We start from the raw sequence: 115,343 nt of genomic DNA, 5'->3' as shown, positions 1-115,343 counted from the left end.
TCATTGACCAAGATTATTGATGGTCTTATAATGAGTACAGGTTCAAGATTTCCGACATCTTAAACCTAATTTCCTAATTACCTAGTTATGTCAGCAATGCTCAGTATTCATAACATCTGCAATCTCGCTGATCATTGCTGATAGTAAAATAACTTGTCCATTTTCATTGAGCAATGAATAAGGTTTATTTTGGATTGATTCTGAATTGAATTTTTCAATAACATCGTGTTCGTTTTCATTTTGAGCAAGACAAGAGTAGTAGATGTGAGCAAGATTGCATTCTAGGTCAATTTCAATATCAAATCCGATAATTTGGTACGGCAGAACATCACCTGATACGTTTTCAATGTCATTGTGATCGGATTCTAACTCAAGCATTAATTCACTATTTAATAGTGCTTCCATACTCACATTCACGGGGACAGTTGAAACCTTTAGTGTGAATAATACTTCTGTTTTTTTAACTGCCGCCAATGCCGATAGTGTGTTAGTTGTCATGAATAAGTTCCTCCAATTTTTGAACCATATTGAATGGTTTATTTTTTTTGTCTTTTTTTACTACTCTTTTATCGTATTATAATTTAATCAGATAATCAAGTTAAATTTTAACTAAATGTGCAAAAAATAAGCAAGCTAAATAAGACCAGCTTCTCTATATGCTTCAATCAACTCTACTGGAATGATTAGTGTTTCCTTTTCTTCAAACATTGCCACTTGATCCACCTCCTTGATTTAATTTTATTCAGTTGTCATTGTGCATGGTATCACCTGTGTTGGATTATAGTGAATCGAGCTTTTTAATCAAAGCATCTATCGCCTCTTTCCCTATATCCAATTTCATTTGGAATTTTTCAGGACTGTTGAGTTGATCCATTAAGGTAGCATCTCTCATGGCGGCGTAAAACTCATCTGTTAATCCCAATAGCTTGATGCGTGATTTCAGAAGCTTAATCTCATTTTCATGCTTCAGGATGTTTGTTTGAATCTCCAATAGTTCATCAGGTGTTTTTGGCTCGGTTTCCTTTAGTTCGGCTAAGGTGTTATTCAGATGGATGATTTTGATTTCACACTTATCAATTTCAGTTAAATTTGTGTTGGTTATTAGGTAAGTCTTATCATCAGGTACATTGAAGAATTGAATCATGCTGAATAGATGTTTGTCGGGTATCCTGCGTGTGCCGTCTTTCCAAAGGTTGATCTGCGGCTGCTTAATTCCTAAATACTGCGCTAGTTCACCTGTCTTTATGTTGTTTAGCTCTAAGAAGTAGTCAATGCCATTCACGTAATTTTTACCTCGCTTTCGTTTATCTATATTAAATATACCATAGATAAAATTTAACGTCAATAGATAATTAAAACTTTTTTAAATAAATTAGTTAAATTTTAATCAATATTCCTATTGCACACTTTGAAAATACTTACGTATCAATGGTTCAAGGCACTTTTTATGTACGTAAAATAGGGAAAATGGACATTTTTAACGGCTGTCTTCTTTCGTTATATCCCTTAATATTCTTGCAATTTCTTTATACGTTAGTTTTTCTGCTTCTATTTGCTCAAGAAGGGCTTCTAAATAATCGCTTCTAATGGTTTTAAATTTAGGCTCAATTTGTGTGTAAATATGCTCTACTTTACATCTGACAACCTCGACATCAATACCAGATTTTTTTCGGTAAATTTCAGCCATATTTAACAGCCAATATAAATTTTCATGACGCTTCTCTGCCTTATGAATATCCTCACAAAACCGAACAGTATCCCAACTGAGGCATTCTATGTATCCTTTTTCAGTTTTAAAAACATAAGCTATCTCTGTCGCTGTCGCCGTTTCATTTTTACTTTTCGTTGCACTATCTTGTATATCTAGTGTCTCTTTCAATTCATCTAATGTAACAACTTCTCCACGAGCATATTCTTCCTCGGCTTGTTTAATCGCTTCTACTTCTTCTTCGGTTAGTTCTTCATTATCAATAGGAATCAAGTCGTCAAATACCTTCATGAGCTTCGGAAATACCTTTTCTAATGTTTCATCTGAAACTGAATCAACTATTTTTTGTAGTACATCACGTTTGCGACTCATCTGTCTTTTAGTCCTTTCAAAGTTTCATTATAGTTATCAAGAGTATACTTTACTGCTTCTTCAAATGTTCTTTTATCATCATTTGATTCTTTCTCTAGTCCATCTTCACCTAAAAATTCTTTTCTTAATTCATCTTCGTGTTCAGGTATCACTTTAAATTCCTCCTTTATTATTCCAATCATACAGGAATAAAATTTTAAATGAAATATACAGACGATTACGAAATCAACGGGAGATAAATTTCGCTCGTTATCACCTACTGAACACCAAGTTACATTACTACTTACACAAGTAATACGTAGTTATAACAAGCACAAATACAGGTGTACAAGTTAATCACCAACTGGCAGCCCAGACCACACTTCTTCGAACAGATTGTTCACATGATTCATTTTCAATTTCCTACGAATGATTTCAGTAAAATAGCCGAATGGATTAGTGATACATGAATGTTTAACACTGTAAATTAGCTGTTTGAATGATTCTAAGGCAATCTCAATCCACTCAGCTTTATCAAAAGAGTACGATCTACTGTTGATCAGAGCGATACGGTAAAATTCCATGACTTGTTTTACGCTCCAAAACTGAAGGGCATACTTGCCGAATTTATTATTGATTACATCAGGAACAATTTCATCAATGATTTCATGCTGATTTACGCTCTCTGTACGTATACTGTTATTAATAGATTTTGTTTTAAGAGAAGAATTTGTTTTTTTGGTGTGACAGTTATCGCTAATTTCAGTCACGCCTTGTGTGCCAGTATCAATTTCTTCTGTATTAATAGGTTGAATGATAATAGCGTTTGAAGTTTGTCTCATGTCACTCCTACGCTTCATTTCTAGCTGTTTGATAATACCTAGTGACTCCAGGTGTTGGCATACTCTAATAACCGTTCTACGGCTAATTTGAAGCAACTCAGCAATATTGGACTTAGACAGGAACGATACTCCAATATATTTACATGAGTAACGATGAAGGAAGTTTAAAACGGCTAATTGATTTTTGGAGAGAGCGGCAGAATATTTTTCTTTATAGCTGCGTACAGTTTCGTTCAATTCTTTGACCGATTTAAATGAAGTGAGGTTTTGATATGTTTCGATAGATGAAATAATTGTGATTGCTTGTTTTGCCAAAATGGATACGCCCCTTTAATTTTTTGATTTTGGGCGTAGTCAAATAAGCATACGATACTTGAATTTTTAAAATTAATATCGTACACTCTAATTAGGTTAGTAATATTGTTTGACTACGCAATTGCGTAAATGGAAGTCCTGTGCTGGTAACACAGGGCTTCTTTTTTCGTGCCTATTTTTTCGCTTGCCGTGATGTTTTCGTTTTCTTTACTCTTCTTTCATTCAAATATTTAATTGGGCTAAATTTTTCATGTTGCGCTTTGATTGTGTCATCCAGTACATGAGCATAGATCATTGTAGTTTGAATGTCAGCATGACCAAGTATCTTCTGTAACACTCTCAATGAGCCGCCGTTTTTTAAGAACAACATACTACTCGTATGACGGAAAATATGGGGATGAACACGCTTTGTAAGACCTGCTCGATCTGCAATCTCATGAAGATTTTTCCTGAATGGATCGGCCCTCAAAGGATTACCTACATTCGTTAAAAAAATATATTCACTTTCGAAATCCGTTGTTTCGTCTATTAATTTTTCAATAAGATTCAAAGTTTTTTTTGTAATAGGTACAATTCTGAACATACTATTTTTTGTCTCATTGAATGTAATAGAACCATGTTCATAATCAATATCTTGCTTCTTCAAAGCCAATACTTCACCTATTCTCCCGAACGAATCCAACAATACATGGATAAGTACATAAGCACGAAAATCAGCATACCAACTTTTATCAAGTGAATTTAATAGTTTAGTTAGTTCATCATCAGATAACGTATCCACTTGCTTCTTTTGCATTTTGATATTTTTCAATACAGAAAACGGATTTTCTTCAAGATGCCCTTCATTAATTAGTGTAGTGAATGCTGCCTTTGCTAATCTCAAATAGGAGTTTGCTGATGTTTTGTTGACACCAATCTTTTTCTCCCTGTCCCATCGCACACCTTTGAACTGCTGTTTTTCAGTTAGTTGCCACTCAATAAACCTTCTTGCATCTTCAACTGTAAAGTTTTCCATGTACTTGTTTTTTGCAAAACAGCGTTCAAAATCGTTAAACAATTTATGATAATTCGTTATCGTATGTTCAGATAAACCATCCATCTGCTTAATTCGAATAACAATATCCCTTGCCTTTTCAACCGTCAGTTTGTGCTGAATTTTTGTTTTTCTGACCATTAAAAAAATCCCCTTCCTATACTGAGTAAGTACAAGAAAGAGGATTAAGGGGTCATTCGTGGTAATGGTCGCAAATGACTTGATTTCCTTATTATATAACATTAAAACCATTACCCTACACTTTGGAGAATGCAGTGACACCGTGTCACATCGCTGTTAACCGCAATACATCACGGGCGATCATCACTTCTTCGTTCGTTGGAATCACGATTACTTTAACGGGTGAATGCGGGTAGCTTATAAGCGCTTCCTGTCCGCGGACATTATTGAGGGTGGTATCCCAATATACACCCATAAATTCGAGACCGCGGAGTATACGGGCACGCGAGGCAATGTCATTTTCACCGATACCGGCTGTGAAAATGATAGCATCCACACCTGACATCCGTGCCGCGTATGAGCCGATATATTTATGGATGCTGCTTGCGAATACTTCAAGCGCTGTTTCTGCCCGTTCGTTTCCTTCATCAGCCGCTTTCGTGATATCACGCAAGTCGCTCGATAAACCGGAAATGCCAAGCATGCCGCTTTTTTTGTTTAATATATCTAGCACTTCATCGGCCGTTTGCCCCGTTTTCTCCATAATGAATGGCATTAAAGCGGGATCAATATTTCCTGAACGTGTGCCCATTGGTACGCCTGCAAGCGGTGTAAAGCCCATTGATGTATCGATTGATTTACCGCCCTCGATCGCCGCAATACTCGCGCCATTGCCAAGGTGGCATGAAATTAAACGCAAATGCTCAAGCGGCCGGCCTAGCAGCTGTGCCGCACGCTCCGCTACATATTTATGTGACGTCCCATGGAAACCGTATTTGCGGATCCCATACTTTGTATAGTATTCATACGGCAAGCTGTATAAAAAGGATTTCTCCGGCATTGTTTGATGGAATGCTGTATCAAATACTGCAATAGACGGTACGTTTGGCAATGCTTTTTGAAAAGCACGAATACCCGTTACATTGGCCGGATTGTGCAGCGGCGCAAGGTCAGATAATTCTTCAATTTGCGTTAGTGTCGCCTCATCCATTAACACCGAATCATTAAATGCTTCTCCACCATGCACGACACGGTGGCCGATGCCATCAATTTCATCAAGAGATGCGACAATGCCATTAGACACTAATTTACTTAGCAGCATTTGAACGGCGACCGCATGATCCGGAATATTTGTTGCTTCTCTCTCAATTGAACCATCGGGATTCGACATCGAAAAAATAGAATCCGGCAAACCGATTCGTTCCACCAATCCTTTTGTTAATACTGTTTCTTGAGGCATGTTAAACAACTGAAATTTTAACGACGAGCTTCCTGCGTTAATGGCAATGACTTTAGACATTATATCCTCCCTGTATAGATCGAACAATTTCTTCTCTATATAGAGATATCGTGTTCTTATGTAAATAGCAAGTGTTCATGCTTCTATAAACCGCTTTCATTAAATAATAATTATTTTCCGACAACTTAATCTTATGTATTTCTTTTTCTGCTTCATTTATATTTCTTCTTTCTTATGCGAATTATCTAGTCAACAATCATATTATTATTGTCTGAAAATAGTGTACAATGGAAATATGATGTGTAAAGGAGATTGAGAGAGATATGAAGTTACTTTGGGATTTAGATGGAACCATTTTTGATACATATCCAGCGATTCTCGATAGTTTTATTGCGGTGCATGAAGCGGCGCATGGTGAGACGACTGACCGGAATGAAGCACTTCGCTGGCTGAAAAGAAACTCGAAACTTGCCTTTGAGCAGTATCGTATTTCAGAAGATTTCCGTCCATTGTTTACCGAGCTGGATCATAAGCAATCTGAAGCAGGAAGTCCTCCGTTTGACGGCATAAAAGAGATTTTGGCCGCAGCTGATGTGAACGTCATCGTCACACACAGAACGAAAGGATCAACGATTGAATTACTGACAAAATGGGGGCTGATCGACTTTTTCAATGAGATTATTAGTCCTGATGATGATGGATTTCCACGTAAACCAGATGCAGCTGCCTATCATTATTTGAATGAAAAATACGACCTCGACTGGGCGATTGGCGACCGCTCGCTTGATTTAATTCCGGCTCGTAAAGCAGGTCTTAAAACGGTTTCATTCCAAAACGCCGATATTGAAGCGGACGTTTACCTCGATGCATATGATGAGACGTTTTTTGAAAAAGTGAAATAAAAAAGGAGTCTGCTCAAATGTCCGTTTTCACGAACTTTTGAGCAGACTCTTTTCATTGTACGTTTTCAAGAATAACCGTAATATTTGATTTCATCATCTTTATATACGTATCACCAGCTTCTCCCGGTTTTCCTAAAGAATCCGTAAAGAGCGTCCCCCCAATGGGCACCCCTGTTTCCGATGAAACCATTTCCATACTGCGCGGGTCAATACTTGTTTCAACGAATAAAGCAGAAGGCTTTTTGTCTTTAATTAACTTCACTATTTGCGTTACTTGTTCGGGTGTTCCTTGATTTTCTGAATTGATCTCCCAAATGTATCCTGCCTGGAAGTTATATGCTGCACTAAAATATTTAAAAGCTCCTTCACTTGTAACGATAAACCGCTTTTCCTCTGGTATTTCATTAAAGTCAGCTACGGCTTGCTCGTGAAGTTCTTGTAACTGTTTTATATATGCTTCCGCATTTTCTTCATAAACAGCTGCATGTTCAGGATCTACTTCAATCAAACCATCCCGGGCGTTTTCTGCATACTTGATGCCATTTCGAATATCAAGCCATGCATGAGGATCTTCTTCTCCTTCTTTCCCTTTTGTTGTTAAATGTTTTGCTTCGACCCCTTCGCTCATACGATATACCGGTGCATCTTCATCTGCTTTTCCTGCCGTTTCAAGCAGTTTTTCAAACCACGAATTACCTGCTTCTAAATTTAGACCGTTATAAAAAATAACATCTGCATCGGTTGCTTTTTGAATGTCTACCGGCAGCGGATCGTATTCATGAGGATTTGACCCGACGGGAGCCAGGCTGTGAATTTCCACTTGATCGCCACCCACATTTTTCACAATATCATATAAAATAGAATACGTTGTCACCACTTGTAATTTTTCTTCTTTTGTTTCCGAGCTGCCTTGCTCTCCCTCGCTGCAGCCTGCCGTAAATACAATAGCCATTAAACTAATAAATAGCAGCTTAAAAAAAGGATTCATTTTTTTCTCCTCCACACTTTTATGAAAGTGACATTTTTTTGTTTCTTGATTTTATCGCGCGCCATAAAATTCCTTGTTTTGGCGAAAAGAAAAAGGCCAATAAGAAAAGTACGGTAGAAACAAGTACGATTGTCCCGCCTGAAGCTAAATTATAGGTGAAACTAAAATACAATCCTACAATGGATGCAATGACACCAAAAATGGCGGACAAATAAATCATGATCCATAATCGATCCGTTAGTAAATAGGCGGTTGCAGCCGGTGTAATCAGCATAGCGACAACAAGAATGATGCCGACTGTCTGCAAAGAGGCTACTGTCACCATCGTCAGCAATGTCATTAAAAAATAATGAATCCACTTTGTCGGCAATCCATACGCCTGTGCCATTGTCGAATCAAATGACGACACAAGCAATTCTTTATAAAATAAATAGACGGATAATAAAACAAAAATTCCTATGCCAAGCGTGATCCACATATCCGACGGCCGGACAGCTAAAACGTTCCCAAACAAGATATGGTAAAGATCTGTACTGCTTTTCATAAATGTAATCAAAATAATACCTAAAGCAAAAGCTGCGGTAAACATGATACCTATCGAGATATCATTTTTAATCCGGCTGTTTTGACTGACAAAGCCAATACCTATAGCCGTTACAACGCCTGAAATGACTGCTCCGATAAAGAAATTGATCCCAAGCATATACGCAATTGCTACACCAGGAAGAACAGCATGCGAAATGGCATCTCCCATCAGGGCCATTCCTCTTAATATGATGAAACAGCCAATGACCCCACAAATAATCCCCACCATTGTAGACGTCAATAACGCTTTTTGTAAAAACTCGTATTGAATAACTGCGTCAATGAATGACATTACGCGTTCACCCCCATCTCCTCGAGAAATGAAAACTGACCGGAATAGGCTCTAGCTAAAATTTCCTTTTGAAAAACAATGTTCGCATCACCAAATTGAATGAGTTCTTTATTTAATAAAAGGAGTTGGTCAAAATACTCATTTGCTTTGCTTAAGTCATGATGAACGACGAAAATGGTTTTCCCCATACTCGTGAGTTTCTTCAAAATACGAATAATGGTTTCCTCACTTAAAACATCCACCCCGACAAATGGCTCATCAAGAAAAAAGATGTCAGCCTTTTGAGCAAGCGCTCTTGCTAAAAATACACGTTGCTGCTGACCACCTGAGAGTTCACCAATTTGCCGCTTACTGAAACCATCCATTCCGACTTCTTTTAAACATTGAAGTGCCCACTCTTTTTCTTTTTTACGAGGTTTTTTGAAAAAGCCAAGACCCGGATATGTACCAATCAGGACCGTGTCTAAAACGTTGATTGGAAAATCCCAGTCAATCTGACTTCTTTGTGGGAGATAAGCAACGGACTTTCTTATATCCGCAAATGATTTCCCATGAAATAAAACCTCTCCTTTATCTCTTGGAATCAAATTCAACAGCGCTTTTAATAATGTTGACTTTCCCGCTCCATTTGGTCCAATGATCCCGACTAGTTTTCCTGGTTTAACAGAAAAGTTGACATTGCGAATCGCATCATTCCCATGATAAGAAACAAATAAGTTTGACACATCAAGTACCGGTTTCATCCTCTTCATCTCCTTCCCAATCATATTTTCTCTCCACCTAAAATCTTTGCCTAAGGCAACTTTTTATTTAAAAAAAGAGAAGTCGTATTTAGTTTTCCATATGCACATTCTATGCGTTTGAATCAAAATGTTGCCCATATGAAACATTTTAACTTCACATCAACTTTATTGTCAATAGCAAATGTATATAATTTTCTGTCAATATACAAAAAAAAAGCTTTTGACTGGGGTTTTATTAAAAGTCAAGCAAATAATAATATAGCTCTAAAATTAAACAATTCATTATACTGTCACACATTATATAAGGTAAAAAGGAAGGATAGATGAACAGGGCGTATACCTCCTAACATCTATCCTTTTTGTACAACATATGACCTCTTTACTACAACAACACCAAAGTTTTTACCACAACAAAACCCCATAAGTTACTTCAACTAAAGCACCCGTTACTTTAAGTACATTTCTTCACATACTTAACTTTTATTTCAAAAATGCTGTCCCGTTTTTTCAATAAGAAATAGAGATTTTTATACTCGCTCATAACTCATTTATAAAATTCTAAATTATTCCGTACTTTTTTAATGTAAATTTAAGACCATCTTTACTAGACTTTTTGGTAAAGGCTAGTGACTTTGAAATTCCCAACTTCCCTTTTGCCAAGGAAAGCCTTTCAGTGGATAAGATGGAATAAAACAACTTATAATCCGATTTAAGGGAGAAAAATTCTCTCTTTTCGTGCTGCCTTAAAATTTCTTCCTTCAATCGAAAAAAAACTATGAATCACATTCCAACTTAAATGTAATCCATAGTTCCTTAAGTTAATGACATTGATTATCAAAGTGGACTCTTTACTGCCAATTATATCTATGGGCTTTATTCTTTTAATTTCTCCTCCTGCGAAAGAGCACTACCCGCTGTAAATTCTTCTAAAGCATGCATGGCAAACCTCGAGTTGGATAAGTGATCGAGCCGCCACCAACCACACCATTTCCGAGGGTTTCCATGATCTCATCGATGGTTGCACCGGCATTTAAACAGCCTTCCATGTGTAGCAAATACATTCATCGGAGCGGCTGACTATTGATTTGGTTAATCCCATAATGGTGTACTTACCCTAACTGGCGTTTAAATTCTTTACTGGCGATGAAGTAAGCGATGACCATGATGCCGACGCACCAGGAAAGCGCGATCCAGATACCGTTGCCAACAGACCCTTCATACAAGAGGGCACGAATTGCATTTACGATTGAAGTCACGGGCTGGTTCTCAGCGAACACACGGACAATTTTAGGCATGGTTTCGGTGGGGACAAAGGCCGAACTGATAAACGGCAGGAAAATCAGCGGGTACGAGTAGGCTGTCGCCCCTTCCATAGACCCCGCTCTCAATCCGGGAATGACCGCCAGCCATGTCAGCGCCAGCGTAAACAGCCCGAGTATCCCAGCTACCGCGAGCCAATCCAGGATATCAGCGCTGGAACGGAAGCCCATCAAGAGCGCGACGAGGATAACCACCACGACAGTAAGCGCATTGGAAACAAGCGAAGTCAACACGTGAGCCCACAATACCGATGAGCGCTTGATGGGCATGGTAATGAAACGCGCCATCAGCCCGCTCTTTACATCCGTAAACAGTCGCAAGGAAGTGTAAGCGACGCCGGATGCGATAGCCATCAGCAAGATTCCCGGCAATAAATAATTGACGTAGTTGTCCGTGCCTGTCTCTATAGCGCCGCCAAATACGTAGACAAACAGCAGCATCATCATAATCGGCGTAATCGCCACCGTGATAATCATATCCGGGCTTCGCATGATGTTGCGCATTAAACGCCCTAGTAATACCCCTGTTTTGCTTTTCATTTACATCTCCTCCTTTTTGCCGATGATCGCGAGGAAAATTTCCTCCAATGTCGGCTGCTTCTCGATGTACTCCACTTTCGCTGGCGGGAACATCTCCTTGAGTTCGGTAAGGGTACCGGTCGTGATGATTTTTCCACCATGCAGGATGGCGATACGGTCCGCCAGTTGTTCGGCTTCCTCCAGGTACTGGGTCGTCAGCAAGATGGTCGTGCCACCGCCGGCAAGCTCCTTGACGGTATCCCAGACTTCAATCCGCGCTTCGGGGTCAAGCCCTGTGGTCGGTTCGTCGAGAAAAATGACTGCTGGCGTCCCGATCAGGCTCATGGCGATGTCAAGCCGGCGCTTCATCCCGCCGGAATACTTGTCTGCCCGGCGGTTGGCCGCATCGGTCAGGCTGAATCTTGCAAGCAGATTGTCGGCGACTTGAGCAGGATTGGAAACTCCCCGCAACTTGGCGATCATCATCAGGTTTTCCCGCCCGCTGAGCATGCCGTCTAAAGCTGCAAACTGCCCTGTCAGGCTGATACTCTGGCGAACATGATCTGGTTGACGCTGGATGTCAAAGCCGCAAATACCTACTTCGCCGCTATCGGGTTTCATCAGCGTCGAGAGGATGTTGACCGTCGTCGTCTTGCCCGCTCCATTTGAGCCCAGCAGTGCGAAAATTTCGCCACGCCGCACCTCAAAATCCACCCCCTTTAAGACTTCCTTATCTTTAAAGGATTTTTTTAACCCTTTTACAGAAATCACTGCATTGCTCATACTTTTTTCCTCCTTATAAAAAGCGCAGCAAGGCGCTAGATTGCCTATACTTTTCTACTCAGTCTGACTGATAATCTGTATTACTTACTACATAGTTAAAAATATAACTGAATAGTGTAGGTGGCACATTCACATTTGTAACCAGCTATTCAGTCGGAATTATCTATTGAATTTACTTTTTTCCTAATCGCTTCATGATACTCTGATTCAAATCTTCACGATACTTGTCGACATAGGTTTTAGCGTTTCCCACTAGTTCGTCGGCAAAGGACGCCAAGTCGTCCCTAGTGATTTCCAGCACTTGTCTGCCTTCCGCAGCACCGGCTTCGAACAACTCGATTAATTCATACAATCGAGCAGTTTAGTTAAAGAAGGACAGAGAAATGTTCAAAATAGTTTTTAATTAATTTATTACAAAGAGGAGATAAAACTGGGCGTTAATGAAATTATTATTAATAAACTTTTAGCAAAGTAAATAAAAAACAGAATATTATCAGTACGGAGCAAACTCGAACGATATTTTCGGGTTTGCGTCGTTAGTGACGTTGCTAGGCGAAAATCCACTAGGATTTCGCCGTTAGCCTCGACCAATCGTATCGTTCAACTTCGTGCGATACATGTCCTTCCAAGTTTTCTCGTCCTTCACTAGTTCGTCGCAGAAAGCGGCCACGTCCTCACCCGTGAGATCAGTGACTTTCTTGCCTTCCGCTGCACCTTCCTCGAAGAGGTCGAGAATGCCGCCAAAGATACGGCTGATGTCCTTCCAGTCGGAGGGACCACCAGAGGTCCACATATATTTTTTGATAGCGTTGTAAGCGTTGCAGTACTCACTTGGAAGTGCCTTCGCACGCGCCTCGATCGCCTTCCATTCCCGCTTGTCATCCAGACTTCCGATAATTTTTTCAATAATACTCATATTACTTCTCCTTTTGATTTTATTTTTGTTTTGAGTTCGTTAATTTTGCTTGAAACGAATTCCCATTTTTTCCAAAAAATATCAAGTTGCTCTTGACCTGCTGCGTTGAGTGTGTAAAATTTTCTCGGCGGTCCCATAGTCGATGGCTTTTTCTCGATGTCCACCAGATTGTTTTTCTCAAGCCGCATGGTAATCGTATAAACTGTGCCTTCAACTACATCAATGAAGCCAAGTTCTCGCAGCTGTTGCGTGATTTGATAGCCGTAAGTTTCGCCACGGCTGATGATTTCAAGCACACAACCCTCTAGTACCCCTTTCAGCATTTCCGTAATATTTTCCAAATTTCCCCCTCCATTTGTATTTCACTATATTTTATTCAGCACAGGTATTTTGTGTTACTGATATTTAGTATTACTGATTACCAGTATATAGTAACGCAGAATAGTATCACTTGTCAAGAATAAAACTTTTCGTCAAAAAAGCCTGTTATTACGGGCTTCATAGGCGTTTTTATCAAATTTGATAGCTCAGAATTTAGTCTGATTTTACAAAAAAATGAGCCACAGGCTCATTTTTGATAGAAATATTACTAAAAATTGATCCCTTTAACTGCGTCTTTAAACTTTTCGTATAGGAAAGACTGAATGGTCAACTTGATAATTGCCATATTTACTGCATTTTCGTGGACATCAAGGATATTTGGATCTTGATTACATGTGTCCATAAAAACTTCTCCTGTAACCTTATTTGACGATAGACGTTCACCATTTTCCAGGCCACCAAACAAAGTAGTGAAGGACACGTGATTATTCTTTTGTATGCTTTTATCAAACTCTTGTTGCGTTAATTCATACAATCGTTTACTTTGTTTTTTTGGTAATTTTATAGGGTTGGAAGTTGGACTCCAATTTTCTCGAATTGCTTTTCGAATAAACCCGTCAGGGTTTTTAACCTTTGTGGCTGATTGTTGCATGATTAGAAGTATTTCTAAGGTTCGTTTAACTCCTACAACAGATAAGATAGGTAAGATTTCATCAGTAGGAGAAGTCAAAGTAACAGCTTGATATGCTAACTTAACTAACTCTGTTACATCGACATTCGCTTCCTTAACATCATTTTGTTGTCTAATCTTGTTAATAGGCACTACATTATTTAGACTTAATAAATCATCTTCGATAATTCTCCATCCTTCTTTATCGCTGTTTCTATATGAGTTAGGAAACTTTCCTGACCGAATCCAACGTTTGACTGTTTCTTCATGTTTTCCTAATAGTTCAGCTACCTCTTTTACCGAGTATTCTTTCAAAAAAACACCTCCAAAAAAGAATATATATTTTAGGAATATATGTTCCTATTTTACTACGACTATTTGCATTTATAAAATAATTACTATAAAGGTAAGTTATTGTAGTAAATGAGGTCATTTGAAGGTCTTATAAAACAAAAAAAGTACACCACTATATATAAGTGATGTACTAATTTTTATATAATGTGTGACATTAAAGACAATCCACTACTCTTATAATAAGAATATACATTCACTTGTCTTTAATTTTACAAAGTACCAAAAGCTTTTTTCTCTTCCTGCTTATTCAACTCTTGCTTTTTGGACTTTCAATTGTTTCCCTTTGACTGTCGTTGTTTTCATTGCTTTCAAAACGATCGGCCCTTTTCCATTCAGCATCTCGACATAGGATACATTATCTTGAATCGTAATAATCCCGATATCGTCTGCTGTCACACCCGGAATATTTGCAATCGTTCCGACAAAATCAACAGCCCGAATTTTCTTTTTCTTCCCACCGTTAAAATAGAGCTTCATAATATCTTTATTCAGTTCACGGCTTTTCTCTTTTTTTAACGTTGGGCGTGCATTTCTTTTTTCTTGAAACGCAGCCTGTCCTGCCGCTATTTCTTCTTTCGACGGACGGCTTGCTTTTCGTATGTCAAATCCAATATACGACTCAATTTCCGCAAGAAATTTCCCTTCATGTGGTGTCACAAATGTAATTGCTTTTCCCTTATTGCCCGCACGGCCTGTCCGTCCCGTCCGGTGAACATAACTTTCTTTTTCAAGCGGCACGTCGTAATTGACAACGAGTGAAACATTGTCAATATCAATCCCTCTTGCTGCTACATCCGTCGCTGCAAAATAACGGAACTCGCCGCGTTTAAATTCATCCATCACAGCAAACCGGTCTTCCTGTACCATTCCTCCATGAAGCATCCCGCATGAATACCCAGATTCATCGAGCGCATGAAATAACGTCTCCACACGCTCCTTCGTCCGGCAAAATAACATGCAGCTATCCGGATTTTCCACAATAGAAATGTCTTTTAACAAGGAAAACTTTTCTTCTTCGTTTACCGTGATCACCGCATGATCAATGTTTTCTGTCGTTAAACCGGCTGCTTTCATTTCGATTTCTTTCGGATTCTTCATATAGCGGTGACAAAGCGATTCAATGTCTTCCGGCAGTGTCGCCGAAAAGAGCATCGTCACACGTTCTGATGGCAATTTTTCAATAATCGCTGATACTTGATCGATAAACCCCATATTAAGCATTTCATCCGCTTCATCAATGATCAAATATTGAATTTTTTCCGTCGCTAACGTTTCTTTTTCAATATGATCAAGTACACGACCTGGTGTGCCGACGACAACGTGTGTTTTTTGCTTTAATTCTAATTTTTGTCTGGCAAATGGCTGCTTGCCGTATACAGCCGTCGCTTTAATCCGCTTAAAGCGGCCAATATTAGTAATATCTTCTTTCACTTGCGCTGCTAGCTCCCGCGTCGGTGTCAGCACAAGTGCCTGCGGTTTATTTTCTTCCCAGTCCACAAGCTCACAAAGCGGAATGCCGAATGACGCCGTCTTGCCGCTTCCTGTCTGCGATTTTACGACGACATCTTTCTGTGCAAGTGCTACTGGAATAACGGCCGCCTGCACATCTGTCGGTTCTGCATAGCCTAACTCCTTAAGCGCTCGTTCAATGTTACTGCTTAATAAAAAGTCGTTAAATGATTGTTTATTCATTCGTTACCTCGATTGGTTTGTCATAATTGTTCTTTCTTATTATACAGAAAAACAGACTGGAATTATCCAGCCTGTTTTATTTAATCACTTTTCAAATTTATTAAACACCTGGGAACCAGCCCGGTGTATTGACAATCGCATTCCAGAGCGGATTCGGTATAACGAGTTGCTCTTGATTATTTTTGTCGATTTTTGTCCTAATCTCACCATCTTGACCATTTTTAATCTTTAAAAGCCAATCCGGTTCAATGATTAAACCTCGGCCAATCGCAATAAGCGGTACACCGGTTGATAATGCTTGGAGGGCATCATCAGCTGTATAGATCGAGCCGACACCAATTACCGGTACACTGTCACCGGCACGTTCTTGAATGATTTCAAGGCGTGTTCGAGAATCTTCAGCCCCTCTTCTTGGTTTCGACCAAAACTCACCAAGTGACACGTGTAAATAATCAAGCTCTTTTTCTTTTAATGCATCAATCAGTTCCAATGTATCAGCCATCGTAATACCCGGTGTTTCCGGCTCTTCTGGAGAAAAACGATAGCCAACCGCAAATGGTGTTTTCGCATGTTCTGAAACCACTTTTTTTACTTTATCCACAACCGCAAGCGGGAATACGAGACGCTCCCCCCATTTGTCCGTACGGCGATTGGTTTGCGGTGAAAAAAATTGCTGAATTAAGTATCCGTTTGCACCATGAATTTCTACCCCATCAAAGCCCGCTTCAATAGCGCGTCTCGTTGTTTCACCAAATGCTTCCACGATCACATCTACTTCTGCAGCAGTCAATTCACGTGGTGTTGGGCCTTCCCCTGCTGGGACAGTACTTGCGCTGACAACATCGCCATTAACCAGATTCAAAGGCACCATCCGCCCGCCATGAAAAATTTGCAAGATTGCTTTAGCTCCTTCTCCTTTAATTGCCTTGGCCAGGCGACTAAGACTTGGAATCATCTCGTCACGGTCACCGGCAAATTCACCAGGGAACCCTTTTCCATTCGATGTTACGTAGGTACAAGCAGTAATCACCATACCAACACCGCTTGAACGACGTGCGTAATAGGCAAGCTCTGCATCTGACACGGTACCGTCTTCATTCGCTGACCAGTTCGTCATCGGTGCCATAACAATGCGGTTATGAAGTTCGATGCCGCTTTTCAGCGTAAAGTTTTTAAACAGCGGCGTATATTTCTTTTTCATATATGAGTCTCCTGTCGTCTAAATATACTGCTCTTTCACGTCTTTAAGCTGGGCGATTAATCGCTCAAACCATTCTTCATCTTTCGTTAATAACGCCATATCAATTAGTTGTTCAAGCGCTGCTGCTTCTGTGACAATAGTATCCGGTACTTTTTCAATTGACTTCGACAGCACGTGAATCATCCGCCCGATGAGTTCTTTATTCACTGAATCAACGATATAGACTTTCATAATATCTTCTGGATCTTCTATTTTTATGATATATCCGTATATTCTCTGTTTATCCCATGTCTCGCCTTGCACCCATTCCCCCACTTGAAACTGCATATTGATTCCCATTTTGTTCCACCCCTTTATGAATCGTTTAACTATATGTTTTTATTTTGTCCAATACGGAGGCTACCGTAAACTGGCTTAAGTATAATTCATAACAATCTTCTGCTTGATTGAAAATATGGTCCATCACGACTTGTGTGTTAGACGATATCGGACACGTATCTTCTGGATCGCCTGTACACCAATTGGGCTGGAGTGTGCCATACGAAACGGTATGATACACGTCTGCCAATGTAATGTTCTCTGGGCCACAGCTAAGCAAGTACCCGCCGTGGATTCCTTCTTTCGTTTTGACCAATCCTTTTTTTCGAAGGGTACTCATCACTTTCCGTATACGTGCAGAGTTTGTCGCTACATTATGAGCAATCGCTTCACTGCTCGCCATATGTTCAGGCAAATTAGCTAAGTATACTAAGCTATGGACAGCAATAGTAAAATCGCTATTCATCGACATTTTCCCCCTTTTTTCGCTACATCATACTGTAATTTTATTTTATACAGTTCAAAAAGTCAATGGAAGCGCTTTTAAAAGTTCAAATTCGTCTAACGATTCGCTTGTATGCCGTCTTTCTTTCCTTTCATCATCCCATCAACTGTAGTCATCCTTTTCTTCATTATGCCAATTTCATAGAAATCTATACACTGGATCAATGATGTCCACTTTTTATAGTTAATTTTTACTATTCATTCGCGGTTTTTAATTATAAAATAATAGATGAAGGTCATTCTATTTTACTATTTTAAATTTGTCAGGAGGACAGCATGAAACATTTATTTTCTACTCTATTGCTTTTATTTTCAATTATGTGGTTGGCTGGCTGCGAGATCCATATTTCGCTTAATGAAGAAAATGATGAGCCTAAAAGCAAACCCGAACAAGCACAAGAAATAAAACCTGAAACTGCCCCGTCTGAAGCCGTAACCGAGACAGTGAAAGTAGAAGAACCACAGCAAGAAGTCGTTACAATTGAAAAACCAAAAGGAGACTATATGACCATCTCTAATGGGCAAGTTACTTTTAACGGCGGCACTTTTGTGGCATATTTTCCGGAAACGTATACAGCCCATCCTTCTCATTCCTATAATAATAATGATAACGTTCGAATGTTGACGGTTAATCCGGGCGAGGAGAATATTCATTTCCTTGTTTATTCAGGACCGCAAAACGAAACACCGAATGACTTTCAAGTAAATGAATTATTCGAAACATTGCAAGATGAGAAACAAGACAGCAATGTACATTGGTACACAATCGAAGCAGATGACGGCAGCTATATCAAGACGTTTGAGCGTACCGTTTACAATGATGGCGAGCAATTGATTGTCGGTCTTACATTTGACACATGGGATACATATAATCAATACAAAGCGCAATATTTAGCATTTAAGTCATCTGTGAAAAAGAATTAATATCGTCTCTACATATGAATGACCTTAGAACATTCTGTGCATCTTCACTCTTCAAATAAATACCTCATAAAAAAACTGCCTTCCATTAGGAAGACAGTTTTTCTTGTTTGATGGCTCCTTTTTGCCAGACGATTGTAATAAGCAAGGTCACTGCCAGCAAGATTAATCCTAATACAAATGGATAAATAATGTTTACGTCGTACAGTAGACCTGCACACGTTGGACCGAGCACGTTGCCAATGCTCATGTACATGTTGTTCATTCCCATCGCAAACCCTTGCTCGTCACCCGCTAATTTTGAAATAAGTGTATTTAAGACAGGCCGCAAAATCGATGTTGCGAGGAAGATAAGCAAGGAGATACCGAAAAATAACACGTAGCTGTTCGCAAAAACAGACAATAAAAACCCGCATGCGGCGACAGCTAAAAAGATATTCAGCACGATTCCTTCACCAAAACGGGTGACGAGGCGATCGACGACAAACAATTGCACAATCACGCTGACAATCCCGGTTGATGTCACCATAAGCGCAATATCCTGTGGGGACGCACCGAATTCATCATCGACAAACAATCCGAGCACCGATTCATATGCCATTAAACCAAAGCTCATCACAAGCGTAATGACGAGTGGAATGAAATACGGCATTTTCACCGAACGGGCTATTTTTTTCGCCATTGATTCACTGACTGGGGCGGCAGCGACGATCGGCTGCGGCTGACGGTCTGGTTCTTTTAACATGAAGACGGAAAATAAGACAGCGACAAGCGCAATGACAGCTGAAATCAAAAACGGCATTTTCAATCCAAAATCAGCTAAAAATCCACCGATGCCAGGGCCAACAACAATGCCAAATGACATCGCAGCCGAAATGAAACTATTTCCTTTCGCGCGCTGATCAAATGTGGTAATATCGGCAACATATGCAAAAATTGCTGGAACTAAAAAGGCTGCTCCGATACCGCCGATGACACGTGATGCGTACAGCATCCAAATTGAATCGAACGCGTAAAAAACAAACATGGACAGTGACAAACCAAACAATCCGAAAATAATCATTTTCCGGCGGCCATAATCATCCGCCCATTTTCCTGCAATCGGTGAAAAGACAAGTTGCGCTCCCGCAAAAATGGCGATCATAAGCCCGGCGGCCATCCCGCCTTCATTAATTGATTCTAAGTAAGCTGGCAAAATCGGAATAATAATCCCAAAGCTTCCAATTGCAATAAACATATTAACCATTAGAATAATCATTTTTCTCCGTTGATCACCAGTCATCTATCGTATCTCCTCTTTCTTCTATAAATCTTTTTTTGACATGCTTGCTTATTCTAGCAAATTGCGCTCTATTCGCCTAGGAAAAGAATCTTACATTTGAATTTCCATTTCCTTACGTATATAATGAATCTAGAACTCAAAAAACTATTTTTGTTTCAATAGTTTTATATGGAGGATTGATACGTGAAAAATCGCATTATGAAAGCATTCATCGAAGAGATTCACGACAAGAGCATGAAATTTACGATGGATGATCTCGCAAGACGGCTTGGTATTAGTAAGCGGACATTATATGAACACTTTTCGTCCAAAGTCGATATTTTAGATGCGATCATCGACTCGACACTTGCTGAATTTGACGAGCGTACGGACCAGATCATTGAAAATCCGGATCTCACGTTGCTTGAAAAAATTAAACAGACGATCGCAGTTGTCCCTTCGTACAATGAATTTTACGATCTGCGTATTTTGGATCAAATGAAGCGCTACTACCCTGCTCAGTGGGAAAAAATGAACACGGCGCTCAACCAGTGGGATGATTTGCGCGCGCTCATTGAACAGGCGATTCAGGAAGGACTTATCGTTCATACCAACGTCCCGCTCATTATGAAGTTGATCATCGACGCTACGAATGCTACGCTTGACCGGCGCTTTTTCCAAGAAAACAGCATCACGGTTACAGAAGCACTAAATTCTATCGTGGATATTCTTCTATTCGGTCTCGTCCGAAAAGAAGAAGTGTAAGCTTAGAACAGTCTGATCCCATAAAGTCAGGCTGCCTTCCTTTGCCGCAAAAAACTCAAAAAACAAAAATAGTTTTTTCATTTCCAAAAGGAGCATAAAAATGAATGCCCAACAAACAACGCTCGAAATGCTAGATAAGCAACCTGTTAGCCGTATGTTTATTCATTACTTAATTCCATCTATGATCGGTATGCTCTTGATGGCTGTCAATGTGGTCGTCGACGGGATAATGGTGGGGAACCGATTAGGAGCTGAAGCGCTCGCTGGTGTCGGGATTGCCGGACCCGTTTACACAATTTTTATTGCCATTTCACTCTGGATCGGTGTTGGCGCAGCTACTCGATATTCCATCTCGATGGGTGCGAAAAAAATAGCACAAGCACAGGCTATTTTTACGCAGGCACTTGTCCTTATTTTCATCGTCACCCTTTTCATTGGCATTACGGCTTTTTTATTCCGCGAACCGCTCGCCTATACACTTGGTGCCAATGCACAGACGTATCCTTATGTTTCTGACTATATGACCGTGCTTCTTTTGTTTGGATTTGTCTTTACGATTGAAAACGTGTTTAGTGTCTTTATACGAAATGATGGCGGGCCGAACGTATCAATGGCTGCTCTCGTTATAGCAGCCATTGCAAACATTGCGCTTAACTATTTGTTTTTATACGTGTTTGATTACGGCGTTGCCGGTGCGGCAACAGCGACTGTTCTTTCCGGATTCATCGCGATTGTTGTATTGTCTACTCACTTTTTCCGTAAAAAAAGCAATTTGAAACTTGTCCGGTTCTCATTTAAAAAACGGCTGTTTTTCATTATTGTTGCTGTCGGATTTCCAAGCTTTCTCGCTGAAATCGGCGTGTCTGTTTTCACGATTTCACACAATGTTATTTTAGAAAAGATGGCTGGGACAGCTGGGGTTACTGCCTTTTCAATTTTAAATTATGTTCATAGCGTGATGCTGATGATGTTTCTCGGCATGGGGTCTGCCATTCAACCGCTCATTAGCTATTATCATGGTGCAAGAAACGAAAAACGAAAGAAAGAAACCGTTCGAATGGCCGTCTGGATTACGATGGGAACCGGTGTCCTTTTTTTCCTTATCGGACAGTTCGCAGCACGACCGATCGTCACCATTTTTGGAAATTTCCCAGCTTCTGTTACAGAACTTGCCACAAGCGGCCTTCAATTATTTTTCATTGCCTACTTGTTTATGGGCATCAATTTCGTCATGATGACATACTATCAGTCGGTCGGCCACGTACGGATGGCGATCTGGATTACGGCTGCGCGTGAAATTATCATTATGCTGACATTGCTGTTCATATTGCCGTCACTGTTCGGCTTAACCGGCGTATGGCTCGCCATACCTCTCTCTGAATGCATCGTTTTAATGACCATTTTTCATTACCAGCGAAAGCGGCGATTTAAACAAAAGGAAAAACGGACTCCTCAACAGGAGAAGTTCGAATTTTAAATTCAAGCAATCCCGCCATTTATAACGATGGCGGGATTGCTGTTATACAAAAAACCATTAAACAAATTTGATAAAATACGGGTATCCAGAAAAAATAGATCTTATATGAATGAGGAGATAATAGAATGAGCATAACCATTAAACAAGAGCAACCAGAAGATTATAAAATGACCGAAAATGTTGTAAAGAGTGCCTTTAGAAATATGGAGTACAGTGATAAAAAGGAACATGAATTAGTATCTCGTATTAGAAAATCCGACATCTTTATTCCAGCATTATCTTTGGTGGCCATTGATAAAGAAATTGTTGGTCATATTCTTTTATCCAAAATAAAAATTATGAATGACCATCAATTTGTAGAATCACTTGCTCTTGCTCCCCTTTCCGTTTTACCAAATTACCAAAATAAAGGAATAGGTACGCTTTTAATGCTTGAAGCATAACAAAAAGCAAAAGAACTTGGACACCATTCTGTTGTTGTAATGGGGCACCCAGACTATTATCCGAAATTCGGATTCAAAAAAGCATCGTTATGGGGAACAAAAGCACCTTTCGAAGTACCTGAAGAGGCATTTATGATATTGGCGTTGCAAGAACACGCTCTTAATCATGTTTCTGGAATTGTTAAATATCCAGCTGTATTTTTTAAATAAAGACTCTGTTATAGAACGTTGTTTTACAGAGCTTAAATAAAAAGGAAAGAGAAAAGCCCGTATGGTCGGCTTTTTCCTTTCCTCATATAATATAATTCAAATACTTTCTTTTTTAAGATGTAATAAAGTCTCCTCCATTAATGTGCATCGTTTGGCCTGTGACGTATGTGGAATCATTGGAGGCCAAGTATACATATGCCGGTGCATTTTCAGACGGCTGGCCGCGGCGTCCCATCGGTGTATCCGCCCCGTGCTCCGCCACTTTTTTCGCGTCAAATGTTGCTGGAATGAGCGGTGTCCAAATAGGGCCTGGTGCTACGGCGTTGACACGAATGCCTTGTGGAGCAAGATTCGCTGCAAGGGAACGCGTAAAGGATGTAATCGCTCCTTTTGTTGCTGAGTAATCAATCAATTCAGGTGAACCTCGATACGCTGTTACAGAGGACGTATTCACGATCGCATCGCCCTTTTTCATATGTTTTAATGCGGCCTGTGTTAAATAAAACATGGAGAATATGTTTGTTTCAAACGTTTCACGCAGCTGCTCGGGTGTAATAGCCAAAAAATCTTTTGTTGGATACTGTTTGCCTGCATTATTCACGAGAATATTTAATCCGCCAAACTCGGAAACCACTTGCTCGATCAGCTTTTTGCAGTTCTCGACATCACTTATATCTGTCGCCACTTTCAATGCCTTCACACCGTATGATTCAATTAACCTCCCTGTTTTCTCTGCGTCCCCATCTTCATTCAAATACGCAATCGCAACATTCGCGCCTTCTTTCGCATAGGCGACCGCGACCGCACGACCAATCCCGCTGTCTCCGCCTGTAATAAGCGCCACTTTACCGGCTAACTTACCAGATCCTTCATACTCCTGATCATCATAAATTGGCTCCGGTGTCATTTCTGATTCAATGCCAGGCTGCTGACTTTGCGTCTGTGGCGGTGTCTGTTCATCGATTTCTTCAAATTTATCTTTTACCATATGGTATCCATCTCCATCCATTTTTTTAATGATATCAAGAGTATTCCCCCGACAAAAAGAGATAAACACTTCTTCAATTATTTTGATCCTTTACATAAAAAGAGCCCAGCATATTACCAGGCTCATTTGCTACCCCATTCATTCAAACGTTAAGTAAATTTACTATATGGTGTATTCGCACCTTTTGCCTCTATACACCATTTTTTTACGGCTTCAGCACGACTTTTATGCAGTTTTCCGTTTTTGTATCAAACATTTCATATCCTTTTTTCGCTTGATCCAATGGCAATATATGTGTAACAACATCGCTTGGATCAAATTTCCCTTCAGCAATCAGATTGTAAAGGTACGGCATGCGGTGGATAACCGGCGCCTGTCCTGTTCGAATGTTTACGTTTCGTTGAAAGATATCGCCGAGTGGAAATCCGTTATACGCTCCACCGTAAACGCCGGTGATTTGAACATTTCCGCCTTTTCGTACAGCCTGGCTTGCAATGACGAGACCACTCATCGCTCCACCGTGAAGTTTTAAGCCTGAGGCAATAAATTCGATAGGGGTCATTTTACCACTCATTCCCACACAGTCAATCACCACATCCGCTCCACCGCTTGTCATTTCTTTTAAATGATTGCCAATATTTTGTTCTTGTTCAAAATTTACCGTTTCAACATTGTTGGTTCTCTTCGCATGTTCCAATCGATAATCAACATAATCAACCGCAATAACGCGTTTTGCCCCTTTCATCCAGGCAAATTTTTGTGAAAGCAATCCCACTGGACCACATCCAAGAATAATGACTGTATCGCCTTCTTTTACTCCTGCATTGTCGACACTCCAGTTTGCAGTAGATGCCGCATCTGCAAGCAATACAAGTTTCTCATCTTCAACTTCGGAGTTCTCCGGGATTTTGAAAGGTGTAAAGTTTCCATAAGGAACACGCATATACTCTGCCTGACCGCCCGGATAGCCGCCAGTTGTGCCGCTATATCCGAAGTAGGCACCCATCTCCCCATTATCATTTGAGTTGTCGCATTGACTTTCTAATTCATGTTTGCAAAACCAGCATTCTCCGCAGCTTATGTTAAAAGGAATAATGACCCTGTCTCCCTTTTTCACCTTTGTTACTTCCGGGCCGACTTCCTCTACAATACCCATTGGTTCATGGCCGATGATATAATCTTTTTGTAAATTAGGAATCATTCCGTGAATTAAGTGCAAATCTGATCCACATATCGCCGTCAATGTTGGTTTAACAATGATATCATCCGGTTTTTGAATACTGGGCGCTTGTACTTCTTTCACGACGACTTCTTTCACACCTTGGAACGTAACAGCTTTCATTAGTTGATCTCCTCCACAATGTTCATTATTATTTCGGCGGGGTTGGGAACAACCCTTTTCGATTTGTATTGCCTGGGAAGAGCGGCAGCTTACCGATATCGACAGCTGTTTGGGCAGATTTCAAGTCCAATTTTACTTGTTCATCCACGTTATAAGGATGCAGCCAGCCTTTATGCATCATGAGTTCTGTTACTTCCCCATGTAAATCTATTGCTTCTTCCAAATGTTTTATAAGCACGGAGCGAACTTCAGGAGTGGGAGATTCCGTCAATGCTACCGCATAATATCTCACGCCGTTTTTAACTGACAGTAAAAATTCAGTTGCTATTCCTGTATCGGCAAGTTCGGGCATACCTACTGAGTTTATTGGATCTAAATAATCGTTCATTTTTTACCTCCAATAGTTTAATAAGTTTTGGCTCCAGTGTAGAGGCTTTGGAGTTCATTCAATTGATGAATCGATTGTTTCACGTCTTTTTCCATCATGGCTTTCAAATCACTGTCAAAGCAAACGCCTTGAAACGCTTTTGATTTAAGTATGCATACCGTTTTTAAATTCACCAGCTCATGTATTTCCATTGTTTCGTGATAACCTAAACCCTTTTGTGCCATCATTTCACCTCCACGTATAGTAACGTGTGTATTTTCCCCTGTAACTCTTTATTTTTATACAAGAACCTGGTGTGAATAATAGTGCTCAAAGAAGGCAAGATAAAAAACGACCGTGACTAGTAGAAGGAGTGAGAAAAGTGGAAAATCCATCGACTTTGGGACAACATGAAACATTGGAACTTCATGAACTATTAGTGTTAAAAAACCTCTGTTTAACGAAATCGAGTACTATGAGTACATTAGTTGAAGATCAAGAGCTTAAGGATATTCTTAACAGTGACGTCAGCACAGGAAAATATCAAATCCAACAATTACAGGATTTACTGAAAATAGGAGGGACACCATCTTGAATGGGTTGTTAAAAAACATCACTGGAATGAGTGGAATGACAGATCAAGTCATCGCGACAGATTTTTTACTTTCCGCAAAAACAGGTGTAAAAAATACCGCATTTGCTCTTACGGAAGCCGCAACACCTGAAGTAAGAACGGTGCTGAGAGAGCAATTGATGGCTGCGATCGCCACACACGGAAATATTTCAAGCTACATGATGGCGAAAGGGTACTACCATCCGTATAATGTTGACGAGCAAATCCAGGTGGATGTAACAGCAGCGCAAACAGCACAAAGCTTAACTGACTAAGGAACAATAAGATAAATCATCGGCTGATCAGAGATCTCCTCAGTCTTTTTTTGTTCGTGTTATTCCTGACACCAATTTGGGTAAATATAAAGAGATCATGGGAGGAGGAAATGCAAATGGAAAGAAGTTCTTCAACGGAAAGAGTCCTTCCAGTTACCTCTAAAAACAGTAGCAATGGGGAAGAAATTACAAAAGATGTTTACTGCTATACGATCCAGATCGTAAATGTTTGTTTTATCGGTGATCCTGCCAAAAGCAATGAATGGACATTAATTGACGCCGGAATGCCAAACTCAACGGAGAAAATCCTTTCTGAAGCGGAAGAGCGCTTTGGATCTGGTCATCGATTAAAAGCCATTATTTTAACCCACGGGCATTTCGACCATGTCGGTGCTGTCATTGATTTAGCCGAGAAGTACAAAGTGCCTGTCTACGCACATGAATTTGAGTTCCCTTATTTAACTGGAAAAATGGATTACCCGGAGCCCGACCCTTCCGTAGAAGGCGGCCTTGTAGCGAAAATGTCTTCACTGTTCCCACATGAATCCATTAATATCAGAGAATACGTAAAGCCTCTTCCTCACGATGGCAGCGTCCCTGAAATGCCTGACTGGCAATGGGTACACACCCCAGGACATACAACCGGGCATATCTCTTTGTTCCGGCAAGTGGACCGTTTGTTAGTAGCAGGTGATGCGTTTGTGACGGTTAAACAAGATTCGCTCTATAACGTAATCACACAGAAACCAGAAATAAATGGACCCCCGCGGTATTTTACAACAGATTGGCCTGCAGCATGGGAATCCGTTAAAAAGTTAGACGCGTTACAACCATCTGCTGTCATTACCGGGCACGGCTCGCCCCTATCCGGTGAATGGCTGACAAAAGGTTTACACAAGCTTGTCAGTGAATTTAACCAGATCGCTATTCCTGATTACGGAAAGTACGTGAACGAAGAGAAAGAGTATGCTGTATGCAATAATGAATTGTTTAATCAAGAACTTAAAGCTATTGTTGATGATACAGAGCATAATTAACGAAAAGGCGGCATAAATGAATGAATCATTTATGCCGCCTTTGTTTTCTAATCACGTTTACTCATCGTATATAAAAGCTCGCTCCACCTGCGGATTCAATTCCTGATTCTTGACTCAGATCTGTCATTAATGCAAATAAAGCATCATCTTTTCGTTTTGCTTCAATCATGACGTCCATTTGTGGAAGGCTGCCTTTCACTTGATTAAGAAAATTCATAAATCCTTTTACCTCGATAAAATCCGCATGGGCCCTGAACTCTTTTTCAGACTTCGGGCTTGAAATATGCATTTTTAAAGGGAGTTTCGACTTTTTCCATGTTTCTACAATACGTGTCCATTCGTCTTCCCACCTTGTTCCTTCTTTATGGTTAGCGAGATGATGATGATAATCGAATACGCAAGGGATCCCTAGCTTTTCGCAAAGATAGAGTGTTTCCTTTAATGTAAAGGTTTTGTCATCATTCTCCAGCATAATCATCTGTTGCAGTGACACCGGAACAGTACCCCAGTTATTAATAAACTGTTCTAGCGCCTTTTCCTTATCCTTATAAGCGCCTCCAACGTGGAGAACACAGCGATGTTCCGGTTCTATTCCCATTCCTTCAAGAAGTGCTTTATGCATATTCAGCGTTTTAACCGCATTTTTAAACACATCGATTTTCGGCGTGTTCAGCACGACAAAATGATCAGGGTGAAAGTCAACACGCATACCGGGATGCCTTTGCAGGTAAGAGCGTATTAGGTTTAGACTATCCGTAAGTGGCTTCATATAGTCCCAACCCGCAAGATCAGGGTGGTTAGCCAGCGGTATTAATTTAGAGCTCAACCGAAAAAATTCAATATCATGAGCAACGTTATGCTGCAGCAGCCGCAAGCAGTTCGTTAAATTAGATATGGCGATTCTTTCTAGCTTGCTTATGGCCGCTTCCCTGTCTTCATTCTTTAAAAAGTGAGTATAGGTCATCGTTTGAGAAGGAGAACCGTTCTTCACATTCATGCTCATGGCAGCATAACCAAGACGGACTAACGTCATTTCCTGCACTCCTTCGCTGGTGTATGATCTTCTTTATGTTATCCAACAATTAGGTAGCCATTCAGGAAGGACCTTACATACCAATCATTTTAAATCAGTCTGACGAAGAAATTGTTCTAAGTCCTTTTTGCAAAGCGGTTTACTAAATAAATAGCCTTGCATGTGATTGCACTCATTCTTCATCAAAAATTCTTTTTGATGTTCTTCCTCAACGCCTTCTGCTACGACCTTTAACCGGAGACTGCGGGCCAGGTTGATGATAGCTTCCGTAATTTCAGAATGACGGTAGTCTTCCATAATGTCTTGAATAAATGATCGATCAATCTTAAGACAATCTATCGGTAATGTTTTTAAATAACTTAACGACGAATAGCCTGTTCCGAAATCGTCAATTGAAATGGTCACACCGTATTCCTGCATCTCTCTTAAAGCTTTGATCGTTTCTTCTAAATTGTAAAGTAATGTACTTTCCGTAATTTCTATTTCAAAATATTTAGGTGCTAATTGGCAGTCAGAAAGGATATTTTTTACCCTCCCGATCGTATAAGTAGGATCAAGAAATTGTTTAGCTGAAAAGTTAACGGCCAAATGAAGTGGCTGCAATCGCTTTTTATTCCACTCGCTTACTTGCGAGCAAGCTTGCTTCATGGCAAATTCCCACAATGAATGGATCAATCCTGTTTCTTCTGCAACAGGTATAAACACGCCCGGTGATACAAATCCAAGTTCTTTGTCTGTCCATCTTAACAATGCTTCTACTCCTGTTACAACATTTTCCCTGGCATTTATTTTCGGCTGATAGTAAACTTCAATGTCTCCTTGTTCAATCGCTTTTCTCAAACGTACTTCGATTACCAGTTTCTCTTTATTCGCTTTGTTTATTTCTTCATTATAAACGACTACTTGATTGCCGCCTTGTTTCTTCGCTGCATACATTGCGACATCTGCACAGATCATGAGTGCCTCTTTGTCTTTTGTATGTTCCGGATATAGACTCATCCCGCAGCTCGCTCCTACATTTACTTCAATTCCTTCTATGACATAAGGCTGTCTAATAGCCGCAACAATGTTTTCTGCCGTTTTCTTTACTTCCTCTATTCCAACGTTGCGAAATAAAATAACAAATTCATCTCCGCCTTGTCTCGTCAAAACACTTTTTTGGGCAGGGAGAAAATCGTTGATCCGCTTGGAGATCAGCTGTATGAGCTGATCTCCTCTTGCATGTCCCAGGGAATCATTCACATCTTTAAACCGGTCTATATCGAGAAATAAAACACCAATTTTTCCGCCTTCGTTTTCTGCATTGTCAATCATCTCATTCAGCTTTTCTTGAAAATATCTTCTGTTAGGCAGCTCAGTCAGCGGATCATGATACGCTTGGAATTGAATCACTTCCTGGCTCTTTTTTAAATCCGCAACATAGGTCTGCAAGGAATTTGACAGAGCATTTACATTTTGCGCGAGATGTCCGAGCTCGTCTTTGCGGTTTAAATAAATCTTTTTACCAAAATTGCCTGCTGCAATCTCGTTTACCCATTCAACGATATATCCGATTGGTTTTGTAATAGAACGAGAAAACACAAAACTCGTTCCGAAGACAATTAAACTAAATAGAAAAGAGAATAGCAGATGCTTTAACAATTCATTTTTCAGCTGTTCCTCGATGATGCTGTAATCGTAAGCTAATCCGATCACATATGGTTCCGCCGTATTTACGTCAATCGGAACGAGCGATTTCTGGATATTTTTATTATTTATTTCCTCAATATACGTTTGCGTTTCTCCTGTTTGGATCGCTTTTTGAATTAGCTTTTTATCTATTTGCTGATTATTGTATTGATATGTCCCATACCAAATAGGCTGATCCGCAATCCGAATAAAGCTTTCTCCATTTTTATTAATCACTCTGTTCTCTTGACCAAAATATTTCGGGTTAAAGACGGTCAGTTCCAGTACGCCCTCAAGTTCTCTTTTAAAACGATCCATTACATCTTTTGGCCCGAATTGCTGCTCGTACTCTAATACTTGGCTGTCACGTAAATAAGGATCGATAATATAATTGGTCGATCCATCATAATAATATCCCCACTTGTCTATGTGATTAGGATTACTTGCTGCCACTTCAATGGGACCAGACCAATAATGGGGCAGCACTAAGCCTTCTGCAGCGGTGACAGGCGATAAAGCAAAGAGCTGCTGAAAAGCATCGTACCAGTACCCCCATTCCTTCGTTGACATATTTATTTCATGTGGATCGGACGATTTTACACCGACGATGTCATCTTCTGTCTGCGCTAATAATGTAATATGAGAAATCATTAACTCATCCGCAAGCATTCTCAACTGTTCATTCGTTACATCTTCATGATTTGGCGGCAACGATTTTTGTATAGCGAGAGCGGCGGTTCTTAATTCTCTTCCAATAATATTTTCCACATACAAGGATCCTTCTTTTGCGTTCTCTACTTGATAAGAAACTTCCTGAGTAATCAATGCTATTTCTCTTTCATTGTATTCGAGTAACGCATTTTTAGATCGTATATAATGTAAGGTACTATTGGCGATTAAAATAAATAAAACCAATAGGGTAAAAATCAATGGCCATTTTTTCTTTATTGACATCCTTTCATATCCCCTCCCTGCCGCGATTAAAAAATGGATGACTTGACGTGCATGTTACTAAACTATTTTGCCACCATCCCTTTTTCTGTAATTGTCATTATAACGTACATATATAAGCAACATGTAGTTCTTTTGCACTGTAATCATTTACATTCATCTACACTTTTTGTTTCGTTTTTTTAAGAAATCGTTTAAATACATACATAAACTGTTCTGGCTGATGAATATGAGCGGCATGACCCGCCTTTTTTAATTCCTCATATTCAACATGAGGTACATAATGTTTCAATTCAAAAAGTGTTTCTTTATACAATTCATCATATTCCCCCATCACCCATAAAATGGGTGAATTTATTCCTTTTAATGCGTTTCTTGTATCGAACTCAAGCTGTAGTTTAGTGGCTTTTTCCAGAATAGCAGGATGGAGCATTGAAGCATATTTCAGGAAAATAGCTTCCGAATCTTCATGTATTTGTTTTTTATTTGGATTTAATGATTTCGCATATCGCTTCAGCCATGTCGTATAGTCAAATTCTTGTTTTTCTTTATATAGTTGAGTACGTTTCGTGTGTAATTTTGAGGGGACATTGCAAAAGTACCCTCCTACAAATGTCAAACTTTTGACCATATCGGGATATTTTTTAGCAAACGCCATTGCGAGTATACAGCCAAAACTTAATGTACATAGATGAGCAGCCATTATTCCATTATTTTTATAATGGCTATAGAGCTGTTCCAGCAAGAGCTCTAAAGAAAAAGGATGTTCTTGTCCTAACGTATCCGGATCATAAAAGTCGTAAGCAATCAACTTGTATTGATCTTTTAGCTCCTCCATCTCATTTTTAAATGCATGTTTATTTCCAACAACTCCATGTAAAAAAATAATCGTTTCTTTCACTTTAATCATCCCTCTTGTTCCTTTTTTCATTTTTATCTTTGTACATCATCATATCAGATTAACTCTGGATTATAGCAGCTATTCTATCTTGTTCAGATGAAAAATGCTCTGTCTTCCTGCGGCTTTAAATGGAGATACATGTACGGTTTTTCCTAAAGCCAATGCTCTTAACTTTTCACTTTTTTGAAAACAGAAGATAATAGGCGAAAAAAGATGAATGAGTGAGATAAAGGGGCATGTTATTCGCTTTCATTGCCAATGTTCCCGCTTACATTCACTTTGATTAAATGCTGCTTATGTATGATAATTAAAGCATATCGGCTTAAATTGAAAAAGAAACGTTGATAATCGTAACTATAAAAGAGAATGGGATGAATACATTAAATGAGTGCAGTAGCTGAAAAAATGACATGTGAATTAGTACATACAGCAGAAAAAATCAAACAAGAATTATTAAATGGAGATTTTGGTTATCAAGAGGTTCATTTTGTTGAAGAAGAGTTTTTACCAGGTGAAGGAGCTGGCTACATCGGATTTATGTACGATGTAAAAGGACATTTTGGTCAAAACAATACAGTCAGTGTGTTTTCCCACGATGGTTTTACTTTCGAAATAAGAAAACATAACGACCAAGGGTTTGATGATTTAGAAGGCAGATTTACATTATAACAGTGGGCATCTTCATTCTTGAAGATGCTTTTTTTTGTTTATCTATTTATTTTATCAATAATTTTCAATTTTGAAACCATACTACATTCTGAGGTGAAAAGATGTATAAACTGTTGTCTCATAATGATTTAGATGGAGTCGGATGCGGTATTTTGGCAAAGCTTGCTTTTGGAGACCAGGTAAAAGTCCGCTACAATTCCATTTCAAGTCTCAATGCGCAAGTGGAATGGTTTTTGGAGAACGATGACAAAAATACATTCTTACTTATTACCGATTTGTCTGTAAATGAAGAAAATGAAGAAAGACTGGATGCTTTTCATCAAGCCGGCGGAAATATACAGCTGCTTGATCACCATAAAACGGCCCTGCATTTTAACCGTTATAAATGGGGGCATATAGTGGTGGAGGACGCCGAAGGACATTTAACTTCAGCAACGTCTTTATTTTATGAATATCTTGTTACTCATCAACTAATGAAGCCATCAAACGCCATAGCAGAATTTGTGGAACTCGTTAGACAGTATGATACGTGGGAGTGGGAGAAAAAGAACAACCAGGAAGCAAAAAGTCTTAACGCCCTTTTCTTTTTACTTTCAATTGAGGAATTTGAAGAAAAAATGCTCCATCGGCTTACAACAAACAATCATTTTCACTTTGATGAGTTTGAAAAGAAACTGCTTGATATGGAAGATAATAAAATCGAACGCTATATTCGCCGGAAAAGGCGGGAACTTGTTCAAACTCAAACGAACGGCCATTTTACAGGTATCGTTTATGCTGAATCTTATCACTCAGAGCTTGGAAATGAACTTGGCAAAGAATATCCGCACCTCGATTATATTACTATTTTAAATATGGGCGGAAAGCGGGTAGGATTTCGAACGATCCACGATCATATTGATGTGTCTGAAGTGGCTAGTCATTTTGGTGGAGGTGGGCATGCAAAAGCAGCAGGCTGCTCTTTAACCGACGAAGCGTATAATGAGTTTGTGAAAGATACGTTTCATCTTGAATCATTGCCTGAAGATGCGAAACGAAATCGTTATAACATGAAACGATCCTCTTTCGGTACGCTGTATAAAAACCGGATGGATGAGATCTTTCTTCTTTATCCAGTAAACGATCGTGACTGGGCAATTGTACAAAATAAAATAAAAATGGATCAGATCTTCGCAAGTTTTGAGGAAGGAGAACATTTCTTAAAACGGAATTATGCCGTCTCGCTTGTAAATGACCATACATTTATCAATTACTTAATGGACGATGTAAGAAAGGGAATTGAATAAATTTGGAGAAAAAAACGGAAATGGATATTCTGGATGTTGTAATTGCAGGAGGCGGCCCGGCCGGATTGAGTGCCGCCCTTGTTTTAGGCAGATCTTTGAAAAACGTGGCAGTGATTGATGAGGGAAAACCAAGAAATTATGTAGCAGCTGCTTCACACGGTTTTCTGACTAGAGACGGGATAAAACCATCAGAACTTAGAAAAATTGCACATGAACAGCTAACAAAGTATCCAAATGTTAAAATTACAGAAGATTTCATCCAAAAAGTCGAAAAAAAAAATAATGTTTTCATCACAACAACAAAAAGCGGAATAACAACGGCAAGCAAAAAGATCATTTTCAGCACCGGTATGAAAGATCACTTACCGGCCATTGAAGGTCTAAAAGAGGTGTACGGAAAAACGGTTTTTCACTGCCCTTACTGTGACGGCTGGGAACGAAGAGATGAGCCTTTAGCTGTATTTGGAAACGGGAAAGGTCTATTTCCTTTTATAAAACTTATTTACAACTGGAGTGAAGATTTAATTGCGTTTACAAATGGAACAGCTGATCTAACAAAAGAAGAAAAACAAGAACTCATTCAACACAACATTCAGCTGATTGAATCCCCTATCATTAAATTCCAATCAACAAAAGGAAATCTAGAAAGAATTATTTTGCAAAACGGGGATTCAGTCCTTCGTAAAGGTGGATTTTGGGTAACGACCAACGAGCAGCAGGCTTCCATGATTCCTGCGCTTCTTGGTGTTCCTTTAAATGAGAAAGGCGAATATGAAACAGATGCTCATGGCCAAACAAACATTAAAGGGCTCTCTATTGTCGGAGATGCTAAAAATTCATTCACAAGCTTGATCGGAGCGGCGGAACAGGGATATGAAATAGGCGTTAAAATAAACGGTGAATTGGCTGAAGAAAAGTGGGCTTACTCTATAAGAATGTTAAATAAATAAAGAGCTCTGGGTCGCAGCTCTTTATTTTTCAGTTAACGCCGTTTGACTTGATAACTTATGCTGTAAAGGATAAAACACGTACAGAAAGTGATACAAGAAAACAAAATAGCTAAACCGGCAAAAGCGATTGTATAGACATGATAGATTGTAAAAGTAGATATTATTAGATGGGTGTCAAAATGGAACACGAACCCAAGTAAATTGATCGCTAGCAAGAGAATGAATACGGAAGAAATTCCAGCTGCGGCCCCTTTTATATCTTCTTTGCTTAAAGCGATATGTGTGGATATGCTTATAGCGAGAAAAAGAAACAGCCAGAATAACGGATTCACGATATTCTCTATTGTGAACAAGCTTTGAAACAATACACCGAGAGAGATAAACATACTCTTCACTATTTCCATGCTCATTCGTTCTGGCCGAACTTCATTTTCTAAATAGGCTGTAAATAGGTGATATGATTCAGGAACAAAACAGTACAAAAGAATCATTAATGATACTACACCTGAAATAAAAGGTCCAATACCAATGAAAAAATTGCCTATTCTCTGATACAGGCTTCTCTGGTTGTAGCTATGCTCCACAAAACCTAAATAATGCGTATCTCCTCTTCTCGGAACCCATTGCACCTTTTTAATTCGATGTCTAAACAGCAAGCACATCATGACATGTCCGAATTCATGAATTGGTGTGCCGATCCACGCTGTTACTAAATAACCTTTTTTAGTAAACGTTCGGTATAAATATGTAATGGATTGTTTTTGTAAAAAATCCAGTATAAATCCAACGATAACAATAAACCCTATTAACGCAACTAATTGTGAAACTGCATTAAATACAATGGTAAAAAAAGAAGAAACCATTTAATTCTTTTCATCTCCCCCGCATTGATCAAAATCTATCGAAGCTCTCTTCATTTTACTCGTTTTTAGCAAATAAAAACACTTTCTTGAAACGTTTAGATTCAAGAAAGTATAGATTTTGTTCCCTTTCTCCCCCATCCTGCCCACACCGCAATAAGAAGCCCGCCAACAGTGTCTGCGATTAAATCCATCATTGTATCTGTATTTCCACCACTTTGAGTAGTCAGTCCAATTAATTGATCCATGCTAAATTCAAAAATCTCCCACATCACCCCGCCAAGCCCCGCAAACGAGAAAGCGAATAGAAAAAGAAAGAAAGATGAGCTTCCATTTGTTAGAACAAAATAATTATATACAGCAATGGCTGCACAGCCGAGAATGACCCCGCTCATCCCATGTAAACAGGTATCCCACCAACTAATTGTATACCACCCTTTGATAGAACCTAGGTATTGTGAAGCAAATAAGAAAAAGTAATACGCAGTAACGAACACGCAGTTCAATTGACTTTTTATCAAAAAAAGAAGCAGAATGGGCACCGCTCCGCATAAAACGCCCGCTATCGAAACCATTAATTCAAAAGACTGACCGTTCGTATAAAAATAAGTCGACAATGATGCCATGAAAACAATATACAGCAAACTTATCATGATATTAAACTTTTTCCCCATTTTTTCATCCCCCTAAAATGGAATGGTTTACTACCGTCACTGTACGTTTTCCTCTGCTATCTTATTCATTTTAATTGGCCTAGTTTACTCGCTAACGGCATATAGATGAGAAATAAATAGATGTCTGAGGGTGATATGATGAGCTTCTTCATTGAAAAAACACTTCTGCTTATGATTATATTAAGACTCCTTTCTGGCAGTATCGAAATAACCGCTGCGATGCTGATGCTTAAATTTAACGATTTGGAAAAAGCTTTTTATATCAACAGTTTACTTGCTTTAGTCGGTCCTTTTATTTTGATCGTTACGACAACGATAGGAATTGTCGGCCTTGCTGAAAAAATTCCGTTAACAAAAAGCATTTGCCTTGTAGGCGGGATCTTGCTCATTCTCTTTAGTTTAAAATCGAAATGAGCCGTGTATTTAATATTGCTGTTGGACCTTTTTATGTCTATCAATTTCGTTTTCAATTTCATCTGAATAAGCACACGTGCCCTTTCATACATTGAACTTGAAAGTGGGATAGAATCATGATCCCGACATTAATCATGCAGACAATGGCAAACTAATCGAAAGGTTAGGACGCAAAGTTACAGGTCTAAGGCCATATGGCTATGACGGCTGTGCTGCCTCATAAACACTGGGGGCTCTAGAATGGAAGTTGTGATGCAAGTAACCAATATGAATGCGAAAGTCATTTTGACCATCCTCATTGTCTTGCTGTTATTCCTCTTGTATTTATTAGCCTGCAAATGGAAAAAGTTCAAACTTTTTTTCATTCTTATGGCTGTCCTCTGTAACTCCGCCTACATTTTGTGGCGAGGTTTAGAAACCATTCCAATGTTTAGTACCTTAACCATCATCCTTGGCATTGTTTTATTTTTATCTGAATTTGTTGATTTTTTTCAGTCTAACGTTTTTCGTTTAACCTTTTTAAAAGAGTATAAAATTCAGTTTAAAAGCATGGATTTATTTCGAACCTCCCCTACTGTTGATGTGTTTATTGCCACCTATAATGAGCCCGCTGATGTACTTAAAAAGACCGTTGCGGGCTGTAAATCGTTAAAGTATCCTGCTTCGAAATTATCGATCTATATTTGTGATGATGGAAACAGAGAAGAAATTAAATCGCTTGCCGAAGAGTTTGATGTAGGCTACATTACCCGTGAGTCCAATGAACATGCAAAAGCCGGAAATTTAAATAATGCTTTTAACGAAACAAACGGGGAATTTATCATGCTGCTGGATGCGGATATGATTCCGAAAAGTTATTTTTTACGGAGAACAATGGGCTATTTCACGAAAAAAGAGGTCGGATTTGTCCAAACGCCACAAGTATTTTATAACTCTGATCCATTTCAAAATAATTTGCAATACTTTAGAGAAATACCAAATGAGCAAGATTTCTTTATGCGATTTGTTGAAGCGGGCCGGGCTGCTTTTAATGTCGTTCTTCATGTTGGGACAAATGCCGTGTTCCGAAGAAGTACAGTCGAAGATATTGGCGGTTTTCCAACCGGCAGTATAACAGAAGATTTAGCGACAGGTATTATCATTCAGGCAAAAGGCTATGAAACAGTCTTTGTCAATGAACCGTTAGTGTTCGGAATGAGCGTTGACACGTTTGGTGATTTAGTGAAGCAGCGGAAACGGTGGGCGCGAGGCAACATTCAAGTAATGAAAAAATGGGGGCCTACAAAACTAAAAGGGCTCAACCTATCGCAGCGTCTTATTTATTTCAGTGGTATTCTCTATTGGTTTTGTGGTCTTCAAAAGCTCATGTTTATTATCGCACCGATTATATTCCTGCTGACAGGCATTCCGTTCGTTTCAACAAATTTATATGATTTACTTTTATTTGCGGGGCCCTCTCTTGTCGCGTCATTCTTGATTTTTAAAATACTCTCTCAAAACCACCGAACGATGTACTGGGCAAATATATATGAAGTAGCGTTAGCCCCTTATCTTGCTAAAGCTGCTTTTGCTGAATTTTTCTTGAAAAGACAGCTCGATTTTAATGTAACATCAAAAGTGCAAAAGACGAACTCTAAATACTTTCACTTTACGCTCGCTCTACCTCACATCATCCTATTCATTCTATCCATCTCAGCGATTATCTTCGGTTTATATAAAATGTATTATGAAATGTACTCCTATTCCTCTATCATTGTAAATTTACTTTGGTGCTGTTATAACATCTCCAGTATCTTTGTCAGTATTCTTGTCTGCATAGAACGGCCAAAGCCGGAAGGAGAAGAAAACATTACATTCACCAATTCTCACGTTTGGTTATCCAACTTATCTGAAAAAAGTCACTCCACCTTTAATATCCATCAAATGTCGGTCAATCAAATTATTTTGTACAAAAATGATTATCTTGTAAATGATTCCTATAAACTAGGCGACCTTGTCGAGCTTTCTAATCCAGAGCTGTCAGGCGTTGGCGGCGTTATTCAAGAAATATATGAAGAAGATAATAAATTGTATTTCAAGATCATTTTCAATGAGCTGGAGAAAAATGAGTTTATAAAAGTTATTCAATATGTTTTTGAAAACTCGAGAGGCTACACAATGGTTGATAAAGAACTGATCAGCAAATATTAGTGTACCTAGTTGTCCGCTGTCTTATATAGACAGCGGGCAACACATGGTATAAAGATTGAAGGGAGTCTCTATGACAATAAAAAAAGCGATTATTCCTGCAGCAGGGCTAGGTACAAGATTCCTGCCCGCAACGAAAGCGCTGCCGAAAGAAATGTTGCCAATCGTCGATAAACCGGCTATTCAATATATTGTTGAAGAAGCCGTTCATTCTGGAATCGAAAATATTATTATCGTAACAGGACGAAATAAACGCTCCATTGAAGACCATTTCGATAAATCCATCGAACTGGAGCAGACACTTATTGAAAAAGAAAAATTTGATCTATTAAAAGAGTTAAAAGACGTTTCCAACTTAGCGAATATACATTATATTAGGCAAAAGGAACCTTTAGGATTAGGACACGCTATTTTATGCGCTCAACAATTTATTGGCAAAGAACCTTTTGCTGTTTTATTAGGTGATGATATTATGGTGTCTGAAAAACCTGCCTTACAGCAGCTAATAAACGTTTATGACGAATATTGTACCAATGTGATTGGCGTTCAGACGGTTGAACCGGCTGAAGTGAGTAAATATGGCATTATTGCTCCCGGAGAACAAATTGGAAATGTATGTGAGGTTCAGAATTTAATCGAAAAACCGTCCATATTAGAAGCTCCGTCACGCATTGCGATTATGGGAAGATATATTTTACAGCCTTCGATCTTTCCTCTATTACAAAAAGGCAGAAAAGGAGCAGGGAATGAAATTCAACTAACAGATGCTTTACAGGAATTGTGCAGCGATGAAATCATCTATGCTTTACAAATAGAAGGTAGCCGATATGATATTGGTGACAAGCTTGGATATTTAAAAGCAAATACAGAGATTGGGCTGCAAAGAAGTGGAATGAGAGAACAGCTGTTAACGTATTTAGAACATGTTGTCAAAAGAGAAAGTGCAAAAAAAGTATTACCGTAATGTGGGAGAAACAAACGTCCCTATCGAAACCATTGATTCAAGAGACTGATCGTTTGTTAGGAAAAGGACCATTCAGCTAAAATAGCTGTTTGGTCCTTTTGATTATGCAAGTATTCTTTTCGTTTTCAATTACACAAATCCACATCCTTGCGAGAGCCTATCTTCATGAGGTAGCGTGAAAATGGAGAAAAAAACGTGCGGCGGCTGTAAGGCTGCATGTGGAACGTATATTGAAAAAGAAGGTCTTTCTCATTCTGTTAATGGTTTTCCCAAAATGGAGGGATCGGGTTTTGGAGTTCTCTCTTTTGTTCGCTTTTTACGCCTATGGAGGAATTGAAATGATGGGCGTAATGGCTATCCATCTCCGTAATAAAGAGGACACTCCCAAGTCGGGAAAAGTGATGCTCGGATTACGTCGTGCTTATTCTTTCCGTTGTTACCTCTTTACAATTGCCTGAAAAAGTGTACGAATATATTACAACCGTTGCAGAGCTAATGCTGCTTTTTAATTGGTTTTTCATTTTATTGATGAATGAAAGCCCTGCTTAAGCGGATCAAAATAGCGCCTGATAAGCCTGTATGCCAAAGTAGACCCCGAATCCAATCATCGATAAGGAAGAAAGAATGGAAATGATTTTTAATAGCCTTATGGATAAAAACCTTCGTGCGACACTGGATACTGTTGCCATCATTACATCCCAGGAGAGATTCCCAATAATAATAGCGATACTATAAATAAAGATTTGACTTCCTGTAAATAATTCGGTTGTTTCTGCCAAAATGGAACCATATATGCCTAACCAAAAAAGGAGCGTTAATGGATTCAACAGCGACATGAAAAACCCTGACAATAACGATCTTCTTAGAGGAATCGTCTTTCCCTTTCTTACATTCACTTCAATTTTGTTGGCCGTTAGCAAACTTTCTACTCCGGTGTACGTAAGAACGAAACATCCAAACGACCAGAGAAGTGTTTTCATAAAAGGAGATTCAATAAATTGGACAACCCCAACATAAACCATGATCATATACAGGACCTCGGCTGCTAAAGCACCAAGACCAAAAATCCAAGCATGAAAAAATCCATTTTTAATTCCCGTATCTAATTGCGCAGCATTAACGGGACCTATTGGTGCAGCTAAAGATACGCCTAAAAAAATATAGGTGAATATAGAATTCATGAAACAGTCCTCCGTTAAAATGATGTCTTTGCATCTTATTCAGAGGGAATAGCTTGTACGACCACTGAAAGGAAAAATTCTATAATTGACGTCACATATACCTGATAAAAAAAAGCGATCTTCTTATGGAAGAATCGCATCCGTTTTATAAAACTGAATCGGGTCAACGCCTTACATATACAGTCCCGCTAGAAAAATACCTAGTGCCTCTTGATAAATTTCATCAAATTGAGTAATGGGGAGCGGATTCGTTCCGCTTCCAAGTTCGACGGTAAATCCAGGTCTGCGCCATTCCTGGATAAACCAATCCTTGTATCCAGCATAGCTTTCTATCGTTTGGACAGGCTCGTAGCCACTGACCCGTCCGAATTCGTTGGCTAGTATTTCCGACTCTGGCGGCTCTAAGTTCTCAAACCCCCAGTAAATGACTTTTCCTTGTGTATGAAAAGCAAGCACTCTTGAAAAATCCCGTCTTCGTGTCAGTTCTGCCATCCGGATGGCTTCTGGCTCAGATAATGGCTGTTCCCCTCCATAATCCCGCGGTCCCGGCTCTTTCGGATTATCCGCTCTTTCTTCTTCCCACTTCGCAGGAAACTGATCATTCAAATCTACGCCGCGAATATTGGCCTTCCATCCCGAAAAGTCGGTGCTGCCATTATTTAATTCGACTACTTTGCTTTTCCACGGCTCATCCGCGGGCGGTCCATTTAACACAAGGTTTACCCCATCCGGATTCACCATAGGCACAATAGATAAGAAATTTTCTTGATACAAACGATAGGTTGAAAGACCCCGGATCGGCTGGAGATTGGTCAATGATAAAACATAATCATTTAAAAACGTCATAATGACCGGTGTTGTGATCCATTCATTCGCATGAAATGAACCATTATAATGAACCCGTTTCATTCCATTGCCAATCGTCACTTCCGGTATTTCTTTTTCAAGTACAGAACGCCCGATTGAAGGCACACGTAAAAATGGATACACGGCTCGTAATTGCCTCAGATCTGTCATCATTTGACTGTAATCGTACGGTCTTTTTCCCTGTACAATCCGCCAAGTAACCCGCTGCGGTACACGAATGATTTGGCCGATATGGAGTTGAGTAGGAATGAGTCCAGGGTTTGTCAGCATAATGGCATCAACCGGGATCTTATAGTTCTCCGAAATACGCCACAGAGAATCACCGCTCTTTATTCGGTAATTTTGCGTAACAAAGCCTGGAATTCGAATCTTTTGTCCAATCGACAGTCGATCGAACGACTGAAGTTCACGGTTCGAATCTTTAATTAGCTGCAGACGGATCGTAAACAACTGGCTGTAAGACCATAACGAATCACCCGCTCTCACAACAATATCCATACGTTACCTCCTTATCCCCGCTCTTCCTAAAGTGTATGTATGCTTTTTCTCTTTTATCACGTATTAACGGACAAGAAGACCCCCCCACGTCAAGACATTGAGAAGATAGGAAGAATAAAAAAAGGCTGTCCTAATCAGTTATTCACTGACTAGAACAGCCTCGCTTCCAATCGTCTCTTTACTCTTCTCCGGCTTCTTCAAACGCAGCTGATACTTGATCAAATTCCTCATCACTCTCAATAATGGATAATTGCTCATCCTCTTCCACTCTTAAAAAGAAGACATCGATCTCTTCTTCTGAGTCTTCTTGAATTTGATCCACAAATCCGACAGCCGCGTAGTCTGTCCCTTCTAAGTTCATCGTGCCGAGCACTTCGATTTCCTGCTCCTGATCGTTCTCATCAATCAACGTAAAGATATCGCCTACTTCCACTTTTTCCATGCTGCTTCCTCCCTCTTCTTTTCACATTAGATTCTCCAAACATTATACCCGCTTCTTTATTTTTTAAAAGAAAAACAAACTTTTTTGCCCAATTTCATTATCGTTTTCGGACAATAAAGCTGTTGCCCAGCAGTACCCAATTTTGAGGAAATGGATAACCAAGTACCCAATAACTAAGACCTCTAAGCTTGTACGTTTTCACTAAGTCAAATTTAGCTTTGGCACTGCGGGCATCTTCAAACCAGACTTCATGGGAACGTCCCTGTTCATCTTTGTACGTGTAGAATGGAGATTGGGCGATCTCATCATATTTTATTTCAGCCTCATATTTGACAGCTCGTCTAATCGCTTCCTGCATATCAAAGGTCTCCGCTTCCTGTCCTTCTTTGTGCGGCACGAGCCAGTCGCGTGCATAAATTTGAAACCCTAATAAAATTTTATCTCTCGGGATAGCGGTCACGGCGTAATCAAGGACACGTTTCATTTGATTAATCGGGGAGATTGCTTGTGGCGGCCCCTTTCGATATCCCCATTCATAGGTCATGAGCACAGTAAAATCAAGTATCCGCCCATGTGCAGGATAATCTTGCGCTTCCACTAATAACCCTTTTTGATCGGCACTTGTTTTTGGTGCAAGAGAGGAGGACACAAAGTAGCCTTCAGAATGTAAACGCTCCACTGCCCGCTCGAGAAAACGATTATAGAACTCACGGTCTGCAGGTGCGACATTCTCGAAATCGATATTTAGTCCTCTATACCCTTTCTCTTTCATCACTTTTATTGTATTGGTTAATACTTTTTCCACTAAATCGGGGCTTGAAAGAATCGTGTGTGCAAGATCCGTTCCTGCTTCTGTGCTGGAAAAATTAGTAATGGCCATCATAGGAACAACACCCGTTGACTGGGCTGCCTGTATCGTCGGACCATCATCAATGCCTTCTAAGCTGCCATCCTCTTTCATTCGATATCCAAATGGACTTACATAGGTTAAATCATAAGCCACATCACGTACTTGCTGTGCACCGGCTTGCCCGAATGTGTACGAGAATGCATTCACATCAATGAAGGGCTTTGGTACAGTCGGAATCTTCAAGCTTTGGCCTATATAAAGACGAGAAGAAGTTGTTAGTTGATTGGCCTGTAAAATCGCTTCGGGCGTCGTTCCATAGCTAGCTGCGATCTTGTACAAGGTGTCTCCTGCTCTTACGGTATGATAGATCACCGGTATTACAATAGTTTGGCCGGGGTAAAGGCTAGTTGGATTTGTCATTTTATTCGTTTGCATGATTTCCTGCACAGTTGTTCCATAATAAGCCGCAATGTTTGCAAGCGTATCTCCTAGCTGCACGGTATAGCGAAGGTACGGTTCTGGAATGACTAGCGCCTGGCCAATAACTAATGTTTCGGGATTTTCAAGATTATTCACATTGACAATTTCGGTAGTGCTAGTCCCATATTGGCGGGAAATGCGCCATAACGAATCCCCTCGCTTCACCACATGAATTTTCATTATTACACCCCCGCTTTCTGTCCTATTTTCCATTCAGTTTATTAAGAAAAAAGCGTTTATATGATTAATTCTGTTGAAGCGGCACATAAAAAACCCGACAAGAGATCACTCTTGTCGGGTTTTTAAGGGGGAAGCTTACTTGCGTTTTTCCCGTTCCTGTCTTTCCCAAAGTTTTAAAGATGGATATGGATCAAACGCCCATTCGTTTCGGCCATTGTCTTTATACATCCCGTAGTGAAGGTGTGGAGGAAATTGACCAGACGTCCCTTTTTTTCCATATCCCGAGCTGCCGACATATCCAATCACATCCCCCGGTTTGATAATGTCGCCTTTTTTAATGTCTTTACTGAAATAAGCTAAATGAGCAAAATAGTGATACGTATTGTGAATATCGCGAATACCAATTCGCCAGCCGCCGAATTTATTCCACCCTTTTACTTCAACAATTCCATATGATGTCGCCCGCACAGGGACACCAAAATCCGCAAATAAATCGGTTCCTTCATGTATCCGGAGACCTCCCCATCCTCGACTCGCTCCCCACGTGCCACGATAACTAAAATTGTGTTCAACAGGAATCGGAAAGGCATGCTCATCTAATTGTATAGTTTGAAAATGTTTATAAATTTTCGCAATGGTCATAATTTGGTTTACTGTTTGTTTACGTCCATAATAATCCATTAATGCTTTTTTAATCTTTTTTTCTGTATGTCCATATTCGCTTAAATAGGCTGCCATCGTATATATCACATCATCGTCATTATCCGGATCGGCAATCCCATCCTGATTCCCATCTTTTCCTTTCCCTTCAAAAAAAGTGATGGACTGGGGAGCTGTATCTTCTTGATTTGGATTAAGGGCCCCCGACCATACCTCATCCGGAAATTGAATAGCGATAACACCTTTTTTTTCTGGAATATCTGTACGCACTTGCTCTATATTGCGTTCAAACTGATCCACTGCAGCTAAATAATACCATGGTAACATGAAGCCCTCATACTTTATATAATATCCCATCCGTGCATTCAATTGCTCCTCTCTCGTTGGCGGCTCTTCAGCTAAAACAGCAGAGGAAAAAAGAAAGAAGAACGCGATCAAAGAAGGCAATAATAACAATGATAAGCGCACACCTAAAACCTCCTTTTTTAATATCTTCTCTAGACTTCCCTAATCCGTTTTTTTCATAAATCCTTTTATTGACAACAAAAAAATCCCTCAAATAAATTATTTTCAGGGATCTTCCAATATTTCAAATGTGTTAAACACATTTTTTGGTTATGATTCACCAATTTCCTCCTTCAAGCGGCTGAGCCCATTCTCCTAAATAATGACGTGCAACGGGATTATTGCGTATATCGTTCTCTTCCCCATCTACTACTTCACAAAGACTTTTTGGAATACTGCGCCGATTCCGCCGTTCAAATGCCGGCCAAATGACAATATATCTCTCCCGTCCGTCATCCATCACATGAAATGTTTCGTTTAAATTTTGTTCATACCACTTATGATAAACCGGATTTGTACGGACAATTTTCACTAATTTTAACGTCATTCTTTTTTAGCCACCTTTTTAAAAATTTCTCTCTATCGTTATGCCCGTAAAAAAAACGTTCTATTCAGATATTTTATTACTCATTTGTAATTTAATTATTTTATTTTTGAATTATACATATACTGTTTTTTGTTTTATATTTTTAAAAAAAGAGCTGTTCTTCAGCCAGCTATTCACTGACTAAAAACAGCTCTTCATGATTTTATTCACACACAATAATTTGTCTCGAAAATAAGCTTTTTTTGGCCACGCAGCGGTCTGTAATGATAAATCCTGCTGCTTCGATCATCTCATCGATGGTTTCGATCGTGATAACGACTACTTTTTGGGAAAAACGACGCGCATGCTGAAGAATAGAAAATTGCTCTTCCCGGGTTATATGTGTATAAAGATTGTACGGTAAATCGATAATAGCTACATCATAACTGTTCGAAACATCAGCGATCGGACCCAACGTGACATCGCCCCGAAGCCCAAAATAAGCAATATTTTCTCTTGATCCCCCTGTAGCAAGAGGATTGATATCACGGCCGACAATATCAATACCCATAGAAAGTGCTTCTACCAATACAGTCCCAATCCCACAGCATGGATCGATCGCCCGGACACCATCAGGATTTGGTACGGCAATATTCACAACCGCTCTAGCTACTCTTGTGCTGAGTGCTGTAGAATATTCACGCGGCTTTTTCAAGTGATGAAACCAAACAGATTCACCTTTTTGGTATTTCCCAAAATACCACCGGCCGCCCATTGTCACAATGCCAAATGTATGATCAGGATCATGAATATCAGCTTCACCATGAATATGCATGCCGATTTCCCGCTCAATCACACGGCGCTTGTCATATTCGATTTTTTCCGATTTATCCAGGTCATTAATTTTAACAAAGAGGACCTTAAATGTCTGTTCAAACAATTCAATTTGCTGGACTTGTGCTAAAATATCCGGCAAATCGTCCCCTTCAAACATGATGTCAATTCGTTCCTTTATAAATGGGCTGCGGCTCGGATCGATTTTATTTGTACTTTTCATCAGTTTCGATTCCGATTCGATTCCAAAAAGCGAGCGCATTTCCATGCGACATAACGAATGTTCTTCTTTACTGAATGCATATGTATATATAAATGATTGTATTTTCTTATTTTTATCCAATTTTATCCACCCTCTATGCTGTTCACTTTTTCTTTTGCTTCATTATTCCAATGCCCCAGCTACTTCATAATCATGAAGATTGATTTCTGTTGTTTTGCCAAGAGCAAGCTTAGCCAGTTCAGAACCAAGATACGGACCTACCGTTAACCCGGAAGCGCCAAGCCCGTTTGCAATAAATAATCCTTCATAATCAGGCAGTGCACCGATCACGGGAAGAAAACCAGGTGTAAATGGTCTAAATCCTACCCTCGTTTCAAGTATCATGCTATTTGCAAGACCTGGCGCTACCGACAGCGCTTTATCAAAAATTTCATGCAGCCCGCCTGCTGTTACCCGTTCATCAAATCCAGTTCCATTTTCATGTGTGGCACCCACAACAATCCGGCCTTCTTCAAATGCGAGAATGTACTGATCATTTGGCGGCATGACAACCGGCCAACTGCTCGTATCCGTGTTTGATAGCTGCAGATGGACGATTTGCGCTTTTTGATGCGTAACTAAAAAACGAATGCCCAGCGGCTGCAAGAGCTCATTTGCCCAAGCGCCTGCTGTGACAATCACATGATCAGCATGCAACGTCTTTTCTCCCGCCTGAACACCTGTGATGATCTTGTCTTTACAGACTAATGAAGCATCTGCTTGAAGAATAGACGCTCCATGTTTTCTGGCACCATTCACAAGAGACTGACGGAGAGCCCTCCCATTTACACGCGCCGCGCCGCTTATATGAACAGACTCATAGCGCGCGGCTAAAGGCGGGAATAAATTGTTCGTTTCAGTCATGGTTAAGCGAGTGATTTCGCCAATTTCCGGGGCATCCTGACGCCGCTTATATGCCCGTTCTTCCATCTTATCCAATTTTCCCTCTTCTGTATGAAGGCTGATCGCGCCTACTCGGCTATACCCCGTGTCCCTTTCACCATCTGCCTCCAGTTGCTTGATTAAAGAAGCATAGTATTTGGCTCCATTTTTGGCTAATGTGTACCATGCCTGATTACGGCGCTGTGAAAGCCATGGGCAGACAATTCCTGCTGCCGCATCTGTCGCTCTTCCGGGGTCCTTCCGGTCAACTAATGTTACATTCTCTCCTGCTTTTGCGAGATGATAAGCGGTAGATGCGCCTAAAATACCCGCTCCAACGACAATATACGTTTTCATAAAATAAAACACCTTTTCTGTTTTGTTTCTTATTATACTCTTTTTAGCAGAACAAATCAGAATACGGCGAACAAGGGGATGACATATGGTATGATGGAGACAGAAGGAGGCTTTTATTTTGATTACATATGAAGGAATACATCATATCGGGGTCAACGTCACCAATCTTGAAAAAGCGAAACAATTTTACCGGGATGTTTTATGCTTGCAAGAGCTCGAACGCCCTCCCTTTGATTTTGAAGGCGCTTGGTTTGCAGCCGGTGAGCAGCAAATTCATCTCCTCGTTATCCCTCAGTCGCAAACGATTCGCACTGACAAATCATTATCAAGCCGTGAAGGTCATTTCGCCCTCCGTGTTCATGATTATGCTGAAACGCTTCATTGGTTACAGCACCATAACGTTTCGGTACTCGAAAAACCAACTAGTAAAAGCGGTTTTGCCCAAATTTTCTGTGCCGATCCAGATGGGAATTTGATCGAACTGCATGTTGAACGAACTGAATAAAGCGAATCTTCCATCTGTTGGATTTTAGACGCTTAGGACATGATAATCTTCTTACTCTGATGCTACCCCCGCTAACCTTCATTGGTTTCGCTCCGTCCCATAGTGGGGGTACTTTCGTTTATTCTGCGCTCAAAACGAAAGCCTTGGATGAATTGTTTTTAACTTCCCTATCTCGTTTTTAACTTCCTCTTTGTATTCAACTTTCCTAATAGACTATACAAAGCTATTAAACAAGCTAAAAATAATAATGATATATGCCAAGGCATATCGGTAATTGATTGACCAAATGCCGTATAAACCATCGATGGAATGATAATACCTAAAATAGAATATTTCATGTACTCTTTATATGATTTCGTCATGTCTATTAAATAAAGGGATAATAAATGAAAATGAACAAAAGGCATCATACGCAAAATCATCACTTGACCAACTGTCATCTTTTGGTCTTTAAGTACTTTTCTTTTTAACGTTAGCATCTTCTCACGTATAGATGGAAAATGATTAACTACTTTATAAAAAGCCGCGCTCATCAGCGATAAACCGATGATGGAGTACAGTGTGCCATTTATAAACCCAAATAAGTATCCGCCAGCTATACAAACGACGACGATAGGTACAAATAGAATGGGACGCAGCAAATGGAACAAAATAAAAAGAATAGGTGCAAGCCAGCCCGCTTGCTCAATGATATACTCGATCCATATCTCTAAACTGTTCATATCGATTCCTCCTTTCTTTTTTTATCTTTCTTTTCATTATACGGTTTTAACAGAAGATGCTCCTCCGCAAAAAGAAACATTTATAAATTCTTCTTCTTCACAATTGAAATACTTGCATTTAGCTGAGTTCACTGTCATGCTTAAAAGATCAAATACTTTTGAAAAGAACGCGGAAGGTGACAAACATGATTGAGATTAAAACGTCCACGCTCAGCGATGGAGAATTCAATAGAGGAGTATTTGCGAAACGTGATATCGCAAAAGGAGAGTTGCTGCACGAAGCACCTGTTATTCCCTATCCGAATGAACAACACGTTCATATCGAAAAAACACTTCTTGATGACTATGCATTTGAATACGGCAAAAACCATACTGCTTTCGTATTAGGCTATGGCATGCTGTTTAACCATTCCTATACACCGAATGCTACGTATGATATTAACTTCAAGAACCATACATTTGATTTCTATGCTTACACCGATATAAAAGCAGGAGAAGAGATCCTGATCAACTACAACGGTGAAGTTGATAACCAAGATCCACTATGGTTTAACGAAGAGACAGATAACGAAGATGAATCCAATAAGTGATCGTGTTCTTCTACTCTTGCTTAACGAAAAAACCTTAAAGCAGGGGGACTTCCCCCCTGCTTTAAGGTTTTTTTTATCCATAACTACTTTCATCGTAAGACACAAAAAAAAAAGCTTTTCGGCTCTTTTTTAATTCATATGCATTCGATTATTTATTTTAGAAGAAACGTGCAGCCTGATGTTTCTAATTGGCAATACGGTAATTTAATAAATCAGTTGCTTCATTTTCCGTGATCCCGTTAATTAATCCCATTTCACTAATTAAGTATTTTCTCGCATTACGCAGCATAATCTTTTCACTTGAATTGAGCGCTTTTGCTTCGTTCATTCGTGTTAAATCGCGTATGACTTCCGCACATTCTTTCGTTTTTCCTGTTTTCATTTTTTCCATGTTCACCTTGTATCTCTCCTTGTACGAGAGTGACTCTCCAGATTCTTCGCGATGAACAAAATGTAAAATACTTTCCATCGTCCGTATATCCACGGCCATTCGAATGGATGACTGTTTCATTTTCTCTAAGGGAATCATCACTTGTAATTGATTAATGGCAAACGTCATCACAAAATATTGCTTCTTTTCTCCAAGAATTTCCTTTTCTTCTATGGCTTCAATTACACCTGCTCCATGCATTGGATAAAAAATTTCATCGCCTACTTGAAACAATGAATCCACCTCCAAATTTACTATCTTTATTAAGTTTACCACACTTTAATTTTTTTATCAAATTTATTATAATATCATATATTATTTATTCAAGTCAATGATTTTTTTCTCAAAAAAAGATGTTCATATTCGATAAAATAGACTTGTAAACAAAACGAAAAAGCTAACCTTACATACGGTTAGCTTCCTTATAATTTTTCTTTTACCGTTCATCAATAATAGCAGTTTTAGGATCAATGGAAACATAGTAATCCTCTACGTTGGTTTCAATCAAAAATTCATAGTGCCCGTTTCTATCTTTTTTCCTGTATGAAATGTTCTGTACATACTGCCGATATTTTTCATAGTTATATATATCTTCATACGCACTAATTAAATATTCTTCCGCTTCTGCCACCGTTAAATTGAAGGGATCGTCGTACGCGGTCGCATATTTAGGCAGTTCACTCATTTTCCATTGACCGTTTCGCTTCACAATTGTCCACGTTTCCGAAGCAGGTTCATCCATCCCAAGCGGATAGCGGACTTTTACAGTTATGCGTTCGTTACTCCGCTCCATAATTTCATATGGCAAACCCCAATCATGCACTTCACTATAAATGATCCAATCACAATACGTGCATGTTACTTTGTAATACTCTTCCATCATTGAAAGCATCTTGCCTTCTGCAAAAGGTGTTAATTCACGTTTAAACGTGGAAAAAGCAGGACGGCTGCCGTTCGGTTCATTTACGTATAAATAATGATAAATAATCGAAGACGCCTTATTTTGCACTTCTCGTATTAAACTCAAAATTTCTTGATCATTGTAGGCACTCACTGGCTTTGCTTTATGTGCACGGTCTAAAAACATTATCAATTCAGCACGTGTCAACTTTTTATCCGGTGAAAACGTTGTTGCTGTCGTTCCAGCCGTTACCTTGTGGCGGACTAATGCTTCAATATAAGGTGCCGCCCAGTTAGATACTTTTACGTCTTTAAACGGCAATGTGAACGATGTTTTTTGCTCATAGCCAAACGCATCAACCATTAACTTTGCCATTTGTGCACGGGTTAAAATATCATTTGGCCGCATTGTCCGGTCCGTAAACCCTTGCAATATTTTACGCTCTGCCAATGCCGCCACTTCATCATAATTTTTATTCAGTACCGTTACATCACGAAATCCAGCATGATTTGTCTCTCGCTCCAATCCAAGAATGCGCGCGAGCATCACCGCTGCTTCCATACGCGTCACATACATTCCTGGACGTACCTTTCCGTCTTCATCCGATTCAAACACTCGTTTTGATTCCAAACTCCAGACCGCTTCATACGCTCGGTGCTTTGGCGAAACATCTTCAAAAACAGCCGCCGCTGCATCTGCTTTCCCCGGCAAAAGTATTGGGCTGATCAGCATACATGCCATCACTGTTAGAAACCATTTTCTCATACAATACAACCTCCTGCAAATTCATTTCCACATCTATTCTATCAAATAAATTGAAAGATATGGAGTTAAACTCGATTACTTTTCCCCCATTTCGAGACGCAATATCAAAGCATAATTGTTTAAATCGTTTCCTATTAATCTATTTTGATAGTTATTGACATTATTTATTAACATAGCCTAAATATAAATAAGGCTATCCCTAGTCAGTTATTCCACTGATTAAGGATAGCCTTTCTTGTTGCTTATTTTCCGACCGCATAAAGAGAATCGACTTGGTAGCCTTTCGCTTTATAATAATCTAAAACACCGTCATAAATCGCTTTCGCCATTACCGTCTGCCAGTAGTCTGATTTTAACATGTTATTCTCATTTTTATTAGAGATAAAACCAAGTTCGGCAAGAGCGGCTGGCACACTATTATTATCTAACACACCTAAACTTCTGCCTAGCTGTCTTGTACTCTTTATTTTGCGGTCTTTCAGCTTCCATGCTTCAAGCATACGGTTTTGGATTTTTGCTGCAAGCAGTTTACTGTCCGCACCGTGCGGATTAGCAGCAGAAGAATAAATGGTTTCCGTTCCGCTTGCACTTGATGATGAAGCAGCATTGGCATGAATACTAACGAATATATTCCCGCCATTTTTTCTTGCAAAGGAAGAACGCTGATTAATCGTAATATAACGGTCATCTGAACGCGTCATTTTCACGTTGAATGATGTTTGCTTTAACAGTTTATTCACTTTCAAACTTGTAGAAAGCACGACGTCTTTTTCTCTCAGTCCAAATCCGACTGCACCTGGATCACTGCCTCCATGACCTGGATCTAAAATAATCGTTTGGCTAGAAAGGCGGGAATCTGCTCCTGTTACCGGTGGCTGAGCAGCACTGGCTGTTTCTGTATCTCGTAAATAAGCTGTGCTCACAAAGCCGATTGTGCTGCCTGATTTTACATATGTCCATCCTGCCACTTCATGTGCACCGATCACTTTTACATCTTTTGATAGCTTTCCTTTAGATGGATACGATACGGATGGGCCTGAACGAACATTTAAGTCACCTGTATTTGTCCATAATGTTTTCGTAAAACTTGAAAACTCTTTTACACGAAATTCAGGGTTTATCGCACGTGCTAGGAAAATAGCGAAATCCGCGCGTTTAATAATGTGATCCGCACCAAATGTGCCATCTGTCATCCCGCTTGCAATACCGCGTGATGTCAATGCATTCGCAGCACCAGATAACGTGCCGCCGAAGTTATATCCAAATGCTTTTGACAACATGACAGCCATTTCTCCGCGTGACACTTCATTATATGGTAAAAACCGTCCACCTTCGTAACCCGAAAGAATACCTTTTTCAACAGCCGACTGAATATAGCCTGAAGCAAAACTGCCCGAACCAACATCTTTAAAGCTTGTAACACGCTTTGTACCGTCGAGCTGAAGCGCCCGGCCGATGAATGCAGCGGCTTCCATACGCGTGACTTTTTTTTCAGAACCAAATAGCGTCGCTGACGATCCGTTGGCAATTTTACCTATCGACAAATAGTTCACTTCTTTTGACGCTCGATCTGGAACATCGACAAAATTCGCCGCATACGCAGCTCTATTCACTCCAAAAAGAGTAATTAACATACAAAATGCTATGCCAACAATGATTAAACCTTTTTTCACCTTTTTGCCTCCACTCGTAATATTTACCACTAATTCCTAGAATATATTAACATATATAACGTAGATTTCATACCTTCGTTCGAAATCTTCACAAAGGATTCACATCAGCGGGCAGTAAGACCCCTTTATCGAATCTATTTTTCTTATCAATAGAATAAAGCGGCCTGCACGATGCAGGCCGCTTTATTCCAGCTATTCCAATAATGAATACTATTTATTTATTATTTTTTACTTCGTTACTGAAATTTTCCCATTCGCTGTTGTTAATTTAATGACATGATCCCCATTTCCTATTATTTCATTCGGTCTGTACCCGTCTAAAAGATCGATTTTTCCATTATCAACGCTCGCCTCGAATGTCGTATTGGTCGGCTCTTTTTCCGTTTGAATCTTAATATTGCCGTTATCGGATTCAAATTCAATTGGGCGATCTAAATGATTCGTCATAAGAGAGATCGTTCCATTTTTCACTTTCCCTATCATCTTACCATCCACATCGTCAAGTTCGATTTTTCCGTTATCTGCTTTCACTTCGACAGCTGAAGAAGCTACATTTTTCATGTCAATGCGGCCATTCTTTGCCGTTGCTTTCACTTGTTTTACATTGAGCTTTTCTGCTTGAATACGCCCATTGTCTGTTTCAGCAGTGACAGTAGAACCCGTAATATCTCGCAGTTCTACACGTCCATTGCTTACTTTTGCTTGGATATCTTTCACATGGAAATTCTCCGCTTTAACGCGTCCATTATCACTGGAAATTCTAAGCGAATCATACATTTTTTCAGGTACATATACTTTCAACGATAATGACGTTGATATAAAATCAAAGTTATAAAATTTTGTCTGCCGCTCTTTTAACTGGACCGAAAGTGTCGTTCCTTCTACGTCAGTGGAGAGCGTATATGCCGAGCTTTTCTTCGCTGTTCCTGACAGCTCGACTGTTGTTTCTCGTTTATTTGTCGGGATGATTTCGAGAACAGCGTTGTCTGTCGTCACACTCAAACGTGTAATGTTTTGATCAGCTATTTCTTTTTCTTCTAAGACAGAAACAGATTGATTTATTGCTTGAAATGTAATGAAACTGCCCGCGGCGCCCACGAGTAAAAGAATGAGTGCAATGATTGTTATTTTTTTTATATTAAACATGTTTTAATCCACCTTTAACCATTTTCGTGTTGAATTTTAAATAGCCGACAAACCCGCGGATGAGTGCCTTCGTAATGAAAAACATGCCTATGGCAATAAATAAGCCCAGTCCACAAAGCATCATCGAGAAAAATAAATCAAATAGAATAAATGTATCCGGATTGAAGATCACATTCACGAAAACGAATAAAGGACAAGTAATAAATGCAATACTTGACGCCCACCCGGCAAAAACCAATGCAGCAATTGCGATAAATGGTCCGAGCACAATGACGACGTTAAAAAACCCTAATCCAATCACCGCCCACATCGCACGAATAATATTTCCCGTCGTTTCCGTTTTTTCCGCTTTTTCAAGAAGATGAGAAGCAAGCAGTTCTTTTGCAATTTGATTGGGTGAACCGAGAGAAGCTGAAATATGTTCTTCGCTTTTTCCTTCTGCTATTCCATTGGCAAAGTGTTCTTCAAAATCCTGCAAAATATCTTGCCGTTCATCTGAAGAAAGTTTTTGTAAAGATTCGTCTAAACTATTCAAGAATTGTTGTCTATTCATCACTGACACCTTCTTTTATTAATTGATTAACACCGCTTGAAAATTCCTTCCACTCCCTGGTAAGCTCGCGAAGATATATTCTCCCTTTGTCCGTTAACGTGTAATACTTACGTGAAGGACCTTCTGATGATTCCTGTAAATAGGTTGTAAAGTATTCTTCTTTCGTTAAACGCCTTAACAACGGGTAGACAGAGCCTTCAGATATGGCAATTTGCTCAGATATCTTTTGAACAAGTTCATATCCGTACCGGTCTTGCTTATCCAGTAATACGAGAACGCATAGTTCTAACACACCTTTTTTAAATTGTACATTCAAAGTTACCATCCCTCATTCCTTCTCAGTACTATATATTGTATAGTACTAACTTATAAAAAATACCTCTTTTAAACAATATAATACTTAGTACTATTTATTGCAAGGTACTAGCCAATAAAAAATACGTTTCTGTTTCAACATTTGATCAGATAACGCATTTTTTTCCATAAAGTAGCTGTCTAAAGAAGCAAAAGGAAACCTGCTTCCATTCAAAATGAGCAAAAGCAGGTTCGTTAAAGAGATAAAATTGTTCACAAAAGCTGCTCTCTCAACTCTTCTGCCCGTCCCATAAATCTTACCCCTTCACTTATTTGAACAGTGTCACAAATGAGATGTATAATATTATTTTTTTCAGTCCATGCAATTAAATCCTTTTCCAATACCTTTCCCCCACAGGTAGAACATGTTAAATCAGCTGCACAATTCATCATCAAATCTCCTCCCTTGAAAGCGCTTTATATTATTATACAGTATAACGTAACTATTATAAAAATATTGTAAAACGAACAAAATTATTACGTCGAATTTAGAGAACTTTTGAAGTTTTATCCGGTTGTTTAAAAGAGAATTTCACGTTATTATTTTTCGTGTTTATTTAATGAATGGTATGGTATTATGGTTTTGAGAATAAATATTCAGAACAGGCAAACTAATCGAAAGGTTAGGACGCAAAGTTACAGATCTAAGGTCAAATGGCTACGATGGCTGGACCGCCTCAGAAATTGGAGGTATTTGTGTTGAAACAGGTCAATGCCGAAGTGAAAAGATTATACAATTTATGGATGCTTTTTTCTTCAGAAGTGAAAGCGGGGTATACGAAGGAAGAGTATCTATCAGATGAACATTTACTAAACGCACATAAAAGTGCCGTTACATTAAAGCTAGACGAAGACTTCATTCAATTGCTTGAGAAGGAAATAAAAAGAAGAAACGCAGTGCCGACTGTCGACTCGCCTATACATATGAAATACTCAGCGAAGATAAGCCGTTAATCATCCCTTTCTGACTGCTCCCAAAAAACATACTATTCTTAAGATTGATCGAACTTAAACGAATTTGATCATTCTTAAAGACGTTTTATGATCAATTATTATTTTCTATCCGATTTTGCCGAAAGAATACCTCTACGTCAATTTTATGAAGAGCATTACCCAAAAATAAGTAGGTGGGTGAATTTCGGCTTTCACTATGCAAAACACTTGTTTGCATGTTATGTTATTCCTGTATGAGCTGTTCTTTTAAATCTGCACATACAAGACTGGTACGAGAAAGGCTTTGTACTGTAGAATGTGCAAACAACATTCGCTCCCGCACGTATCAAAGGAGCGAAAATCAAGCAGAGTAAAACGTGCGGTGAGTTCAAATGTACAAGCTTGCATAACCGCAGGAGTCGTTTGTGCTATTAACCGGCTGGTGTTCGCAGGAATCCCCCCCCCACTTCAAACGTTAGTTAAGTAGTGGGTCGTTCAGGCATAAGAATTTGTACCAATGTGCCGGAACCTTCTTCGCTATAAATGTGAATTTTCCCTTTATGCTGCTCGATAATTTTTTTACTTACCATCAAACCAAGGCCCGTGCCTCGTTCTTTCTCTGAATAAAAAGGTTCAAAAAGATAAATTTGTTTTTCTTTTGGTATCCCTATTCCTTGATCCTTTATATCAATGGCCATCCATCCATCTTCTCTTTTTTTTGTTGTAATTCGAACTTCCCCACCAGCAGGCATTGCTTCAATGGCATTTTTCACAAGATTCATAATCACTTGTTTAATCTGTTTCGGCTCACAATCAACGATCGGCTGCTCTTGATCCAATTCCATTTTTATTTCCACTTGATGGAGAAGCGCTTCTGGTGTCATGAAAGCAATCATCTCGTTTAACAACTCATTTACACTTTGCTTTTTCATAACCGCTTCTTGCTCGGGCTTTGCCAGCATGAGAAACTCATTCATAATAAATTCGATGCGTTCAAGTTCAGACATGATTACGTCGCTGTAAACATTCTTCGTTTCTTCACCGAGAAGCTGTATAAATCCTTTTACCGCTGTTAATGGATTTCTGATTTCATGAGCAATCCCTGCTGCCAGTTGCCCGATGATTCCTAATTCATCTCGTTTTTTTAACATATGATCTCTTTTTTTTATATCTGTTATATCCCGCGAAACACACAAGTAATGAAGGACCTTCTTTGTTTCATCTATAACAATAGGTGTTATTTTTGATCGAATCCAGCGTGTGTCTGACTCCCGCTCTCCTTTAAATTCATATTCTATTTCCATTGGCCACTTTTCTGGTTGACGGAAAAAGCCCTGCAATTTCTTTTTATTTTCTTCGTGAACTTTCTTCAACCAAAGGTTCGGATCTTTCAATATCGCCTCTGCGCTCATTCCCCAAAAATGTTTAAATGAAGGACTCTCATATAAAACTTTCATTTCATGAATATCATAGAGACAAATGACTTCTTCAATATTTTCTGTAATCTCCGTGATCATTTTTTCCTGTATGAGCAGTAATTCATTTTGTTTTTTAATTAACTTTTTTGCCTCTGCATACGCCATCTGCTCCTCTGTCACGACAGAATTGTTTTCCTGGATTTCTTCTCTGTCTGCGTTACGTATGATGGCTTGAATCCATCCTCTTTCAGATAGCTTTCCTGAAGATACATGCAATCTACAGTAAAAACCGTCTTTTCGAAGAAAGCGAATTACGAAGGGGGTAAAGCGATGGGGTAATTGTGCCTGAAGGAGATGTTCTACCGTCTTTTCTTTATCATTCGGATGAATATAATCAAGTAAATTTTGATCAAGTATATCAAAAACAGCGTGTTTTGAAACATTCTCTATAATAGGATGTATGTATTTGATTCTTCCAGTTTTGTCGATCAAAAGCTTTATTTCATCTTCTACATTAGAAAACCACTGGATGGCCTCTTCGTCTGTTAATTTACTATGATCAATCAATTTATATCCTCTCCTTTTAGTCAAAAATCTCATAGATGTACATTTTTAGCATGAACAGATATATTTATTAAATCACGAATAACTTGTTTTGACTATTCTTTCTTTTTCTAATTAAAGTAAAATTTTACTCAGAAAGCCTTTCCAGCCTGTTTATAATGGATTTAAAAAACCGTTCTAAAATTCAGTCATTTACTGGATTTTAGAACGGTTTCTCATTTTCTTTCTTATTTTGCATTCATTGCGTTATAAATGGCAACAGTAAATGACTCTCGTGTCGCATGATGCGTTCCATAGAACTTATCACCTGCAAAAATGCCTGTTTGATCGATGTTCGCCATTGTTACAATCCCTTCGAAAGCCCAATGGTTCACATTGATGTCTGCGTAACTGACACTTGCTGCCGATGTTTTTGACAGACTGAGGTCAAAAGAACGCTGAATGATAACAGCCATTTCATTCCTTGTCATTTCTGCTTCAGGACGGAATGTTTTATCTGCAAATCCGGTGATAATACCTGCTTCACGCATTGCTGCGATATCATAAGCAAAACGGTTTGCTTTTGGTACATCTGTAAAATGATTTATCGCTTTTGGCTCGATGTTCAAAACACGGTTAATAATTGCCGCGGCTTGTCCACGTGTTACTTTTTCATTTGGACGGAATGTATCATCTTCAAATCCTGTAATTACTTCTTGATCTGACAATGTTTTAATCGCTGTGTATGTAGAAGAAGATTGATCGACATCTGTAAACCACTCTTGTTTCTGTACTCCATCCAAAACGCGTTTTGCCCCTGCATACTTAGGACCCCAGTATGAATTATCCAGTGAAACAAGATCAATTCCCTTGCTTGATGTGGCGTTTAATACCATATTTCCACCAGCATATACACCAACATGTGAAATTCCTTTGCGGTATGTATTCGCGTAGAAAACAAGATCTCCTGGTTGTAAATCGCTTTTTGCTATTGAAGTTCCAACATTATATTGTTGATCTGTTGTTCGTGGCAGCGAAATACCTGCCGCTTGTTTGTAAATATATTGTACGAATCCGGAACAGTCAAACCCCTTTGGTGTTGTTCCGCCAAAAACATATGGGACGCCCATGAATTTTTCTCCATAGGTGACGATCGCTTCTCCGATAGATGCAGCTTCTGTTTTAAAAGTTGCTAACGGAGATAGGGTTAAAAACATTAATGCTGCTATAAATGAAATGATTACTTTTTTGCAACTATTCACCATAAACCCCCCGGATTCTTTTTCTATTAATCTCTTTATCTTCCTTATAAATCTGATTTTACCAAAATGAAACATTAATTTGTTTTACGTTATGATGACAAATTCGACCTTCTTTGTAATATAAAATGAATTTTTTACCAAAAATATGATTCTATTAAAATTGGAATCAACTATTTTTTATTTTTCTCCCTTTTCCATCCGGGAAACATATTGGCGTACCGAATTGACGATCTGTCTCGATACGGCATTTTAATCCGTAAATACGTTCTATGTTTTCGCTCGTTATTATATCTTCTGGGGCACCTTGAATAAACACTTTTTGATCTTTTATCGATACGAGGTGATCTGCATAGCGACAAGCTAAATTAATATCATGCAAAACCATGACAATGGTTCGATTCTCTTCTCTATTCAAATCATAGAGCAAGGGTGATTTTCCCTTTAGGAATGGCTACATTTAAGGAGTCAATGATGATCGTTTTGCCATATGCCAGTGTGATATCTTTCACATTTATTTTAATCTCATTTATTGTATGAATCCCTTGCTTTTATTTGCTTACTTTTAATGGGGCAATTGCTACAATAACCGATTCCTTCAACATCCTTTTCTAATTTATAGTACATGCAGCACGTTTTTCGGCATGGATTTACGATAAGTTCTTCTCCTATTTTTAAATACGGTCTAATCGGGTTTTCCTTTAAATTAAACAGAGCCCCGCTCGCATTTTTCAAAAAATGAAAGTCGCTGTTTAACCGTTCAATTTTAACTGGATCCATTTCCTTCGCTAATGTTTTCCGGTAAATGGAGTTAATTCGAATAGCTACGTTTTCCCACAATATGGACGACGGAACGCGAGATGTTTTGTTCAATATGGTTAAAACAGGCGTAATATGGGACGTAAAAAGGGTACGCAGCACGTTTTCACGCCATTGTTCCCTCTCCAAACTCTTTACTTCCTGCCATTTGCACATGCCTGCTTGAACACATAATGTACGTTCTTTACTTAATGCACACGCTTTTACCGGCAAATGAAGGGCACAGTTGAATTCGACCATACTATATAAAGTGGAAGACACGACGAGATAAGCATATCTTTTCGAAAGCATAGAGGCGGTGACAGCTAAACTAGGCGCTCTCATCTCTATCATTTGCTTTTGGAGAAACGATAAACATTTTTCTTCATTTAATAAATCCGTTATCTCAATTTCCGTGGGCCTCTCCTGTTCCATATGTATATCAAACGTTTTCAATTCGTTCATCACAATACTGCTCATTTACATCATCCTTAAAATGAATTTCGATTTTTAATCAGTAAATAAAGAATTGATCACTTCATGAAGTGGTATAATATCGATTCCACCCACCCTAAAAAATGACTAACAATAAACTACCCAATACCTCAATCGTTTTATACACATCTTTCTTTATCTTCAAAATCATAGTCTCCCCTTTTTCGACCGAACGATCCATCGATTAGCCACGCGCACGTCCTCCTTTAAAAGCGACATAAATAAAGAACGGTGCTCCGATAAATGCAGTAATTTCACCTAAAGGACTTTCCACAGGGGGATGAATCAACCTCCTACTAATATCTGCGATTAGTAAAAAGATACTTCCTAATAAAATAGAGTATGACGTCAATCAAACATAAAGCATTCCCGACAAGGGATTTCGCTACATATAGTTTGATTTCGTCCATCAGTAAAAGAGAACCTACTTCAATGATGAACGAGGATCGTTCATTTCATCAGCAGGTTCACGATTGTCATAAGCTTTTCACTTATTTTTTCAATTCATAAATGTCATATAAACTACCGAGCATTAAGTTCGTGGTTTGAAATCTTCTACATGTCCATCCCACTCGGCTAATAATTCCGTTTCTTTTTCTTGTAATGCATTCGCCATTAAATGCAACGTATCTTTCCATTCATAAACGGTATCGTCCATATTCGTTGGTGCAAATTTAGATAATTGCGGATAAATTTCCTCGTGACAATTCTTTCAGGAGTACCTTTAATCGTTGTCTCCTCTCCAGCATCCTTAACTACACGCTCCTCTTGAGATGACGACGCGTTCTTCTCGTTGTCGTTTTTTCTTCATTACTGTTGCTGCACCCTGCTATAAGTAGCATCAGTGCCATCACACAAAACATAATCGAAAATAACTTATTACTGCGCAACATACGTACACTACTTTTCCATTTGGTATTGATAATCATTTTCATTTATATGATACTGTTTTTTTTCATAATGTACAGCATTATTTTCCAATCTTTTTAATTTTTCTTTTTTTTCTTTCTCAATCGCCAACTCTATGAACATTTTATAGTTTAATTGGTTAATTTTGAAAATTCCATCTTGATCCGCAATGACATAATCACCTGATTCAAAAACGACGTTTCCCACACTTATGGCTGTGTTCACTTCTCCCTCCAACTTTAATACTCTTGTCGTTTTTGGAGAAATCGACTCATAAAACACAGGTACACGACTCGTTCTCAAATAGGAAATATCTGTTACGGCTCCACTTACTATAACGGCAGATAGTCCGATTTCTTCTGCTTTCCTCGCCCTAAACTCTCCCCAGCAAGCATGTGTTTTATTGCCTGACGTATCAATAACTAAAATATCGCCTTTTTTGGCTTGTTGAAATGCAGCATTGAGTGGGTAACCATCTCCGCTAGATAATTTGACTGTTGTCACTTCTCCAAACACTTTTGTTACTGGAATCGTACATTTATAATCCACCAAAAAACCAAAATCTGTAAAGTGACCGATTGTAGACGTAGAGACCATTTTGAATTTTTCTATTTCATCGGCTGAGTATTTTTCTACTCTATCGTGAACTGTTAACATAGAAGCCTCCTTATTCATATGCATAAAATGGATTGTGCCCAACGCCTTTTCCAGATGGCATGGCTCCTGGTACACCTTCCGCTTCTAGTAATGGACGAATGATTAACTTGACTGGCCACTCTTTATTTTGAAATAGTTTATAATGAAGGATCTCTCTATCCGCTTCAGGAATATCGATTATTTGTAAAGATTCTCTTAATTTCGCTTCAGTAATTTGCCAAAGTCTTTTTTCTGGAATAGCATATACATTCGATAACGATTCCATGATGGCGGCCAAATTCACTTGTGTTCCAAGAGACTGAACGTAGTAAATTAACTTTTCAATCGTTTCATTGTATAAACTATTCGAATAGCCTGGTCTAATATGATAGCCCGGATCTTTAATATGATGTTTGTCTAAATACGGCTGATGGAGACGTACAGAATCATGATCTCTAAATAATAATCCAATTACTTTATTATGCTTCAGCACGACACAACAATTTTGACCATGTATTTCCGGTACAATCCCCACTTTAAACAACCTCATCGTAATGTCATAAAACACAGCGGCTAAATCCGTATAAAAGTGGATGACCTCTTCTTTTGCTGCATTTTCTCCTATGATTTCTGTTAAAAAATGATGATCTTGTATGACAACACCTAAAGAAGACATCGGGATGATTTTATACTCTTTTTTCATAATTTCTTGCGGATACACTCTCACTTGGGCAGCCAAGTGGCGAGGATGATCATCAAAAAGGCCCATAGACTCCGGCATATATCCCCACCAATTTTTTTCTTCACATAAAAATACTCTATCGGCAAGCGTCTCATCGCATGCCACTACTTGGCGAAACATTTGCTCTCCAGCGATTCCATTTAATAATTTAACGACTGGCAAGTATCGTGCAGCACCTAAAGATGTAATACTAACGGGTAACTTTAACATTTTCACAGATGGTTGAGGCGATATTAATGAACGTACGGAAGATGTCGCCAAAAAATCGCCTACTTTTGAATCTAAAAGGATAATCGTTTGATCCGCTAATTCTTTTTTGAAATTTGGTAAGATAATATTAGTCATTTGCCACGGATGAACGGGTATAATGGTATAGTTTTCTTTTCTTATTTCTTTCCGTATTAACTCCTTTTCGATGATCGCTTTCTGCTCCTCATTCAGCACATCCAGACTTTCCATTTCATTTTCCAGGCACCCTTTTACGATTAAATTATTACGTATAGCTACCCAGCATAAAGTCGTCTGCTGACCAAATTCAGCCATATAGTGCTGGTAATCTTGTGAGGTAAAACCTATTTTCGCTTTTGACAAAGGATGAAAGGGCCGATCTCGTAAAGATGCGATCATCTCTCCCTTCACAAACCAGTCATAAGGAGACTTCGGTGCACTAATTGAATTTCGTTCCATCTGTTTTATACTAAGATTTAATTGCTGGATGGACACATTTAATCCTTCCAAGAAATCCGCTACACCTGGATGTGCATAGGCTTCTTTAGATAGCGTATGACCTAATACATATTGGCTAAGTTCCACAGGGGAACTTATTTCTATCCAGCCTTGTTTCTCCTTCTTATAAATAGAAGAGCCGGGTACCCATTGATAACCCTGTCGATAACTTTTTTCCACAAGAAAACATACTTTATCTATATAAACCAATGATTGTTTACTTTTCGGATAAAATTGTTGAATCGCACTGGGTGCATCGAAAAGCATTTTTGTTGTCTGTTCATCAATTTGAAAAAATTGCTCTGCAATGAATGCATTCATTACGTCTTTCATAATCAGTTGTTCAGCCGTCACCATTTTTGTTTGAGTGATTGTTTTATTCATACTGATTCCCTTCTGTTATATAGTAAAAATCCGGATGGGGATGACCTAAAAAGTCATGATGAGAAATGGTCCAACAATAGGCACCTGACTTTTCAAATACAATGGCATCTCCAACGCACATTCTTTTCACCTCAGCACCTTCATAAAGTCTGTCTTTTGGTGTGCATAACTCACCTACGATCGTTACATCTGAATTGTTTATTTCAGGTCTCTGAAACGGATAAGGCCATCTTTCTAATGGGACAATGGAAAATGGATGGTTATGCCCCCAGGAAGCCGGTAATCGATTATGGTGCGTACCGCCTCTGATAACAGCAAAGCATTGATCTGCCGACATTTTTATATCGACTACTTCTGCCACGTAATATCCGTAGTCCGCAGCGATAAACCGCCCTGGTTCAAAAAACAGTTGGGTATCGCCCAAGTTTTGCACGGCTTCACTTTGCGCTAATAGCGACGTAAAAAGCGGCCAGTCAAATCCAGGTGTTTCATCATAAGAGACGCCAAATCCACCTCCAGTATTAATGACGTTAATATTTAATCCATATGCACGCTTCCACTGTTCTACTTTTTGAAGATAATGATGGATCATTTCTACATGCAACGCTGCATGCATGTTATTGGATAATGAGTGGAAGTGAAAACCTTTTAAATGAACATGTGTGTTTTCTTCTTCTTTCAAAATAGAGATCGCTTCTCCGATTAATTGTTCATCAATGCCAAATTGACTTGGGCGACCTCCCATTGAAATGTTCGTTTTAGGTAACGTTTTTGTTCTTAAATTAATACGCAACAAAACGTTCATATGCTTGTCCCTTTTTTTCGCTAACAGGATTAATTTCCTTAATTCAAAAAGACTTTCTACATGAATATAAGAGACGTTTTCTTTCAGAGCCATTTCAAGTTCATAATCTTTCTTGCCTGGTCCTCCGAACAAAATAGGTACGCTTTTGGAAACGTCTCTTACTTTTTTCAATTCGCCTATGGATGCCACTTCAAATCCTTTTACGAATGGTAACAATGCCTGAATAATTCTCTTATCTGGATTTGCTTTAATCGCATAAAATAAGTTCGTTTGGTCCGGCATTGTTTTTACCATATTGCGTACGTGTTGTTGAATGCCTTCTAAATCATAAATATAAGCGCAGATTGGATCTGTACTTTGCTCATGTACTTCATGTATTATTTTCTTTATATAACGATTCATACAGTCCTCCAGTTACATTTCGATAGTCTGCTAATTTTTCCATATAGGCACGAAATGCTGTCCCTCTCTCGTCCCCTAACACAAAAATCTTAGTCCCCTTTTCCACCCACTTTTTATGATTGTGATGATTTCTAGACACAATGGCGTAAGGCACTTTACATCGCTTTGATACTTCATATAATTCTTCTAAATGTCGTTGAACTTCTGGATGATCTGTCTCCCATGGTACGGACAATGACTGGGACAGATCCGCCGCCCCTTCTAAAACAAAACTTACATGAGGTGAAGATAAAATTGATTCACTTTCATGAATGCCTTCCAAACTCTCTATCATCGGAACAATCATTATTTCTTCATTTGCTTTCGCAATATAATCATGTAAAGAATATTTAGCAAAAACACCTGGTCTGCCGCTATTAAGACTTCTCATACCAATTGGGTGATAGTAAGCATAGTGAACGGCCTTTTCCACTTGTTCCTTATGCTGAACATGGGGGATGACAATACCTTGAGCCCCACAATCAAGCACTTTCAATATTTCATTCCGATCCACTTTCGATATTCTGACAAGTGGCGTAATATTGACTAACTCTGCTGCGCGAACCATCTCTTCAATCGTTTCCATATTCGTGGATGCATGTTCATAATCAATAATGACAAAATCAAATTCCGCATGGCCAATAAGCTCTATCATAATAGGATGCGGGATAGATACAAACATCCCAAAAACAGGTTGATTTCTATTTATTTTTTCTTTAAGCTTATTGACTTTCATTCCAATGACTCCATTGCCCGCAACAAAGGATTTTTTACTTTGCGGAAGTACAACTGACCATCACCGTAAATACGCCGCTTCGTCATTTCTTCGATTAGGGCATCTTCAGAAAATAGATTAAAAAGGTCAAATCGCTCTTTAAATTCCGGGTAACTCTTTTGATACATCGCAATCGTTTCTACACATTTACGCCAAAACTCTTGTTCACTCAACCCCAATTTTTCAAGCGCGAAACAAATGTCTGTCATACAGATGAAGAAAAAAGCATCATATGTGTAGTCTCTTACTTCTGAAACATCTTCCGTTTGGATAAACGAGTATCGATTCACTTTCCGGTGACTTTCTGGCTCCGGATGTAATGTCGGTGCCCAATCCGGTTTCAAAAGGTGTTCCGGTGTATAGCGAACACCATCATGTAAATCTTTAATGATGATGCGTTTTGGGAAATTGTTTTCAACGACTAAAATAATATTTTGGGCATGAGATTCTAGTGCGATTCCATGAGCATACAGCAGATGGATAATCGGAAGGGTAACAACGTTAATCAATGCATCACTCCACGCCTCAATCCCATATTGATCAATCGCTGACTGAATAAAAGATTCGCCGTTTTTTTGAATATGGGATAGAGCATTTAGCGGCCACGCTTCTTCATTCTCTTCAAGGTAGGTCGAAACATTTTCTCTATATACGGCGCCAAGCGTTCCATAAGTCGAACGATTTTGAATAGGATGCAGTTCATCGTATCGAAAAGACACACCCATCACTTCTCTTAACACATTTATTTTTCCATTCGATAAGAATGAGTCTTGATGAACAATTTTATTTAACCAGTCACTTATGAGTGGTGCATTTTGAGTAGTGTGATGAGCAAGAATTCGACTCGTTGACGTATTGGTTATACTTAACGGCAGTTTTATATACGATGCATGTGTATTGTCGCGATGAGATAACGAACGAATCGATTGTTGCGCTCGATACCTACTATTAGATGCTCCTACTATCACGATATCTTTATCATTCAATTGTTGAGCGAAGACCGATTGAATCTGATGCTCTAATTGCCAAGGATGCACCGGCAAAAGAACATACTTTGTATCTTGACACCCATTCTCTTTTATCCGTTCCATAAACTTGTTTTGATCTTCATCCGTCAAATGAGGCTTAACGATTTCATCCACTGACATCTCTTGCGAAACGTTGACATCGATTAGCTGTTCATTGACCGCCACCCAGCAGATTGAAACGTCTTGATTAAATTCTGGCCCATAGGCAAAGTTATCTGCAAAAGAAAAACCAATTCTTGATTTATAGCTTGGATGATACGGATGACCATCCACCATATGACTTTCCAACGCTTCATAATGCTTATCTTGTTTTGGTATATGATTTATTTGAAATGACTTGGACTGACTATCCTTTACAAAAGTCTCCAATAATTCATGGATAAATTGATCTGTATAGTTCCCTTTCAGATTGTTCTGAATGATTTCTTCAAGAAATTCATAGAGATTCGTGCATCTCGCTCCTTCTCGTTTTATCGAATTTTTTTCTATTTTTATTCTGCCGAAAGACCATTTGGCATCTGCTTTGCATGAATAATAAACGGCATTACCTGTAGCGCTTTTTCCTGTAAAAGACCACTCTCTTCCGTTTTTTATTACTTCAATGATTTCTTCATATATGAATGCCTCTATTGTTTGGCGCATGATTCTTTCTTGTACTTCATTTATGAATGATGACGTTTCTTGAGACTGGTAATTTAGCATTTCCATACATTTCACTCCCTAATTTCTTCATTACGTTGTTCACTGGAATGTAAGATGGCGTCTCACTTTGTCCAATAAGACAACTCATCATATTTTTTTTAGCGGCAAATGTCTGAGTCGTTAGTAAATGACGTACATATTCATTTTCATTGTTTTCATATTCTTGCGTGAGAACACGGCGTACAATAGCCCAAAAATATTTTTCGTCTACTTTTGCATCTTTAGCAATTGCATGAATGAAAGAGCCTAAATGATTCACAATAAAATAATAGGAAGTGCGTGCCCATGCTGCTTCTTTTGAATAGAAAAGAGGGCCTGTCGTATCAACATCCTCTTCAACCTTTTCTCTATTCACGCTTACACCTTCTAAATCTCTAATAATAAAGACATGAGGCATTCCATCTTTTATCGTCAATAAAGAATTTTGTAAATGGGCTTCAAAGTGAATGCCTTTCTCTTCTGCTAAACGAACAATAGGCAACAGTGATATTTCTAAATAACGGATGAACCATTGCTCTATCGTTCGATGATCAATCATCGAACCTACTCGAGATGGACCTCCTTGAGCAGACGGTTCTACTAAACTAGACAAAACATACGTTGACGTTTCATCAAATTCAATTGGACGATAGACGATCGTAAATAATTTGGTTACATCATCATCGGCAAATTGACAAGTACATACGCCTACCTCATATGCGATCGTTGTGTGTACTTCGTTTTGGAAACAGTTTCTCTCCAATATATAATTCGTCGCATCCAGCGTTCTACGCATTTGTTCTCTATTATTGTTTCTCACCATATTCGTTATCTGGATGTTTAACGATAGCTTAATGTTACAGTTCATCTCTGGAATAAATACCGTACGCACGGAAGAGGTTGGATAAGCCACCGGACCAAAGCGACCGAGTGGTATCATTTTCCCTTGATCGATATAATTCTTTACTTCTTTCATCGTTTTCACATGTTCATATTGCCATGGATGAATGGGCAAAATGTTATAATCGTCTCTTTTCCCTGTAAGCACATGCTGCACATGCGCTTCCACACTTTCATGCAGTTCTATTTTTCTTTCTTTTGATACCCATTCTTCTTGAAAAACATCTTTTCTAACAGCTACATAACATAACTGAAAAGAAGTATGGAGCTCAGGACAAAACTGTCTCACTTCCTCTTCTGTAAATCCTTCGGTATTTTTCGGAAAAGGGTGAAACGGATGCCCATATACTAAAGATTGTTCGGATGTTACATAATTCCATTTGTGCTGATTAGCTGACTGATTTAAAAATAAAGCTAATTTATGATAGCTATTCTTCACTTTAGTTAAAAAATCAATCGATCGTTTATCAGTAATTGTTAGATTATCATGCTTTAACTCTTTCACAATCAATTGAACTAAATAAGCATAATGAAGTTCTCGATCATCATTTACATCATAGTATTCATATTCATGCTCACCCATCTCTGAATAAAACGAAAGAACACCTGAGATGGTTGCATCACTCGCCGGGAAATAAAGAGAATACGTCTTCTTACTTTGATTCACCGTAAATAAGTTCGAGTCTTTACTACAAAACTCTCTAATATAACAATTCAATAATGTTTTGCACGTATGGAAATTTGCTCGTTCTCGACTGTTCAATCGTTTATTATTTGCCATTTTCAACACCCACATCTAATTTTCTTCTATTTAAAAACAAAGCTAACGGTAGCGTTACTAACATAAAACATCCTAATATGATGCACTCTTCTTTTAATGCCATCCATTTTGCGTATTGAGCACTCTCTCCTGTTCGACTAATCATTTGCCAACGAATGTCGTAATAACCGGTCAATAACATGACTGCAAAGGAAGAGGCTAAACGTTTTATCGTATTCGACAAGGCGGATCCTTCGTGCAGATCATCATCTGTTAATGAATTAAGTCCAATGGTGGTTACGGTCATATTTGATAATCCAATACCACTTCCTCTTACGGCCATTAAGAAGATAATAACCAGTAAAGATGTCTCTTTCGGGACAAATGCAAACAACAATACTGAAATGGCAATGAGGCCAATGCCATAAACGATAAAATGGAATGATTTTCCTGAATCCATTAAGTTTCCACCGATCCAAACAAACAAACTCGTACAAATAGCTGCCGGAATAAACATGGCACCCGTTATAGAAGGGGATAAATGAAACACCTCCTGTAACATCAATGGAATAACAAAGAGAACCCCAAACATAACGGATGCCTGTATGGCAGACATAATGACGGTAATAGCATATATTGGATTACGTAATAACTTACAACGAATTAACGGTTCTTTTTGTCCGTTTTCTTTTTGAATAAAACGAATCAAAATAACTAGTCCTAAAAAAAGCAATATACATATAAACCACCTTGGAAAAGTAGGGTTTGAATATAGTTGAATGCCTAGACTTAATCCACCAATTCCTAAAACCATTAATAAAATACTTTTAAGACGAATCGTTTTTTTATGTGCTGGTTGATCGAGCTTGATTTGCCTGCAACACAGTATGAATGAAAGCAGTGCAAACGGAACATTTATCCAAAATAAATATTTCAGCTCACCGAATTGAATCATGATACCGCCAAACGCTGGCCCAATAGCTGGTGCAATCGTTAATAACATCCCCCATATCCCTGTCACTTTTCCACGCACATCTTTACTGTAAATATCAAATAACAAAACTAACGACAGCGGAATCATCAAACCAGCAGCAATACCATGCATAAAGCGTACTAACAATATAATCTGTACATATTGATAAAACAAACCGCCGATCATAGAAAACAGACCATATAAACTAATTCCCAAAATATAGGTTTTCTTTTTACCGAGACGATCGACAATACTAGCAGTCAACGGCATGGTGATCGTCATCGCTAAAAGGTACAGTGTAATAATCCATCCACCAAATGCAGTGGATATACCATACATTTGAATGAAGCTCGGTAATAAAACATTAAAAGCACTATTCGTCAAAACTAAAGAAAAAGCACCGACCAAGATGGCAAATAATACAGAATGCTTTTTCAATTTGGCTATCTTACTCATTTGTCTTCATAATTTGAATCGCTTCAACGACCGATTTTTCAAAAATCGTTAATACTTCTGCCGCTTCTTTTTCTGTCATTGTTAATGGCGGCAAGAAACGCATCACGGCTGAGTGACGTCCTCCTACTTCAATAATTAAACCATTGTGAAAACATCTCTCTTGAATTTTCAATGCTAGTTCTTCATATTGTGGATAATGTCCTAATCGATCTTTACGGGCTTTTGGATTCACAATTTCAATTCCAATCATCAATCCTCTTCCGCGAACATCTCCAATCTCTTCATATTTTTCTTTTAACTCATTCAATCGTTCGAAAACTTGCTTGCTGCGTACGTTTACATTTTCGAGTACATCGTTTTCTTTCATATATTTTAATGTTGCTAACCCAGTAGCCATGCCTAATTGGTTGCCTCGGAATGTCCCAATATGTGCACCTGGATTCCATTGATCTAGTTCTTCTTTATATATAATGATTGACATTGGCAAGCCTCCGCCAATCGCTTTCGAACAAACAATAACATCTGGAACGATACCTGCGTGTTCAAAAGAAAACATTTCACCTGTTCTTCCAATTCCTGTTTGAACTTCGTCTATAATTAAAGGAATCCCTCTCTCTGCTGTAATACGCCGCATTTCTTTTAACCATTCAATATCGGCTGGAATTGCGCCGCCTTCCCCTTGCACTGTTTCAAAAATCATGCCACAAGGAGATGCGATCCCACTTTCACAATCATCTAATACATTCTCTATATATTGGGCACTAATTTTAGCTGTCTTCTCTTCGCCAATACCAAATGGGCATCGATATTCATACGGAAAAGGTAAAAAATGAACATCCGGTAGTAAACTTTGCAAATGCTGTTTTTTGCTTAAATTACCGCTCATTGACATCGTTGCTTGCGTCGATCCATGATAACCACCTTGGAAGGCCAAGATAGACTTCCCTTTCGTCGCATTCTTCACTAATTTAATCGCTGCCTCAACCCCATCAGCACCTGTTGGACCACAAAATTGTATTTTAGTAGAATCCCTTAACTCTTTAGGCAGTATGGAAAATATTTCTTGCATAAATTCGATTTTTAACGGAGTGGCTAAGTCTAACGTGTGCAGCGGTATTTGCTGTTTTAACACATCTTCTATCGCCTGAATTACCACTGGATGATTGTGCCCTAAAGCAAGTGTTCCTGCACCACATAAACAATCATAAAAAACATTTCCTTCCATATCCGTTATCATCATGCCCTCCGCTTTCTCAATCGCTAAGGGGAAATGATGCGGATAAGATTTTGCATTAGATTCTTTTTCATTTTGAAATTCTAAATACTCGTTCTCCTTCTTACATGTGATCATCATTAGACACTCCTTTTTAATAGATTACATGGACATCTTAATTGATATTGATTATCAATGTCAATTAAGATTGTTATATTTTTCAACAATTGAGACTAATTACACATTTTCTTTATCTTTTAGGATTTTGTCTATTCATACTTTTTTTGTCTGTTTAAACTATAAATTTTTCCAAATAAATCCATAATGTTTTAATCGGCAAACACGAGGTATACACTTCATATAACACTATTTTTTTCACTAAGGAGTTTGGTATTTTGTTTACATTTAACGATATGGGAACGTTCGTCTGGGCGTTCTTTATTACACTGCCACTGACTCTTTTCATTCATGCAAGCGGCCATGCTTTTTTCGCCTTCCTGTTTGGCGGGAAAACAACATTAACAATTGGCCGCGGGGGCAGATTGATTAAAATAAAAGGAATCGAAATCCGGAAACTATACTTCATTGACGCGGCCTGCTATTGCGAAAAAATTCGACGGGATCGCCGCTGGAAGCATGCGCTTATTTATGCTGGCGGGCCAATCTTCAATCTGCTGTCCATCTTGATTATTAACGGGCTCATTTATACGGGAGTTTTACAGACACATCTCTTTTTTTACCAGTTCGTCTATTTTTCTGTCTACCTTATGTTTTTCGCTATTATTCCGATCGATTATGGCGAAAACAACCCGAGTGACGGCAAAGCCATTTACGATGTACTGCGTTACGGGAGAGTGTATAAAGAATTTGACTAACGGGAATGATCACGGCTCTGAGCGCAAGCATCACATATAAAAAAATCCCCGAAATCAGTTCACTGATTTTGGGGATTTTTTAGGTTATGCTCTTGTATTTTCAATGATCGTTGCGATTCCCATGCCGCCTGCAATACATAAAGTGACTAACCCGTATTTCTGACCGGTTCTTTCTAGATTATTTGCAAACGCTTTAACATTCATTCTCATTAATTGTTATTTATTGTGCGGTACAGACACTTTTGCGGCCGCCGTTGTTTCGTTTCCAGCCTTGTCGATTGCTTTATACGTGATGGTGTATACTCGCCCATTCTTTGTAAAACGTTCTGCACGAAGATCGAATGATGTGTCAAGTGATTGATAGACGGCGTGTTGAATATCATCTCCTTTATTATATACATCATCCACTTCATAGCATCGTTTTTATTAAAGTATGTAGGAACTTTTGGTAAATTTTGTCGAAATGTTTCTGTTAAATAAAACACTTTCACTGCGGTTGACTCATTCTTTTTGTTTAGACTTTTACATGAGGCAAATGATTCTCAGCAATTTCTTGCTAAAAAAACCATCTTTCCTTTAAGATAGAAGCTGGACTATCATAAAATTTTACACATGAGGATGTGGTTAACCTGCGAATTAATAAATTCATTAGCGAGTCTGGCACAACGTCTAGGCGCGGAGCAGATAAATTAATTATGGACGGAAGAGTGACGATCAACGGCTCAATTGCAAAAATCGGCAGTCAAGTCGAGCCTGGAGATGATGTTCGTGTAAGTGGGAACCCGATTGGGATTGCCAAAAACAATGTCTATATTGCGTTAAATAAACCTGTCGGCATTACGAGCACGACGGAAAAAAAAGTAAAAGGAAATATTATTGATTTAGTCAATCATCCGTTGCGCATTCATCATATTGGACGACTTGATAAAGATTCAGAAGGCTTAATCCTTCTTACAAACGATGGAGATATTGTCAACGAAATTTTGCGTGCTGAAAATAAACACGAAAAAGAATACATTGTTTCAGTAGACAAACCGATCAGTCCCGCCTTTTTGAAACAGATGTCAGAGGGCGTTCACATTTTAGGGACAAAAACACTTCCTTGTGAAGTCGTACAGCTGTCAAAATACGAGTTTCAAATTACGTTAACACAAGGACTAAATCGGCAAATCCGCCGTATGTGTGAAGAACTGGGATACAATGTTTACAGGCTGCAGCGAACGCGAATTATGAATATTCATTTAAACAATCTGCCAGTCGGACAATGGAGAGACTTAACAAAGAAAGAACGCAATCAATTATTCGCAGATCTAGATTATGAACCGAAAGAATGGTAAGAAAGAAGGATGAACCAAAACTGTCATGTTTAGGTTCATCCTTCTTTTACCTCTTCCAGCCGAAAAATCAAAAATCGCTCATTCTCATTTTGTTCATACAAACCTGATATTTTCACTTCTTTAAAAAGGGCAAATGCGGTACTCGTTTCCAGGTAATGAATATACTCTGCTGTTGGATAATAAAGAATTAAATCGATGGATCGATTGTGCTGTTCGACGGATCGCAATATATTATTGACGACCTTTATGAAAATTTGAATGGAAAAAGGATTAAAAAAATAAAAGCAATTATCGGCCGGTGCCACTTCATATTCTTCTGCCAATCCTCGTTCAACGCGGACCGTACCGCCTGCTTTCTTGATTTTTCGCATGTAACTCGCCTGGTTCTCTAGTGCTTCCTGATACAGATGGCCGTTCATTTCAATTCCTACAACGGTAACGTGGAAACGATGGTGAACGTAAAAAGGCAGCCGGCCTTTTCCGCATCCGTAATCCACAACTTGATCTGTTTTCTTTAAGTCATACTCTGCAAATAGCTCATCAAGTGCTCTATATGGTGTCGCTTCGTAACGATTATAATGAGCCGATCGGCTTAGCCCCTCAAGCGTGCCTTCCGTTTGAATACGAAGCAATCGATCATAGTCTTTTTCCTCCATAGAAAAACTCCTGTCCATTTATTCTTTATCGATTTTGCTTTTACAATATTTGCTCACTGCTAGAATTATATAGAGAGCGGTGCTAAATTATAAAAATGAATTCCTATAAGGATTACATAACTCATAACCTCTCTCTTTTGTCGGTTTTGCTTGTGTACTTGGTATTATACTAATTCAAGTGTTCTGCTACAACTTTGGCTTGTTCTTTACTCATCTTCAAGAGGATATTAATGGCCCCTCTCTCATGCACTTCCTTTCTTTCAATTTATTCCGTTTCACCCGAGGCTTCTTAGCATAGAAATCGTTTTATTGGTTACTTTACACATTGAATAACCTAGAGGAGGCATATCGATGAAAAGAGTAGCTGTACTTACTTTAACTTATTTGGCCGTTTTTTTATTAATGGGATGTAATTTAAATCGTTGGGATGGAGCAACGAATGAAGAAACCAACAGTGCCGCTGAAAATATGGCAAATGAAAATTATGAACAGAATCGGGAAGTGACAGATCAATACAGGACCCGAACGGATGATCATACACGATTTGAGGTGGCGGATCAGACAGCTGATCAGCTTGTGAAGCTAGATGAAGTCGAACAGGCTTCCGTTATTGTCGCACACCAAAGCGCTTATGTAGCTGTCGTGTTGAAAGATGGCTTACAAGGAGATGTATCGCAGGAGCTTGAGCGTAAAATTACAGATCAGGTAAAGACAACAGATGAAGAGATTAACGAAGTGTTTATATCGTCCAATTCTGATTTTGTAGATCGTATGGCGGACTATAGAGACAAATTGGGGGAAGGACAGCCGATAACAGGACTTGTGGAAGAATTCAACAAAATGACTCAACGTGTATTCCAAACAGCACAGCAATAAGGTTGATCGAATAAGCGTCGTCTGTAGTTCATTATTAAATACTAAAAATGGTGTCAGCCTCTCTCCCAGGCTTCTATATACTGGGGGCTGACACCATTTGCCGATTTAAGAAGGAATCGGCCGCTTCTGATCCTTTTGAAAGCCTCTCTTATGTGACTACAAATTTTGAAAGAATACACGGATGACGTCCGCTCCGCCTATAAACGCTCCTAGTGAACTTCCCACATTCGTTAGAACGATCACGAGCAGAACACGCGTTACTTTGTTATGCCAAAAGCCTTTAATCGTAAAAACATCTTCTGAAAGCGTTTCAAAGTCGCCAACGTTTGGCCGGCGGAAATACGCTTGAACAATTCCCGAAACCCAGCCGGCTGCAATGAGCGGATGCAATGTGGCAAGCGGTGCTGAAATAAAAGCAGCTATAATAGCAAGCGGATGTCCAGATGCTGCGGCAGCGCCAATGGCGGCTAAAATGCCTGTCCACAAAACCCAGCTTAACGCTTGATCGAATCCGGCAGACGGGTTCGCCCAAAAAGTGTAGGCGATGATGGAAAGAATAAGCAATGGGATCGCCCAGCCTATTATTTTAGGTACAATGGATTTAGGCGGTATTTGAGATAAGGCATCGAGGTCATGTTCGTTATAGATTTCTTTTGTAATGCCCGGAATATGAGCGGCGCCTAAAACCGCTACCACTTTATCACCAGGAGCTTCTTTAATTTTCTGTGCCAGATACTGATCCCGCTCGTCAATTAAAGGCACCTTTAATTTTGGAAATGATTCCGTCAAATCAGTGAGAGCGGCGTTAAGCGTATCCTTCGATTTCATTTTTTCCATATCTTCTTCTGAAATTGTCTCTTTGCTGAAAATGCTATAAAAAACCGATGTGAGCAATTGAGCCTTCCCCGTCAATCCGAGATTATGCCATATTCGCGAAAATGTAATTTGGATATTCCGATCAGCCAGCACTAATTCCGCCCCGGTTTCTTTCGCTGATTCAATCCCTTGAATCATTTCCTGTCCAGGCTGAATATCAAATTGTTTTGCTAAACGGTTTTGAAAGGAAGAGACGGCGAGATTCATCAAAAGCAACGTTGCTTTCTTCTCTTTAATGACTTTAAAAATATCGGTTTCTTTCCATTTATTGCGTTCCATAATGGATTGATACCGTTGATCATCAAGTTCTATACAAACAGAATCGGGTCTTTCAGATTCGATCACTTCTTTTACTTGTTCCGCACTTTGCCTCGATACGTGAGCCGTGCCAATCAAAACCAATTCTTTCCCATTTAAATCTATTCTCGTTATATTTTCTTCCGACATACATGACTTCCTCTCACCCAATTTATTCTTCTTTCACCCATTCTACTTCTCCTTACTCAAGATGCAATGCGTCAGAAGATCATTTTACCGTTTGAAAAATAAAAATCACTTCATATAAATATTCACTAGCTCATAACATCGTTCTCTTGTAAGGCGTGCTAGTGTGCTAAGGTATTGAACCGATTCGAATGTTCCGCCATTAAATGGAGCTGCTTCAGCCTCGGCGGTGTTATCTCTATACGTGATCCATTCGCGTTGTTTTTCTCTTAAACGATTCATTTCACTAGTAGAAAGCTGCGTTTTTAGTACACCATAAATTTCATTTAACGCATCATCCCATCTTGTATACGTTTTGCCTTCTGCTTCTTTCATTTCTACAGTTGTTCCACTCTCATACAAATAATCTAAATTAGTTAAATCTCGCTCAATTTCATGCAGTTTTTGTATGTACTCGTTCTTTTTACTTGCGATCGCGATCGTTTGCGCTGTTTCTTTAGCAGCTTGCTCGGCTGCTTCTTTCGCTATTTGAGCCGCTTCTTGTTTTTTTATTTCTTCATTCACTCTTTGTTCCATTTCATTTACTTCTTCTGAAAATCGTTCAAATGCCGTTTTCACACTTTCATCTTCTTTTAATTCATCGATTAGTTTTTGAGCTTCATCGTACTCGTTTTCACTCGTTGCACTTTTTATTTGCGCTACTTTTTCGGCTACCATTTCATCTTGCTTTTTACTTATTTCTGCTGTTTCGATCAGTTGCTCTAACCCATTCTTCATGCTGCTTGCTAATTCTTCTTTAAGCAGATGATTCGCTTTCGTTAAAGCATCATCCCATTCAGCATTTTTGATCGCTTCTTCCACTTGTTTATAGGCAACTACCTGTTCATAAGATGCCTTTGCTTCTTTATCTTTCGGCTTTTCATCTAATGCTAGCTCATATGAGGCCAACGCTTTGTCATATTCCCCATTTGCTAATGCTAACTTTGCCTGTTCCATCGCTTTGTCATACGTGTTGCTGCATCCTGCTAAAAATAAACTTATGACGATCATAACAGCTAATTTCTTCATATGTTACCCCTCACCTAAATAAAGATGTTCACTTTTATCAATGTATTCCTTGCCTTTTTATCGTTGTAAATCATTTCTCCTCATTATAGCACCATTTTCACATTTACTTGGAATCGATTTATTAACATTATATTATTGAATTTTGCACATTATGTCAGATGAATTTTTTTGTTATTTGATCTCTTCCTTGCTTTCTACTGCGTTGTTCAACCGTTGCAGCATGTAGCCGATTCCTTTACATCCTGCTAACGGGTACGTAACATGATCCACTTCATCAAAAATTTCACTGATCACTTTCCTGTACTTTTTTCCTCCTAATACGATGATTTCTTGATAGTCCATTAATCCTTTTTCTTTCTGTTGGTGACGTAAAGCTTCTGCTGTCATAATAGCAGCATTCTTTGTTCCAAAGGCTACATCATAATTCGCCGGCACAAGATCGTCTGGCAATAAAAATCCATGTTTAGCGGAAAGAATGACCCAGTCAGTAAAAAATGCCGTTGCATACTTTTGACAAGCAGTGTGAAATGGGCTTTTATATACATTACATGCTTTCACAGCACCTCTCGACGGATCAACATCCCATATCTTTTTAGCACCACATGGAATGATACATAACCTTTTCATTTCGCATAAACCCCTTTTTACTTTGACTATGTTAAACAATATGGTGGCTCGGATGATTTCCCCGGCTTCCTTCGTCCTGAAAACGAGGTTCGAGAGCATCTTCCTGCAATGAGCTAAAAATCAACAGTGTTCTGTAACAAAGCCTTTACTTTCAATAATGAGATCAAGCTTTTCAGTTCCTTATTATACGCTTTTTTAAACGATAGCTCCTATCAAATAATTTCACAAAAAAAAAGCATTAAGCTAGATAAATCGGCTCAATGCTTTTTTCTCCCTCTAAAAGTTAAAAAACGCAAACAAGAGAACGCTGCGGCCCCGGTAACAAATACATTTTCAGCAAGGTAACATAAAGATTCAGTGATTTCCTGTCTCATGAGATATTCTATTCCTTTAGTATAAATAAAACACCCCTTTAGACAATCTTAGCCAAAGGGGGGAATTCTCGCTATTTATGTTAACAAGAGCCAGACAAAAAGAGGAGCTAATAAAGAACCAATGACTGCACAGACAGTCATTGCAACAGAACTCATAGAGACGGCTTCTTCTCCATATTCGAATGCTTTCGCCGTGCCAATCGCATGAGAGGCTGTTCCGAATCCGACTCCCTGGCCGATAAAATGATGGATGTGCAAAAGGTTTAATAAACGCGGTCCGAAAATAACACCAGTAAATCCGGCGATCATGACAAATATCGCCGCTAATGATGGAATACCGCCCAAATCCGAAGCAATTTGCATGGCAACAGGTGTTGTAACGGATTTAGGTAACACCGTATAGATAATTTCCTTAGAGAATCCTGCGTATTTAGCAAGCAAGATCCCACTGGCCATCCCTACTACCGTACCGATAAACAATCCGCCCATAATCGGGACCAAATTTTTCCGGAGGGTTACTCGCTGTTTATATAGTGGATAGGCAAGGGAGACAACAGCCGGACCTAAAATTACGTTAATCCACTCTCCCCCGATCATGTACGTTTCATAAGGAATATGGAATCCGATTAAAATGAGAACAATCGCAGCGGCTGCTGTGATGGCCGGCATTAAAATCGGGTAATAAAAGCGCAAGTAAAGTCGGTTCATAACGACGTATATCACAATCGTTAAAACAATAATCAAAAGAGCTATAAGCGTTCTTTGCATGATGAGTTTAGTTCCTTTCGTTTATTCTCTTCCCGCTCGGCGAAATATTGACTTGTGTAAGCGGCGATGGCCATCGTCATAAGCGTACTCACCACAACGATCAAGATTAACATCATTCCCTTTCCAGCGAAAACATGGAAATAATTCATCACGCCTACGGTAGCGGGGATAAAAAATAACGGCAAATAGGAGAGAATAAAATTCGCTCCCGACTCCACCCATTTTAATCGGATAATCTTCAACATTAAAGCGGCCCATAATAACAATAACCCGACGATACTTCCTGGAAGCGGTAAATGAAGACGATCAGACAACCAGACCCCCACGATGTAAAAGAGATATAACAGGACTATTTGCAAAAAAGTCTTTATGAGTTTCATAACCAAATACGTATTTCATGATGAACATGCCAGAGGAACACGGTTTCCCCTCCTTACAGATTTTCTAAACAAGAAAGCCCTTTCCCACTCGTTCGTTACCTGCTCCTGCGAACGAGGAAAGGTCATTTTCCTTTTGGTATTCTTCTATTTCTTTCACTCCGTCAGCAGGCTCTTTCATTCATTTTAGAATGCTTTTAACTTTTTGATGTATTTCGTTCTCTTCCTATCCTTTATTTTAGGAGCGTCAACTGCCAAGAAACACCGAACGGATCTATAACCCAGCCAAATTTCTCGCTAAAAGAATAATCATCTAACGGCATGAGAACACTTCCCCCCTCCGTTAATTTTTCATACATACGGGTCATTTCTTCTTCTGTCTCACATATGATCGATATGGAAAAAGCAGGTGTAAACGTAAACTCATGCTTTATATGACTATCAATGCACATGAATTCTTGTCCTTTTAAAGAAAAAACGGCTTGCATCACACTTCCCTCTTCACCTGCTTCATTTGCTTCATAGCGAGTAATACTCGTTATTTCTGAATCCTCAATTAAAGAAACATAAAAATTCATCGCTTCTTCCGCATTCCCTTGAAACATTAAAAAGGGCGTCACTTTTCCCATCATAAACCAGCTCCTTCTTTTCACTATTATTCTTTACAAAATAGCTTATCTCTTCCTTATACCTTAATCTTAAAGATCGATAGAAGTCAATATAGGAGCTGATGGGTGACATTGTTGCGATGATGATCATGCATGTGATCCATGCGCTAGCTCCCTCTGTTCAGCATGACTGCATGATATGATCACGTTGACCACCCCTATAACAGAGAGTTACTTACAAAGACTTCATCCATTATTATTTTTCATTACATATTTTATTTGACTACTATGTAATGTCCTTTCTTCTTCAACTAAACATGTTTCTACAAGTAGGGAGTGAACAGTTTAATTCACGGAATCATTGTTCCACGCACCCGATAGTTTAAGTACAATATTTCACAAACTATCTCGTGGAATAAAAAAAGACGACCTTCATCTTGAAAAAAGCATGGGATTTTACATGATCTCTTACACTTTCCTTATCAGGAACTTTCTTTCTGGATTATCCTGAGTCTTTCCTACAAACAATCTTAAGAACTTTTCCTTTCGAACTTACCTAATACATTTTCCATATGAACTTTTTGCGAATGCCAATGAAAAATTAGGATCCATTTTCCACTAACCATTTCATAATGCTTTCTTCTCTTTCCCTACTATCATCATGCTGCGCATCGTATTTACGCATTTTCTTCTGTGCAACAATATTTCCATCTACCATAAACAATATTCTTTCGGTTTTTGCTGCCACCTTTGCATCATGCGTAACGAGCATGACGGTTGTCCCTTTTTTATTAATCTCTGCAAGAATGGACATAATGTCTGCTGTCGATTTGGAATCTAATGCTCCGGTCGGTTCGTCTCCAAATATGATATCCGGATCATTGATCAATGCTCTGCAGATGGCGACTCTCTGCAGCTGCCCACCCGAGCCTTGAGTGATATTATTGTCTGCAAGCTTTTCAATTCCTGTCATTTCCAACAGTTTTTTTGCTTTTTGATGTACCGCATTTTTATTCGCATCTTTTGATACAAGAGCAGGAAACATAACATTGTCAATCAATGACAGATTCTTTAAAAGATTAATATCCTGAAAGATAAATCCCATTGTTTCCAGTCGAATCTTCGCCAGTTCTTCTTCTTTTAGACTGCCGATTTCACGGCCTTTAAATTTCACACTGCCAGAAGTAATTCTATCCATACCGCTTACATTATATAGCAGCGTTGACTTCCCGCTTCCGGATGGTCCCATGACCGATACGAATTCACCTTCTTCTATCTCCAAGTTTACATCTTTTAAGATATGAAGCTCATTATCTTTTCCTAATTCTACTTTTTTGTTCATACTTCTTGCTTCTATTATATTGCTCATCTATATTCCTCCAATGCCAAAGTCTATATCCAGAGAGGCACCCATTGAATTCCTTTTTTTTTTCAGAAATCTGCATTCTTGTCTGCAACGGCACCTTCACGCAGGAGACTTCTGCCACCTTCGCAGATACACCTCCTGCCGTGACCTTTTACAGCAGCTCTAACTTCTCATCACTACAGATAAATCATCTTCTATTGAGTCCTTACAGCAGACAGAAATCGTAAATCCAACTACTACAATCATCGCTATCGGAACTAGCAGCCAAGTCTGCCATGCAACATGAACAAGTTCTATTTTTGCAGCTCCCATAGTGGACATTGCCATACTTACAAGAAACTCCCCTAGAAAATTCGCAGCCAACACTCCAAGTAGGATTCCCAATATCAGTACCATCAAAGTTCCTGCCATATATTGATGTTTAACATTTTTAGAAGTTAATCCTACACTTCGCATGATTGCAATCTGAGACATATCCTTTGATAATAACATCTTAAGGAATAATGCAGTTATCAATACAGCAATTATTACTGCAATTGCGATTCCGCCTATAACAATTGTACTCATCTGATCAATGATATTTCCAAGAGTCTGCCTGGTATATTCTTTGATATCATTTACCTGCACAGAATCATAGGTATTCTGATAGTAGTCCATTTTCACGCGTTTATCAACGTCTTGAGCCACATCCATGCTCACAATATACCAAAGAACGGCATCCTCATTTAAACCAAGACTGGTATGTGCCTTTGCTGTTTTCCCGCCATTTGTAATATCTTGATAAATACCAGTTACTTTCAAAGTCTTTTCTGTCCCTACAACCTTTACGACTACTTCATCTCCCACTTTCTTGTTTAATCCGTCTTTTGACGCATTGGCATAGGAAAGTGAGATTTCCCCTTCACCCTTCGGTGCTCTCCCTTCCAGATAATTTAGTGGAAATACGGAAAAATCTCCGGTTTCAATATTCATATAGTCCCAGGAACCTTCCGCGTTTTTGACCTGGTAGGAACATGTGATGTAGGCCGCATACTTTTCAATATCCGAATCATTTTTCAGCTCTTCCTGCAGCTTTTTAAAATCTTCTGTAATCGTATCTGTCCTTCGAAGATCGATTCTCATGTCGGATTTCCCTATTCCCATGTATGTGGAAAATTCCGGTGAATTCATAGTGTTATAAATATTTAAGGGAAGTATTACAATAAACGTACATACGACAAAAATAAAAAACAGTAACCTGTATAATTTGAAACGTTTCCATACATCCCTAAGTCCCATGTAAATATTGGTGCTGAAGAATTTGTTCTTAAGCAGTGAAAAACTGTATTTTCGGTTCTTTCCACGTTCCATAGAATCTCTCCGTAAAGCTTCCACCGCAGAAATCTTATCGATTCTTTTCAGTACTTGCTGGCAGGACATCACAATCATGAAATATACAAGTAATGGAACTATAAGCGATAGTACATATTTTAAGCTTCCTGATAAATCGGAAGATATGTAAAGTCTCATATTACTGTTTAACAGATTTACCGCTGCAAAGGAAAGCAGATAACCGATAATACCGGCTGCTACTGAGATGACTCTGTATTTGTTAAGATAAACCTTTTTTATATCTTTTTTGGATATCCCCATTGCTTTCATAACACCGATTTCTCTAATATCTTCATCAATCGTTGCCAGAAATGTAAGTCTGATACAGAGCGAAGCAATCACAATAAGCAGGATACTAATAAACATAATGACAATCGCAACTGCCATATCTGACATGGCATTAAACATCACAAATATCTTTCCTTCGATTATAGGACCGTTTGCCGGAAGACCTGCTTCGATATAGGCAGTCTGAACAGCAGCAGAATCCCCGTATTCATTCAGCTTAAATTCGATCAGATATTCCAGTTCCCCAGCCTGCATTTCAAGCATTTCATCATAGTCATTCTGATTTATCACAAACCGTTTCGAAGAAGTAAGGGAAGAGTTCATCTCAAAATCTCTTGCATAATCTGAAATGACAAATTCTTTCTCATACCCGCCGCTTTTCACCGTAATCGTATCACTTATTTTTAAGTCATGTTGTTCCATGAAATAGATGGGAACAGCAACGAAACCTTCCTTTACATCCAGATTTTCATTATCCAGATCCAATATAAAATCAAATTTCTTATTCTGTACAACAAATGAAATATCCTGTATAGTTCCAGCCATCGTTTGATTTTGGCCAAAATGAATATTGCTTCCATCAATATTCTGAAGAACCATCGTCTCCTGCATCGCTATATTCTCACGCTGTGCTTTTGTAAATTTATCGATTTCTGCCTGATTGTATTTTCCGGAATGCATCTGCGTAATGTCAGCTGGAACTGCACGTTCCTGCAGTTCCGACATCGACTGAATCAGATTTGCAATGTTATTTATTGCACTAGCCGCCAAAATAACTGCCATAGTTATAAAGACAAACACCGACATTGTTGCCATTTTATTCCTAAGGAAATCATTCTTTACAATTTTAAAAAACAAAATTTTTCCTTCTTTCTACATAGATAATATTTTTTCTATTTCTATAACTTTTTCATTTCCAGAACAAGCACTAAGCAAGAATGACAACATTAACGTTAAACATATAAAAAGATATTTATCAATACTCATTCTTTCTTCTGCCAACCCCAGTATCTTTTAACACTTCAATTGGGGTATACTAAAATCCTTTATGTTTACAAAAATCAACTATTAATTAACCATCGCTTTACATTCTTAATAAACAAAAAAAAGACGCTTTTAAAAGAAATCCTTTTAAAAACGTCCCTCCTATTATACAAATAAAACAGCCAGTTTTAATGCTTCTTCTAGGCTGATGAAAGTAAGTAGTCCCAACGACCAAATTTGCTTTTTCCCTTTGGACACGAGATTCAGCGCCCACTTACACCATTCCAGCTCTTCTTTTTGTAGCCTTAAGCCTCTATTTATTAACATATAACGCCCAAATTGCTCAGAAGCGATATACTCTTCATCATCTTCTATATCTTGTTGTATGGTAGATATCTGCTTTTCCTGAGAACCAATTTTTTTATTCAGTTTTTTGATCCGATCATGCAGCAATCTTTCAGCGCTCTCCTGATCGGATAACCAGATCGAATTATTCTTAATTAAAAACTCATCCCGCACTACCGGATCAGAAGGCTCTTCATTCATCCAGCTTGTTAATAGTTCCTGTCCCTGTTCTGTGACAGAGTACACCTTTTTATTTGGTTTTCCATGTTGTTGGATCGTTTGAGAAACAACAAATCCCTGCTGTTCCATTTTTGAAAGTTGAGGATAAATTTGGCTATGCCTAGCCGGCCAAATGGATTCCAATGAAGATGCCAACTCATATCCAGAACATGGCTTTCCAATCAAAATACTAAGAATTGCATACCCCAATGTGTTCACTGTATATCACTCCTTGCAGCGACGGAAAAACTCGCCTATTTGAAGAAAAGCGAAAGAAGTCCATCTTTAATTGCTAGATTGTACATATAGTACAAGCCAAACAATACACTGATTATACCAGAGATAATCGTAAACAGTGAATTCATTTCTTTTTTAGAAGAACTAAACACGAATGGAATACCGATCACAGTTGTAAAAAGGAGCATCCCTGCTACCGTACCTGCTCCAAAAATAAGAATGTATGCCGCACCCTGCCAAACGCTATTTACTGTACTCATCGTCAATAAAACCATCGCAGCACTTCCAGCCAGTCCATGCACGAGACCGATGAGAGATGACTTAATAAAATAATGTTTATCTCCATACTGGCTATGATTCCGATGGATATGACGTTGATTTTTATTCGCTGCCAAAACGTTGGCTATGCCTAAGTAGACAAGCATGACGCCGACTAAAAATTCGAGTGACATGGATACTTTATCTGGAAAGCTATTTTTCATTAAAATAAGGGTAATCCCAATCAAAAACAAAGTAGCCGTGTGACCGATTCCCCAAAAAACACCTGCTAAAGCAGACTGCGATAATTTTTTACTTCTACTGGCAATTGTTGAAACGGCAATAATATGATCTGGCTCAATCGCATGTTTAATGCCCAGTATGAACCCCAGTGATAAAATTGAAAACAACGTGACATCCATCTTAAAACCCTTTCTATCTTCAATTTAATCAGCATTTTTGTACATCAAAATTTTTGTCTAATTAATATTTTCGTAAGGTAACTGGGTGACGGTCATACCATTCTTTGCGGAGGAACGCGCTGCAAGCAGCCATAAGTTCCTCAATTTTTTGTGTAGAATGAGCCAGTATACGCACTGTAAAACCACCTTCTGTCAAGAGAGACAGTCCTGCTTTGCACCCGTCTAAATCTTTTTCGATTACACTATATAATCGTTGAAGAACGTCCTCATTTACTTGTTCACTTATCACAATCATCGAACCTAAATGAGTATACCCTTCCATATAACCGATCCCATCCACACCCGCTTCAGTGGGTTGCAGTTTTAAATGATCGAACATAATTAATTTGTCATCTAAATAAATTTCATTTTTTAGCTGTAGTAACTCATACCGAAACCATTCTCCATCCGGAGACCAGCCCGGTGTTAAAATGTCACTGTAAAAAAGAGTGGCTCCGCGCTCCATCTGAATGATCGTATTTTGCTTATACTTAGCATCACGATAGGCAATAAGCGGGTCAGGGATGAATTCAAGCACGCTGCCTTTTTTCAAGACGATTTCATTTTCTTGAAGAACGGGTGTATACGGCGTTCTGTAAACTTTCGTCGCAGACTGTGTCGTCAAGATCAGCTCGGCCTGCTCCTCAAGTGTAATTTCCATCCGGTAACGGTCCCCATCGACATATCCGCCCCCTGGATTAATGAGAAAATAACATGCTTGTCCGCTGTTATCAAGATAATGGGGGCGCAGCATTTTAAATGCCCCTTGGAAATATACTTGTTTTGTTACCGTCTTATTCCGTTTTTTCTCCATGCTCAGACGCAAAACGCCTGTCCATTTGTCCATCTTAATTCAACCCGGCAAGTAAAGCATTTTGTTTAATCCAGTCGATGACTTCATCCAAGCCTGTATTGTCCTGCAAGTTCGTGAAAATAAATGGCTTTTCGCCCCGGAACACTTTCGTATCAGCAGCCATTACATCCAGATTCGCGTGCACGTACGGAGCAAGATCGATTTTATTAATGATAAAAAGATCTGATTTGATCATTCCTTGTCCGCCTTTGCGCGGAATTTTCTCCCCCTGGGCCACATCAATAATGTAGATGGAAAAATCAACAAGTTCAGGGCTGAATGTAGCCGCCAAATTATCACCGCCGCTCTCCACGAAGATCAAGTCCAAATCAGGATGGCGTTTTTTCAACTCTTCAATCGCCGCACTATTCATTGACGTGTCCTCACGAATCGCTGTATGAGGACAGCCTCCTGTTTCAACGCCAATAATTCGGTCATCAGGCAAAACACCTTTGTTTATTAAGTATTTAGCATCTTCTTTCGTGTAAATATCGTTCGTAATCGCCGCCATGCTAATGTCATCCTGCATGTGACGCGTTAATTTTTCGACAAGCATTGTTTTACCGGCACCAACCGGGCCGCCTACGCCAATTTTAATCGGTTCCATTTAAAAGCACTTCCTTTCATTATTAAGACATAAAAATACGGATATGTACCCGTTCATGTTTCATCTGGGAAATTTCCAGACCTGGGGCCACAGCTCCAAAATCGGCGATGTCCATTGTCCTGATTTGTTCGACTGCTTTTATGATCCACTGCTGAATATCACGCAAAATAAACTGACCGGCCGTCTGACCGAGTGGTATACCGCGCACGGCATTTTGAGTCAGGCCTGAGATTGTCGAATAAAGATAAGTGGATAAAATGACATTCTCCGGCACGTTTAACTGGTGGGCAATCATTGTAAATACAAGAGCTGGATGACCAAACGCCTCTCCATTCGCTGTTTTTTCTTTATACAGAGACAGCAAAGGGGATGGATAAAGATCATTTCCAATAGTCAACATGCGCTCCCCTATCTTATACGTTCCCTCTCTCGTTTCTCTCGGAAGAGCTTGTACCGTTATTTTCCTATCAAGCGCCCAGATCGCCTCGGCATCATTTCGTTCAAGCGCTTCATAAGCAAGACGGCAGGCCAGCCCGTCTGTATAGACGAGCTGCCCTGATATATACATCTGCAGCCATTCTGAAAAACTCTTTTTATCATGTACTTTATTTTCCTGTATGTACGTTTCCAAACCGAACGAGTGACTAAATGCCCCTGTTGGCAAGTTGGAATCACATAGCTGAAATAAAGACAGCAAATAGTTATCCATGGCTATGTCCTATATGCCGGAATGCTTTTTTCACTTTTCGTTTTTCACGCGCATACGGGATACCTAGCTCCTCAAGCAGTTCTTCGACAAGATAATCATATTGAACGAGCATCTGATCCTCTTCAAATTGGGCTGGCAAATGCCGGTTACCAAGCTGATGAGCAATCGTCCCCATTTCATTCATGCTCCGCGGCTGAATAACGATCACGTCGTCCGGAAATACTTCAATCAAAATGATATTCTTTTCATCCATGTACAGCACGTCGCCCGCATTTAACTCACGGGACTCGCTTAAACGAATGCCAAGATCACGGCCATGATCCGTTTTGACGCGCTGAATGCGTTTCACTAAGTCACTGCTTTCTAAATACACTTTTTCTTTGTGTGTACAGGCAACAAGCTCTGGATCAAGCTCGTCAATATGTCCTACAATTTTCTCAATAATCATCTTTTCACCTCAAAATAAGAAATAACGCTGTCCCATAGGCACGACGTCTACCGGGTCACATGTAATATGCTCGCCATCCACACGTACTTCATACGTTTCTGGATCGACCGTAATTTCAGGTGTTGCATCGTTCAATTTCATGTCTTTTTTCGTCAATGACCGAATGCCGTGTACAGGAAGGACCGTTTTTTGAAGTCCCAGTTTTTCATGAACGCCGCCTTCATATGCAGCTTTTGAGACGAATGTAATAGAGGCTTTATATTTTGCTTTTCCCATTGTCCCATACATTGGGCGATAAAGAATTGGCTGAGGCGTCGGAATGGATGCATTCGCATCGCCCATTAAACTATAGACAGCCTGACCACCTTTTAAAACCATGTTCGGTTTTACACCAAAAAACTTCGGATCCCACAAAACAAGATCGGCGAATTTACCGACTTCAATCGAACCGACATACTCAGAAATTCCGTGTGCGATAGCTGGATTGATTGTATATTTCGCAACGTAACGTTTTACACGATTGTTATCACCAACACCGTTGTCATTTTCAAATTTGCCCCGCTGTTTTTTCATTTTATCCGCTGTTTGCCATGTCCGTAAAACAACTTCTCCAATACGGCCCATCGCTTGTGAGTCGGAGCTCGTAATACTAAACACACCCATATCCTGCAAAATATCTTCCGCTGCAATCGTTTCTCCCCGAATCCGCGAATCCGCAAATGCCACATCCTCTGGAATATCCGGATTTAAGTGATGACACACCATCAACATATCAAGGTGCTCATCAATCGTGTTCACCGTGTACGGGAGCGTCGGATTTGTCGAAGCAGGAAGTACATTCGGATAGCCGGCTAGTTTAATAATATCCGGTGCATGACCGCCGCCGGCTCCTTCTGTATGGTACGTATGAATAAGACGGCCTTTAAATGCGGCCGCTGTATCTTCCGCAAAACCACCTTCATTCAATGTATCGGAATGGAGTGCGACTTGAACATCATATTCATCAGCGACTTTTAAAGACAAATCAATTGCTGAACGTGTTGCGCCCCAGTCTTCATGAACCTTCAGTCCGATCACGCCAGCTCGAACTTGCTCTGCAAGCGGCTCTTCTGCACCGGCGTGTCCTTTTCCTAAGAAGCCGACGTTAATCGGCATATCTTCCGCCGCTTCAAGCATGCGGTGAATATTCCATTCACCCGGTGTCACAGTCGTCGCTTTTGATCCTTCTGCCGGTCCTGTTCCGCCGCCGATCAGCGTTGTCAATCCAGCAGTTAAAGCTGTTTCTACTTGAGCAGGGTTAATGAAATGAACGTGCGTATCAATCCCGCCTGCTGTCAAAATTTTGCCTTCCCCGGCAATAATTTCGGTGGATGCGCCGATCACGATATCGACACCATCCATCAAAAGCGGATTGCCCGCTTTTCCAATCGCAAAAATTTTGCCATCACGAACAGCTACGTCCGCTTTATAAATACCTGTATAATCCAAAACAATGACACTTGTGATCACAAGATCCGGAACATTATCGGCACGAACAGCGAGCGGATGACTGCCCATCCCATCACGGATCACTTTACCACCGCCAAAAACGACTTCATCTCCATATTGCGTATGATCTTTTTCAATTTCAATAAATAAATCTGTATCCGCTAGACGAACGGCATCACCTGTTGTTGGACCGTACATATCAGAATATTGTTTTCTCGTCATACGAAAGCTCATGTGTTATTCCTCCCGGTCTAATGATCCTTCTGTTTTATTGTTTAATCCATATACACGCCTTTCACCTGTGAACGCGACCAATTGTACTTCTTTTTTATCCCCCGGTTCAAAACGAACAGCTGCACCCGCTGGAATATTTAAACGAAATCCAAAAGCAGCTTCACGATCAAATTCAAGACTTTCGTTAATTTCATAAAAATGAAAATGGGACCCTACCTGCACAGGACGGTCTCCGTTGTTTAAAACGGAAATCTTTTTTGTTTCCTGTCCTTCATTGCAAACGATATCGTCCGACTTTAAAATGTATTCTCCAGGTATCATGTCAAAAATTCCTCCCTTATCGTATCGGCACGTGGACCGTTACGAGTTTTACACCGTCTGGAAATGTCGCTTCTACTTGCACATCGTCAATCATTTCTGCCACGCCTTCCATGACATCGTCTGCCGTTAAAATCGTCGTCCCATACTCCATTAACTCAGCAACCGTTTTGCCGTCACGGGCGCCTTCTAAAATTTCATATGTAATCAACGAAACCGCCTCGGGATGATTCAGTTTCAGTCCCCGATCTTTCCGGCGCCTTGCCAGATCCGCTGCCACAACAATTAATAACTTTTCCTGTTCACGAGGCAACAAGTGCATGTAAACTCCTCCATCCGTATCAAAATTTTTGATTTCTTTCTGCTAAATAATATAAGATAGTCTCGCATATATCAATTTTTACATATTAAATTTGGTTTTTTGTTAGATATTTTAAAGTCAGGAGCTTTTTTATGCCGAAAAACACCAAGACGAGCAGTGTATTTCCTATTCTTTCCGCTTCACTAAAGGGGATCTCGCAAGTTCTTTTAATTGAAAATGCCATCACTGGGCTTATCGTACTGGCAGCCATTTCTCTCTATTCTCTCCCGCTTAGCATCGTGGCTTTCGCTTCTTCCTTTATCGGTACAGCAACCGCAAAAATAGGTGGAGCCGATGAAAAAATGATTGCCCAAGGTTTATTCAGCTTCAACTCTGCTCTCTCCGGTTTAGCGATGATGCTTTTCTTAGATGGAGATCATCGCTGGATCATCGCTTTGTTCAGTGCAGTGATCGCCTCCATTTTCACAGCGGGGATGATGCATTTCACAAAACCATTTGATGTGCCTTCTCTTACCGTTCCTTACATTATTTTGACCTGGTTTTTACTGACAGCTTCACATCGTTTACAGTTTCTCGAAGTAGACGATTCTCTCGTTCCGCAGGTCCTGGCTTACTGGCAACTGGATATCTCGGGTCCAATCGATTTAACGAGCGGCTTCGTTCGAAGTGTTGGACAAATTTATTTCCTTGATCATCTTGTGAGTGGCCTTCTAATACTAGCTGGTATTTTCTGGGCGAGCAGACGGTTAGGTTTACTGGCGATATACGCCACCATCATTTCATGGCTGACCGCCTATTATTTCGGTGGCGAACATTCCGCTTTGAATTCTGGCTTGTACGGTTACAACGCCATATTAACGATTTTCGCCATTTCGGACGTTTTTCATAATAAAAAGAAGCTTATTCCTTTTTCCGGCCTTCTGGCGGCGGCAACTTCTGTACTGATCACCGCAAGTCTGGATAGTTTCCTACTGCCATATGGTCTGCCACCTCTCACTATGCCGTTCGTCCTAAGTACATGGCTGTTTTTATTTGCCCGCAAAGTAATGCCTAATCTTTAATTTAAAAATGCAGCCTTAAAAAAGAGAATACTTATTATGAATCTAGGGAATACCTCAAAGAGAATGCTTTTAAAAGGAGTGTAAACCATGTCTGCTGAAAATGAATTGGAAAAGTTTGGGGTGGAACCTGTATTTGAAAATCGGCTTCACGAACGGGATGAATTTGTAGTTAAAGTTCAAGGAAGCGAGTTTAAAGGTCATTTTCACAATGATGAAATTCAATGGCTTCAACCGCAGCCGAGGCAAATGATCGGTGACGATCAAACGGAGGCTTTAGAAAAAAGCATTTATAAGCTGATGAAAGAATATCGTACAACGAGCGAAGTTAAAGACGTCGAACTCACTCCAGCATTTGAAGGCAGATTGCATGAACGTCAACAATTTACCATTCAAATTCAAGGTGAAGAATACAAAGGCTTTGTCCATGAAGGGGAAATACAATGGTTCCATCCTCATCCTCATCAAGAGCTTAAAGATGAACACGTCCAGGCAATTGAAGCAGAGATTCATGAAAAAATAGCTGATCAAGAAAAAGAATAACCTTTTTCTTGATCAGCTATGTCTCAGAATAGACGAAATAAGTTAGATTTCCAGCATCGGAATTCGGCTTTTATACTTATTAATGAGTTCTCTATTATGTTCTTCTGCTCCATCGATGTTGCCGCTTTTAAAAATAGGAGGAGTGACGCCATTCTCAAGCATAATCTTAACAGCTTCAACCATTATACCGTTCGCAATGGCCATACTCATAATCGTTGAGCCTGAACCAAAGGCTACAGCGAGGGGTTCTTGTGTCATAAGTGCATCTCCGACTTCAATATGACTATCAATGGAAAGATCAACCGAACGATATAAATATTGGCCATTTTCATGTCGGGATGATTGGCTTTTGGCGTAGCCTGAAGAAGTGATAGCAATAACAAAAGCACCTTGTTTTTTAGCGATTTCAGCAACATCAATTGGAACAGGATTTCTTCCAGATGTTGAGACAACAATCACGACATCTTTCGGATGAATCCTGTGATGAATCATAAATTGCTCGGCAAAATGATGCTGTTTTTCTAATTTTGACGACCGTACTGCTCCTTTGTGCAGCATCAAATCTTCAATGAGTATTGGATAGATGGGAGCAAGCCCACCTGCACGATAAAATAACTCTTCCCCAATCATATGAGAATGACCGCAGCCAAATAGATGAATGATACCATCATTTTGAATACATTCTGAAACCTTTTGAGCTGCTTTTTTTATTTTCTCTTTTTCTTCTTTCTCAACAATCTCTAATAGGTTCTTGATCTTTTGGAAATAGTGATTAAACATGCTGCACATTCCCACCTTTATTCATTTTCAACGTTTCATCTCAATCATAAACTTGTAACGATCGGCACGGTAGGATGATTTCACAAGTTCAACAGGAGTCCCATTTTGCAGAAAAGTGTTTCTTTGAATACGCATGACAGGTGCCCCTTTTTGAATGTTTAAATGCTGTGATTCCACTTCATTTGCGATGGACGATTCAATAACCTGAGATGCATGATCGATTCTGAAGTTTAATTGATTTTCAATATACGCATATAAAGATTGATTGACAATTTGTTCAGTTAACCCTTTAATCAAATTGGCCGAAATATAATTTGTTTCTAAAGCCATCGGAACCTCATCTGCTAAACGAATTCGCTTAATTTCATATACAGGCCCATATTCTTTAATGGCTAACTGTCTTGCAATTTGACTTGTCGCAGGAATGATTTCAAAGTGGACAAGTTGACTACCTGGCTTCATTCCTCGTGCGATCATATCTTCAGTAAAGCTTGTTAAACCATGAAGCGTCTGTTCAATTTTTTGTTCAGCCACAAAAGTCCCTTTTCCTTGCAATCGATGTAAGTAGCCATTGTTTACAAGTTGAGTAAATGCTTGTCTGACAGTCATTCTGCTAATTTGGTATTTTTCTGCAAACTCTCTTTCAGAGGGAAGACTATCTCCTGGCTTTAGCTCCCCTTTTTCGATTTGGTCTTGAATAAGTTCTATTATTTGATAGTAAATAGGAATAGGGAAATTCTTTTTAATCATTCTTCATTCACCTGTATCCTTTCCTTGTAAATCAAAAAACATGAATGCTTCTTCATTAAGCAAGCTATTTAATGACACTTTACGGGTATTTATTATAGGTGCATCGTCAACCGCGCGCTGCTTCATCTACAATAATTGTAACACGTGGATGCTTTCTTAATATAGAAGCAGGAAAATTTTCACTGACCTCACCATGTAGGAGTTGAAAAAAAGCTTCCCTTTTGTTCGTACCTGATACGAGAAGCAAAATTTCTTTGCTTTTCATAATGGTCGCAATCCCCATCGTAATCGCTTGGACCGGAACTTCTTCACGATTGCCGAAAAATCTTGCATTTGCTTCTCGAGTTGAAGGAGTTAAGCCGATAACATGGGTTTGACTCTTAAAAGATGTGCCCGGTTCATTAAATCCAATGTGTCCGTTGCTTCCAATTCCAAGAATTTGAAGATCGATTCCACCGTGTTCTTTGATCAAATCTTCAAAATCCGAACATTCTTTTTTCAAATCATTCACATTCCCATAAGGTACATTTGTATTAGACATTTGAATATCAATGTGATTAAATAAGTGATCGTTCATGAAATAACGATAGCTATTGTGATGACATTCTGAAAGCCCTATGTACTCGTCTAAATTAAATGTTTTTACATGTTTGTATGACGTGTGGTTTTTTTGATGATCCTCAATTAACTGTTTATACAGTCCAACAGGTGTTCCACCTGTTGCTAATCCTAGGTTAACGTTTGGATTGCGGCGTACATTATCGCGAACAATTTCAGCCGCTTTTTTGCTCATTTCTTGATAGTCTTTTACTTCAATGATCTTCATATCGTTTCTCCTTCGCTGTGAAAGGCACGTTTTCCGCGGCAAAATGTCATCACTACATTTAGATGTTCATCTAAAATGACAATGTCTGCATCTTTCCCTACCGCAATACTGCCTTTTTGATCTAAAATATTTAATTGTTTGGCAGGATTGACAGAAGCCATTTCAATGGCATCTTCTAGTGAGCAGCCTGTAAATTGTATAACATTTTTCACAGCATGTCCTAATTTTAGAATACTCCCAGCAAGGGTACCGTCATAAAGAACGGCTTTTCCATCCTTAACGGTCACATCTTGACCGCCCAGATCATAAGTGCCATTTTCTAAACCTTTCGCACGCATGGCGTCTGTTATTAAAATTAATCCCATCTTTCCTTTTTGTTTGTATGCAAGCTTTACGATTTCTGGCCGAACGTGAACGCCATCAACGATAATCTCCGTTTTTAATTCATCACGCAAAAAAGAAGCACCTACTACACCCGGTTCGCGATGATGCAAGCTGCGCATTTGATTAAATAAATGGGTCACGTGACTGACTCCTGCATGAATTGCCTCGATTACTTCATTATATGTAGCATCGGAATGACCGATGGAAGCAATGATCCCATTCTCTTTTAAATACGTCACCATTTCTAAACCGCCTGGTTGTTCGGGTGCTAACGTAACGAGCTTAATTTTTTCCTTCGCGAGTCTATTCCATCTTTTAAAATCCTCTACATTTGGATCGATGATATAGTTCAGCGGTTGTGCGCCTGCTCTTTTTTTATTTACAAATGGACCTTCAAGATGAATTCCGATTATGTCAGCTTTGCCTGGCGTTTGCTGATTACAAATATAATTGCCTGCATTGACTAATGCCTCTTCAATGGCCACACCACTTTGTGTCATTGTAGTTGCTAAAAAAGCAGTCGTACCTTCTTCCGGAAGCGCTTTTGCCATTATATCTAATGCTTCCTTTGTCGCATCCATCGCATCAGCACCATTGGCTCCATGAATATGAACATCGATAAAACCAGGAATCGCCTTATAGGTAGAAGCCACTTCTATAACGTCAAATTGCTCCTCATTATTTACTTTTTCAAGTGGTCCAAACTCCATTATTTTCTGATCTTTTATTTTAATATATCCACGTTCAATTTTCATATGTTCAGAATATATTTGCATGCCCTTGAGCAAAATAGGTTTGCCTTTTGGATTCATTGAAATGTCATCCTTTCTCATCTCATTATATCTTAGCATCCCTAAAGTATAGTTGTCTATACCATTTGATTTTATTCGATTCATTCTCCCCTGAATCCCTTACAATACATAGGTTAAATAAAGCATATTGATCTGACTCATGTAAAAAACAGGCTTAAAAATTTTAAAATTGGTATAGACATCTATAATAATAAGGTGCTATGCTGTTTTTATATCAGAAAGCCTTTTCAATCCGATCAGTCAAAAAATCAAAAAAAGGAGTGTTATTCATATGTTTGGATTTTTTAAGAATAAAGAGAAGGTAGTAAAAAAAGAGGCCGCTCAATCCTCTAATGCAACAAGCTTGTTGCCCCTAAATGATCAAGACTTTGTCATGCCTATTGAAGGGATGATCATTCCCATTACAGAAGTTGAAGATCCCGTATTCTCAGAGAAAATGATGGGTGATGGCTTTGCCATTGTTCCTGCAAATGGTTCCGTTGTATCACCAGTTGATGGTGTCATTATGAATGTCTTCCCAACTAAGCACGCAATTGGAATTAAATCAAAACAAGGGCAGGAAATTTTAATTCATGTCGGTTTAGATACGGTCAATTTAAAAGGAGAAGGCTTTACGGTTTTCGTTAAAGAAGGCGATCAAATTTCAAAAGGAACCGAAATTTTAATGGTTGATCTTGACTTTATTAAGAAATCTGCTCCATCTACTGTTACACCAGTCATATTTACTAATGCAGCGAATGTTACAGTGAAAAAACAAGGTGAAGTCAAGCAAGGAGATAACGGGATCGTATCCGTTCAATAAATTTAATAGGAGGTAGTACTTGTGGGAAAGTTTTTTGAAAAGGCCCAGCAATTCGGGAAGTCGTTTATGCTTCCGATCGCTGTCTTACCAGCTGCTGGTTTGCTGCTTGGTATAGGGGGTGCGCTGTCAAACCCAAATACGGTTTCAGCTTATCCGTTTTTAGATATTGGATGGCTTCAAGCGATTTTTACGATTATGAGTTCGGCAGGAAGTATTGTATTTGCGAACTTACCGATTATTTTTGCTGTCGGTGTTGCAGTTGGCCTAGCTCGTGCAGATAAAGGAACGGCTGGATTGGCTGCCATGATCGGATACTTTGTCATGAATAGCGCGATAAATGCCTTGCTCTCTATTACTGGCCAACTGGCTGAAGACAATTTAGCTGGAGCCGGACAAGGTATGGCCGTTGGGATCCAGACTCTGGAAACGGGCGTCTTTGGCGGGATTATCATCGGGATTGTCGCAGCCGCTCTTCACAATAAATACAATAAAATTGAACTCCCGCAAGTTCTTGGATTTTTCGGAGGATCTCGATTCATTCCAATCGTTGTTTCCTTTACATCGATCTTTGTAGGAGCTGTTCTTTTTATCGTCTGGCCTTATTTCCAACTTTTCATTAATCAATTAGGTTCGTTAGTGACGAGCACAGGAACAATTGGAACATTCTTCTATGGTTTTATTTTACGGATGCTTGGTCCTTTAGGTTTACATCACATTTTCTATTTGCCCTTTTGGCAAACAGCTTTAGGCGGCACAATGGAGATTGGCGGGAAATTGATTAGTGGTACCCAAAACATCTTCTTTGCACAATTAGCGGATCCCCAAACGGGCCAATATTATGAGGGTGTTTCAAGATTTATGTCTGGCCGGTTTATCACGATGATGTTTGGTCTGCCCGGAGCAGCACTCGCTATTTATCACTGTGCCAAGCCAAAGAATAAAAAACTAGTTGCAGGAATTCTTCTTTCTGCTGCATTAACTTCCTTTTTAACAGGAATAACCGAACCGCTTGAATTCAGCTTTTTATTTGTTGCTCCTGTTCTTTATTTCGTCCATGCTGTCTTTGACGGATTAGCTTTTATGATGTCTGATATCTTTAATATCACAATTGGACAAACCTTCTCTGGTGGATTCATTGATTTCGTCTTATTTGGCGTTCTCCAAGGAGCGGATAAAACCAATTGGCTCTATGTATTAGTTGTCGGTATCCCATGGTTCTTCTTGTACTACTTTACATTCAAATTCCTCATTCGGAGAAATAATTATAAAGTCCTCGGTCGTGAAGATGAAGAACAGGCCGTTTCCGTCGATCAAGTAGCAGCTACTGAACGTGCTAAAACGATTGTGGAAGGGTTAGGCGGTTCACATAATATTGATGTAGTCGATTGTTGTGCCACTCGTTTACGTGTCACAGTCAAAGATGAATCATTATTGAATGAAGGTATTATTAAACAAACAGGTTCAAAAGGGATTGTTAAAAAAGGAACGGGTGTACAAATTATTTACGGTCCACAAGTAACAATTGTTAAAAATGAAGTGGAAGAGTACTTGGATCAGTGAGAATAGAATCTATCCTTACAAGGAGTGTTTTACATGCAAACAGTAGTAGATCAACTTTATAAAGGATTAATTGTATCCTGTCAAGCATTAGAGGGTGAGCCTTTACACAGTTCATACATTATGGGACGTATGGCCTTAGCCGCTAAAGAAGGTGGAGCAATCGGAATCCGCGCAAACTCTGTTTCTGATATTGTGGAAATAAAAAAACAAGTAGATCTTCCAGTCATCGGAATTATCAAACAAGTTTATGGAGAGAATCCTGTTTTTATTACACCTACTATGAAGGAAATTGATGCATTAATGACAACAGGCGCAGAAATGATTGCAACGGATGCAACAGCACGTATAAGACCTGACGGACGTACATTAGAAGCATTTTATAAAGAGATAAAATCAAAATATCCTCATGTTGTTCTAATGGCCGATGTTTCCACCGTCGAGGAAGCGATCTATGCCGACAATCTTGGGTTTGACATTGTGGCTCCCACTTTATATGGATACACGGAAGAAACAAGTGGATTGAAAATTGACGATAACGATTATGCTGTCATTAAACAAATTGTCAAAAATGTTAAAAAGGCAAAGGTCATTGCGGAAGGAAATGTCTCTACGCCAGAAATTGCCCGTTCTGTTTTAGATATCAATGTTCATGCGGTAGTTGTTGGCGGGGCCATTACAAGACCACAAATTATTACAAAAAGATTCGCTGATGCTTTACGAAATTAGTTTATTTGAACGAATAAATAGCTTCAATGAATCGTAAAAGGACTCAGGCTAACGCTTGAGTCCTTTTACGATTGTGGCTAAAAAAGTTGAACGATCACAACGCCAATGCCTATTAATATAACACCTGTTATTCTCATCAAGGTGGCTGTATGTATTTCCAATCCAAACAGACCATAATGATCGATGATGAGAGAAGCAATAAGCTGTCCCATTAAAATAATCGTCATCATCGCGGCTACACCAATTCGAGGTGTTAACACAACCGTCGCCAAAACGAAAATAGCTCCCAATATACCACCCGTATAAACCCACCATGGTGCACCTTGAAAGCTTTTCATAGATAAACCGTTAAAATCCCCTTTAAACGCTGTAATAACGACTAAGGTAATCGTTCCTACAATAAAACTAATCGTTGAAGCAATAAATGGAGAGCCTAACGAATACCCTCTTAGTGTGGTGTTAACGGCTGATTGCACAGGCATGATAAAACCTGCTATTAAACCGAATAAAATCAATAAAAAATAAACCATTATCCACCCTCCCTTTCATTTTACTTTTATTCCAATTACTCAAGTTTATATATGAAATCGTTTGTTGTACTGTGAATATCAGTGTGAGTCCTTGAACCTCCCGCCACTTAACGCTCTTGCGAACAGTTTGAAGTGGAGGATTCCTAAGATCACCAACCTATTGGTCAGTTATTTATTAGGCGATCCCCGCAGTCCCTGCGGTTAGTCGTACAAGCAGCTTATAACTCCGACAGTGCTTCTAACTTTAACAATCTTAATGCTTCATTTTTCAGATTCATGCTGGCATTTATATCTCTGTCATGATATGTGTTGCAAGAAGGGCAACTCCATTCACGCAGTGCCAAGTTCTTGACCTTTTTATGCTGATGGCCACAAGCGGAACAAAGCTGACTGGAAGGAAAGTTTTTCGCAGCAGCCATAACTTTCTTGCCGTACCATTCCGCTTTGTATTCCAGCATCGTACGAAACTGCGACCAACTCACCTCACTAATCGCTTTGGACAACTTGCAGTTTTTCACCATATTCGATACTTGCAAGTCTTCAATACCGATCACATCGTGGTTTTTGATGATCTCGGTGCTGATCTTATGCAGGTAGTCTGTCCGTGCGTTCGTTATACGCTCGTGGATGCGTGCGACTTTGATGCGCTGTTTCTGATAGTTTTTCGCCTCAGATAATGCCTTGTTTTGCTTTAAAGCGATATCTTTCCGTCTTGATAAAATACGCTGTTCTTTCACTAGTTTCTTTTCAAGCGAACGGAAGAAACTGGGGTTCTTATGCACGGTTCCATCTGAAAGAATGGCAAAGTCTTTTAGCCCAACATCAATCCCTGTACTTGAGTTTGTTTTCGGCAGTTTTTTTATTTCTGTTTCCGCAAGAATCGAAACAAAATATTTACCAGAAGGATTTCGTCTGACAGTAGCGTTCAAAATACGCCCCTGCACTTGACGACTGTTAGCAAAACGAACCCAGCCCAGCTTTGGCAGTTTCATGCGGTTGCCTGCAATGCTTGCTTCTGGAAGCTGGTTCTTCTTTTCAATATTTGTCGTGTAAGATTGCCCCTTATTTTTCTTACTCTTAAATCGTGGAGAGTTATTTTGCTTCTGGAAGAAACGGCCAAACGAGTCTGCAAGATGTTTTATGGATGATTGCAGGGAGTGCGAATCAATTTCCTTTAGCCAAGTCAACTCTTTCTTTAACTGTGTAAGCTGAGAAGAACAAGCGCTATACGATAAGCCTTTTCCTGTTTTCTTATATGCATCATTCCACTTCGCTAAAAAGTAATTGAACACAAAGCGAGAACAGCCAATCGTTTTCGCAATGAGAATTTCCTGTTCTTTGTTAGGGTAGATTCGAAATTTATACGCTTTGTTAAGCAACATGGTTTTCATCTCCCCTCATTTCATTCCTTGATTTTCGATATATTTACGTACAACGTCAATGGATGTTCCGCCTGTTGTCAGCAAGCAAAAGCTTCTTGACCAAAAGGATTCTTTCCACAATTTCTTTCGGATTTGCGGAAACTCTTTTTTCAGTGTGCGAGAACTGGCGCTTTTATAGGCGTTGATAAACTTTGATAATTCTGTTTTAGGGTGCGCCTTGAACAATATATGAATGTGGTCTATGTCATGATTCCATTCTATAAGCGAAATGTGACATCTTTCTCCGAGTGAAACAAACATTTCTTTTGCACGTTCAGATATATCGTTATTTATCACTTTCCTACGGTACTTGATGACTAACACCAAGTGATAATTCAAACTAAATACTGAATGATTATTACTATCCAATTTCATTGATAATACAGCCAGCCTTTCTTTCTTCTAAGACTGATTATATCAAGCTAGGAAAATAAAGGAAAGAACTCTTGGCTATCGCCAACCGAAATTCACCCCCTACTTATTTTTGGACTTTGCCCTTCGCAAAATTGAAGTAGGGGTACTCTTTCGGCAACACCGATAGAAAAAACGGCTAAAATCTTCATGATCTTAGCCGTTTTTTCTTATTGTAAAGATCCATTCATGTCAAACTTAAGCTTATTATGCTCCCATACCGTCTTTCCTTTTAAGTAAATATCATTTGGATACTAGACAGACAGCGATTGTTCCTGCATACTAAAATAGTTACCGATGCTAACTATTTTATAAAAGAGAGGTTTCAAAGTGAAGACATTTCAAATATTCTTTCAACAACTATTGCTTTTGTATCGGCCTTTTGAGAATCAGCTAAACGCACAGCTCGCGAAGCATGATCTATACAGGGCGCAATGGTCTACCTTGTATTATTTATCAAACAATGGTTCTGCAACGCTGGTAGAGCTTTCTAATTATCAATATGTGGAGAAACCAACCGTGACGAGGACCATTAACCGTTTGGAAGAACTCGGATATGTCGAGCATGTCCCTGGCAAGGACAAGCGTGAAAAGAGAATGCAGCTGACAGAGCGTGGGAAAAACGTCTATAAGGAAGTTCGTGTGACGATTGACCAATTTGAACAGAATATTTTAAAAGGCGTTTCGGAGGAGGAACAGCTTGAGGCCATTCGCATTATGAAAGAAATACGAAACAATATTATTGAATAAGGGGATAAAAAAGTGAATCAATTAAGACCTAAACTGTGGACGAAGGATTTTATGATTGTTTCCTCCGTCAATTTTTTCTTAACGTTAATTTTTTATTTATTAATGGTAACGATTGCTGTCTATGCAGTAGATACATTGGATGCTTCTACAAGTCAGGCCGGACTTGTAACAGGGATTTTTATTATCGGGACGTTAATTGGACGGCTGTTTATAGGCCGTATGATGGATTCACTCGGCCGCAAAAGAACGTTATTTATCGGGTTATTCTTTTTTACGTTGACTACGCTTTTATACTTTGTCAATTTCGGGATTGCCTTTCTGCTTTTTAATCGTTTTATCCATGGTGTTGCGCTCGGTGTGGCGAGCACAGCAACCGGAACGATTGTGGCCCAGATTATTCCTGATACCCGAAAAGGAGAAGGCATCGGCTACTACAGCATGAGTGCCACACTCTCTACAGCCATTGGACCATTCATCGGACTCTATATGAGCCAGCATACTAGCTTCCAAATGATTTTTAGTTTTTGCCTTGCTTTAGGGATCATCTGTTTGACTACAGCACTCTTTCTATATGTACCAGCGATCGAAACATCAACAAAAACAGCTAGAATAAAAGGGTTCAAGCTTTCTAACTTCGTGGAGCCAAAAGCGCTGCCAATCGCCTTCATTACGCTGGCAATTGCCTTTTGTTACTCCAGCGTCCTTTCTTTTATTAATTTCTATGCCATTGAAATTGACCTGGTGAATACAGCAAGTTTCTTCTTCGTTGTCTATGCAGTTGCCGTATTGGTATCACGCCCATTCACCGGCCGCTTAATGGATCTAAAAGGCGCGAACTTTATTATGTATCCAGCCTTTCTAGTCTTTGGAGCCGGAATGCTGCTGCTAGGTTCGGCAGACAAAAGCATCACCTTATTAGCAGCCGGTGTCTTAATCGGCCTCGGTTTTGGGAATATGCAGTCATGCACCCAGGCCATCGCTGTTAAATTGACGCCTCCTCATCGCATGGGACTGGCAACATCGACCTTCTTTATCTTTCTTGACGCAGGACTTGGGTTCGGTCCTTATATACTTGGATTCATTATTCCAATAATTGGCTACAGCATTCTGTATATCATCATGGGTTTTATGATTCTCGCAACGACCGTTCTGTACTCCTTTCTGCACGGCAACAAAGAAAGGGCAGCAAGAGCGATTGTTCACGATTCAGCTTCGATTTAATAGATCATGAGAAATGGGAGATCCCTGCTATGGGGATCTCCCATTTCTTATTAATGAAATTATGATCCGTTACAAGTTGTTTCTTTTCATCCACTACTGGCCCCTTCCATTATTTTTTCATTTGATTCAATGTATTGACAAATGAAATACATTGTATTATGATTATCTCGTATTCAAGATTTATAAAATAAAGATAATTACAATCGAATAATACAAATTTCCTTCTCAGGAAACAATATTATGGATAGTCTTCAATTCCGGATAAAGGAGTTGATTGCATTCAAACATTTTAGTTAAAAATACAATTTTATTGGTGGTGAATTAAATGGGTTTTTTAGACAAATTATTTGGTAAAACATCGAAAGAGGAGGAAAAAACAATGACAAAATTAAATATCGGTATTATTTTAGGCAGCACTCGTCAAGGACGTGTAAGTCCACAAGTAGGAGAATGGGTAAAAGGAATTGCTGACAAACGCGGAGATGCAAATTATGAAATCGTTGATATCGCAGACTTCAATTTACCATTTGTATTTACAACAGCTGGCGATGAACCAGGAATAAAAGCTTGGTCAGAAAAATTGGCTAGCTTAGATGGATTTGTTTTCATTGTTCAAGAATACAATCATAGCATCACGGGAGCATTGAAAAATGCACTTGATTCAGCACGTGATGAATGGAACAATAAAGCAGCAGGTATTGTAAGCTACGGTTCAACAGGTGGAGCTCGTGCAGCTGAACATTTGCGTGGGATTTTAGGTGAATTACTCGTTGCAGACGTTCGTACACATCCAACATTGTCATTATTTACAGACTTTGAAAACGGAACGGATTTCAAACCTGCAGCCTTACATCTTGATAATGTAAATGGTATGCTTGACCAAGTGATCGGATGGAGCGGCGCATTAAAAACATTGCGCTAAAAACCCATTATATTATATAGAAGTAAAAAAAGAGAGAAGAAATCATCTTATGACGATTTCTTCTCTCTTTTTGTTTTGAGTACTGCTTGATGACTAGTCTTCAGAAGGTACTAACGTTTAATGATCCGCTAGTTTAACAGCGATCTTTTCACCAGATCGTTTTTCTTTTAGAGGATCTTCTGCTTGTTTTGCTCGTTTAATAAAGAAAGCAAGCACAAGAGCTACACCCGCAATAAAGGTAGCCACTAAAAATGAATCATTAATCCCTTCTAACATCGCTTTCATAGCCACTTGCTGTTGCATTTCAGCCGTTAATTGCCCCGCATTTCCCGAAACACCCGCAGCGATGTCAGCCGCATGTGTTTCCGCACGAGTAGACATGATTGTCACCAGCAACGCTGTACCAATGGCGCCTGATACTTGCTGTAACGTATTGTTCATAGCTGTACCATGCGGATAGAAACGTGCTGGCAATTGATTTAAGCCATTCGTCGAAACCGGCATCATGACCATCGATATCCCAAACATTCGTACAGAATATAAAATCATTAAATGTGTATAAGTAGTATCAAGAGTTAATTTGCTGAAATAATAAGTCGTTACCGTTGTAATGATTAAACCAATGATTGCTAATACACGTCCTCCATACTTATCAAACAATTTCCCTGTAATCGGTGACATGACGGCCATCAAAATCGCCCCTGGCAACATCATTAACCCTGCATCGATTGGAGATATTCCACGTATTGTTTGAACATAAATAGGCAGAAGCAGCATAGCAGAAAACATGGCCATCATAAGAACCATGGAAATGGCTGATGATAGGGCAAACATTGGATATTTAAAGATCCTGAATTCAAGCATTGGTTTGTCTAATTTGTATTGACGCAAAATAAACGACGTCAACGAAACAGCTCCAACAATAATCGTCCCATAGACTTCGGGGCTATCCCAGCCTTTATTACCGGCAGAACTAAATCCATATAGCAATCCGCCAAAGCCTACGCTTGATAGCAGCAGCGAAATTAAATCCAGACGGATATCCACTTTATCCTTTTTATCTTTAAGTACGAAAAAGCCAATCAAAACGATAACAGCGGCAATTGGCGTGACAAAGTGGAAAAGCATTCTCCAGTCATAATGTTCAATAATCCAGCCCGATAAAGTCGGACCAATTGCTGGTGCACCCATTAAAACGAAACCGAAAACACCCATTGCGGTTCCCCTTTTTTCCACGGGAAAGCTCGTTAACATGACATTCATTAACAGCGGCATCATAATAGCCGAACCAGAGGCTTGGACCATCCGGCCTGTTAAAAGAAGAGGAAAGGCGTGGGCAAAACCAGCAAGAATAGTGCCGAGTGTAAATAAGCCCATGGCTGCTAAAAATAAACGGCGAACAGAATATTTTTGAATTAAGAAAGCTGTCGTAGGTATCATAATCCCGTTTACTAACATAAAACCGGTCGTTAGCCATTGCACAGTCGACGGGCCTACATTTAAGTCCTTCATAATCGACGGCAATGCAATATTGAGTAACGTATTGTTCAAAAAACTAATAAAAGCGCCGATCATCAGTACAGCAATAAGCCCGTACGGTGGACGGTTCTCTTTTTCTATCGTGTGATCCATTATTGTTGTTCCCCCTATAAACGTACACTTCATTTTCCGCATACGCATTTCACGTATAAACTATAATATACCAGCAGTACAAATATTACAACACAAAAGTATCCCTTTAAATATAAGGGTTTATCTACACTTTATAAATAAAGCATTATGAATATTTGTACATACGGTATAAACTAAAACAGATAAAAATTGTTGCAAAGGTTTTCAATCCACGGCCTTTCAAGATATATTGGATTAGAGCGGAATGTCTTAAGGAACCTGGAATGGAAGAAATCCTATTGTGACTATCCTCTATCTCTGTTGAGCAAAAGCTACTTTTTTGGCCATTTCCTTCTATATATTTCCCATCTGTTCAGATTATATTGCAGCCTCTCCTTCCTTTTTAAAAACTGTTGTCCTCGGATCTTCTTCCACACAGTTTATTTTTAAAACACAAAAAACCAGCTGCCTGTGCAACTGGTCTTCCTTTTATATCGAGGACATTCCCTATTTCAATGAAGAACAGAAGTCTTCACCGGTTCAATCTTATTTTATTTAAAGGCTATGTTAAACAAGATTTTTGATAAAACGATTTTTGACTCATTTCACCCGAAACCGCTGTTTCGGGTGCCTTTCAGCTATGCTGAAAGGTTGCTCCAGTTTGATGAGCCATAAATCAACAACGTTCTATAACAGAGCCTATTTAAAATTAATTCGATTTAATATCTTTGCTTTTTGATAATGAAATATTGATTTAGAGAATTCAAAGATGGTTCCGTTAGTTAAGCATACTGTATTTTCAATAATCAAGGCTGGATCCAGCTCATTAACATGCAACAGCCTCGCACTGACTTCATCGATTTTTTCGCAGTTAATTACTTTATCAGCAAAACCAATGTTTAATTTTAAGTCCTCTATAAGGTAACTATAAATAGAACTCGATCCAATCTCTTTATTTAAGTATGGCACAATAGCTTTTTTAAAGTAACTTATTTCAATTGAGAAGGGTTCTTTATCTACACTTCGCAGCCGCTTTATGTAATAAAGTTGTGTTCCCGCTTCACAACGTAATTGTTTTGCTTTTCCTTCATCCGCTTCTATCACGTGTAAGGCTAGAACTTCTGTCTCAATTGCTTTTGAAGTCAAATCTTTTGTTAAACCTCTAAGACTGCCTAAATTAATATAATCTGTGACAGATTCTTCTCGTAAAAACATTCCGCTGCCTTGCACCTGATAAATAAGCCCGCGATTGACCAGTTGACTAATTGCTTTTCGGATCGTATTTCGGCTCACGTCAAAATGTTTTATCAATTCTTCTTCCGTCGGCAGCTTTTTTATTTTATCAAATTTTCCATCTCGGATTTCCTTTTCTAAACAATCAGCTATTTCTTTATATTTTACAGCCATATAATCTCCCTATTATTCGTTAAACGATTTACTCCCTCTGTTTTACAGAAAACGGCTTAATTACAATCAAGAGGTTCTTTTTATTTACAGCTCTTCTCCTCTCGTCTCAATAATATGCTTATACCAATGAAACGACAGCTTTTTCTTTCGGTTTAGATGATCATGATGATCAACATAAATAAATCCATATTGCTTCTTATATCCGTTTAACCAGCTTAATAGGTCAATGACAGACCATGCGTAATACCCTTTTAGATGAATGCCTTCTTCGATTGCACGCTTAATCACTTTTAGATGTTCTTCAATATATTTAATACGAGGAACATCTACTATTTCACCATCAATAATCGGATCCTCATCACCAAGACCGTTTTCTGTTACATACATTTTAATATCACCATAACGCTCTTTCAACATATGCAGCCCGTCTAAAAATCCTTGAGGTGAGATTTCCCATCCCCATTTTGTATATGTTTTATCTTCCATTTTCACAGTCCGATAAAAACCATCAAAAGATGGGTTGCCTGGAGCTAAAGTAGATGTTTCTCTTGAATGTTCTATGGATGAAACAGCTTCGTGATTTTTTTCTACTCGAATGGGCTGGTAATAATTAAGTCCTATAAAATCATTTTTTTCCGCATTTCTTTTTAACGTGTCTAGTTCTTCTTCTGTCCAACTTGGCGTCCAGCCGTTCTCCTTTAAATGTTCAACTACATAAGACGGATATTCCCCTTTTAAAATGGGGTCATAATACCAAAAAGTTTCATATTCATTAGCATGTCGAGCAGCTAATACATTCTCTTGCTTCTCATCTACGCTGTAAGCTGGTAAGAATACATGTGTAATACCAATCTCGCCGTAAGATTGTAGTTCCTTATAAATTTCTACAGCTTTTGCATGTGCATAAAACACGTAATGTGTTGCTTGAAAATATTTATTCTCATCGTTTTGAATACCAGGCGGATGCGCTCCTTTTAAATAGCCTAATCCGCAGAACATAACCGTTTCATTAAACGTAATCCAATGTTTGACTCGGTCTCCAAAGGCTCGAAAACAAATTTCTGCATATTTGATGAAGGCCTCAGCTGTTCGCTTATTCGTCCATCCTCCAGCTTCTTCAAGCACCAGAGGCAAATCCCAATGATACAGTGTAACAAATGGAACAATCCCATATTTTAAACATTCATTAATAACATTATTATAAAATTCCAAGCCTTTTTCATTCACTTCTCCGTCTCCGGTTGGCAAAATACGTGCCCATGAAATGGAAAAACGGTACGATTCAAGCCCCATCTCTGCCATTAATTTAATATCTTCTTTGTATCGATGATAATGGTCTATGGCTACATCTCCATTTGTACCCTTATACGTTTTCCCCGGAATCTTTGAAAAGACATCCCAATTTGTTATCCCTTTCCCATCTTCATTCCATGCTCCTTCTATTTGAAAAGAAGCGGAAGCTGCTCCGAATAAAAAGTCATGTGGAAACTTCATTTCAAACCCTCCGATTTCATACCAGTTTATTAAATTCATCGCTACATATAATATTTATAGGTACAAATTTTAAGGAGATTGTACAGTATTTTTCGATAAATGTCAATTTAGGAACCGGATGGCCATGTTCAGAAAAGGACGAGTTTTGGAACATATAAAACAACCTAAGTAACAATGTCTGTTACTTTTCGGTATTGAAAAAATAAAATAAAAAGCCCTACTGTTTGATAGATGAAATAACAAAAAAAAATCACCTCAGAACGAAGTAATTGTCATTTTTAAATATACATATTAGAGTATCGATGATTAAAAACTTTTCTATAGTTCCAAGGTTGCTGTAATAGTAACTACCTCTTTACAATGTTCTCTTTATCTTTCTTTAATTGCCAAAATTCTAATTCGCTTATAATCAGCTAGCCATATCTCATCTTTGTATAGATCTGATTGTATCTTATTTTTTATTTTTCCGTAAATAATCATTTTTTCTTCTCTAGAGAATTCAGGGAAAAAATCATCCGTAAAACTCATTATAAACGGGATCTTTTAAGTGTCTACCATTCGGGATACGGGATACAGTTCAAGTCCAGATGTTAGATCCTTTTTATTACTTCCATGAATTTTATAACCAAAATTTAAAAATATTATTTAACGGCGCATGATTATTATGTAATATCCTAATGATATAATGGAATATTTGAAACAGAGGTATTGCTGTCTGAAAACCTATTAAAGTAGGTTTATGAATTAGCGTTGACATTCCATAAGTCATTCCTTGTTTTGGATATGGTGAGCTTGACGAATGGCCGGCACCGACAAAAAATACCCGAAGCAAGGTGAAGTGCACCCCTTAGAATAGACGTTGAAAACCCTCGGGTTTGAACGTTACTATTTTAGGGGGTGCACTTTAAAAGATACCAGGGGCTATTTTTTGACAAATTTTCAGCTCCAGACTCTCCTTACGTAATAGGTATCCTTTTTTACTTTCACTTCGTAGACATCCGGATGCGACAATCCTGTCCATTCTTTGAGCCCCTGCATGCCATCAATTTGCATCAATAAAAGCCCCATCGTATTGCGATGAGTAGCCAGCACGGTGCCGTCGGCTGCTGCTTCAAGCACTTCCATTCCCCTTTTTGCTACTTCGCGGCTCGATTCTCCGCCCACCATTTTCAGGTCCATATCCCGAAAGGATTCTTCGAGACGTTCCAACCAATCTTTTATGTTTTTCGAAATCAACCTGTGCTCAGCAAGCCGGTCGTCAATTTCCACCTGCAAGCCCTGGCTGTCTGCTGTTGGCTCGATGGATTGAATAGCCCGTGTGAAAGGGCTGGAAATGATGTGCTTAATATTCCGCTTTTCAAAAAAGCGTATAAGCTCTTTCGCTTGTTCTTTTCCCTCTTCAGTCAATTCCGCATTCAACTCTTGTCCTGTAGCTTGGCAATGCCTGACCAGATACACTGTTTTGTCCATTTGTTTCGCTCCTAATCCCCTTCACTCATAACGTCATTCCTTTTTTCGTTTTCGCTATACGTTTTAACGAAAAATCCTTCAGATTCAGACCACTCTGCATATAGAATATCTTGAACATTTGAGGATCCTTCCTTTTCTGGCTCATCATACAGACTTTTTTTGATTTGCCTACGTAGTTAAGGATTCCTTCGTTAATCTTTCCTTCGTCAATTATATTTATACCTTTTTTCCCCTGTATCGGACTCTTTTAAGCATAAGAAAAACCGGGCAAAAGAAAGCCCGGTCCTTTTTAGTTTATCGAACAGCTGAGATTACATAGTGAAATCCATATAGTTATCTTCTTTAGTTAATCCCTATTCCTGGAGATTCGTTTGGGATGCTGCCAAATGAACTGGAAAAACAGTGCTGCCAAGTAAATATTCAAGGTATTTTTCTCATGCCTTCCTGCAGCAATCCGACTACAGTGATGATTTCAGACTTTCGCAAACACGAGTTAGCAGACGTGATCCGTAGATATCAGTTAATTTTAATTGAAGACGATATTCATGCCTTTCTGACGGCCGGCATCATTTCTGATTATCAGCAGCCTATGTTCAATTTACTGCCCGAACAAAGCGTGTATATATGCGGTACCTCTAAAAGTATATGCTCTGGATTACGAGTCGCTTATATGGTGTATAGTGATTCTTTACGTAAGAAGATATTACAGGCCATTTTTAACGTGAACGTAAAAACATCTTCTTTAGATGCAGAGGTGATTACAGAGCTTATTTTATCAGGCAAGGCACATGAGATTGTCTCTATAAAGAAGCAGCTTGCACAGTCTGCCAATGATATGTATGTGGAACATTTTCCTATACAAAAGAATGCTGGACATCCTCTTAGTTTTTATCGCTGGCTTCCGATTCAAGGGCATAACAATGGGTTACAGTTGGAAATGGATTTGAAGAGGCACGGTATTCGCGTTTTTCATTCTGACCGTTTTCTCAGTGGACAGACCACCTCTGATAAGTATTTGCGTGTTGCGCTTTCTTCTACAAACTCATTGGAAGAGTTGAAAATAGGATTAGATATGGTCAAACAGTACCTCAGCTAATTCAAGCTGAATGTGAAGATTCTTTTGAGCCGGAAGTGGAATCAAAAGATCGGCATGGTGAATTTCATTAGTATGCCATTGTGTCCCTATAAATATATCCCGATCCATGAAAAGGTACCCTGATTAATAGTCTTTCGGGGGCACCTTTCACTAATCATGCATCCTGCTTTGTAGAATAAAGTTCTTTGCTTAATTCGCTTTAGCTATGTAAAAAAAGATTGTTGGTTGTTCTTCTTCAACAAAACCAGCTAAATAGAACAATAACTTAAAAAGAGCGGCTTTTGTCATTATTGACGTGGCAAGCAGCTCGCTCCTTTAAGTTAGTAAAGTTATTCTACTAGCCCTCCATTTTTATGCCCAACTTAGTGAAGCTTATCCAACTTTTCAGTAAAACGACAAGATGGCATGCCCGGAACGTTCCCGCTCGTTGGAGAAAGTTTTTTTTGTTTGCATTGTTCTGCAAGCATCTTCGCTAAAATTGGCTGAACGCGAGCCGATTGTTCCGTTGCGAAAGCAGGATTCGCTAAATTTTGTTCTTCTAGAGTGTCCATTGTAAGATTGTATAACTCAAACTGATCCGGAACTGGTTCTTCTTTCGTAAGCGTTACAAAGCATTCATTCGGCTGAATATCGCTTGATTCACACTTTTTTACGGCTGTATCACTACAGCCTGGATTACTCCAAAACTGGGGGTTGTCATAATAACGGGCAAACTTCCATATCTCTTTTTTATTTTTTTCTCCTGTTGAAAGTGTTGTAATGACCGCTTCAATATGATTCGGCTGAACGACTGACTTGTAAGGTTGGCCTGTCGCAGTCGTTTGATTCAATCCTTTCGTCACATCATCATCTGTCATAAAGTAGAGAGGTTCATTTGCTCTAAAACAGTTTTTATCCCCTCTTAAGAGTGATGTCAAATCTCGCCCGACTAATGGATGGACTTCTGTATGATCTTTTGAAAGCTTTTCTTTTATATCCTCTGCTTTTATTCCGGCCAATCCTAACAATGTCGGGAGAACGTCGACATGACTTGTAAGCATATCGGTCTGCTCACTTTTCGGGAATAGCAGAGGACTATGGATGATCAACGGGACATGAATCGATTCTTCATACATGTTATACCACTTCTGATAAAGACCTCCGTGTGCCCCTAGGAGTTCCCCATGATCGGATGTAAATAAAACGATTGTATTTTTATAGAAACTGGATTGTTTAAGAGCTTCAAAGACTTTAAACATTTCTTGGTCTGCCTTTTTCTGCAAACTGTAATACACTTGGCGATAAAAATTGTTGTCTATGATCGGCTGCAATGCTTTCGGGTATGTGATGCGGTAGCTTTCCTGTGCGATTGGTTTCGTTAAAAGTGACTCCCCAGCTGTTGGAGCTGGTTGAATGTGCGGCAGTGTTGAATCGACGTCAAAATTAAAAGTTGGGGAATTCGCTGTTAGCACACCGTATAAGGCAATATCATGGGGATTTAAAAAAGAACACATGATAAACCAAGGAGTATCGTCTTTTGCTGAACTTTTTTCTAGTGATTTGATCAACTTTACTGTATCCGCTGAGTACACTTCGTCACGACCACTCGTGCCCATTCCTGCAGACGATCCTGAATTCCGCGGATTTGTACCATGCGGTTCTGGTCCAATCCATTCAGAGAATCCAAAAGGATGGAGACGATTCGCCTTTTTGTACAACCGTTCTTTCTTTTTACTTGGAACACCCGTTTTCAGATGATAGCTAGGGAATGCATTGTGTGTACCTGGGATTAAAATATCTTCATCTGACGCGTGCCATTTCCCTTTCCAAAACGTACGATATCCGGCTGCACGAAAGTAATCTCCCATAGTAGGAACCGTGTTTGGATCCATCCAAAATACATCTGGGTCAAATGGGCCTTTGGCAACTCCGGTCGTTTGGGTAACTCCGTGAAGCGACGGATATTGTCCTGTATATAAAGTTGCTCTGCTTGGAGAGCAAGCCGTACTTCCCGCATAATGATTTAAAAACTCCATGCCCTTCTTTCGCAATAATTGTTGCGTGATTAAGTTCTCTTTCCTCCACTTCTTCAACTGCTTTGCTTCGTAGACAGATGGAAAGCGTTCCTGATCCACCATCAATATGAGGATATTCGGCTGTCTCTTACGGGAGTCCGTGCCGCTTTGTTTTTTCACACTCATCTTATTTCCCTCCCTTTAAAAATGAAAAATGCTTTACTACCATATGTACATTCAAGAAGAAATTGACCTGTTGAAATAGTTATTCAAGCGGAAATTTTGTTTATCCGCCTGCATATACATCAAAAAAGGAGGCGGTTTCTTGGCTTATTTATGGACGGTCACGGTAGGGTTTCTTCTCATTCTTGGACTCATTGGAAGAGTATTTTTCTACTTTGTTCGATCAGCAATAGATCCTCAAAATGACAATCAAGATTAATTCTCCAAAAAAACGGTGTCACTCCCCCA

At 39.2% G+C, this 115,343-nt stretch carries 119 protein-coding genes, 3 pseudogenes and 2 riboswitches; of the genes and pseudogenes, 30 read left to right on the top strand and 92 right to left on the bottom strand.

Features of this window, described 5'->3' with window-relative positions; all coding sequences use genetic code 11:
* Positions 1–90: 90 nt before the first annotated feature.
* The 7 genes from ACZYRN_RS04010 to ACZYRN_RS03980 all read right to left on the bottom strand — a co-directional run bounded on the left by ACZYRN_RS04010 (position 91) and on the right by ACZYRN_RS03980 (position 5,729).
* Complete coding sequence (locus ACZYRN_RS04010; RefSeq protein ID WP_488910190.1) at positions 91–498, bottom strand: hypothetical protein; 408 nt, start codon at positions 496–498, stop codon at positions 91–93.
* A gap of 280 nt (positions 499–778) precedes the next feature.
* Positions 779–1,282, bottom strand: coding sequence for a hypothetical protein (locus tag ACZYRN_RS04005; RefSeq protein ID WP_488910189.1), 504 nt, complete (start codon positions 1,280–1,282; stop codon positions 779–781).
* Positions 1,283–1,477: 195 nt separating this feature from the next.
* On the bottom strand, positions 1,478–2,080 hold the full coding sequence (locus tag ACZYRN_RS04000; protein WP_488910188.1) for a hypothetical protein: 603 nt from the start codon (positions 2,078–2,080) through the stop codon (positions 1,478–1,480).
* On the bottom strand, positions 2,077–2,232 hold the full coding sequence (locus ACZYRN_RS03995) for a hypothetical protein (protein ID WP_488910187.1): 156 nt from the start codon (positions 2,230–2,232) through the stop codon (positions 2,077–2,079). The genes ACZYRN_RS04000 and ACZYRN_RS03995 overlap by 4 nt, the downstream gene beginning before the upstream one ends.
* Positions 2,233–2,412: 180 nt before the next feature.
* Positions 2,413–3,216 carry a helix-turn-helix domain-containing protein gene (locus tag ACZYRN_RS03990; protein WP_488910186.1) on the bottom strand — a complete coding sequence of 268 codons (804 nt, stop codon included), beginning with the start codon at positions 3,214–3,216 and terminating at the stop codon, positions 2,413–2,415.
* 172 nt (positions 3,217–3,388) lie between these two features.
* A complete protein-coding gene (locus ACZYRN_RS03985; protein WP_488910185.1) occupies positions 3,389–4,390 on the bottom strand; it encodes a tyrosine-type recombinase/integrase in 1,002 nt (333 codons plus the stop codon).
* Between the two features lie 145 nt (positions 4,391–4,535).
* Positions 4,536–5,729, bottom strand: a complete 1,194-nt coding sequence (locus ACZYRN_RS03980) for an acetate kinase (protein ID WP_488910184.1) — start codon at positions 5,727–5,729, stop codon at positions 4,536–4,538.
* Between the two features lie 263 nt (positions 5,730–5,992).
* On the opposite strand from ACZYRN_RS03980, the gene ACZYRN_RS03975 reads away from it, so the two are divergent.
* A complete protein-coding gene (locus ACZYRN_RS03975; protein WP_488910183.1) occupies positions 5,993–6,571 on the top strand; it encodes an HAD hydrolase-like protein in 579 nt (192 codons plus the stop codon).
* Positions 6,572–6,623: 52 nt separating this feature from the next.
* On the opposite strand, the gene ACZYRN_RS03970 is transcribed toward ACZYRN_RS03975, so the two are convergent.
* From ACZYRN_RS03970 to ACZYRN_RS03910, 13 genes and pseudogenes are all read right to left on the bottom strand, one after another.
* Positions 6,624–7,559 carry a metal ABC transporter substrate-binding protein gene (locus tag ACZYRN_RS03970; protein WP_488910182.1) on the bottom strand — a complete coding sequence of 312 codons (936 nt, stop codon included), beginning with the start codon at positions 7,557–7,559 and terminating at the stop codon, positions 6,624–6,626.
* A gap of 19 nt (positions 7,560–7,578) precedes the next feature.
* Positions 7,579–8,436, bottom strand: coding sequence for a metal ABC transporter permease (locus ACZYRN_RS03965; RefSeq protein WP_488910181.1), 858 nt, complete (start codon positions 8,434–8,436; stop codon positions 7,579–7,581).
* Positions 8,436–9,179 (bottom strand): metal ABC transporter ATP-binding protein, encoded by a 744-nt coding sequence (locus ACZYRN_RS03960; RefSeq protein ID WP_488910180.1) that lies wholly within the window; start codon positions 9,177–9,179, stop codon positions 8,436–8,438. Before ACZYRN_RS03960 ends, ACZYRN_RS03965 begins: the two co-directional genes overlap by 1 nt.
* A 1,109-nt stretch (positions 9,180–10,288) precedes the next feature.
* Positions 10,289–11,038, bottom strand: a complete 750-nt coding sequence (locus tag ACZYRN_RS03955; protein WP_488910179.1) for an ABC transporter permease — start codon at positions 11,036–11,038, stop codon at positions 10,289–10,291.
* Positions 11,039–11,800 (bottom strand): ABC transporter ATP-binding protein, encoded by a 762-nt coding sequence (locus tag ACZYRN_RS03950; RefSeq protein ID WP_488910178.1) that lies wholly within the window; start codon positions 11,798–11,800, stop codon positions 11,039–11,041. It lies immediately after the preceding gene.
* Positions 11,801–11,972: 172 nt separating this feature from the next.
* A pseudogene (locus tag ACZYRN_RS03945) lies at positions 11,973–12,149 on the bottom strand (DUF1048 domain-containing protein); the annotation flags it as partial.
* Between the two features lie 228 nt (positions 12,150–12,377).
* Positions 12,378–12,716, bottom strand: coding sequence for a DUF1048 domain-containing protein (locus ACZYRN_RS03940; protein ID WP_488910177.1), 339 nt, complete (start codon positions 12,714–12,716; stop codon positions 12,378–12,380).
* Positions 12,713–13,057, bottom strand: coding sequence for a PadR family transcriptional regulator (locus ACZYRN_RS03935; protein ID WP_488910176.1), 345 nt, complete (start codon positions 13,055–13,057; stop codon positions 12,713–12,715). Before ACZYRN_RS03935 ends, ACZYRN_RS03940 begins: the two co-directional genes overlap by 4 nt.
* A gap of 248 nt (positions 13,058–13,305) precedes the next feature.
* Positions 13,306–14,022 (bottom strand): helix-turn-helix domain-containing protein, encoded by a 717-nt coding sequence (locus ACZYRN_RS03930; RefSeq protein ID WP_488910175.1) that lies wholly within the window; start codon positions 14,020–14,022, stop codon positions 13,306–13,308.
* Positions 14,023–14,304: 282 nt separating this feature from the next.
* Positions 14,305–15,753, bottom strand: coding sequence for a DEAD/DEAH box helicase (locus tag ACZYRN_RS03925; protein ID WP_488910174.1), 1,449 nt, complete (start codon positions 15,751–15,753; stop codon positions 14,305–14,307).
* Positions 15,754–15,853: 100 nt separating this feature from the next.
* Positions 15,854–16,954, bottom strand: a complete 1,101-nt coding sequence (locus ACZYRN_RS03920; RefSeq protein ID WP_488910173.1) for an NADH-dependent flavin oxidoreductase — start codon at positions 16,952–16,954, stop codon at positions 15,854–15,856.
* A gap of 18 nt (positions 16,955–16,972) precedes the next feature.
* Positions 16,973–17,293 (bottom strand): IDEAL domain-containing protein, encoded by a 321-nt coding sequence (locus ACZYRN_RS03915; RefSeq protein WP_488910172.1) that lies wholly within the window; start codon positions 17,291–17,293, stop codon positions 16,973–16,975.
* A 25-nt stretch (positions 17,294–17,318) separates the two neighbouring features.
* On the bottom strand, positions 17,319–17,738 hold the full coding sequence (locus tag ACZYRN_RS03910) for an Rrf2 family transcriptional regulator (RefSeq protein WP_488910171.1): 420 nt from the start codon (positions 17,736–17,738) through the stop codon (positions 17,319–17,321).
* A gap of 314 nt (positions 17,739–18,052) precedes the next feature.
* Between ACZYRN_RS03910 and ACZYRN_RS03905 the strand changes: the two genes are divergently transcribed.
* A complete protein-coding gene (locus ACZYRN_RS03905) occupies positions 18,053–18,700 on the top strand; it encodes a hypothetical protein (protein WP_488910170.1) in 648 nt (215 codons plus the stop codon).
* An 85-nt stretch (positions 18,701–18,785) separates the two neighbouring features.
* Here ACZYRN_RS03905 and ACZYRN_RS03900 read toward each other — a convergent pair whose 3' ends face one another.
* The gene (locus tag ACZYRN_RS03900; protein ID WP_488910169.1) at positions 18,786–19,979 is read right to left on the bottom strand and encodes an MFS transporter; all 1,194 of its coding nucleotides are present in this window, start codon (positions 19,977–19,979) and stop codon (positions 18,786–18,788) included.
* 183 nt (positions 19,980–20,162) lie between these two features.
* Between ACZYRN_RS03900 and ACZYRN_RS03895 the strand changes: the two genes are divergently transcribed.
* The 3 genes and pseudogenes from ACZYRN_RS03895 to ACZYRN_RS03885 all read left to right on the top strand — a co-directional run bounded on the left by ACZYRN_RS03895 (position 20,163) and on the right by ACZYRN_RS03885 (position 22,853).
* Positions 20,163–20,723 carry a TetR/AcrR family transcriptional regulator gene (locus tag ACZYRN_RS03895; protein WP_488910168.1) on the top strand — a complete coding sequence of 187 codons (561 nt, stop codon included), beginning with the start codon at positions 20,163–20,165 and terminating at the stop codon, positions 20,721–20,723.
* 100 nt (positions 20,724–20,823) lie between these two features.
* Positions 20,824–22,200 (top strand): MATE family efflux transporter, encoded by a 1,377-nt coding sequence (locus tag ACZYRN_RS03890; RefSeq protein WP_488910167.1) that lies wholly within the window; start codon positions 20,824–20,826, stop codon positions 22,198–22,200.
* A gap of 125 nt (positions 22,201–22,325) precedes the next feature.
* Positions 22,326–22,853, top strand: a pseudogene (locus tag ACZYRN_RS03885) (GNAT family N-acetyltransferase).
* Positions 22,854–22,965: 112 nt separating this feature from the next.
* On the opposite strand, the gene ACZYRN_RS03880 reads toward ACZYRN_RS03885, so the two are convergent.
* The 4 genes from ACZYRN_RS03880 to ACZYRN_RS03865 form a co-directional block, all read right to left on the bottom strand.
* Positions 22,966–23,841, bottom strand: coding sequence for an SDR family oxidoreductase (locus tag ACZYRN_RS03880; protein ID WP_488910166.1), 876 nt, complete (start codon positions 23,839–23,841; stop codon positions 22,966–22,968).
* Positions 23,842–24,046: 205 nt separating this feature from the next.
* A complete protein-coding gene (locus ACZYRN_RS03875; RefSeq protein ID WP_488910165.1) occupies positions 24,047–25,183 on the bottom strand; it encodes a zinc-dependent alcohol dehydrogenase in 1,137 nt (378 codons plus the stop codon).
* Positions 25,184–25,211: 28 nt separating this feature from the next.
* Positions 25,212–25,571: a spore coat protein gene (locus ACZYRN_RS03870; RefSeq protein WP_488910164.1), complete on the bottom strand. Its 360-nt coding sequence runs from the start codon at positions 25,569–25,571 to the stop codon at positions 25,212–25,214.
* Positions 25,572–25,588: 17 nt separating this feature from the next.
* Complete coding sequence (locus tag ACZYRN_RS03865) at positions 25,589–25,795, bottom strand: spore coat protein (protein WP_488910163.1); 207 nt, start codon at positions 25,793–25,795, stop codon at positions 25,589–25,591.
* Between the two features lie 137 nt (positions 25,796–25,932).
* Here ACZYRN_RS03865 and ACZYRN_RS03860 point away from each other — a divergent pair, with 137 nt between their 5' ends.
* The 3 genes from ACZYRN_RS03860 to ACZYRN_RS03850 all read left to right on the top strand — a co-directional run bounded on the left by ACZYRN_RS03860 (position 25,933) and on the right by ACZYRN_RS03850 (position 27,475).
* Entirely contained in the window at positions 25,933–26,145 is a 213-nt protein-coding gene (locus ACZYRN_RS03860) for a hypothetical protein (protein ID WP_488910162.1), read from the top strand.
* Complete coding sequence (locus ACZYRN_RS03855) at positions 26,142–26,438, top strand: spore coat protein (protein ID WP_488910161.1); 297 nt, start codon at positions 26,142–26,144, stop codon at positions 26,436–26,438. The genes ACZYRN_RS03860 and ACZYRN_RS03855 overlap by 4 nt, the downstream gene beginning before the upstream one ends.
* Before the next feature lie 116 nt (positions 26,439–26,554).
* Positions 26,555–27,475 carry an MBL fold metallo-hydrolase gene (locus ACZYRN_RS03850; protein WP_488910160.1) on the top strand — a complete coding sequence of 307 codons (921 nt, stop codon included), beginning with the start codon at positions 26,555–26,557 and terminating at the stop codon, positions 27,473–27,475.
* Positions 27,476–27,536: 61 nt separating this feature from the next.
* Here ACZYRN_RS03850 and uvsE read toward each other — a convergent pair whose 3' ends face one another.
* The 3 genes from uvsE to ACZYRN_RS03835 form a co-directional block, all read right to left on the bottom strand.
* Positions 27,537–28,508, bottom strand: coding sequence for a UV DNA damage repair endonuclease UvsE (gene uvsE, locus ACZYRN_RS03845; RefSeq protein ID WP_488910159.1), 972 nt, complete (start codon positions 28,506–28,508; stop codon positions 27,537–27,539).
* 84 nt (positions 28,509–28,592) lie between these two features.
* Positions 28,593–31,130 carry an EAL domain-containing protein gene (locus ACZYRN_RS03840; protein ID WP_488910158.1) on the bottom strand — a complete coding sequence of 846 codons (2,538 nt, stop codon included), beginning with the start codon at positions 31,128–31,130 and terminating at the stop codon, positions 28,593–28,595.
* Between the two features lie 157 nt (positions 31,131–31,287).
* Entirely contained in the window at positions 31,288–32,037 is a 750-nt protein-coding gene (locus ACZYRN_RS03835) for an alpha/beta fold hydrolase (protein ID WP_488910157.1), read from the bottom strand.
* A gap of 375 nt (positions 32,038–32,412) precedes the next feature.
* Between ACZYRN_RS03835 and ACZYRN_RS03830 the strand changes: the two genes are divergently transcribed.
* The 3 genes from ACZYRN_RS03830 to ACZYRN_RS03820 all read left to right on the top strand — a co-directional run bounded on the left by ACZYRN_RS03830 (position 32,413) and on the right by ACZYRN_RS03820 (position 34,933).
* Complete coding sequence (locus ACZYRN_RS03830) at positions 32,413–32,697, top strand: hypothetical protein (RefSeq protein ID WP_488910156.1); 285 nt, start codon at positions 32,413–32,415, stop codon at positions 32,695–32,697.
* A gap of 101 nt (positions 32,698–32,798) precedes the next feature.
* Positions 32,799–33,983: a DHH family phosphoesterase gene (locus tag ACZYRN_RS03825; RefSeq protein ID WP_488910155.1), complete on the top strand. Its 1,185-nt coding sequence runs from the start codon at positions 32,799–32,801 to the stop codon at positions 33,981–33,983.
* Positions 33,984–34,003: 20 nt separating this feature from the next.
* Positions 34,004–34,933 carry an NAD(P)/FAD-dependent oxidoreductase gene (locus ACZYRN_RS03820; protein ID WP_488910154.1) on the top strand — a complete coding sequence of 310 codons (930 nt, stop codon included), beginning with the start codon at positions 34,004–34,006 and terminating at the stop codon, positions 34,931–34,933.
* 32 nt (positions 34,934–34,965) lie between these two features.
* On the opposite strand, the gene ACZYRN_RS03815 is transcribed toward ACZYRN_RS03820, so the two are convergent.
* Together ACZYRN_RS03815 and ACZYRN_RS03810 are read right to left on the bottom strand one after the other, a co-directional pair.
* Positions 34,966–35,796, bottom strand: a complete 831-nt coding sequence (locus ACZYRN_RS03815; protein ID WP_488910153.1) for a hypothetical protein — start codon at positions 35,794–35,796, stop codon at positions 34,966–34,968.
* A 101-nt stretch (positions 35,797–35,897) separates the two neighbouring features.
* Complete coding sequence (locus ACZYRN_RS03810) at positions 35,898–36,467, bottom strand: DUF2238 domain-containing protein (RefSeq protein ID WP_488910152.1); 570 nt, start codon at positions 36,465–36,467, stop codon at positions 35,898–35,900.
* A gap of 138 nt (positions 36,468–36,605) precedes the next feature.
* Here ACZYRN_RS03810 and ACZYRN_RS03805 point away from each other — a divergent pair, with 138 nt between their 5' ends.
* From ACZYRN_RS03805 to ACZYRN_RS03790, 4 genes are all read left to right on the top strand, one after another.
* Positions 36,606–36,881, top strand: coding sequence for a YqhV family protein (locus ACZYRN_RS03805; protein ID WP_488910542.1), 276 nt, complete (start codon positions 36,606–36,608; stop codon positions 36,879–36,881).
* Between the two features lie 135 nt (positions 36,882–37,016).
* Positions 37,017–37,101: riboswitch (cyclic di-GMP riboswitch) on the top strand.
* 20 nt (positions 37,102–37,121) lie between these two features.
* Complete coding sequence (locus tag ACZYRN_RS03800; RefSeq protein ID WP_488910151.1) at positions 37,122–39,071, top strand: glycosyltransferase family 2 protein; 1,950 nt, start codon at positions 37,122–37,124, stop codon at positions 39,069–39,071.
* A 70-nt stretch (positions 39,072–39,141) separates the two neighbouring features.
* Positions 39,142–40,032 (top strand): UTP--glucose-1-phosphate uridylyltransferase GalU, encoded by an 891-nt coding sequence (gene galU / locus ACZYRN_RS03795; RefSeq protein ID WP_488910150.1) that lies wholly within the window; start codon positions 39,142–39,144, stop codon positions 40,030–40,032.
* 290 nt (positions 40,033–40,322) lie between these two features.
* The gene (locus ACZYRN_RS03790) at positions 40,323–40,490 is read left to right on the top strand and encodes a hypothetical protein (RefSeq protein WP_488910149.1); all 168 of its coding nucleotides are present in this window, start codon (positions 40,323–40,325) and stop codon (positions 40,488–40,490) included.
* Positions 40,491–40,586: 96 nt separating this feature from the next.
* Here ACZYRN_RS03790 and ACZYRN_RS03785 read toward each other — a convergent pair whose 3' ends face one another.
* The 8 genes from ACZYRN_RS03785 to ACZYRN_RS03750 form a co-directional block, all read right to left on the bottom strand.
* Complete coding sequence (locus ACZYRN_RS03785; RefSeq protein WP_488910148.1) at positions 40,587–41,213, bottom strand: LysE family transporter; 627 nt, start codon at positions 41,211–41,213, stop codon at positions 40,587–40,589.
* 171 nt (positions 41,214–41,384) lie between these two features.
* Positions 41,385–42,578 (bottom strand): M14 family metallopeptidase, encoded by a 1,194-nt coding sequence (locus ACZYRN_RS03780; RefSeq protein WP_488910147.1) that lies wholly within the window; start codon positions 42,576–42,578, stop codon positions 41,385–41,387.
* Between the two features lie 178 nt (positions 42,579–42,756).
* On the bottom strand, positions 42,757–43,020 hold the full coding sequence (locus ACZYRN_RS03775) for a DUF1292 domain-containing protein (protein WP_488910146.1): 264 nt from the start codon (positions 43,018–43,020) through the stop codon (positions 42,757–42,759).
* Positions 43,021–43,117: 97 nt separating this feature from the next.
* Positions 43,118–44,530 (bottom strand): LysM peptidoglycan-binding domain-containing protein, encoded by a 1,413-nt coding sequence (locus tag ACZYRN_RS03770; protein ID WP_488910145.1) that lies wholly within the window; start codon positions 44,528–44,530, stop codon positions 43,118–43,120.
* Between the two features lie 135 nt (positions 44,531–44,665).
* Positions 44,666–45,658 carry a M23 family metallopeptidase gene (locus ACZYRN_RS03765; protein ID WP_488910144.1) on the bottom strand — a complete coding sequence of 331 codons (993 nt, stop codon included), beginning with the start codon at positions 45,656–45,658 and terminating at the stop codon, positions 44,666–44,668.
* Between the two features lie 154 nt (positions 45,659–45,812).
* The gene (locus ACZYRN_RS03760; RefSeq protein WP_488910143.1) at positions 45,813–46,082 is read right to left on the bottom strand and encodes a hypothetical protein; all 270 of its coding nucleotides are present in this window, start codon (positions 46,080–46,082) and stop codon (positions 45,813–45,815) included.
* Between the two features lie 202 nt (positions 46,083–46,284).
* On the bottom strand, positions 46,285–47,238 hold the full coding sequence (locus ACZYRN_RS03755) for a TRM11 family SAM-dependent methyltransferase (protein ID WP_488910142.1): 954 nt from the start codon (positions 47,236–47,238) through the stop codon (positions 46,285–46,287).
* A 42-nt stretch (positions 47,239–47,280) separates the two neighbouring features.
* The gene (locus ACZYRN_RS03750) at positions 47,281–48,396 is read right to left on the bottom strand and encodes an NAD(P)/FAD-dependent oxidoreductase (protein ID WP_488910141.1); all 1,116 of its coding nucleotides are present in this window, start codon (positions 48,394–48,396) and stop codon (positions 47,281–47,283) included.
* 118 nt (positions 48,397–48,514) lie between these two features.
* Here ACZYRN_RS03750 and ACZYRN_RS03745 point away from each other — a divergent pair, with 118 nt between their 5' ends.
* Positions 48,515–48,901 carry a VOC family protein gene (locus ACZYRN_RS03745; protein ID WP_488910140.1) on the top strand — a complete coding sequence of 129 codons (387 nt, stop codon included), beginning with the start codon at positions 48,515–48,517 and terminating at the stop codon, positions 48,899–48,901.
* 167 nt (positions 48,902–49,068) lie between these two features.
* Here the strand turns inward: ACZYRN_RS03745 and ACZYRN_RS03740 are convergent, their stop codons facing one another.
* Complete coding sequence (locus ACZYRN_RS03740; protein WP_488910139.1) at positions 49,069–49,623, bottom strand: TVP38/TMEM64 family protein; 555 nt, start codon at positions 49,621–49,623, stop codon at positions 49,069–49,071.
* A 185-nt stretch (positions 49,624–49,808) separates the two neighbouring features.
* Here ACZYRN_RS03740 and ACZYRN_RS03735 point away from each other — a divergent pair, with 185 nt between their 5' ends.
* Positions 49,809–50,213 carry an SET domain-containing protein gene (locus ACZYRN_RS03735; protein WP_488910138.1) on the top strand — a complete coding sequence of 135 codons (405 nt, stop codon included), beginning with the start codon at positions 49,809–49,811 and terminating at the stop codon, positions 50,211–50,213.
* 184 nt (positions 50,214–50,397) lie between these two features.
* Here ACZYRN_RS03735 and ACZYRN_RS03730 read toward each other — a convergent pair whose 3' ends face one another.
* The 7 genes from ACZYRN_RS03730 to ACZYRN_RS03700 all read right to left on the bottom strand — a co-directional run bounded on the left by ACZYRN_RS03730 (position 50,398) and on the right by ACZYRN_RS03700 (position 56,428).
* Positions 50,398–50,892, bottom strand: a complete 495-nt coding sequence (locus ACZYRN_RS03730; protein ID WP_488910137.1) for a CarD family transcriptional regulator — start codon at positions 50,890–50,892, stop codon at positions 50,398–50,400.
* A gap of 187 nt (positions 50,893–51,079) precedes the next feature.
* Positions 51,080–52,309 carry an S-layer homology domain-containing protein gene (locus ACZYRN_RS03725; protein WP_488910136.1) on the bottom strand — a complete coding sequence of 410 codons (1,230 nt, stop codon included), beginning with the start codon at positions 52,307–52,309 and terminating at the stop codon, positions 51,080–51,082.
* Positions 52,310–52,551: 242 nt separating this feature from the next.
* On the bottom strand, positions 52,552–53,982 hold the full coding sequence (locus tag ACZYRN_RS03720; protein ID WP_488910135.1) for an N-acetylmuramoyl-L-alanine amidase: 1,431 nt from the start codon (positions 53,980–53,982) through the stop codon (positions 52,552–52,554).
* A 228-nt stretch (positions 53,983–54,210) separates the two neighbouring features.
* Complete coding sequence (locus ACZYRN_RS03715; RefSeq protein WP_488910134.1) at positions 54,211–55,128, bottom strand: DUF4097 family beta strand repeat-containing protein; 918 nt, start codon at positions 55,126–55,128, stop codon at positions 54,211–54,213.
* Positions 55,121–55,681: an HAAS signaling domain-containing protein gene (locus ACZYRN_RS03710; RefSeq protein ID WP_488910133.1), complete on the bottom strand. Its 561-nt coding sequence runs from the start codon at positions 55,679–55,681 to the stop codon at positions 55,121–55,123. Before ACZYRN_RS03710 ends, ACZYRN_RS03715 begins: the two co-directional genes overlap by 8 nt.
* The gene (locus ACZYRN_RS03705) at positions 55,674–55,997 is read right to left on the bottom strand and encodes a PadR family transcriptional regulator (RefSeq protein WP_488910541.1); all 324 of its coding nucleotides are present in this window, start codon (positions 55,995–55,997) and stop codon (positions 55,674–55,676) included. Before ACZYRN_RS03705 ends, ACZYRN_RS03710 begins: the two co-directional genes overlap by 8 nt.
* A 251-nt stretch (positions 55,998–56,248) precedes the next feature.
* Entirely contained in the window at positions 56,249–56,428 is a 180-nt protein-coding gene (locus ACZYRN_RS03700) for a hypothetical protein (RefSeq protein WP_488910132.1), read from the bottom strand.
* 202 nt (positions 56,429–56,630) lie between these two features.
* Positions 56,631–56,715: riboswitch (cyclic di-GMP riboswitch) on the top strand.
* Between the two features lie 19 nt (positions 56,716–56,734).
* Between ACZYRN_RS03700 and ACZYRN_RS03695 the strand changes: the two genes are divergently transcribed.
* Positions 56,735–56,989: a sporulation histidine kinase inhibitor Sda gene (locus ACZYRN_RS03695; RefSeq protein ID WP_488910131.1), complete on the top strand. Its 255-nt coding sequence runs from the start codon at positions 56,735–56,737 to the stop codon at positions 56,987–56,989.
* A gap of 458 nt (positions 56,990–57,447) precedes the next feature.
* On the opposite strand, the gene ACZYRN_RS03690 is transcribed toward ACZYRN_RS03695, so the two are convergent.
* From ACZYRN_RS03690 to ACZYRN_RS03625, 14 genes are all read right to left on the bottom strand, one after another.
* A complete protein-coding gene (locus tag ACZYRN_RS03690; RefSeq protein ID WP_488910130.1) occupies positions 57,448–58,953 on the bottom strand; it encodes an ATP-binding protein in 1,506 nt (501 codons plus the stop codon).
* Positions 58,954–59,177: 224 nt separating this feature from the next.
* The gene (locus ACZYRN_RS03685) at positions 59,178–60,194 is read right to left on the bottom strand and encodes a C40 family peptidase (protein ID WP_488910129.1); all 1,017 of its coding nucleotides are present in this window, start codon (positions 60,192–60,194) and stop codon (positions 59,178–59,180) included.
* Positions 60,195–60,357: 163 nt separating this feature from the next.
* Complete coding sequence (locus ACZYRN_RS03680; RefSeq protein ID WP_488910128.1) at positions 60,358–60,618, bottom strand: hypothetical protein; 261 nt, start codon at positions 60,616–60,618, stop codon at positions 60,358–60,360.
* Between the two features lie 95 nt (positions 60,619–60,713).
* A complete protein-coding gene (locus tag ACZYRN_RS03675; protein WP_488910127.1) occupies positions 60,714–61,466 on the bottom strand; it encodes an IucA/IucC family C-terminal-domain containing protein in 753 nt (250 codons plus the stop codon).
* A 199-nt stretch (positions 61,467–61,665) separates the two neighbouring features.
* Positions 61,666–61,833: an iron chelate uptake ABC transporter family permease subunit gene (locus tag ACZYRN_RS03670; RefSeq protein WP_488910126.1), complete on the bottom strand. Its 168-nt coding sequence runs from the start codon at positions 61,831–61,833 to the stop codon at positions 61,666–61,668.
* Between the two features lie 180 nt (positions 61,834–62,013).
* Entirely contained in the window at positions 62,014–62,139 is a 126-nt protein-coding gene (locus tag ACZYRN_RS03665; protein WP_488910125.1) for a hypothetical protein, read from the bottom strand.
* 242 nt (positions 62,140–62,381) lie between these two features.
* Positions 62,382–63,047, bottom strand: coding sequence for an RraA family protein (locus ACZYRN_RS03660; RefSeq protein ID WP_488910124.1), 666 nt, complete (start codon positions 63,045–63,047; stop codon positions 62,382–62,384).
* Between the two features lie 10 nt (positions 63,048–63,057).
* On the bottom strand, positions 63,058–64,878 hold the full coding sequence (locus ACZYRN_RS03655; RefSeq protein WP_488910123.1) for an IucA/IucC family protein: 1,821 nt from the start codon (positions 64,876–64,878) through the stop codon (positions 63,058–63,060).
* Positions 64,871–66,085, bottom strand: coding sequence for a type III PLP-dependent enzyme (locus ACZYRN_RS03650; RefSeq protein WP_488910122.1), 1,215 nt, complete (start codon positions 66,083–66,085; stop codon positions 64,871–64,873). Before ACZYRN_RS03650 ends, ACZYRN_RS03655 begins: the two co-directional genes overlap by 8 nt.
* Complete coding sequence (locus tag ACZYRN_RS03645) at positions 66,054–66,860, bottom strand: HpcH/HpaI aldolase family protein (protein ID WP_488910121.1); 807 nt, start codon at positions 66,858–66,860, stop codon at positions 66,054–66,056. The genes ACZYRN_RS03650 and ACZYRN_RS03645 overlap by 32 nt, the downstream gene beginning before the upstream one ends.
* Positions 66,857–68,635, bottom strand: coding sequence for an IucA/IucC family protein (locus tag ACZYRN_RS03640; RefSeq protein ID WP_488910120.1), 1,779 nt, complete (start codon positions 68,633–68,635; stop codon positions 66,857–66,859). Before ACZYRN_RS03640 ends, ACZYRN_RS03645 begins: the two co-directional genes overlap by 4 nt.
* The gene (locus ACZYRN_RS03635; RefSeq protein ID WP_488910119.1) at positions 68,586–70,289 is read right to left on the bottom strand and encodes an IucA/IucC family protein; all 1,704 of its coding nucleotides are present in this window, start codon (positions 70,287–70,289) and stop codon (positions 68,586–68,588) included. The genes ACZYRN_RS03640 and ACZYRN_RS03635 overlap by 50 nt, the downstream gene beginning before the upstream one ends.
* Positions 70,279–71,697, bottom strand: coding sequence for an MFS transporter (locus ACZYRN_RS03630; protein WP_488910118.1), 1,419 nt, complete (start codon positions 71,695–71,697; stop codon positions 70,279–70,281). Before ACZYRN_RS03630 ends, ACZYRN_RS03635 begins: the two co-directional genes overlap by 11 nt.
* Complete coding sequence (locus tag ACZYRN_RS03625; RefSeq protein WP_488910117.1) at positions 71,690–73,048, bottom strand: diaminobutyrate--2-oxoglutarate transaminase; 1,359 nt, start codon at positions 73,046–73,048, stop codon at positions 71,690–71,692. Before ACZYRN_RS03625 ends, ACZYRN_RS03630 begins: the two co-directional genes overlap by 8 nt.
* A 257-nt stretch (positions 73,049–73,305) precedes the next feature.
* On the opposite strand from ACZYRN_RS03625, the gene ACZYRN_RS03620 reads away from it, so the two are divergent.
* On the top strand, positions 73,306–73,785 hold the full coding sequence (locus ACZYRN_RS03620) for a zinc metalloprotease (RefSeq protein WP_488910116.1): 480 nt from the start codon (positions 73,306–73,308) through the stop codon (positions 73,783–73,785).
* 84 nt (positions 73,786–73,869) lie between these two features.
* Here ACZYRN_RS03620 and ACZYRN_RS03615 read toward each other — a convergent pair whose 3' ends face one another.
* On the bottom strand, positions 73,870–73,989 hold the full coding sequence (locus ACZYRN_RS03615) for a hypothetical protein (protein ID WP_488910540.1): 120 nt from the start codon (positions 73,987–73,989) through the stop codon (positions 73,870–73,872).
* A gap of 12 nt (positions 73,990–74,001) precedes the next feature.
* On the bottom strand, positions 74,002–74,193 hold the full coding sequence (locus ACZYRN_RS03610) for a hypothetical protein (protein WP_488910115.1): 192 nt from the start codon (positions 74,191–74,193) through the stop codon (positions 74,002–74,004).
* 212 nt (positions 74,194–74,405) lie between these two features.
* On the opposite strand from ACZYRN_RS03610, the gene ACZYRN_RS03605 reads away from it, so the two are divergent.
* Positions 74,406–75,122 (top strand): pseudouridine synthase, encoded by a 717-nt coding sequence (locus ACZYRN_RS03605; protein WP_488910114.1) that lies wholly within the window; start codon positions 74,406–74,408, stop codon positions 75,120–75,122.
* Positions 75,123–75,157: 35 nt separating this feature from the next.
* Here ACZYRN_RS03605 and ACZYRN_RS03600 read toward each other — a convergent pair whose 3' ends face one another.
* Complete coding sequence (locus tag ACZYRN_RS03600; RefSeq protein WP_488910113.1) at positions 75,158–75,778, bottom strand: SAM-dependent methyltransferase; 621 nt, start codon at positions 75,776–75,778, stop codon at positions 75,158–75,160.
* 351 nt (positions 75,779–76,129) lie between these two features.
* Here ACZYRN_RS03600 and ACZYRN_RS03595 point away from each other — a divergent pair, with 351 nt between their 5' ends.
* Positions 76,130–76,654, top strand: a complete 525-nt coding sequence (locus ACZYRN_RS03595; RefSeq protein WP_488910112.1) for a YhcN/YlaJ family sporulation lipoprotein — start codon at positions 76,130–76,132, stop codon at positions 76,652–76,654.
* Between the two features lie 156 nt (positions 76,655–76,810).
* Here ACZYRN_RS03595 and ACZYRN_RS03590 read toward each other — a convergent pair whose 3' ends face one another.
* From ACZYRN_RS03590 to ACZYRN_RS03510, 17 genes are all read right to left on the bottom strand, one after another.
* On the bottom strand, positions 76,811–77,977 hold the full coding sequence (locus ACZYRN_RS03590) for a TraB/GumN family protein (protein ID WP_488910111.1): 1,167 nt from the start codon (positions 77,975–77,977) through the stop codon (positions 76,811–76,813).
* A gap of 105 nt (positions 77,978–78,082) precedes the next feature.
* Positions 78,083–79,042, bottom strand: coding sequence for a lysozyme inhibitor LprI family protein (locus tag ACZYRN_RS03585; protein WP_488910110.1), 960 nt, complete (start codon positions 79,040–79,042; stop codon positions 78,083–78,085).
* A 171-nt stretch (positions 79,043–79,213) separates the two neighbouring features.
* Positions 79,214–79,669 (bottom strand): DUF6884 domain-containing protein, encoded by a 456-nt coding sequence (locus ACZYRN_RS03580; RefSeq protein ID WP_488910109.1) that lies wholly within the window; start codon positions 79,667–79,669, stop codon positions 79,214–79,216.
* A 449-nt stretch (positions 79,670–80,118) separates the two neighbouring features.
* The gene (locus ACZYRN_RS03575) at positions 80,119–80,811 is read right to left on the bottom strand and encodes an LrgB family protein (RefSeq protein ID WP_488910108.1); all 693 of its coding nucleotides are present in this window, start codon (positions 80,809–80,811) and stop codon (positions 80,119–80,121) included.
* Positions 80,793–81,191 carry a CidA/LrgA family protein gene (locus tag ACZYRN_RS03570; protein ID WP_488910107.1) on the bottom strand — a complete coding sequence of 133 codons (399 nt, stop codon included), beginning with the start codon at positions 81,189–81,191 and terminating at the stop codon, positions 80,793–80,795. The genes ACZYRN_RS03575 and ACZYRN_RS03570 overlap by 19 nt, the downstream gene beginning before the upstream one ends.
* Positions 81,192–81,421: 230 nt before the next feature.
* On the bottom strand, positions 81,422–81,817 hold the full coding sequence (locus tag ACZYRN_RS03565; protein ID WP_488910539.1) for a VOC family protein: 396 nt from the start codon (positions 81,815–81,817) through the stop codon (positions 81,422–81,424).
* A gap of 580 nt (positions 81,818–82,397) precedes the next feature.
* On the bottom strand, positions 82,398–83,165 hold the full coding sequence (locus ACZYRN_RS03560; RefSeq protein ID WP_488910106.1) for an ABC transporter ATP-binding protein: 768 nt from the start codon (positions 83,163–83,165) through the stop codon (positions 82,398–82,400).
* A 159-nt stretch (positions 83,166–83,324) separates the two neighbouring features.
* Positions 83,325–85,679, bottom strand: a complete 2,355-nt coding sequence (locus tag ACZYRN_RS03555) for an ABC transporter permease (RefSeq protein ID WP_488910105.1) — start codon at positions 85,677–85,679, stop codon at positions 83,325–83,327.
* 291 nt (positions 85,680–85,970) lie between these two features.
* Complete coding sequence (locus ACZYRN_RS03550) at positions 85,971–86,588, bottom strand: PadR family transcriptional regulator (protein ID WP_488910104.1); 618 nt, start codon at positions 86,586–86,588, stop codon at positions 85,971–85,973.
* 35 nt (positions 86,589–86,623) lie between these two features.
* The gene (locus tag ACZYRN_RS03545) at positions 86,624–87,286 is read right to left on the bottom strand and encodes a HoxN/HupN/NixA family nickel/cobalt transporter (protein ID WP_488910103.1); all 663 of its coding nucleotides are present in this window, start codon (positions 87,284–87,286) and stop codon (positions 86,624–86,626) included.
* A gap of 61 nt (positions 87,287–87,347) precedes the next feature.
* A complete protein-coding gene (locus ACZYRN_RS03540) occupies positions 87,348–88,172 on the bottom strand; it encodes an urease accessory protein UreD (RefSeq protein ID WP_488910102.1) in 825 nt (274 codons plus the stop codon).
* 1 nt (position 88,173) lies between these two features.
* Complete coding sequence (gene ureG / locus ACZYRN_RS03535) at positions 88,174–88,785, bottom strand: urease accessory protein UreG (protein ID WP_488910101.1); 612 nt, start codon at positions 88,783–88,785, stop codon at positions 88,174–88,176.
* A gap of 22 nt (positions 88,786–88,807) precedes the next feature.
* Complete coding sequence (locus ACZYRN_RS03530) at positions 88,808–89,494, bottom strand: urease accessory protein UreF (RefSeq protein WP_488910100.1); 687 nt, start codon at positions 89,492–89,494, stop codon at positions 88,808–88,810.
* Positions 89,487–89,942, bottom strand: a complete 456-nt coding sequence (gene ureE, locus ACZYRN_RS03525; RefSeq protein WP_488910099.1) for an urease accessory protein UreE — start codon at positions 89,940–89,942, stop codon at positions 89,487–89,489. The genes ACZYRN_RS03530 and ureE overlap by 8 nt, the downstream gene beginning before the upstream one ends.
* 9 nt (positions 89,943–89,951) lie before the next feature.
* On the bottom strand, positions 89,952–91,664 hold the full coding sequence (gene ureC / locus ACZYRN_RS03520) for an urease subunit alpha (protein WP_488910098.1): 1,713 nt from the start codon (positions 91,662–91,664) through the stop codon (positions 89,952–89,954).
* Positions 91,665–91,667: 3 nt separating this feature from the next.
* Positions 91,668–91,985, bottom strand: coding sequence for an urease subunit beta (locus tag ACZYRN_RS03515; RefSeq protein ID WP_488910097.1), 318 nt, complete (start codon positions 91,983–91,985; stop codon positions 91,668–91,670).
* A gap of 16 nt (positions 91,986–92,001) precedes the next feature.
* Positions 92,002–92,304, bottom strand: a complete 303-nt coding sequence (locus ACZYRN_RS03510; RefSeq protein ID WP_488910096.1) for an urease subunit gamma — start codon at positions 92,302–92,304, stop codon at positions 92,002–92,004.
* 131 nt (positions 92,305–92,435) lie between these two features.
* Between ACZYRN_RS03510 and ACZYRN_RS03505 the strand changes: the two genes are divergently transcribed.
* Both ACZYRN_RS03505 and ACZYRN_RS03500 read left to right on the top strand, forming a co-directional pair.
* On the top strand, positions 92,436–93,365 hold the full coding sequence (locus ACZYRN_RS03505) for an urea transporter (RefSeq protein WP_488910095.1): 930 nt from the start codon (positions 92,436–92,438) through the stop codon (positions 93,363–93,365).
* An 87-nt stretch (positions 93,366–93,452) separates the two neighbouring features.
* Positions 93,453–93,905, top strand: coding sequence for a hypothetical protein (locus tag ACZYRN_RS03500; protein ID WP_488910094.1), 453 nt, complete (start codon positions 93,453–93,455; stop codon positions 93,903–93,905).
* A 42-nt stretch (positions 93,906–93,947) separates the two neighbouring features.
* Here ACZYRN_RS03500 and ACZYRN_RS03495 read toward each other — a convergent pair whose 3' ends face one another.
* The 4 genes from ACZYRN_RS03495 to nagA form a co-directional block, all read right to left on the bottom strand.
* Positions 93,948–94,685 (bottom strand): SIS domain-containing protein, encoded by a 738-nt coding sequence (locus ACZYRN_RS03495; protein ID WP_488910093.1) that lies wholly within the window; start codon positions 94,683–94,685, stop codon positions 93,948–93,950.
* Positions 94,686–94,712: 27 nt separating this feature from the next.
* Positions 94,713–95,435, bottom strand: coding sequence for a GntR family transcriptional regulator (locus tag ACZYRN_RS03490; RefSeq protein ID WP_488910092.1), 723 nt, complete (start codon positions 95,433–95,435; stop codon positions 94,713–94,715).
* A 106-nt stretch (positions 95,436–95,541) separates the two neighbouring features.
* Positions 95,542–96,261, bottom strand: coding sequence for a glucosamine-6-phosphate deaminase (gene nagB / locus ACZYRN_RS03485; protein ID WP_488910091.1), 720 nt, complete (start codon positions 96,259–96,261; stop codon positions 95,542–95,544).
* Positions 96,258–97,457, bottom strand: coding sequence for an N-acetylglucosamine-6-phosphate deacetylase (gene nagA, locus ACZYRN_RS03480; protein WP_488910090.1), 1,200 nt, complete (start codon positions 97,455–97,457; stop codon positions 96,258–96,260). Before nagA ends, nagB begins: the two co-directional genes overlap by 4 nt.
* A 271-nt stretch (positions 97,458–97,728) precedes the next feature.
* On the opposite strand from nagA, the gene ACZYRN_RS03475 reads away from it, so the two are divergent.
* Genes ACZYRN_RS03475 through ACZYRN_RS03465 form a run of 3 tightly spaced genes read left to right on the top strand, consistent with a single transcriptional unit; the run spans position 97,729 to position 100,545 of the window.
* Positions 97,729–98,259, top strand: a complete 531-nt coding sequence (locus ACZYRN_RS03475; protein ID WP_488910089.1) for a PTS sugar transporter subunit IIA — start codon at positions 97,729–97,731, stop codon at positions 98,257–98,259.
* Positions 98,260–98,280: 21 nt separating this feature from the next.
* On the top strand, positions 98,281–99,819 hold the full coding sequence (locus ACZYRN_RS03470) for a maltose/glucose-specific PTS transporter subunit IIC (RefSeq protein WP_488910088.1): 1,539 nt from the start codon (positions 98,281–98,283) through the stop codon (positions 99,817–99,819).
* 33 nt (positions 99,820–99,852) lie between these two features.
* A complete protein-coding gene (locus ACZYRN_RS03465) occupies positions 99,853–100,545 on the top strand; it encodes an N-acetylmannosamine-6-phosphate 2-epimerase (RefSeq protein WP_488910087.1) in 693 nt (230 codons plus the stop codon).
* Between the two features lie 77 nt (positions 100,546–100,622).
* Here ACZYRN_RS03465 and ACZYRN_RS03460 read toward each other — a convergent pair whose 3' ends face one another.
* From ACZYRN_RS03460 to tnpA, 3 genes are all read right to left on the bottom strand, one after another.
* Positions 100,623–101,075 carry a DMT family transporter gene (locus ACZYRN_RS03460; RefSeq protein WP_488910086.1) on the bottom strand — a complete coding sequence of 151 codons (453 nt, stop codon included), beginning with the start codon at positions 101,073–101,075 and terminating at the stop codon, positions 100,623–100,625.
* A gap of 218 nt (positions 101,076–101,293) precedes the next feature.
* On the bottom strand, positions 101,294–102,457 hold the full coding sequence (gene tnpB, locus ACZYRN_RS03455; protein WP_488910085.1) for an IS200/IS605 family element RNA-guided endonuclease TnpB: 1,164 nt from the start codon (positions 102,455–102,457) through the stop codon (positions 101,294–101,296).
* 15 nt (positions 102,458–102,472) lie between these two features.
* Complete coding sequence (gene tnpA / locus ACZYRN_RS03450; RefSeq protein ID WP_488910084.1) at positions 102,473–102,871, bottom strand: IS200/IS605 family transposase; 399 nt, start codon at positions 102,869–102,871, stop codon at positions 102,473–102,475.
* Between the two features lie 366 nt (positions 102,872–103,237).
* Between tnpA and ACZYRN_RS03445 the strand changes: the two genes are divergently transcribed.
* The 3 genes from ACZYRN_RS03445 (at position 103,238) to ACZYRN_RS03435 (ending at position 105,800) form a co-directional block, all read left to right on the top strand.
* Positions 103,238–103,657 carry a MarR family winged helix-turn-helix transcriptional regulator gene (locus ACZYRN_RS03445; RefSeq protein WP_488910083.1) on the top strand — a complete coding sequence of 140 codons (420 nt, stop codon included), beginning with the start codon at positions 103,238–103,240 and terminating at the stop codon, positions 103,655–103,657.
* A 12-nt stretch (positions 103,658–103,669) separates the two neighbouring features.
* A complete protein-coding gene (locus tag ACZYRN_RS03440) occupies positions 103,670–104,878 on the top strand; it encodes an MFS transporter (protein WP_488910082.1) in 1,209 nt (402 codons plus the stop codon).
* Positions 104,879–105,203: 325 nt separating this feature from the next.
* Positions 105,204–105,800, top strand: a complete 597-nt coding sequence (locus ACZYRN_RS03435; protein WP_488910081.1) for an NADPH-dependent FMN reductase — start codon at positions 105,204–105,206, stop codon at positions 105,798–105,800.
* Between the two features lie 117 nt (positions 105,801–105,917).
* Here ACZYRN_RS03435 and ACZYRN_RS03430 read toward each other — a convergent pair whose 3' ends face one another.
* The 4 genes from ACZYRN_RS03430 to ACZYRN_RS03415 form a co-directional block, all read right to left on the bottom strand.
* A complete protein-coding gene (locus ACZYRN_RS03430; protein ID WP_488910080.1) occupies positions 105,918–107,432 on the bottom strand; it encodes a DHA2 family efflux MFS transporter permease subunit in 1,515 nt (504 codons plus the stop codon).
* 678 nt (positions 107,433–108,110) lie between these two features.
* Positions 108,111–108,818 (bottom strand): GntR family transcriptional regulator, encoded by a 708-nt coding sequence (locus tag ACZYRN_RS03425; protein ID WP_488910079.1) that lies wholly within the window; start codon positions 108,816–108,818, stop codon positions 108,111–108,113.
* A gap of 84 nt (positions 108,819–108,902) precedes the next feature.
* On the bottom strand, positions 108,903–110,312 hold the full coding sequence (locus ACZYRN_RS03420; RefSeq protein ID WP_488910078.1) for a GH1 family beta-glucosidase: 1,410 nt from the start codon (positions 110,310–110,312) through the stop codon (positions 108,903–108,905).
* Between the two features lie 939 nt (positions 110,313–111,251).
* Positions 111,252–111,782: a histidine phosphatase family protein gene (locus tag ACZYRN_RS03415; protein WP_488910077.1), complete on the bottom strand. Its 531-nt coding sequence runs from the start codon at positions 111,780–111,782 to the stop codon at positions 111,252–111,254.
* A 346-nt stretch (positions 111,783–112,128) separates the two neighbouring features.
* On the opposite strand from ACZYRN_RS03415, the pseudogene ACZYRN_RS03410 reads away from it, so the two are divergent.
* A pseudogene (locus ACZYRN_RS03410) lies at positions 112,129–112,878 on the top strand (aminotransferase class I/II-fold pyridoxal phosphate-dependent enzyme); the annotation flags it as partial.
* A gap of 362 nt (positions 112,879–113,240) precedes the next feature.
* Here the strand turns inward: ACZYRN_RS03410 and ACZYRN_RS03405 are convergent.
* On the bottom strand, positions 113,241–115,058 hold the full coding sequence (locus ACZYRN_RS03405) for a sulfatase family protein (protein WP_488910076.1): 1,818 nt from the start codon (positions 115,056–115,058) through the stop codon (positions 113,241–113,243).
* Positions 115,059–115,343: the final 285 nt, after the last annotated feature.

This window comes from Domibacillus sp. F004 (genome assembly GCF_057814295.1).
The sequence above is the reverse complement of the archived record's forward strand: the minus strand, read 5'-3'. Positions and strand labels throughout refer to the sequence as shown.

What these genes read in the sequence shown, in the direction of transcription:
- ACZYRN_RS03905 (WP_488910170.1), top strand. Translation starts at nt 18,053, where the DNA reads ATGAAACATTTATTTTCTACTCTATTGCTTTTATTTTCAATTATGTGG.
- ACZYRN_RS03465 (WP_488910087.1), top strand. Translation starts at nt 99,853, where the DNA reads ATGCAAACAGTAGTAGATCAACTTTATAAAGGATTAATTGTATCCTGT.
- ACZYRN_RS03650 (WP_488910122.1), bottom strand. Translation starts at nt 66,085, where the DNA reads ATGAATCGTTATATAAAGAAAATAATACATGAAGTACATGAGCAAAGT.
- ACZYRN_RS03655 (WP_488910123.1), bottom strand. Translation starts at nt 64,878, where the DNA reads ATGAATAAAACAATCACTCAAACAAAAATGGTGACGGCTGAACAACTG.
- ACZYRN_RS03880 (WP_488910166.1), bottom strand. Translation starts at nt 23,841, where the DNA reads ATGGTAAAAGATAAATTTGAAGAAATCGATGAACAGACACCGCCACAG.
- ACZYRN_RS03800 (WP_488910151.1), top strand. Translation starts at nt 37,122, where the DNA reads ATGGAAGTTGTGATGCAAGTAACCAATATGAATGCGAAAGTCATTTTG.
- ACZYRN_RS03570 (WP_488910107.1), bottom strand. Translation starts at nt 81,191, where the DNA reads ATGAAACTCATAAAGACTTTTTTGCAAATAGTCCTGTTATATCTCTTT.
- ACZYRN_RS03640 (WP_488910120.1), bottom strand. Translation starts at nt 68,635, where the DNA reads ATGGAAATGCTAAATTACCAGTCTCAAGAAACGTCATCATTCATAAAT.
- ACZYRN_RS03665 (WP_488910125.1), bottom strand. Translation starts at nt 62,139, where the DNA reads ATGGACGATACCGTTTATGAATGGAAAGATACGTTGCATTTAATGGCG.
- ACZYRN_RS03925 (WP_488910174.1), bottom strand. Translation starts at nt 15,753, where the DNA reads ATGAATAAACAATCATTTAACGACTTTTTATTAAGCAGTAACATTGAA.
- ACZYRN_RS03955 (WP_488910179.1), bottom strand. Translation starts at nt 11,038, where the DNA reads ATGAAAAGCAAAACAGGGGTATTACTAGGGCGTTTAATGCGCAACATC.
- ACZYRN_RS03970 (WP_488910182.1), bottom strand. Translation starts at nt 7,559, where the DNA reads ATGAATCCTTTTTTTAAGCTGCTATTTATTAGTTTAATGGCTATTGTA.
- ACZYRN_RS03760 (WP_488910143.1), bottom strand. Translation starts at nt 46,082, where the DNA reads ATGACGTTAAAATTAGTGAAAATTGTCCGTACAAATCCGGTTTATCAT.
- ACZYRN_RS03635 (WP_488910119.1), bottom strand. Translation starts at nt 70,289, where the DNA reads ATGGCAAATAATAAACGATTGAACAGTCGAGAACGAGCAAATTTCCAT.
- ACZYRN_RS03975 (WP_488910183.1), top strand. Translation starts at nt 5,993, where the DNA reads ATGAAGTTACTTTGGGATTTAGATGGAACCATTTTTGATACATATCCA.
- ACZYRN_RS03475 (WP_488910089.1), top strand. Translation starts at nt 97,729, where the DNA reads ATGTTTGGATTTTTTAAGAATAAAGAGAAGGTAGTAAAAAAAGAGGCC.
- ACZYRN_RS03985 (WP_488910185.1), bottom strand. Translation starts at nt 4,390, where the DNA reads ATGGTCAGAAAAACAAAAATTCAGCACAAACTGACGGTTGAAAAGGCA.
- ACZYRN_RS03915 (WP_488910172.1), bottom strand. Translation starts at nt 17,293, where the DNA reads ATGGGAATCAATATGCAGTTTCAAGTGGGGGAATGGGTGCAAGGCGAG.
- ACZYRN_RS03965 (WP_488910181.1), bottom strand. Translation starts at nt 8,436, where the DNA reads ATGTCATTCATTGACGCAGTTATTCAATACGAGTTTTTACAAAAAGCG.
- ACZYRN_RS03840 (WP_488910158.1), bottom strand. Translation starts at nt 31,130, where the DNA reads ATGTCAATAAAGAAAAAATGGCCATTGATTTTTACCCTATTGGTTTTA.
- ACZYRN_RS03900 (WP_488910169.1), bottom strand. Translation starts at nt 19,979, where the DNA reads ATGACTGGTGATCAACGGAGAAAAATGATTATTCTAATGGTTAATATG.
- ACZYRN_RS03810 (WP_488910152.1), bottom strand. Translation starts at nt 36,467, where the DNA reads ATGGGGAAAAAGTTTAATATCATGATAAGTTTGCTGTATATTGTTTTC.
- ACZYRN_RS03815 (WP_488910153.1), bottom strand. Translation starts at nt 35,796, where the DNA reads ATGGTTTCTTCTTTTTTTACCATTGTATTTAATGCAGTTTCACAATTA.
- ACZYRN_RS03890 (WP_488910167.1), top strand. Translation starts at nt 20,824, where the DNA reads ATGAATGCCCAACAAACAACGCTCGAAATGCTAGATAAGCAACCTGTT.
- ACZYRN_RS03530 (WP_488910100.1), bottom strand. Translation starts at nt 89,494, where the DNA reads ATGGATAACTATTTGCTGTCTTTATTTCAGCTATGTGATTCCAACTTG.
- ACZYRN_RS03920 (WP_488910173.1), bottom strand. Translation starts at nt 16,954, where the DNA reads ATGAAAAAGAAATATACGCCGCTGTTTAAAAACTTTACGCTGAAAAGC.
- ACZYRN_RS03725 (WP_488910136.1), bottom strand. Translation starts at nt 52,309, where the DNA reads ATGAGAAAATGGTTTCTAACAGTGATGGCATGTATGCTGATCAGCCCA.
- ACZYRN_RS03630 (WP_488910118.1), bottom strand. Translation starts at nt 71,697, where the DNA reads ATGAGTAAGATAGCCAAATTGAAAAAGCATTCTGTATTATTTGCCATC.
- ACZYRN_RS03615 (WP_488910540.1), bottom strand. Translation starts at nt 73,989, where the DNA reads ATGAATGTTAAAGCGTTTGCAAATAATCTAGAAAGAACCGGTCAGAAA.
- ACZYRN_RS03770 (WP_488910145.1), bottom strand. Translation starts at nt 44,530, where the DNA reads ATGAAAATTCATGTGGTGAAGCGAGGGGATTCGTTATGGCGCATTTCC.
- tnpA (WP_488910084.1), bottom strand. Translation starts at nt 102,871, where the DNA reads ATGAAATTGGATAGTAATAATCATTCAGTATTTAGTTTGAATTATCAC.
- ACZYRN_RS03600 (WP_488910113.1), bottom strand. Translation starts at nt 75,778, where the DNA reads ATGGAGGAAAAAGACTATGATCGATTGCTTCGTATTCAAACGGAAGGC.
- ACZYRN_RS03515 (WP_488910097.1), bottom strand. Translation starts at nt 91,985, where the DNA reads ATGATACCTGGAGAATACATTTTAAAGTCGGACGATATCGTTTGCAAT.
- galU (WP_488910150.1), top strand. Translation starts at nt 39,142, where the DNA reads ATGACAATAAAAAAAGCGATTATTCCTGCAGCAGGGCTAGGTACAAGA.
- ACZYRN_RS03595 (WP_488910112.1), top strand. Translation starts at nt 76,130, where the DNA reads ATGAAAAGAGTAGCTGTACTTACTTTAACTTATTTGGCCGTTTTTTTA.
- ACZYRN_RS03645 (WP_488910121.1), bottom strand. Translation starts at nt 66,860, where the DNA reads ATGAAAGTCAATAAGCTTAAAGAAAAAATAAATAGAAATCAACCTGTT.
- ACZYRN_RS03460 (WP_488910086.1), bottom strand. Translation starts at nt 101,075, where the DNA reads ATGGTTTATTTTTTATTGATTTTATTCGGTTTAATAGCAGGTTTTATC.
- ACZYRN_RS03425 (WP_488910079.1), bottom strand. Translation starts at nt 108,818, where the DNA reads ATGGCTGTAAAATATAAAGAAATAGCTGATTGTTTAGAAAAGGAAATC.
- ACZYRN_RS03430 (WP_488910080.1), bottom strand. Translation starts at nt 107,432, where the DNA reads ATGGATCACACGATAGAAAAAGAGAACCGTCCACCGTACGGGCTTATT.
- ACZYRN_RS03835 (WP_488910157.1), bottom strand. Translation starts at nt 32,037, where the DNA reads ATGATTAAAGTGAAAGAAACGATTATTTTTTTACATGGAGTTGTTGGA.
- ureE (WP_488910099.1), bottom strand. Translation starts at nt 89,942, where the DNA reads ATGATTATTGAGAAAATTGTAGGACATATTGACGAGCTTGATCCAGAG.
- ACZYRN_RS03495 (WP_488910093.1), bottom strand. Translation starts at nt 94,685, where the DNA reads ATGTTTAATCACTATTTCCAAAAGATCAAGAACCTATTAGAGATTGTT.
- ACZYRN_RS03490 (WP_488910092.1), bottom strand. Translation starts at nt 95,435, where the DNA reads ATGATTAAAAAGAATTTCCCTATTCCTATTTACTATCAAATAATAGAA.
- ureC (WP_488910098.1), bottom strand. Translation starts at nt 91,664, where the DNA reads ATGAGCTTTCGTATGACGAGAAAACAATATTCTGATATGTACGGTCCA.
- ACZYRN_RS03785 (WP_488910148.1), bottom strand. Translation starts at nt 41,213, where the DNA reads ATGAATTCTATATTCACCTATATTTTTTTAGGCGTATCTTTAGCTGCA.
- tnpB (WP_488910085.1), bottom strand. Translation starts at nt 102,457, where the DNA reads ATGTTGCTTAACAAAGCGTATAAATTTCGAATCTACCCTAACAAAGAA.
- ACZYRN_RS03625 (WP_488910117.1), bottom strand. Translation starts at nt 73,048, where the DNA reads ATGATCACATGTAAGAAGGAGAACGAGTATTTAGAATTTCAAAATGAA.
- ACZYRN_RS03740 (WP_488910139.1), bottom strand. Translation starts at nt 49,623, where the DNA reads ATGAACAGTTTAGAGATATGGATCGAGTATATCATTGAGCAAGCGGGC.
- ACZYRN_RS04000 (WP_488910188.1), bottom strand. Translation starts at nt 2,080, where the DNA reads ATGAGTCGCAAACGTGATGTACTACAAAAAATAGTTGATTCAGTTTCA.
- ACZYRN_RS03875 (WP_488910165.1), bottom strand. Translation starts at nt 25,183, where the DNA reads ATGAAAGCTGTTACGTTCCAAGGTGTGAAAGAAGTCGTCGTGAAAGAA.
- ACZYRN_RS03590 (WP_488910111.1), bottom strand. Translation starts at nt 77,977, where the DNA reads ATGTCGGAAGAAAATATAACGAGAATAGATTTAAATGGGAAAGAATTG.
- ACZYRN_RS03500 (WP_488910094.1), top strand. Translation starts at nt 93,453, where the DNA reads ATGTCTGCTGAAAATGAATTGGAAAAGTTTGGGGTGGAACCTGTATTT.
- ACZYRN_RS03675 (WP_488910127.1), bottom strand. Translation starts at nt 61,466, where the DNA reads ATGAGCAGTATTGTGATGAACGAATTGAAAACGTTTGATATACATATG.
- ACZYRN_RS03910 (WP_488910171.1), bottom strand. Translation starts at nt 17,738, where the DNA reads ATGAATAGCGATTTTACTATTGCTGTCCATAGCTTAGTATACTTAGCT.
- ACZYRN_RS03660 (WP_488910124.1), bottom strand. Translation starts at nt 63,047, where the DNA reads ATGTTAACAGTTCACGATAGAGTAGAAAAATACTCAGCCGATGAAATA.
- uvsE (WP_488910159.1), bottom strand. Translation starts at nt 28,508, where the DNA reads ATGACGTTAGTCCGTCTTGGTTATGCTGCCATGAGCATGAATGTGAAG.
- ACZYRN_RS03540 (WP_488910102.1), bottom strand. Translation starts at nt 88,172, where the DNA reads ATGGACAAATGGACAGGCGTTTTGCGTCTGAGCATGGAGAAAAAACGG.
- ACZYRN_RS03865 (WP_488910163.1), bottom strand. Translation starts at nt 25,795, where the DNA reads ATGGCACAAAAGGGTTTAGGTTATCACGAAACAATGGAAATACATGAG.
- ACZYRN_RS03415 (WP_488910077.1), bottom strand. Translation starts at nt 111,782, where the DNA reads ATGGACAAAACAGTGTATCTGGTCAGGCATTGCCAAGCTACAGGACAA.
- ureG (WP_488910101.1), bottom strand. Translation starts at nt 88,785, where the DNA reads ATGGAACCGATTAAAATTGGCGTAGGCGGCCCGGTTGGTGCCGGTAAA.
- ACZYRN_RS03685 (WP_488910129.1), bottom strand. Translation starts at nt 60,194, where the DNA reads ATGGTGAATAGTTGCAAAAAAGTAATCATTTCATTTATAGCAGCATTA.
- ACZYRN_RS03510 (WP_488910096.1), bottom strand. Translation starts at nt 92,304, where the DNA reads ATGCACTTGTTGCCTCGTGAACAGGAAAAGTTATTAATTGTTGTGGCA.
- ACZYRN_RS03750 (WP_488910141.1), bottom strand. Translation starts at nt 48,396, where the DNA reads ATGAAAACGTATATTGTCGTTGGAGCGGGTATTTTAGGCGCATCTACC.
- ACZYRN_RS03560 (WP_488910106.1), bottom strand. Translation starts at nt 83,165, where the DNA reads ATGAGCAATATAATAGAAGCAAGAAGTATGAACAAAAAAGTAGAATTA.
- ACZYRN_RS03830 (WP_488910156.1), top strand. Translation starts at nt 32,413, where the DNA reads ATGAGTGCAGTAGCTGAAAAAATGACATGTGAATTAGTACATACAGCA.
- ACZYRN_RS03575 (WP_488910108.1), bottom strand. Translation starts at nt 80,811, where the DNA reads ATGCAAAGAACGCTTATAGCTCTTTTGATTATTGTTTTAACGATTGTG.
- ACZYRN_RS03980 (WP_488910184.1), bottom strand. Translation starts at nt 5,729, where the DNA reads ATGTCTAAAGTCATTGCCATTAACGCAGGAAGCTCGTCGTTAAAATTT.
- ACZYRN_RS03435 (WP_488910081.1), top strand. Translation starts at nt 105,204, where the DNA reads ATGGGTTTTTTAGACAAATTATTTGGTAAAACATCGAAAGAGGAGGAA.
- ACZYRN_RS03940 (WP_488910177.1), bottom strand. Translation starts at nt 12,716, where the DNA reads ATGAGTATTATTGAAAAAATTATCGGAAGTCTGGATGACAAGCGGGAA.
- ACZYRN_RS03825 (WP_488910155.1), top strand. Translation starts at nt 32,799, where the DNA reads ATGTATAAACTGTTGTCTCATAATGATTTAGATGGAGTCGGATGCGGT.
- ACZYRN_RS03805 (WP_488910542.1), top strand. Translation starts at nt 36,606, where the DNA reads ATGAGCTTCTTCATTGAAAAAACACTTCTGCTTATGATTATATTAAGA.
- ACZYRN_RS03700 (WP_488910132.1), bottom strand. Translation starts at nt 56,428, where the DNA reads ATGATGAATTGTGCAGCTGATTTAACATGTTCTACCTGTGGGGGAAAG.
- ACZYRN_RS03870 (WP_488910164.1), bottom strand. Translation starts at nt 25,571, where the DNA reads ATGAACGATTATTTAGATCCAATAAACTCAGTAGGTATGCCCGAACTT.
- ACZYRN_RS04010 (WP_488910190.1), bottom strand. Translation starts at nt 498, where the DNA reads ATGACAACTAACACACTATCGGCATTGGCGGCAGTTAAAAAAACAGAA.
- ACZYRN_RS03715 (WP_488910134.1), bottom strand. Translation starts at nt 55,128, where the DNA reads ATGTTTAATATAAAAAAAATAACAATCATTGCACTCATTCTTTTACTC.
- ACZYRN_RS03545 (WP_488910103.1), bottom strand. Translation starts at nt 87,286, where the DNA reads ATGGATGTCACGTTGTTTTCAATTTTATCACTGGGGTTCATACTGGGC.
- ACZYRN_RS03950 (WP_488910178.1), bottom strand. Translation starts at nt 11,800, where the DNA reads ATGAGCAATGCAGTGATTTCTGTAAAAGGGTTAAAAAAATCCTTTAAA.
- ACZYRN_RS03960 (WP_488910180.1), bottom strand. Translation starts at nt 9,179, where the DNA reads ATGAAACCGGTACTTGATGTGTCAAACTTATTTGTTTCTTATCATGGG.
- nagA (WP_488910090.1), bottom strand. Translation starts at nt 97,457, where the DNA reads ATGAATCCAAAAGGCAAACCTATTTTGCTCAAGGGCATGCAAATATAT.
- ACZYRN_RS03585 (WP_488910110.1), bottom strand. Translation starts at nt 79,042, where the DNA reads ATGAAGAAATTAGCTGTTATGATCGTCATAAGTTTATTTTTAGCAGGA.
- ACZYRN_RS03710 (WP_488910133.1), bottom strand. Translation starts at nt 55,681, where the DNA reads ATGAATAGACAACAATTCTTGAATAGTTTAGACGAATCTTTACAAAAA.
- ACZYRN_RS03820 (WP_488910154.1), top strand. Translation starts at nt 34,004, where the DNA reads ATGGATATTCTGGATGTTGTAATTGCAGGAGGCGGCCCGGCCGGATTG.
- ACZYRN_RS03850 (WP_488910160.1), top strand. Translation starts at nt 26,555, where the DNA reads ATGGAAAGAAGTTCTTCAACGGAAAGAGTCCTTCCAGTTACCTCTAAA.
- ACZYRN_RS03735 (WP_488910138.1), top strand. Translation starts at nt 49,809, where the DNA reads ATGATTGAGATTAAAACGTCCACGCTCAGCGATGGAGAATTCAATAGA.
- nagB (WP_488910091.1), bottom strand. Translation starts at nt 96,261, where the DNA reads ATGAAGATCATTGAAGTAAAAGACTATCAAGAAATGAGCAAAAAAGCG.
- ACZYRN_RS03775 (WP_488910146.1), bottom strand. Translation starts at nt 43,020, where the DNA reads ATGGAAAAAGTGGAAGTAGGCGATATCTTTACGTTGATTGATGAGAAC.
- ACZYRN_RS03565 (WP_488910539.1), bottom strand. Translation starts at nt 81,817, where the DNA reads ATGGGAAAAGTGACGCCCTTTTTAATGTTTCAAGGGAATGCGGAAGAA.
- ACZYRN_RS03405 (WP_488910076.1), bottom strand. Translation starts at nt 115,058, where the DNA reads ATGAGTGTGAAAAAACAAAGCGGCACGGACTCCCGTAAGAGACAGCCG.
- ACZYRN_RS03505 (WP_488910095.1), top strand. Translation starts at nt 92,436, where the DNA reads ATGCCGAAAAACACCAAGACGAGCAGTGTATTTCCTATTCTTTCCGCT.
- ACZYRN_RS03580 (WP_488910109.1), bottom strand. Translation starts at nt 79,669, where the DNA reads ATGAAAAGGTTATGTATCATTCCATGTGGTGCTAAAAAGATATGGGAT.
- ACZYRN_RS03420 (WP_488910078.1), bottom strand. Translation starts at nt 110,312, where the DNA reads ATGAAGTTTCCACATGACTTTTTATTCGGAGCAGCTTCCGCTTCTTTT.
- ACZYRN_RS03780 (WP_488910147.1), bottom strand. Translation starts at nt 42,578, where the DNA reads ATGGATATTGTTGTGAGAGCGGGTGATTCGTTATGGTCTTACAGCCAG.